82 protein-coding genes and 1 pseudogene (1 of these 83 cut by a window edge) are annotated in these 115,343 nt (G+C 71.0%); 32 read left to right on the forward strand and 51 right to left on the reverse strand.

Going from position 1 to position 115,343, the window contains the following annotated elements:
- Positions 1-73: 73 nt before the first annotated feature.
- The 4 genes from WME98_RS30420 to WME98_RS30435 all read right to left on the reverse strand — a co-directional run bounded on the left by WME98_RS30420 (position 74) and on the right by WME98_RS30435 (position 4,662).
- Positions 74-1,909 (reverse strand): CpsD/CapB family tyrosine-protein kinase, encoded by a 1,836-nt coding sequence (locus tag WME98_RS30420; RefSeq protein ID WP_437945220.1) that lies wholly within the window; start codon positions 1,907-1,909, stop codon positions 74-76.
- Entirely contained in the window at positions 1,902-3,458 is a 1,557-nt protein-coding gene (locus WME98_RS30425; RefSeq protein ID WP_437945221.1) for a GumC family protein, read from the reverse strand. Before WME98_RS30425 ends, WME98_RS30420 begins: the two co-directional genes overlap by 8 nt.
- Positions 3,459-3,805: 347 nt before the next feature.
- Positions 3,806-4,105, reverse strand: a complete 300-nt coding sequence (locus WME98_RS30430) for an STAS domain-containing protein (RefSeq protein ID WP_044985570.1) — start codon at positions 4,103-4,105, stop codon at positions 3,806-3,808.
- Positions 4,102-4,662 (reverse strand): ATP-binding protein, encoded by a 561-nt coding sequence (locus tag WME98_RS30435; RefSeq protein WP_020733226.1) that lies wholly within the window; start codon positions 4,660-4,662, stop codon positions 4,102-4,104. The genes WME98_RS30430 and WME98_RS30435 overlap by 4 nt, the downstream gene beginning before the upstream one ends.
- A 146-nt stretch (positions 4,663-4,808) precedes the next feature.
- Between WME98_RS30435 and WME98_RS30440 the strand changes: the two genes are divergently transcribed.
- On the forward strand, positions 4,809-5,486 hold the full coding sequence (locus WME98_RS30440; protein WP_020733227.1) for a sugar transferase: 678 nt from the start codon (positions 4,809-4,811) through the stop codon (positions 5,484-5,486).
- 75 nt (positions 5,487-5,561) lie between these two features.
- Here the strand turns inward: WME98_RS30440 and WME98_RS30445 are convergent, their stop codons facing one another.
- The 5 genes from WME98_RS30445 to WME98_RS30465 form a co-directional block, all read right to left on the reverse strand.
- Positions 5,562-6,938 (reverse strand): O-antigen ligase family protein, encoded by a 1,377-nt coding sequence (locus WME98_RS30445; protein WP_437945222.1) that lies wholly within the window; start codon positions 6,936-6,938, stop codon positions 5,562-5,564.
- A gap of 122 nt (positions 6,939-7,060) precedes the next feature.
- Positions 7,061-8,026, reverse strand: a complete 966-nt coding sequence (locus WME98_RS30450; protein WP_437336313.1) for a hypothetical protein — start codon at positions 8,024-8,026, stop codon at positions 7,061-7,063.
- Positions 8,027-8,099: 73 nt separating this feature from the next.
- A complete protein-coding gene (locus WME98_RS30455; RefSeq protein WP_437945223.1) occupies positions 8,100-10,625 on the reverse strand; it encodes a hypothetical protein in 2,526 nt (841 codons plus the stop codon).
- A complete protein-coding gene (locus WME98_RS30460) occupies positions 10,622-11,632 on the reverse strand; it encodes an NAD-dependent epimerase/dehydratase family protein (protein ID WP_437945224.1) in 1,011 nt (336 codons plus the stop codon). The genes WME98_RS30455 and WME98_RS30460 overlap by 4 nt, the downstream gene beginning before the upstream one ends.
- Positions 11,629-12,717, reverse strand: a complete 1,089-nt coding sequence (locus tag WME98_RS30465; protein ID WP_437945225.1) for a Gfo/Idh/MocA family protein — start codon at positions 12,715-12,717, stop codon at positions 11,629-11,631. The genes WME98_RS30460 and WME98_RS30465 overlap by 4 nt, the downstream gene beginning before the upstream one ends.
- Before the next feature lie 328 nt (positions 12,718-13,045).
- Here WME98_RS30465 and WME98_RS30470 point away from each other — a divergent pair, with 328 nt between their 5' ends.
- Together WME98_RS30470 and WME98_RS30475 are read left to right on the forward strand one after the other, a co-directional pair.
- Positions 13,046-14,281: a glycosyltransferase gene (locus WME98_RS30470; protein WP_437945226.1), complete on the forward strand. Its 1,236-nt coding sequence runs from the start codon at positions 13,046-13,048 to the stop codon at positions 14,279-14,281.
- Between the two features lie 371 nt (positions 14,282-14,652).
- On the forward strand, positions 14,653-15,030 hold the full coding sequence (locus WME98_RS30475; protein ID WP_020733235.1) for an STAS/SEC14 domain-containing protein: 378 nt from the start codon (positions 14,653-14,655) through the stop codon (positions 15,028-15,030).
- A 21-nt stretch (positions 15,031-15,051) separates the two neighbouring features.
- Here WME98_RS30475 and WME98_RS30480 read toward each other — a convergent pair whose 3' ends face one another.
- Positions 15,052-16,254 (reverse strand): P1 family peptidase, encoded by a 1,203-nt coding sequence (locus WME98_RS30480; protein ID WP_437945227.1) that lies wholly within the window; start codon positions 16,252-16,254, stop codon positions 15,052-15,054.
- Entirely contained in the window at positions 16,251-18,686 is a 2,436-nt protein-coding gene (locus WME98_RS30485; protein WP_437945228.1) for a D-alanine--D-alanine ligase family protein, read from the reverse strand. The genes WME98_RS30480 and WME98_RS30485 overlap by 4 nt, the downstream gene beginning before the upstream one ends.
- A 179-nt stretch (positions 18,687-18,865) precedes the next feature.
- Between WME98_RS30485 and WME98_RS30490 the strand changes: the two genes are divergently transcribed.
- On the forward strand, positions 18,866-21,334 hold the full coding sequence (locus WME98_RS30490; RefSeq protein ID WP_437945229.1) for an ATP-dependent helicase: 2,469 nt from the start codon (positions 18,866-18,868) through the stop codon (positions 21,332-21,334).
- A 30-nt stretch (positions 21,335-21,364) separates the two neighbouring features.
- On the opposite strand, the gene WME98_RS30495 is transcribed toward WME98_RS30490, so the two are convergent.
- Positions 21,365-22,402, reverse strand: coding sequence for an FG-GAP repeat domain-containing protein (locus tag WME98_RS30495; RefSeq protein WP_437945230.1), 1,038 nt, complete (start codon positions 22,400-22,402; stop codon positions 21,365-21,367).
- 770 nt (positions 22,403-23,172) lie between these two features.
- Between WME98_RS30495 and WME98_RS30500 the strand changes: the two genes are divergently transcribed.
- The 3 genes from WME98_RS30500 to WME98_RS30510 all read left to right on the forward strand — a co-directional run bounded on the left by WME98_RS30500 (position 23,173) and on the right by WME98_RS30510 (position 28,684).
- On the forward strand, positions 23,173-24,153 hold the full coding sequence (locus tag WME98_RS30500; protein WP_437945231.1) for a hypothetical protein: 981 nt from the start codon (positions 23,173-23,175) through the stop codon (positions 24,151-24,153).
- Between the two features lie 293 nt (positions 24,154-24,446).
- Positions 24,447-25,430, forward strand: a complete 984-nt coding sequence (locus WME98_RS30505) for a hypothetical protein (RefSeq protein WP_437945232.1) — start codon at positions 24,447-24,449, stop codon at positions 25,428-25,430.
- A 662-nt stretch (positions 25,431-26,092) separates the two neighbouring features.
- Positions 26,093-28,684: an RTX toxin gene (locus WME98_RS30510; RefSeq protein ID WP_437945233.1), complete on the forward strand. Its 2,592-nt coding sequence runs from the start codon at positions 26,093-26,095 to the stop codon at positions 28,682-28,684.
- A 307-nt stretch (positions 28,685-28,991) separates the two neighbouring features.
- Here the strand turns inward: WME98_RS30510 and WME98_RS30515 are convergent, their stop codons facing one another.
- Positions 28,992-30,578 carry an SNF2-related protein gene (locus tag WME98_RS30515; protein WP_437945234.1) on the reverse strand — a complete coding sequence of 529 codons (1,587 nt, stop codon included), beginning with the start codon at positions 30,576-30,578 and terminating at the stop codon, positions 28,992-28,994.
- 384 nt (positions 30,579-30,962) lie between these two features.
- Between WME98_RS30515 and WME98_RS30520 the strand changes: the two genes are divergently transcribed.
- The gene (locus tag WME98_RS30520; RefSeq protein ID WP_437945235.1) at positions 30,963-33,995 is read left to right on the forward strand and encodes a hypothetical protein; all 3,033 of its coding nucleotides are present in this window, start codon (positions 30,963-30,965) and stop codon (positions 33,993-33,995) included.
- Between the two features lie 153 nt (positions 33,996-34,148).
- On the opposite strand, the gene WME98_RS30525 is transcribed toward WME98_RS30520, so the two are convergent.
- Complete coding sequence (locus WME98_RS30525) at positions 34,149-35,225, reverse strand: GH12 family glycosyl hydrolase domain-containing protein (protein WP_437945236.1); 1,077 nt, start codon at positions 35,223-35,225, stop codon at positions 34,149-34,151.
- Positions 35,226-35,892: 667 nt separating this feature from the next.
- Between WME98_RS30525 and WME98_RS30530 the strand changes: the two genes are divergently transcribed.
- Positions 35,893-38,304 carry a cellulose binding domain-containing protein gene (locus WME98_RS30530; RefSeq protein ID WP_437945237.1) on the forward strand — a complete coding sequence of 804 codons (2,412 nt, stop codon included), beginning with the start codon at positions 35,893-35,895 and terminating at the stop codon, positions 38,302-38,304.
- Between the two features lie 198 nt (positions 38,305-38,502).
- Positions 38,503-39,663 carry an RCC1 domain-containing protein gene (locus WME98_RS30535; protein WP_437945238.1) on the forward strand — a complete coding sequence of 387 codons (1,161 nt, stop codon included), beginning with the start codon at positions 38,503-38,505 and terminating at the stop codon, positions 39,661-39,663.
- 96 nt (positions 39,664-39,759) lie between these two features.
- On the opposite strand, the gene WME98_RS30540 is transcribed toward WME98_RS30535, so the two are convergent.
- Complete coding sequence (locus WME98_RS30540; RefSeq protein WP_437945239.1) at positions 39,760-40,731, reverse strand: D-2-hydroxyacid dehydrogenase family protein; 972 nt, start codon at positions 40,729-40,731, stop codon at positions 39,760-39,762.
- Positions 40,732-40,782: 51 nt separating this feature from the next.
- On the opposite strand from WME98_RS30540, the gene WME98_RS30545 reads away from it, so the two are divergent.
- Complete coding sequence (locus tag WME98_RS30545; RefSeq protein WP_437945240.1) at positions 40,783-41,859, forward strand: ABC transporter substrate-binding protein; 1,077 nt, start codon at positions 40,783-40,785, stop codon at positions 41,857-41,859.
- 49 nt (positions 41,860-41,908) lie between these two features.
- Here WME98_RS30545 and nudC read toward each other — a convergent pair whose 3' ends face one another.
- The 3 genes from nudC to WME98_RS30560 all read right to left on the reverse strand — a co-directional run bounded on the left by nudC (position 41,909) and on the right by WME98_RS30560 (position 45,230).
- Positions 41,909-42,718: an NAD(+) diphosphatase gene (nudC, locus tag WME98_RS30550; protein ID WP_437945241.1), complete on the reverse strand. Its 810-nt coding sequence runs from the start codon at positions 42,716-42,718 to the stop codon at positions 41,909-41,911.
- Between the two features lie 114 nt (positions 42,719-42,832).
- Positions 42,833-43,879 carry an ABC transporter substrate-binding protein gene (locus WME98_RS30555; RefSeq protein WP_437945242.1) on the reverse strand — a complete coding sequence of 349 codons (1,047 nt, stop codon included), beginning with the start codon at positions 43,877-43,879 and terminating at the stop codon, positions 42,833-42,835.
- Between the two features lie 490 nt (positions 43,880-44,369).
- Positions 44,370-45,230, reverse strand: a complete 861-nt coding sequence (locus WME98_RS30560; RefSeq protein WP_437945243.1) for an MBL fold metallo-hydrolase — start codon at positions 45,228-45,230, stop codon at positions 44,370-44,372.
- Positions 45,231-45,424: 194 nt separating this feature from the next.
- Here WME98_RS30560 and WME98_RS30565 point away from each other — a divergent pair, with 194 nt between their 5' ends.
- Positions 45,425-46,648 (forward strand): MFS transporter, encoded by a 1,224-nt coding sequence (locus tag WME98_RS30565; protein WP_437945244.1) that lies wholly within the window; start codon positions 45,425-45,427, stop codon positions 46,646-46,648.
- A 48-nt stretch (positions 46,649-46,696) separates the two neighbouring features.
- Here WME98_RS30565 and WME98_RS30570 read toward each other — a convergent pair whose 3' ends face one another.
- Positions 46,697-47,632: an oxidoreductase gene (locus tag WME98_RS30570; protein WP_437945245.1), complete on the reverse strand. Its 936-nt coding sequence runs from the start codon at positions 47,630-47,632 to the stop codon at positions 46,697-46,699.
- A gap of 95 nt (positions 47,633-47,727) precedes the next feature.
- Here WME98_RS30570 and WME98_RS30575 point away from each other — a divergent pair, with 95 nt between their 5' ends.
- The 5 genes from WME98_RS30575 to WME98_RS30595 all read left to right on the forward strand — a co-directional run bounded on the left by WME98_RS30575 (position 47,728) and on the right by WME98_RS30595 (position 54,697).
- Positions 47,728-48,339: a TetR/AcrR family transcriptional regulator gene (locus WME98_RS30575; RefSeq protein ID WP_437945246.1), complete on the forward strand. Its 612-nt coding sequence runs from the start codon at positions 47,728-47,730 to the stop codon at positions 48,337-48,339.
- Between the two features lie 603 nt (positions 48,340-48,942).
- Positions 48,943-50,202, forward strand: a complete 1,260-nt coding sequence (locus WME98_RS30580) for a DNRLRE domain-containing protein (protein ID WP_437945247.1) — start codon at positions 48,943-48,945, stop codon at positions 50,200-50,202.
- A 177-nt stretch (positions 50,203-50,379) separates the two neighbouring features.
- Positions 50,380-51,273, forward strand: a complete 894-nt coding sequence (locus WME98_RS30585) for an N-acetylmuramoyl-L-alanine amidase family protein (protein ID WP_437945248.1) — start codon at positions 50,380-50,382, stop codon at positions 51,271-51,273.
- Positions 51,274-51,600: 327 nt separating this feature from the next.
- Entirely contained in the window at positions 51,601-52,236 is a 636-nt protein-coding gene (locus WME98_RS30590) for a peptidoglycan-binding domain-containing protein (RefSeq protein WP_437945249.1), read from the forward strand.
- 13 nt (positions 52,237-52,249) lie between these two features.
- Positions 52,250-54,697: a hypothetical protein gene (locus WME98_RS30595; protein ID WP_437945250.1), complete on the forward strand. Its 2,448-nt coding sequence runs from the start codon at positions 52,250-52,252 to the stop codon at positions 54,695-54,697.
- On the opposite strand, the gene WME98_RS30600 is transcribed toward WME98_RS30595, so the two are convergent.
- From WME98_RS30600 to WME98_RS30615, 4 genes are all read right to left on the reverse strand, one after another.
- A complete protein-coding gene (locus WME98_RS30600; RefSeq protein WP_437945251.1) occupies positions 54,698-55,486 on the reverse strand; it encodes a TIGR02996 domain-containing protein in 789 nt (262 codons plus the stop codon). It abuts the gene before it with no gap.
- Positions 55,487-55,503: 17 nt separating this feature from the next.
- Entirely contained in the window at positions 55,504-56,067 is a 564-nt protein-coding gene (locus tag WME98_RS30605) for a hypothetical protein (protein WP_437945252.1), read from the reverse strand.
- Between the two features lie 100 nt (positions 56,068-56,167).
- Entirely contained in the window at positions 56,168-57,424 is a 1,257-nt protein-coding gene (locus tag WME98_RS30610; protein WP_437945253.1) for a DUF2169 domain-containing protein, read from the reverse strand.
- A gap of 245 nt (positions 57,425-57,669) precedes the next feature.
- A complete protein-coding gene (locus WME98_RS30615; RefSeq protein WP_437945254.1) occupies positions 57,670-57,990 on the reverse strand; it encodes a hypothetical protein in 321 nt (106 codons plus the stop codon).
- A gap of 367 nt (positions 57,991-58,357) precedes the next feature.
- Here WME98_RS30615 and WME98_RS30620 point away from each other — a divergent pair, with 367 nt between their 5' ends.
- Together WME98_RS30620 and WME98_RS30625 are read left to right on the forward strand one after the other, a co-directional pair.
- Complete coding sequence (locus WME98_RS30620) at positions 58,358-59,308, forward strand: NADPH-dependent F420 reductase (protein WP_437945255.1); 951 nt, start codon at positions 58,358-58,360, stop codon at positions 59,306-59,308.
- Positions 59,309-60,040: 732 nt separating this feature from the next.
- Positions 60,041-62,983 (forward strand): SBBP repeat-containing protein, encoded by a 2,943-nt coding sequence (locus tag WME98_RS30625; protein ID WP_437945256.1) that lies wholly within the window; start codon positions 60,041-60,043, stop codon positions 62,981-62,983.
- A 72-nt stretch (positions 62,984-63,055) separates the two neighbouring features.
- On the opposite strand, the gene WME98_RS30630 is transcribed toward WME98_RS30625, so the two are convergent.
- Entirely contained in the window at positions 63,056-64,744 is a 1,689-nt protein-coding gene (locus WME98_RS30630) for a right-handed parallel beta-helix repeat-containing protein (RefSeq protein ID WP_437945257.1), read from the reverse strand.
- A gap of 914 nt (positions 64,745-65,658) precedes the next feature.
- On the opposite strand from WME98_RS30630, the gene WME98_RS30635 reads away from it, so the two are divergent.
- Positions 65,659-66,417: an alpha/beta hydrolase family protein gene (locus WME98_RS30635; protein WP_437945258.1), complete on the forward strand. Its 759-nt coding sequence runs from the start codon at positions 65,659-65,661 to the stop codon at positions 66,415-66,417.
- A gap of 222 nt (positions 66,418-66,639) precedes the next feature.
- Here the strand turns inward: WME98_RS30635 and WME98_RS30640 are convergent, their stop codons facing one another.
- Both WME98_RS30640 and WME98_RS30645 read right to left on the reverse strand, forming a co-directional pair.
- Positions 66,640-67,896 carry a TIGR02270 family protein gene (locus WME98_RS30640; RefSeq protein WP_437945259.1) on the reverse strand — a complete coding sequence of 419 codons (1,257 nt, stop codon included), beginning with the start codon at positions 67,894-67,896 and terminating at the stop codon, positions 66,640-66,642.
- A gap of 151 nt (positions 67,897-68,047) precedes the next feature.
- The gene (locus WME98_RS30645) at positions 68,048-70,210 is read right to left on the reverse strand and encodes a type VI secretion system Vgr family protein (protein ID WP_437945260.1); all 2,163 of its coding nucleotides are present in this window, start codon (positions 70,208-70,210) and stop codon (positions 68,048-68,050) included.
- Positions 70,211-70,349: 139 nt separating this feature from the next.
- Between WME98_RS30645 and WME98_RS30650 the strand changes: the two genes are divergently transcribed.
- The 4 genes from WME98_RS30650 to WME98_RS30665 are packed head-to-tail and all read left to right on the forward strand — an operon-like array spanning position 70,350 to position 74,555.
- The gene (locus tag WME98_RS30650) at positions 70,350-71,372 is read left to right on the forward strand and encodes a DUF2169 family type VI secretion system accessory protein (protein ID WP_437945261.1); all 1,023 of its coding nucleotides are present in this window, start codon (positions 70,350-70,352) and stop codon (positions 71,370-71,372) included.
- The gene (locus WME98_RS30655) at positions 71,369-72,469 is read left to right on the forward strand and encodes a 3-oxoacyl-ACP synthase (protein ID WP_437945262.1); all 1,101 of its coding nucleotides are present in this window, start codon (positions 71,369-71,371) and stop codon (positions 72,467-72,469) included. The genes WME98_RS30650 and WME98_RS30655 overlap by 4 nt, the downstream gene beginning before the upstream one ends.
- A complete protein-coding gene (locus tag WME98_RS30660) occupies positions 72,466-73,791 on the forward strand; it encodes a PAAR-like domain-containing protein (RefSeq protein WP_437945263.1) in 1,326 nt (441 codons plus the stop codon). Before WME98_RS30655 ends, WME98_RS30660 begins: the two co-directional genes overlap by 4 nt.
- A gap of 2 nt (positions 73,792-73,793) precedes the next feature.
- Positions 73,794-74,555 (forward strand): hypothetical protein, encoded by a 762-nt coding sequence (locus tag WME98_RS30665; RefSeq protein WP_437945264.1) that lies wholly within the window; start codon positions 73,794-73,796, stop codon positions 74,553-74,555.
- A 21-nt stretch (positions 74,556-74,576) separates the two neighbouring features.
- On the opposite strand, the gene lon is transcribed toward WME98_RS30665, so the two are convergent.
- Positions 74,577-76,988 (reverse strand): endopeptidase La, encoded by a 2,412-nt coding sequence (lon, locus tag WME98_RS30670; protein ID WP_437945265.1) that lies wholly within the window; start codon positions 76,986-76,988, stop codon positions 74,577-74,579.
- 118 nt (positions 76,989-77,106) lie between these two features.
- Between lon and WME98_RS30675 the strand changes: the two genes are divergently transcribed.
- Positions 77,107-78,087, forward strand: coding sequence for a lysophospholipase (locus WME98_RS30675; RefSeq protein ID WP_437945266.1), 981 nt, complete (start codon positions 77,107-77,109; stop codon positions 78,085-78,087).
- Between the two features lie 16 nt (positions 78,088-78,103).
- Positions 78,104-78,490 (forward strand): NFACT RNA binding domain-containing protein, encoded by a 387-nt coding sequence (locus WME98_RS30680; RefSeq protein ID WP_437945267.1) that lies wholly within the window; start codon positions 78,104-78,106, stop codon positions 78,488-78,490.
- Between the two features lie 91 nt (positions 78,491-78,581).
- Here the strand turns inward: WME98_RS30680 and WME98_RS30685 are convergent, their stop codons facing one another.
- Complete coding sequence (locus WME98_RS30685) at positions 78,582-79,049, reverse strand: hypothetical protein (protein ID WP_437945268.1); 468 nt, start codon at positions 79,047-79,049, stop codon at positions 78,582-78,584.
- 85 nt (positions 79,050-79,134) lie between these two features.
- A complete protein-coding gene (locus tag WME98_RS30690) occupies positions 79,135-79,920 on the reverse strand; it encodes an RNA polymerase sigma factor (RefSeq protein ID WP_437945269.1) in 786 nt (261 codons plus the stop codon).
- Between the two features lie 927 nt (positions 79,921-80,847).
- Here WME98_RS30690 and WME98_RS30695 point away from each other — a divergent pair.
- The gene (locus WME98_RS30695; RefSeq protein WP_437945270.1) at positions 80,848-83,214 is read left to right on the forward strand and encodes a LamG-like jellyroll fold domain-containing protein; all 2,367 of its coding nucleotides are present in this window, start codon (positions 80,848-80,850) and stop codon (positions 83,212-83,214) included.
- A 100-nt stretch (positions 83,215-83,314) separates the two neighbouring features.
- Here WME98_RS30695 and WME98_RS30700 read toward each other — a convergent pair whose 3' ends face one another.
- The 3 genes from WME98_RS30700 to WME98_RS30710 all read right to left on the reverse strand — a co-directional run bounded on the left by WME98_RS30700 (position 83,315) and on the right by WME98_RS30710 (position 86,178).
- On the reverse strand, positions 83,315-83,800 hold the full coding sequence (locus WME98_RS30700) for an SRPBCC family protein (protein ID WP_437945271.1): 486 nt from the start codon (positions 83,798-83,800) through the stop codon (positions 83,315-83,317).
- Positions 83,797-84,147 carry an ArsR/SmtB family transcription factor gene (locus WME98_RS30705; protein WP_437945272.1) on the reverse strand — a complete coding sequence of 117 codons (351 nt, stop codon included), beginning with the start codon at positions 84,145-84,147 and terminating at the stop codon, positions 83,797-83,799. Before WME98_RS30705 ends, WME98_RS30700 begins: the two co-directional genes overlap by 4 nt.
- Before the next feature lie 183 nt (positions 84,148-84,330).
- Positions 84,331-86,178 carry a sigma 54-interacting transcriptional regulator gene (locus WME98_RS30710; protein ID WP_437945273.1) on the reverse strand — a complete coding sequence of 616 codons (1,848 nt, stop codon included), beginning with the start codon at positions 86,176-86,178 and terminating at the stop codon, positions 84,331-84,333.
- A 111-nt stretch (positions 86,179-86,289) separates the two neighbouring features.
- Between WME98_RS30710 and WME98_RS30715 the strand changes: the two genes are divergently transcribed.
- Positions 86,290-90,243, forward strand: a complete 3,954-nt coding sequence (locus WME98_RS30715) for a protein kinase domain-containing protein (protein ID WP_437945274.1) — start codon at positions 86,290-86,292, stop codon at positions 90,241-90,243.
- On the opposite strand, the gene WME98_RS30720 is transcribed toward WME98_RS30715, so the two are convergent.
- The gene (locus tag WME98_RS30720) at positions 90,236-91,912 is read right to left on the reverse strand and encodes a protein kinase domain-containing protein (RefSeq protein WP_437945275.1); all 1,677 of its coding nucleotides are present in this window, start codon (positions 91,910-91,912) and stop codon (positions 90,236-90,238) included. The genes WME98_RS30715 and WME98_RS30720 overlap by 8 nt on opposite strands.
- Positions 91,913-92,125: 213 nt before the next feature.
- Between WME98_RS30720 and WME98_RS30725 the strand changes: the two genes are divergently transcribed.
- From WME98_RS30725 to WME98_RS30735, 3 genes are all read left to right on the forward strand, one after another.
- Entirely contained in the window at positions 92,126-93,919 is a 1,794-nt protein-coding gene (locus tag WME98_RS30725; protein WP_437945276.1) for an AMP-dependent synthetase/ligase, read from the forward strand.
- Between the two features lie 122 nt (positions 93,920-94,041).
- Complete coding sequence (locus tag WME98_RS30730) at positions 94,042-95,025, forward strand: MbnP family protein (RefSeq protein WP_437945277.1); 984 nt, start codon at positions 94,042-94,044, stop codon at positions 95,023-95,025.
- A 77-nt stretch (positions 95,026-95,102) separates the two neighbouring features.
- Entirely contained in the window at positions 95,103-96,068 is a 966-nt protein-coding gene (locus tag WME98_RS30735) for a cytochrome-c peroxidase (RefSeq protein ID WP_437945278.1), read from the forward strand.
- A 44-nt stretch (positions 96,069-96,112) separates the two neighbouring features.
- Here the strand turns inward: WME98_RS30735 and WME98_RS30740 are convergent, their stop codons facing one another.
- From WME98_RS30740 to thyX, 11 genes are all read right to left on the reverse strand, one after another.
- Entirely contained in the window at positions 96,113-96,835 is a 723-nt protein-coding gene (locus tag WME98_RS30740; RefSeq protein ID WP_061622110.1) for a glutathione peroxidase, read from the reverse strand.
- Between the two features lie 337 nt (positions 96,836-97,172).
- A complete protein-coding gene (locus tag WME98_RS30745) occupies positions 97,173-98,414 on the reverse strand; it encodes a methylated-DNA--[protein]-cysteine S-methyltransferase (RefSeq protein WP_437945279.1) in 1,242 nt (413 codons plus the stop codon).
- 42 nt (positions 98,415-98,456) lie between these two features.
- Positions 98,457-99,299 (reverse strand): helix-turn-helix domain-containing protein, encoded by an 843-nt coding sequence (locus WME98_RS30750; protein WP_437336377.1) that lies wholly within the window; start codon positions 99,297-99,299, stop codon positions 98,457-98,459.
- Positions 99,300-99,417: 118 nt separating this feature from the next.
- Entirely contained in the window at positions 99,418-100,116 is a 699-nt protein-coding gene (locus WME98_RS30755; RefSeq protein ID WP_437945280.1) for a class I SAM-dependent methyltransferase, read from the reverse strand.
- Between the two features lie 211 nt (positions 100,117-100,327).
- The gene (locus WME98_RS30760; protein WP_437945281.1) at positions 100,328-101,164 is read right to left on the reverse strand and encodes a nucleotide-binding enzyme; all 837 of its coding nucleotides are present in this window, start codon (positions 101,162-101,164) and stop codon (positions 100,328-100,330) included.
- Positions 101,161-101,595 carry a sigma factor-like helix-turn-helix DNA-binding protein gene (locus tag WME98_RS30765; RefSeq protein WP_437945282.1) on the reverse strand — a complete coding sequence of 145 codons (435 nt, stop codon included), beginning with the start codon at positions 101,593-101,595 and terminating at the stop codon, positions 101,161-101,163. Before WME98_RS30765 ends, WME98_RS30760 begins: the two co-directional genes overlap by 4 nt.
- Positions 101,570-102,064, reverse strand: coding sequence for an HD domain-containing protein (locus WME98_RS30770; RefSeq protein ID WP_437945283.1), 495 nt, complete (start codon positions 102,062-102,064; stop codon positions 101,570-101,572). The genes WME98_RS30765 and WME98_RS30770 overlap by 26 nt, the downstream gene beginning before the upstream one ends.
- A gap of 766 nt (positions 102,065-102,830) precedes the next feature.
- The gene (locus WME98_RS30775) at positions 102,831-103,877 is read right to left on the reverse strand and encodes a hypothetical protein (protein ID WP_437945284.1); all 1,047 of its coding nucleotides are present in this window, start codon (positions 103,875-103,877) and stop codon (positions 102,831-102,833) included.
- A gap of 3 nt (positions 103,878-103,880) precedes the next feature.
- The gene (locus WME98_RS30780; protein WP_437945285.1) at positions 103,881-106,388 is read right to left on the reverse strand and encodes an ORC-CDC6 family AAA ATPase; all 2,508 of its coding nucleotides are present in this window, start codon (positions 106,386-106,388) and stop codon (positions 103,881-103,883) included.
- Entirely contained in the window at positions 106,385-107,629 is a 1,245-nt protein-coding gene (locus tag WME98_RS30785; protein WP_437945286.1) for a DNA methyltransferase, read from the reverse strand. The genes WME98_RS30780 and WME98_RS30785 overlap by 4 nt, the downstream gene beginning before the upstream one ends.
- A gap of 2 nt (positions 107,630-107,631) precedes the next feature.
- Complete coding sequence (thyX, locus tag WME98_RS30790) at positions 107,632-108,567, reverse strand: FAD-dependent thymidylate synthase (protein ID WP_437945287.1); 936 nt, start codon at positions 108,565-108,567, stop codon at positions 107,632-107,634.
- 707 nt (positions 108,568-109,274) lie between these two features.
- Between thyX and WME98_RS30795 the strand changes: the two are divergent.
- Positions 109,275-109,457, forward strand: a pseudogene (locus WME98_RS30795) (transposase domain-containing protein); the annotation flags it as partial.
- A 273-nt stretch (positions 109,458-109,730) separates the two neighbouring features.
- Here the strand turns inward: WME98_RS30795 and WME98_RS30800 are convergent.
- The 7 genes from WME98_RS30800 to WME98_RS30830 form a co-directional block, all read right to left on the reverse strand.
- A complete protein-coding gene (locus WME98_RS30800; RefSeq protein WP_437945288.1) occupies positions 109,731-110,411 on the reverse strand; it encodes a primase 1D-like protein in 681 nt (226 codons plus the stop codon).
- Between the two features lie 3 nt (positions 110,412-110,414).
- Positions 110,415-111,473, reverse strand: a complete 1,059-nt coding sequence (locus tag WME98_RS30805; protein WP_437945289.1) for a hypothetical protein — start codon at positions 111,471-111,473, stop codon at positions 110,415-110,417.
- A complete protein-coding gene (locus WME98_RS30810) occupies positions 111,427-112,419 on the reverse strand; it encodes a hypothetical protein (RefSeq protein ID WP_437945290.1) in 993 nt (330 codons plus the stop codon). The genes WME98_RS30805 and WME98_RS30810 overlap by 47 nt, the downstream gene beginning before the upstream one ends.
- Before the next feature lie 438 nt (positions 112,420-112,857).
- Positions 112,858-113,487, reverse strand: a complete 630-nt coding sequence (locus WME98_RS30815) for a JAB domain-containing protein (protein ID WP_437945291.1) — start codon at positions 113,485-113,487, stop codon at positions 112,858-112,860.
- Positions 113,488-113,578: 91 nt separating this feature from the next.
- The gene (locus WME98_RS30820) at positions 113,579-114,169 is read right to left on the reverse strand and encodes an RNA polymerase sigma factor (RefSeq protein ID WP_437945292.1); all 591 of its coding nucleotides are present in this window, start codon (positions 114,167-114,169) and stop codon (positions 113,579-113,581) included.
- Between the two features lie 161 nt (positions 114,170-114,330).
- Complete coding sequence (locus WME98_RS30825) at positions 114,331-115,146, reverse strand: ExeA family protein (protein WP_437945293.1); 816 nt, start codon at positions 115,144-115,146, stop codon at positions 114,331-114,333.
- A protein-coding gene (locus WME98_RS30830; RefSeq protein WP_437945294.1) for a DDE-type integrase/transposase/recombinase crosses the window boundary here: on the reverse strand, positions 115,143-115,343 show its 3' end. 1,155 nt of this gene lie beyond the right edge of the window; only the last 201 of its 1,356 coding nucleotides appear in the window; its start codon lies off the right edge, out of view; its stop codon occupies positions 115,143-115,145. The genes WME98_RS30825 and WME98_RS30830 overlap by 4 nt, the downstream gene beginning before the upstream one ends.

Below are 115,343 nucleotides of genomic sequence, written 5' to 3' on the forward strand. Positions count from 1 at the left end.
CCCCGGCGTCCGCTTCGCGGCCGCCGCAGTTCCGCGCGTCAGCAATCCCTGGCGGGATTTCTGACACGCGGAACTAGGCGTCGAGCAGGACGACACCGAGGATGGGCGCCGGCCGGAGCTGCTCGATGGCCTGGCGGATCGCCTTGCGGGTCGACTTCTTGACCTGCGACGTCAGGATCACGCCGTCCACCGAGTCGCCGATCACGTTCATGTCCATGCTGCCGAGCACGGGGGGCGTGTCGATGATGATGTACGAGTAACCCGCGCGCTTGAGGCTCTCGATCGCGCTCGAGAACGCCACCGCGTCGAGGATCGGCGGCCGCTCCGTGCGCGGGTCGACGGCCAGGATGTGGACCGGCGTCTGGAGGGAGAGCCTCGGGTCCGGCGACCTGCCGCCCGCCGGCGCCGCGTTCCTGTCCGACGAGTCGAGGCCGTCGTCGCCGGGCGCCACGGCGGGCGCCGGCGCCGCCTGGTCGACCACGACCCAGGGGGCGAACCGATCGGCGGCGTGGCGCTGGAGCTGCTCGCTGAAGCAGCTCGGGGGATCGAACCGCAGCGCCTTCGCGATGCCGGGCTGGCGGATGTTCGCCTCGACGAGGAGGATCTTCCCGCGGACGGTCTCGCGCAGGGCGAGCGCCAGGTTGATGGCGCACGACGTCTTGCCCTCGCCCGGCCCGGCGCTCGTCACGGCGATCGTGGTCCCGACGGCCGACGGCAGCTTGCGCCGGAGCGTCCGGTAGGCGTCCGCCTGCGGCGAGTACGGCGCGTGGATCATCACGATGGTCGGAGCCACGGCGTCCGGCAGCGGCAGCGGGCGCACGGTGACCTCGCCGAAGCTGCCCAGGCCCTCCTCCGGGAGCAGCCCGGCGTTCTCCGGGCCGCTCGGCAGCGAGCGCATGTGCTCGATGTGCAGCGACGGCGGCTCCTCGAACGTCGGATCCAGCGACTGCAGCTTCGCGTCCACGGCCTGCTGCGCCGGGGTCGACACCACGCGGTTGAAGATGAGCGACGGCGGCGACGAGAACGTGGCGGTGCCCGAGCGCTCCAGCGGCCTCTCGGGCGGCGGCGGCTGCTGCGGCTGCGGCGGCGGTACCTCGCGCACCGTCACCTCGCGCGCGGCGCCCGGCACCACGCGGTCGAAGACGAGCGACGGGGGCGAGGGGAACGTCCCGCTGAACGAGCGCTCCAGGGGCGGCGCGCCCGCGGCGTGCGGCGCCGCTTCGCGGACGCCCACGTCGCGCGCCGGCGGCGCGATGACCCGCTCGATCGGCACCGGCATCGCCGGCGCGCCCGGGCCGCTCGGCGCGAGCCCGGGGCTGCTCAGCGTGGCGCTCAGGTCGACGACGCGCGTCACCACCGGGGCCGCGTAGGGCCGCTCGGGGCCGGGCGGCAGCGCGGGCGCGGGCGCGCCGTGCATCGCCGCGTGGCCGTGAGGCGCGCCGTGCTCCCCGTGCTCCCCGGACAGCCCCGCCAGGAACATCGCCGCCGCCTGGGGCGGCGACCGGAGCGGCGCCTGCATGCCGGGATGACCGCCGGCCGCCGCCGGCCCGGGGCCGAGGCGCAGCCCCATCCCGTGCTGCCCCGCGTGCGGCAGGTCATGGCGGATGGTCGGCGAGTCGAACGCGGCGCCCGAGTCGTCCTGGCTCGGGCGCTCCGCCGAGACCACGTCCTCGGCGTCGTTGGCGAGGCGCAGGACGCGGGCGATCATCTCCTCGCGCACGTCCGGATCCGGCGCGATCGAGCGCCAGTTGCCGACCACGTTGCGGAGCCGGCGCGCCTCGATGACGAGGGCGCGGACCCGCGCGGTCTGCTCCGCGCGACTCAGGAAGTCGCAGACCTGATCGAGCGCCCGCTCCAGAGACGCGACCGGCGGGGGCTTCCCCGGCTCAGCTCCGCCTGTTTCAGCCACGGCGTCCTCGGGGCCCGCGCGCGTTGGCCGGCACGACGACGAGCACCGGAGCGAGCGCCATTCGATCGATATCTTCCATGTCGTAAACCCGATCGTCGAGCACGATGCCACGCGCCGCCGCGGCGGCGATCCCGGCCGCGACGGACACGAAGAGTCCCGCGATGGCGAGGATCAGCCGCGACGGGCTCGAGGGCGCGCTCGGCCTGTACGCCGGGTCGAGCACCTCGATCTGCGCCGAGTAGCCGCCCTGCTCCGAGCTCGCGGCCATCTCCGCGCGGAACGACTTGCCCTCGAGGTCGGCGAGCCGCTGCTGCGCGCGCGCCTTCTCGCGGCTGAGCCGCGACCACTCGGTCTCGGTGTTGATGATCGCCTTGGCCGTCTCGCTCGCGTCGGCCGGGTTCCCCATCTTCGCGCTCCTGCGCGCGGCGATCTCCCGCTCGATCTTCGCGAGCTGGGCCTTGATCTTCGCCTTCTCGGCCTCGTCGGTCGCGGCGACCTCCACGATCGGCGCGGGCGGCATGATCAGCGCCTCCTCGGCGCGCCGCAGCGCCGCCTCGGCGTTGCTCACGCGGACGGCCGCGGCCCGGACGTCCGGGTGCTGCTCGGTGAACCGGGACTGCTTGTCGGCCAGGTCCCGCCGCGCGGTCGCGAGCTCCTGCTCGGCCTGATCCCTCTGGCGGACCAGCACGGGGGAGGGCGCCCCCCCGACGCTCGGCGCCGCCTGCTCCGGCTTGCCGGTGAGCCGGGCCCGCAGGCGGGGCGCCTGCCGCTCGAGGGCCTCCAGCGTCGGGTCCGTGGTGGTGGAGCGGCGCTCCTGCGCGCGGATGGCGGCGCCGGTCTGCGCGCCGCCCGGCGCGGCCTGCTCGGCGGCGAACTCGGGGTGCTCGGCCAGGAACGCCGCGAGCTCGGTCTCCGCCTTCTCGACGTCCTGCTCGGCGCGCTTCAGCTCGGCGTCGAGGAACTCGTTGGTCAGCTTCGCCTGCGACCTGCGCATGCGCGTCGTCTCCTCGACGAGGATGTCGGCGAGCCGCTGCGTCACCTCCTGCGCCTGCTCGCGCGTCTCCCCCTCGGCCGAGATCGCGAAGGTGTCGGTCGAGCGGGCCTTGAAGGTGATCTTCATGCGGAGCCGGTCGACCGCGTCGACCATGCCCCGCTTCTCGAGGACGTCGGGGAAGAGGTTGAACTCGGTCACGACCTTCTCGAGGTTGGAGCGCGCGAGCAGCGTCTCCTTCAGCCGCGCGGAGAGGGTGCGGAGCGGGTCGGGCCCGTCCGGCCCGAGGTACGTCGCCTTCACGCCCTCCCGGTAGAAGATCACCGTCTCGGAGCGGTACGCGGGCTTCCTCGACTGCACGACGAGCACCGTGAATCCGATCCCCGCGAGCGCCACGAGCACGGCCACGTACCAGTGCGCCAGGGTCCGGTTGATCATCGCGCTGATGCTGGGCGGCTGCGGACCCGCAGGTCGCGCCGTCGCATCGACGGGAAGCGCCCCGAGCGCCTCCTGGGGCGGGAGAGGCCCGGAGGTCTGCTGGTTCATCTTCTTGTCCATTGTTCGCGCTCCTCGAAGGTTGCCCTTGCTCCGCCCGACCCGGAGAACGCGCACCTACGTCCGGCGGACGGCTGCCTATCGTAGACGTGCGCCGCCCGAGCGCCAGCTTGTTGCACGCGGCCCGCGCTCGCCGCACGCGGCCCCGAGCCCATCACGCCCCCGGCGCACGCGTGAGGCGGCGTGGCCAGGATCACGGCGCGCGGCGCGCTCCCGTCCCCGCGCGCCCTCGTGCCCGCGCGTCCCCGTCCCCGCGCGTCCCCGTCCCCGCGCGCCCCCGCGCGCCCCCGCCCCGCGCGCGGCACCGGCCGCTGCCGCGGGGCCGGCGGCGAGCGCGCCGCCCCGGAGCGTCACGTGGGGAACACCCGATCGAGGCGCAGCAGGCGGAAGATGGCGCGCGGCTGATCCCGGAGGCCCACGATGCGCACCTGGCCGCCGTTGGCTCGTACCCGCTTGAACAGCGAGACGATGACGCCGACGCCGGAGCTGTCGATCAGCCGGAGGGACGAGAGCTCGAGCGTGATGTTCTGCCGGTTCTCGGCCACCAGCTCGTCCACCAACGTCCTGAACTCCGGTGCGGTCACCGCGTCGAGGGTCCCCTCGAACTGCACAACCGTCTCATTGCCGTTATCGGTCCGCGTATAGCTCATTGGATTTTGATTCCCCCAGCGGCGCGGGCTGCGCCCAAGCGGGAGACGCTCCGCATTCGGAAACTGCTCGTCCGATGCCCCGTCGCCTCGGCGAAATCGGCATCGGAATGCTCTTGTTCGCTACTGCCTTCACTGCCGTCGCCGGCGACGCACGAGCTGCCCTCCCGCCGCTTCACGAGGCGGAGGACATTCGGGCTGCCGGGACAGTAATCGACCTCATCCATGAACGACTTGATGATGAAGAGCCCCATGCCGGACTCGGGGAGGTCGTCGATGGGAGGGTTGTCGATGGCCGCGGGGTCGAAGCTGCATCCCGTGTCCATCAGGCGGATGATGATGCCGTCCGCGTCGGACTCGATCTCGATGTCCACGTCGCCGGGCGGGCCAGCCCGGTATCCATGAATCGCGATGTTGTTGAACGCCTCCCCGAACGCCGAGACTGTCTGGTCCTCGAAGTCTTCCTGGGTCAGGCCGGGCGATCCGCCTTCGACCCTCCCAGGCGCGGCCATCTTGCATGCGGCCGCCACCACGCGGAGGGCGAGGTGGCGATAGGTCAACGAACCTGGTACGCGGAGTCGGATCACGCCCAAACCTCCATCCGAGCTTGTACCCTACCACGTTCTCGACTATGGGAGCCACAAGGTAAACAGTGACACCTGGCGTTCGTGTAGCGAAACGTGCGATCGACATCGCGGGCTCGCTCGTGGGTCTCACGCTGACCCTCCCGCTCTACCCGATCATCGGCGCGGCCATCTACCTCGAGTCGCCCGGGCCGATCTTCTACATGCAGCGCCGCGCGGGCATGCTGATCGGCACGGAAGTGCGGGATGGCGTGAGCTACCCGCGGTTCGTCGAATTCCATATGCGCAAGTTCCGTTCCATGCGCGTGGATGCCGAGAAGATGACCGGGCCCGTGCTCGCGCAGCAGGACGACCCGCGCATCACGCGCGTCGGGCGCTTCCTGCGCAAGACGCGCCTCGACGAGATCCCGCAGTTCTGGAGCGTGCTCATGGGCGACATGAGCATCGTGGGGCCGCGCCCCGAGCGGCCGGAGCTGCTCGTCAACCTGGCGCTCGCCATCCCGTTCTTCGAGGAGCGGATGCGCGACATCAAGCCGGGCATCACGGGGCTCGCGCAGGTGTCGCTGGGCTACACCGGCCGCGCCCCGGCGGAGAGCGAGGTCGCCGCGTTCGAGGCGACGCTGACGAACCCGTTCGGCCTCGAGGAGGCGGAGGGGGCCGAGGCCGACGACATGCGGATGAAGCTGCTGTTCGACCTCGCGTACGCCGCGTCGCTCGAGAAGCTCTCGACGTTCCTGTCGATGGAGCTCTCGATCATCCTGAAGACGCCGCTCGTGATGGTCCTCGGCCTCGGGCGCTGAGCCGGCGCCGCGCCCGGCGCGGCCGCCCCAGCGCCGCGCGCCAGCGATCCCCGGCGGGATCGCCGGCGGGCGGCGCTACGCTCGCTTGCTGAGCACGAAGATCACCAGCACGATGGCGAGGTCGGCCAGGATGAGCCGGTAGACATCGCGCTTCTCGAGCCGGATCGAGAAGTTCGGATCGACGCTCCGGATGGCGGAGTACAGCGCCCCCGCGAGGCCGAAGTAGATCCAGAGCACGTAGTGGTAGGTGAACGAGAGGAAGAAGATCCCGACCATCATCCCGCAGAACCCGGCCATGACCGCCATGGCCCAGGCGCGGATCGTCGCGAACTGGGCGCCGTGCTCGTACCGCTTGAGCGCGACCAGCGAGATCTTCAGCGTGAGGTAGATCATCGCCGTCCACGCGAACATCCCGAGCGGACCGAGCTCCGAGAGCGCGAGGAGGTACGCGTTGTGCGCGGTGAGCCAGTGGTGCTCCGTGAACTGGCGGAAGCCCGCGCCCATCAGCGGGAACGCCCGGTAGATGAGCAGGCCCTCGGCCAGGATCTCCGTGCGCTCGTTCGCCGACTCGTCCGCCTCGCCGCCGCCGCGGCCGCCGAAGAGCATGAGCGGCGCCGCGAAGACCGCGCCGAAGATCGCGCCGCGGACGCCGTACTTCTTGACGAAGTAGACGCCCAGCACCGTCGCGAAGACGAGCTGGCCGCCGCGCGACTGCGTGAGGATGATCGCGGTCGCGATCACGAGGAGCGAGGCGAGGACCAGGAGCGCGCGCGTGAACGAGCGCTTCTGCTCGAACAGGGCGAAGCTGAACGGCAGGACGATGCCCGACGTGAGCGCGAGCTCGTTCGGATCCTGGAGCACGCCGCGCCAGCGCACTCGGCCGTTGATCGTCGACGTCTTGAAGAGGCCGACGCGCTCGCACAGGTACTCGGCCTCGGGATCGGCGCCGGGGCCCTCGCGGCAGTCCACGCGCATCTCGCAGGGCCGGCCGTCGGGGATGCCGGCCTCGCCGCGCGAGCCGCCGATGGTCTGCGTCATCGCGAGGCACTGGAACGACGAGAACCCCTGGTGCACCGCGACGCCCGCCACGAAGAGGCCCATGATGAGCACCGTGCCGGCGAGCTTCTGGAAGCCCTTGAAGCCCTCGGGGCTGTGCCCGATCAGGAAGAAGAGGACGAACGTCACGCTGATCGAGACGAAGCCCTCGGAGAACTCGGCGGGGTTCCGCAGGCCGAGCGTGAGCACGCACCAGAAGTAGACGACGATCGCCCAGCGCAGCTGCGGGGTCGCCTTCAGCCTGACCTTGCCCAGGGCGAGGTCGAGGCCCATGCCCATGAAGGCGAGGGCGAGCCAGAGGTACAGGAACGGCAGGCTCTCGAAGCGCTCGTCCCACTCCTGGGGCCTGCCGTAGATGAAGATGATGAGAAGGATGACCCCGGGGAGCGCGAGCATGACGAGGGTCCTCAGCGAAGACGCGGTTCGGGTGGAGGGGGACGTTCCGGAGGATCGCGGCCCGCGTCAAGCGGCTTGCGCCGGCGCCTCCCGGAGCGATCGCCGTCGCCGCGCGCGCGACGCTACGTGGTGAGGCCCATGCGGCGCACGGCCTGGTTCAGGAACGGCACGAACTCGTCCGCGGCCCTCTCGTTGCCCTCGCGCGAGGGGTGGTTGTCGGTGTTCCCCTCCGAGCCGTGCTGCGAGAAGTTGGACTCGCCCTTGTTCGTGAGCACGTCGTAGTAGTCGAAGACGACGACGTTCTTCTCGGGATAACCGCTGAGCCAGCCTTCGGGCGACTTGACCCAGTTGTTGAACGAGCGGGCGAGGTCGGCCTGGCGCTGCGCGACCTCGGCCTCCGACGGCTTGCCGAGGATCTTCTTCGCGGTCCACTTCCAGGCGGGCTCCTTCGAGCGCTTGAGGATGTTGGCCGGGGCGGTCATGTAGACGAACAGCGTGTCCTTGCGCTTCGCGAGCTCGGGCAGGAGCGACGAGAGCGTGGCCTTCGCGTTCCAGACGGTCAGCTCCGGGCCGGCCGGGTTGCCGGGGGCGGCGCCCTCGCCGACGAAGCGGTTGTTCGGATAACAGGACTTGAAGACGACGATCCGGTTGACCACGCCGTCCGGGTGCTTCTGGTCGTTGAGCGCGACCCGGAGCACGCTGTCCATCCTGTCGCGGAACTTGGGCGCCCAGTGGAAGAGGTCGGTGTCCTCGCCGATCGCGCTGCCGTAGGAGGCCTCGTGGACGCGGTAGCCCTGCTCGATGAGCCGCTTCTTGAGGCCGCCGCCGTTCGGGTGCGTCTCGTAGACGCACGACGCCTTCTCCTTCTCGGGGCCCGGGTCCGCGAGCAGCTGGCCGCCGACGGAGTGGTGGATGAACAGCAGATCCAGCGGGGCGCCGGGCGGGGCGCTCGAGAAGCCCGACAGGTCGAGCGAGCCGGCCTTCGCAATAGGGCCGGTGGCGGCGGGGGCCTTGCCCTCGATGGGGATGAACAGGGCGCCCAGCGCGACGAGGAATGCGCCGGCGGACACGAGGTGCTTCTTGCTCATGGCATCTCCGTGGAGGACGTGGGCAGGGAAGCTAAATTATCGCAGCGCGGCGCGCCGAGGACAAGCCGCCGGCTCAGAGCGCGAGGACACCGCCCTCGTCGGCTTTGACGGCGCTGGCGCCGGAGCCGGGGCGGATCGTGATCTCGTCCCCGCCGCTCGCCGGCTTCCTGATCACGTCGTACGAGGCGCCGGGGGTGAGCCCCGTGACGAGGTGCCTCGTGACGCCGGGCAGCGAGGTGAACTGCACCTGGGACACGGCGCCCAGCGCGACCGGGAACAGGATCAGGGTGCCCTTCACCGCCGCGCCCGCGTACGGCGTGCCCTGCTTCGTGCGCACGAGCGTCGCCGGCTGCGCCGCGGCGCCCGCGGCGGCCCCCTCGATCACGTGGAGGAAGCGCGCGTCCTTCGGCATTGGCGCCGGCGGCTCGGTCCTCAGGGTCGCGAGCATCGGCTCGAACTCGGCCGGCTTGGTGTCCCACGTGCCGGTCGGCTTGTACGGCTCGGCCACGAGGACGGCGCTCTCCGGCAGCAGCGCGGTCACGAAGAGCTTCTGCCCCTTGGGCGTCGTGACGGTCGCGAGCTTCCCCGCGATCTGCGCGGCGCTCGGCGTCTGCAGGAAGAACCGCTTGAACCGCCCCGCCTTGCCCGTCGCGGCGCGATCGTAGATGACGAGGTGGTCCGGCTTGAGCCACACGAGCGAGCGGCTGACGTGCGTGACGTCGTGGATGTCCTCGTAGTCGGAGTTGTAGAGCGCGGTCGCGTCGCCGAGGACGTAGACGTAGTCCTGCGCGAAGCTCTTCGCGAGCACCCGGGGATCGTGCGTGTGCACGAGCGGCCACTGGGACCCGCGCTGCCACAGGCCGCCGCGGTTCGGGTCGTCGTAGCGGCGGTTCCTGTCGTTCTCGACGGCGAGGGTGTTGTGCTGCTCGGAGTTGCCGAAGAAGGCGCCGTAGCCGACGCGCTCCTTCGTGAGCCACTCGCCGCCGCGGTAGAAGCCGAAGCTCAGGCCGTCGCCGTGCTGGTGGTCGATGTGCTCCCAGCCGAGCTGGAACTGGAACCACGCCGCCTCGGGGCCCCAGCTCGTCCTCGCGAACACCTGGCCCATGCCGGGGCCGTAGTGCGTGAGCGGGACGGAGGGGCGCGGATCGGTCGGGGTGACCGCCGGGTCGATCAGCAGGAAGTACAGGATCGAGTGGCGCTTGTGGACCTGGCCGAGCTGCGAGCGGGCGCGCCGCGCGAGGCCGGCGGCGCCGCCCGGGCCCGCGTGGACGGCCATCCAGCGCAGCGCGTTGAGGCGCTCGGCGTTGCCGCTGTTCTGGGCGTGGAGGCCGAGCGCCGCGAACGGATCGATGTGATCGGTGTACTCGTAGCGCTGGCCGTCGCCCGTCCACGCGGCCTCGTGGGTCGGCCCGATCCGCCCCGCCGGCGCGGCGGGGCTCAGGCTGTGGAGGTGGGCCGGGATGAACTCGTGCCAGAAGGGGTTGCCGTCGAGGTGCACCTGCGGGCCCCACTTCGCCGGGTCGGCCTCGCCGGCCGTCTGGATGGCGAGCAGCGTCTGGGTCACGTAGGCGAGCGTCGCGGGGCCGTACTGGAAGCCCTCCGGCGGCGTGCCGCCCCGCGCGTCGTTCCGGAGGACGCTGTCGGTCATGTAGAGCCACGCCCCGGTGACGTTGGCGAAGTAGTCCCTGAGCCGCGGGTAGGTGCCCTTGTGGTTCGGGGCCGGCGGATCGTCGGCCTCGTCGAACGCGAGCGACATCAGCGCGAGGTTGCGCATGTGCGACGTGAAGTAGTTGTTCACGGCGTACCTGCGCTTCCGCGGCTCCTTCAGCAGGGCCGGGTCGTTCAGCTTGCCCGCCGGCTCGGGGTGGTCGTGGCTCGTCGTCGACGAGGTCAGCTGGGCCTCCGCCCAGCGCAGGAAGACGGGCCGTATCGCCGCCCTGTCCTGGGGCGAGAGGTACCCGTAGATCCAGTCGACCGTGAGGCCGAACGACTCGCCGGCCCAGCGGGCGCGGTCGCCGGTCGAGAACTTGGGGTGGTTGAAGGGATCCTTCGGATCCCCCTTGTTCACGCGGTCGACGATGTAGAGGAGGATCTTCCGCGCGCGGGCGGCGTAGTCGTTGCGGGCCGCCTCGTCGCTCGAGACGAGCGACATGAAGGCGAAGAGCTCGGCGTGCGCCTCGCAGTAGACGCGGCTGAACTCGCAGTCGCCCTCGGAGGGGATGCTGCCCTTGTCCATCGCGGCCGCGGCCTCGGCGGCGACGGCGGCGAGCTCCTTGAACATCGGGTTCGCCGGCGTGGCGCGCGCCCGGAGCTTCGGCAGGTCGGCCGCGCGCACCCAGAGCCGCGGGTGCCCCGTGACCGGCGCGGCGGGCGGGGCCGGCGGCGCCTCGAAGCGCGGCGCCGCGACGCCCGGCGCTGCCGCCTGCACGGCCGCGGCGGCGGCTTGCGTCTGCGGGTCCGCGCCGCTGTGGACCGCGGGGGGCCCCGGGGTCATCCGCCGGTCGCAGCCGGCGGAGAGGCCCGCGAGGCCGAGCGCTAGCGTGACCGGCGCGAGCGGCGCGAGGGGCGCGCACGACGCAAGCGACCGCCGACGCGTCATGTCGCGCGTTCCCGGAGATAGGCGAACGTCCGCTGCAGGCCCTCCTCCGTGGAGACGAGCTGCTTCCAGCCGAGCGCCTTCAGCTTCGTGTTGTCGAACCGGTTCCCCTTCCACGAGGTCGCGGCCTTGTAGGGCGTGAAGATCGCCGGCAGCTGCCCCTTCGAGTAGGCGTGGTAGCGCTCGACGAGCTTCGATATCCCGGCGAGGGCGAAATACGGCACCTTGAGCGAGCGGATCGGCTTCACCTCGCGCTTGTAGCGGGCGAGGTAGACGTCGGCCGTGGGCAGGTCGTCGTCGTGGACGTTGTAGACCTGCCCCTTCGCGACCTCGCTCCGGCCGGCGACGGCGATCGCCTCGGCGCAGTTGTCGACGTACGTGAGCGGCAGGATGTTGCTGCCGCCGAGGTGCAGGAACACGCCGAACAGGCTCATCCCGACGCGGCTGGAGAAGGCGTTGCCGCCCGGGCCGTAGATGACGCCGGGGCGGAGCACCGTGAGCGGGAAGCCGTAGCGCGCCTGGTACTCCCAGAAGAGCTTCTCCTGCCGGAGCTTCGCCTGCGAGTAGAGATCCCGCTGCGCGGGCTTCGCCTCGAGGGGCGTGTTCTCGTCGACGATGTACCCCCGCGGGAGGTCGGCCACGCCGTAGACGCCGAAGGAGCTGATGAGGACGACGCGCGGCGACCTCCCGGTGTGGACCAGCGCCTCGAGCAGGTTCTTCGAGGCGACCACGGTGTTCAGGAACATGTCGGCGGGCGCGCCGCCCATGGCCGCGGCGACGTGGTAGACGACGTCGATGCCCTCGACCGCGCGCTCGGCGGCCTCCTTCGTGGCGAGGGAGCCCACGACGACCTCGAGGGGGACGCCGCGGCGCTGCTCGATCTCCTCGAGCCGCGCGCGGTTGCTCGCGGGGCGGACGAGGCAGCGGAGGTCGGTCTCGCCGTGGGCGAGCAGCCGGTCGACGAGGGCCGACCCAAGGAAGCCGTTCGAGCCGGTGACAAGGACTTTCATGTGCGCGCCTTCTCCTGCGGGACCTGCCGGAAGATCTCATCCATCATCCACGCGACCCGGATCATGTCCCGGTACGAGATGGGCAGCTCGGCGCCCCGCGTGATGCTGTCGTAGAAGAGCCCGAACAGGCGGTTCATCCCCGAGAAGAAGTGGAAGTCGCTGCGGGCGAACCGCGCCACGTTCTTGCCCCCTTCGCGCAGGTACGAGAGGGCCTGATCGAAGGCGGGGACGACGCGCCCGATGGCGCTCGGGAGCTTCGGCGACGCGTCGAGCGTGACCGTGCGGCTCGTGTAGTCGACGTGGAGCGTGTTCTTCGTGCCGTAGACGCGGAGGAAGTGCCCGGGCGGCCGCGCGTGCGACGAGAAGGTCCCGTAGGCGCTGACGCGCGCGCCCTGCACCGTGACGCGGAGCTCGTCGAGCATGTCGTCGCGGGCGTCGCCAAACCGCTTCTCCCGGAGCGCGTAGGCCGTGGCGGTCACCTTCGGCTGTTCGTCGTCCACGAACTCGACGATCTTGTTCAGCAGGTGATCGATGTTGTTGTGAAACAGCTTGCCCGGGAGGCGATGGACCCAGTGCGAGCCGTCGCCGAGGAGCGCCGCGCCGAAGGGGCCGGAGAGGTTGTAGCCGAAGCAGCTCTCCACGTGGACGGGGTCGCCGAGCACGCCGTCGCCGATGAGCCGCCGCATCTCGATGGCCGGCGGATCGAAGTTGTACTCCCAGCCGACGGTCATCTTCTTCCCGGCGGCGGTACAGAGATCGATGAGGCGCCGCACGTCCGAGAGGTTCAGCGCAATCGGCTTCTCCACGTAGACGTGGGCGCCGGCCTCGATGGCGCGCCGCGCGAGGAACAGGTGCGACTGCGGAGGGGTGGTGATGTGGACGACGTCGGGCTTCTCGACGTCGAGCATCCGGTCGAACGAGTCGTAGTGGCTCGGGATGCCGTAGCGCACCGCGATCTGCTCGGCCATCAGGAGCTCCAGGTCGCATACGGCGACGACCCGAGCCCGCTCCGGCATCTTCTGGATCTCTTCTATGTGGCCGTCGGCGATCTTGCCGCAGCCGACGATCGCGATTTTGAGGGTCATGGGGCGGCGGAGCGTACCGCAACGGGGCAGGCGAGAGCTAGGCTCTCGGGGTTGTCGCCTCGCGCGGGCCGGCGCGCGGCGATCGCAGCGAGGCCGCGGCGGGTCGTCCATCGCCACCTCGCGCGCGGGGTGGCGCCGGGCGAGGCGGCGACGTCGAGGTCGTGCGTCCGCATCGAGCGCGGCGCGCCGCGCTCGCCGAGGAGCACGGCGCGCCGCGCTCGCCGAGGCGCGCGGCGCGCCTCGGCGTGGACGAGCCTCGTGACGGTCGCGGCGGCGTCGGGTAGGCTGCGCGGCGCATCATCATAAAGAAGGGTGGTGGTTCGTGCGCGTGCTTCATGTTCTTCATACGTCGCTGCCGGTGATTGCGGGGTACACGATCCGCAGCGACTACATCGTCAAGCATCAGGCCGAGCACGGGATGCGTCCGGCGGTGGTGACGTCGGCGCAGCAGGGGTCCGGGGACACGCTGAAGGAGGAGATCGGCGGCATCTCCTACTGGCGGACGCGCGAGCCTTCGGGCAAGAAGCTGCCGCTCGTCCGGGAGCTCTCGCTCGTGCGGGCGCTCGAGGCGCGCGTCGAGGACGCGATTCGGGAGTTCCAGCCCGACGTCGTGCACGCGCACTCGCCGATGCTGGTCGGGCTGCCGGCGCTCGCGGCGGCGCGCCGCTTCGGGCTGCCGCTCGTCTACGAGGTGCGCGACCTCTGGGAGAACGCCTCCGTCGACCGGGGCAAGTTCGCCGAGGACTCGGTGCCCTACAAGATCGCGGCCGGCCTCGAGACGGTGGTCTACAAGTACGCCGACGCGACGGTGACGATCTGCGAGAGCCTGAAGAACGCCGTCGCGCCGCGGGTGCGCAGCACGGACGCGCTCTACGTGGTCGGCAACGGCGTCGACTCGGACAAGTTCGCGCCGCGGGAGGCCCCGCCCGGCGCCTGGGAGCGCTTCGGGCTCGCCGGGAAGAGGCTCATCGGGTATGTCGGCACGTTCCAGCCGTACGAGGGGCTCCAGACGCTCATCGCGGCGATCGGCGACATCGCGCGGGAGATCCCGGACGCGCACGTCGTGATCACGGGGGCCGGCGGCCAGGAGATGGAGCTCAAGGCGTTCGCCCGCGAGAGAGGCGTGGAGTCCAAGGTGACGTTCACGGGGCGGGTGCCGCACGACGAGGTGTTCAACATCTACGCGATGGCGAGCCTGCTCGTGTATCCGCGCATCCGGACCCGGACGACCGCGCTCACGACGCCGCTGAAGCCGCTCGAGGCGATGTCCATGGCCCGGCCGGTGATGGTCAGCGACGTGCCGGCGATGGGGGAGCTCGTGCGCTACGGCGAGACCGGGTTCGTCTTCAAGGCGGGCGACAGCGCCGACCTCACGCGGCGCTGCGTCGAGGCGCTCAAGGATCCGGAGCGCCTCGATCGGGTCGGCAAGAACGCGCGGGAGTGGATCCTCAAGGAGCGGCAGTGGCCCACGCTGCTCTCGCGGTACCCGGCCATCTACGAGCAGGCGGTCGCCGCGCGGCGTGGGCGGGGCAAGTCGCCCGCCGGCGAGGCGCGCGCGGCGTGAGCCGCCGCGCGCGGCGGGGCCCGGCGCCCGGGAGGCGCGGCGCCCGGCGCGCTCCCGCCGCGCGTGAGCCCCGCACGGCGCGCCGCGCGTGAGCCCCGCACGGCGCGCCGCGCGTGAGCCCCGCGCCGCGGGCCTTCCAGGCCCTCCGGCGCGGCGCGCGGCGTGCGGCGCGCGGCGCCTTTCCAGGAAAACCACGCCGTCCGCGCCGCGCCGGAGCGGCGCCGTCCGCGCTCCCGGCGTTCTCCCCACGGCCGACCGCCAGCATCGCCGCCGCGCGCGCGGCGCGATCCCGGGGCTCGCCCAGCGCGATCCGGAGTATGATTACGCGGCCCCATCCCGCCCCTTCGGGAACCGGCAGGAGGTCCCCCAACGTGTTCGAGATCAAAGTCGACCGGATCCACTCCATCGTGGATTTCGTCCTCGAGGGGCGCGTCCGCCTCGAAGAGATGGAGAACTTCGTCAGCGAGCTGAGGAAGGCGTGCGAGGGCCTCCAGGGGCGGGAGATCAAGATCAAGGCCGATGTGCGGGGCTTCCGGCCGATGTCCCCGGAAGTGGCGGAGAAGATCCGCGCGGTCCAGGAGTTCGGGCTGGAGCTCGGGGTGATGCGCGTGGCCGAGATCATCGAGAGCGACATCGTCGCGCTCCAGCTCAACCGCGTCGCGCGCGAGAGCGGCACGGACAAGGTCCTCCGGCGCTTCTGGGACGAGGACGCCGCGCACGAGTGGCTGCTCCACGGCGACCCTGAATAGCGCGGCGCAGGGAGCGCCGCGCTAGCGCAGGGGGGGAGGGTCGCAGGGGTGCGGCGGCCGGTAGCGCGCGAGCACCTCGGCCACGGCGTCGAGCGGCAACGCGGGCGCGTGGTGACCGCTGTGGCCGGTCATGTCCACGCCCGCGCACATGGCGTTGAGGATCGCCTCCTCCACCACGTCGACGGTGGCCTCGTAGAGGCCGTCGATCTCGGTGTCGAGGACCAGCTCGGCCATGTGCCGCCCGGGCGCGAGGGGGTGAACGCTGAGCGAGCGGCTCGACCGCGGGGCGCTCCATTGCTCGGTGGCGACGCGAGGCACCCGGTTCGCGGTGCTCCACGCGAGGACGATCTCCCCCGAGTTGTTGGCCGCGTACCCGCCCGTCCGGCCGATCGCGAGCGCGGCGCGACGCGCGAGGCGCGCGAGCTGGCGGTGGATGAGCGGGGCGTCCGTGGCCACGAGCACGATGATGGAGCCGGCAGGGCCCCGCCGCGGGACGTGCGTGAAGCGATCGCTGATGAGCCGGCCCACCGGGACGCCATCGACCCGGAGCAGCTCGCGATCGCCGAAGTTCGAGAGCACGAGCGCGCCCACCATCGAGTCGACCCCGCCGACCGGGACCGAGCGGCTGGAGGTGCCGATCCCGCCCGCGAAATGGAAGGTCTGCATGCCCGTGCCGGCGCCGACGCACCCCTCGGCCACCGGACCGCCGCGAACGTTGGAGAGCGCCTCGTCGACGTCGGCCTGCGTCACGTGCCGCCCCACCGCGTCGTTGAGGTAGCTGTCGTCGCACTCGGCGACGACCGGGATCACGACGTCGTACTCCTTGCCGATCTTCGGATGGCGCTGCGAGAGCCACGCGACGGTCGCGTCGAGGACGCGGCCGACGCAGAGCGTGCTGCAGAGCAGGATCGGCGTCTCGCAGAGGCCCCACTCGTTGATCTGCGCGAGGCCGGTCACCTCGCCGGCGCCGTTCAGCACGTAGCTGGCGGAGAAGACCCGATCCAGGAAGATGTCGCCGTCGGCGGGCATGACCGCGGTGACGCCCGTGCGCACCGGGCCGATGCCGGGGAGGAGCTCGCCGCCGCCCTCGACCTTGGTCACGTGGTGGACCCGGACGCCGGCGACGTCCGTGATCGCGTTCTCGGGACCGGTGGGAAAGCGGCCGATCGCGACGCCGAGATCGCGCAGCCGAGGGCGCCTGATCGAGATCGAGGGCGCGCTCACGGGCCGGCGACCTCGCGCTCCATGACCGAGGCCGCGGACGACGGTGGCGCGGGCTCCGCCGCGAGCGGCGCCGGCCCGGCGAGCGCAGGGCCGAACGCGGGCTGCGAGGCCGGCGCGGGCTGCGGCGCCGGCGCGGGCTGCGAGGCCGGCGCGGGCTGCGAGGCCGACGCGGGCTGCGAGGCCGACGCGGGCTGCGGGGCCGGCGCAGGCTGCGAGGCCGGCGCGGCCTGCGAGGCCGGCGCGACCTGCGGCGCCGCGGCGCCCGCGGCTTGCGGCGCCGCGGCGAGGGCGCCCGCGGCCTGCGGCGCCGCGGCGCCCGCGGACTGCGGCGTCGAGGCGCGGGCGTCCCGGTAGCGCTTGAGGCAGCCGGCCATGATCTCGCCGATGAGCATGCGGTAATCCATCCCCGCCACCTTCGCGATCACGCAGAGATCGCTGAAGTCGGGGGTCAGGCCGGGCAGCGGGTTGATCTCGATGACGTACACCCGGCCGTCCTTGGCCATGCGCAGGTCGACCCGGGCCACGTCGCGGCAGGCGAGGGCCGCGAACGTGTCGCGCACGACCTTCTCGATGCGGCGGAGCTCGGACGGCGTGAGCTGCGCGGGGCACTCGAAGCGCACCCGCGGCGTGTCCGACTGCTTCTCGTCGTAGCCGTAGACGGGGTACGAGGGCGGGTCGACGAAGACGACCTCCATCGGCGGCAGCACCTTCGGCCGCCGCTCCCCGAGCAGGCCTACGGTGAACTCGCGCCCCGTGATGTACTCCTCGATGAGCGCCGGCTGGTGGTAGCGATCGACCAGCTGCTTCGCCGCGGCGCGCGCGGCGGCCTCGTCCTTGACCACGGACGCGGAGGTGATCCCCTTCGAGGTCCCCTCGGCGTTGGGCTTCACGATCACCGGGTAGCGGAACGGCTTCAGCTTCTCGCGCCCGGTCGTGACCACCTGCCACTCGGCCGTCTCGATGCCGGCGGCCCGCAGGATCTGCTTCGTGAGCCCCTTGTCGAGGGCCAGCGAGAGCGTTGTCGCGTCCGAGCCGCTGTACGGGATGCCGAGCAGCTCGCAGAGCGCCGGGACCTGCGCCTCCCGGCCGCGGCCGCGGAGCCCCTCGGCGATGTTGAAGACGACGTCGACCCCGGAGGCGCCGAGCGCGCGCGGCAGATCCGGGGTCGCCTCGAGCGGGACCACGGTGTGGCCGTAGCTCTCGATGGCGCTCGCGATCGCCTGGATGGTGCGCGGCGAGTCGAACTCGGCCTCGGAGTCGTTCGCGGCGCTCCCGCCCCCCTTGCCGGGGCCCCCGTCGGTCGCGGCCGTGTCGCTCCGCTTCATGTTGTAGGTGAAGCCGACGCGGAGCGAGGTCCGCTTCGCCCGGCGCGGCGGGGTGCTCTCCAGGAGCGGCAGCAGCCCGCGCCGCTTGCAGGCGCTCCTCACGATGGCCCGGATCACGCCGTCGAAGTCGACGCCGCGCTGCGCCGCGGCCACGAAGACGCTGGCGCCCGGCTGGAGCGTGGGCAGCCCGTCGACCTCGAGGAAGTGCACGTCGTGCTCCAGGCCGCGCGCCGACGACGGCGTGACCCGGAACTCGCAGCGCGCGTGGTCCTTGAGGTCGAGGGCGCGCACGATGCGCGCGGTGAGCGATCGGATGCGCTCGATCGTCGCCGGGGGCAGCTGCGCGGGCCGGCGCGTGACGTGCTCGGGCTTCGCGTGCTTCAGGTTGAAGTCGTACACGTTGTGCCTGCCCGCCACCTGGGGATCGATCACGAACTCGATGGGCGTGAGGACCCCCTCGGGGACGCCCGCGGCGCTCGGCCGCGCGCCGCTCGCCTCCTTGAGGCCGTCGACGAAGGCGCACGCGACGTCGATGCCGGCGATGTAGTGCTCGACGAGCAGCCCCGCCTCGAAGCGCGCGAGCTGCCGCTCGACCACCTCGGCGAGGTGGTGCGCGTCCTCGCAGACGCTCCACTCCCGGTGGATCCCCTTCGAGGAGCCCTCGAAGTTCGGCTTCACGATGACCGGGAAGCTCACGTCGTCGAGGGCGCCGCTCTCCAGGGTGGTCCGGTTGACGAGGCGGGCGCGCGGGGTCGTGACGCCGTAGCTCGCGAGGACGCGCTTGGTGAGCGACTTGTCGAGCGCGACGTTCAGCGTGTACGCGTCGGAGCCGGTGTACGGGATGCCGAGCTCGTCGAAGAGCGACGGGTAGAACGCCTCGCGCGTCTTGCCCTTGTGGCCCTCGGCCGTGTTGAAGATGAGGTCCGGCTGGAGCGCCTCGAGCCGCGCCAGGACCCGGGAGGCCGGCCCGCTGACCTCGATCCGCTCCACCTCGTGCCCGGCCCGCTCGAGCGCGCCGGCGATGGCGGCGATCGTCTCCGGGCTGTCGAACTCCGCTTCCTCGGCGGACCCCGTGATCTTCAGGTTGTGCGTGAGCGCGATGCGCATGATCTCTCCTGGGCCGCTCGTCCGGGCCGCGTCGTTCCTGTGCCCTGTCGGCGGCGCACGCGCGGGGCAGATTACGGCGAGCGCGCCTTTTTTGCGGCGGAAAAAACGGGGCAGCGGCGCGGTGGTCCAGGGGCCTGGCCGGGCTCCCGCTCGCGCGATGGTCGTGCTAGCGACCCCGTGTGGATCGTATTGCCGCACCCGACGCCGACCCCTTTCCGCCGCCCGAGCCTGGCCTCCCCCACGAGGAGCTGAACGAGCCGCAGGCGCAGGCGGCCCGCCACGCGGCGGGGCCGCTGCTCATCTTCGCGGGCGCGGGGAGCGGCAAGACGCGCGTCATCGTGTACCGCATCGCGAACCTCATCGTGACGCACCGTGTCCCGCCCTACCGGATCCTCGCGGTGACGTTCACGAACAAGGCGGCGACCGAGATGAAGCGCCGGCTGGAGGGGCTCATCGGGCCCGACATCGTGAAGGACCTCTGGGTCGGCACGTTCCACGCCGTGTGCGCGCGCCTCCTGCGCCGGCACCACGAAGCGGCCGGGCTCGAGAAGAACTTCGTCATCTACGACGACGACGACCAGCGCGCCGTCATGAACCGCGTGCTGAAGGAGCTCAACCTCGACGAGCGGCGCTACCCGCCGCGCCAGGTGCTGTCGCGCATCCACGCCGAGAAGCAGGAGGGGCGGGGGCCCGGCGAGTTCGAGCGGAACGGCTATTTCGACGACGCGATCGCGCGGTGCTTCGAGGCGTACGAGCGGCACCTCAAGGCGGCGAACGCGGTGGACTTCGACGACCTCTTGCTCTCCGTGCTCCGCATCGCGGAGGACCCGACGAGCCTGGCCGGCGAGGATCTCCGGGCGCGCTTCCGCCACGTGCTCGTCGACGAGTTCCAGGACGTGAACCAGGTGCAGTACCGGCTCGTCCGGGCGTTCTGCAAGGCCCACGACAACCTCTGCGTGGTCGGCGACGACGACCAGAGCATCTACCGCTGGCGCGGCGCGGACGTGCGCATCGTCCGCGGCTTCCGGCGCGATTTCCCGCACGCGACGGTGGTGAAGCTCGAGCAGAACTACCGCTCGGTCGGGCACGTCGTGCGCGGCGCGCTCGGCGTGATCCGCCATGCGTCGGACCGCGAGCCGAAGGAGCTCTGGACGGCGAACGCGGACGGCCCGCAGATCGACGTGGTCGCGGCCGACAGCGAGCACGACGAGGCCGCGTGGGTGGTCGAGTGCGTCAAGGAGCTCATCGCGCAGGGGGTGTCGCCGAACGAGATCGCGGTGTTCTACCGGATCCACGCGCAGTCGCGCGTGCTCGAGGAGGTGCTGCGCGAGGCGCGCATCCCGTACCAGATCATCGGCGGCACGCGCTTCTTCGAGCGGGCGGAGGTGAAGAACCTGCTCTCGTACCTGCGCGTCGTGGCCAACCCCCGCAGCGACGTGGATCTCAACCGCATCATCAACGTGCCGGCGCGCAAGATCGGCCAGAGCACGGTGGACAAGCTCATCCAGGCGGCGGATCTGCTCGGCGTGTCGCTCTTCGAGGCGATCGATCCGATCATCGAGGGGCGGGTGCCGCCGTCGGCGATGCCGGGGGCCAAGCTCGAGCCGCTCGCCACGGCGGCGAAGCGCAGCCTGCTCGGCTTCCGCGATCTGATCCAGGGGCTCATGACCGAGGCGAGGGGCGCGTCGCCGAGCGCGCTCGCGGAGGAGGTGCTCGCGCGGTCGGGCTACGCGCGGATGCTCGAGCAGGACGACAGCGTCGAGTCCGAGGCGCGGCTCCAGAACCTGCGCGAGCTCGTGCAGTCGATCGTGGACTACGAGCAGGAGGCGATCGCCGCCGGCGAGGAAGCGACGCTCGAGGGCTACCTCGAGCGGGTGAGCCTGGTGTCGGACGTCGACGCGCTCGTGGACATGCCGAAGGTCGCGATGATGACGATCCACGCGGCGAAGGGGCTGGAGTTCCACGCGGTGTTCCTGACCGGCATGGAGGAGGACCTGTTCCCGTTCCGGAGCCAGGATCCGAACCGCAAGGGCGACATCGAGGAGGAGCGCCGGCTCGCGTACGTCGCGATCACGCGGGCGCGGGAGCGGCTCTGGATCACGCACGCGGCGCGGCGGGCGATCTTCGGCCAGACGCGTTACTGCCTGCCGAGCCGGTTCCTCGCGGATCTCCCGCCGGCGTCGGTGCGCCCGATGGCGACGCCGACGTCCATGATGGCGCAGCGGCGGGTCGACGTCGGGGGCGGCGGGTACGCGGCGTCCGGGGGGAGGTTCGGCGGCTCCGGGGAGCGCGCGTGGGAGGGCCGGGGCTCGTGGGAGGGCCGCAGGCCCGCGGCGCAGCCCGAGGAGCGGCTCGCGTGGTCGCGGTTCGCCCGGGACGGCGAGGCGGCGAGGGCGCCGGCGGCGCGCGGGGTGGACCGCGTCGAGCGGGCGCCGGGCGAGCGGTACGTCGAGCGGGAGGCGGTCGACGCGGGGGGCGAGGGCGGCGAGGGGGTGGCGCTGCGGCGCGGGATGCGGGTGTTCCACGAGCGGTTCGGGCCGGGCGTGGTGGAGAGCGTGGACCCGGGGGCGGATCCGATCGCGACGGTGAAGTTCTCGGGGTGGGGGAAGAAGCGGATCAAGGCGGCGTTTTTGCGCGCCGGATCGTGAGGGCGCGTCGCGACGACCGGCGGCGGCCGATCAGCCGCCGCCGTAAGGGCCCGGGATCACCGGTCCCGGCGCGAGGACGCGGCTCCCGTCCATCAGCCACACGGCCATCTCGCCCGTCCCGGCCCTCTGCCAGATCACATCCGCCATCCGATCCAGGTTGACGTCGCCGGCGGCGCGCGCTTCCCAGCCGTCGCCGATCGGCCCCGGGATCACGGGTCCCGCCGCGAGCAGCTGGGTCCCCTCCAGCATCCAGACGGCAATCAGCCCTCTCTCTCGGTTGCTCCAGAGTACGTCGAGCATGCCGTCGGCGTTGAAGTCGCCCACGCCGCCGGCGACCCAGCCGTCGCCGATCGGCCCGGGGATCGCCGGTCCTTCCACGAGCGGTTGACTTCCGTGCATCAGCCAGACCCGCAGCAGGTTCCGCTCGATATCGTTCCAGACCACATCCGCCATTCCATCGAAATCGACGTCGATCGGAAAGCCGAAGGCGAAGCCGCCGATCGGCCCCGGGATCGGGGGCGCCGCCGCGAGCGGCTGGGTAACGTTCATCGGCCAGACCGCCATCCGGTTGTGCTCGGCATCGATCCAGAGCACATCCGACATTCGATCGAAGTTGAAATCGCCGGGCAGGGCCATCCAGCCATCGCCGATCGGCCCCGGAATGGACGGTCCGGGCGCGCGCAGGCGGCTGCCGTCCATCAGCCAGACCGCCATCAGGTTCCGCTCGTCGTGGGACCAGAGCAGGTCCGCCATTTCGTCGGCGTCGAAATCGTTCGCCCAGACGATCCAGCCGTCGCCGCCGGGCCCCGGGATGAACGGTCCGGGCGCCAGGAGGTCGCTTCCGTTCATCAACCACACGGCGATCCGGTTTCGTTCGGCGTCGTACCAGACCACATCCGCCATCCTGTCGGCGTTGAAGTCGGCCGTCTGGGTGATCGTCCAACCGCGGCCGTCGCGCCGCTGCGTCGCGGCGCCGGGGGGTGGGGCCGAAGGCTCGATGGAGCGGCCCTCGTCGTCCAGGCCGGCGCCACGCGCGCAGCCGCCTGCCGCAGGGAGCGCCGCGGCCACACACAGCGTCATCACGACATTCATGGACGTTCTCACGCGCGCCTCTCCTGCCGCGCGTGCGGTGCATTGGCCGCCGGCGATGTCCGGCCGCCGCCTGGCCTCCGCCCGTGGGCGCGCGGCTCACGCGCCGGGAGAGGCGGCAAGTGCCGGTCCATTCCATCCGGAGCCCGCCTCCGCGCCGAACCCCGGCGTTGCGCGCACAGGGGATCGCCCTCGGAAGAGGAGAATCACCGGGGCGTCGAGGGCATCGGGGGAGATCGCCTCTGCTCACGGCGCCCGGGCGATCCGACAACTCGGGCCGTCGGGCTGTTCCGGGCGCAACCAGCGGCGCGAGCATGTCCACAGCCGAGGGGAAGTTCGTCGTTGGGTGGTGGCCTCAATGGCCCCGGAGCGATTCACATGAAGGCGGGAAGATCCTTGATCTTCTCTTCCCGCCTTCCATGTTCGAAGTAGGTCACCACCCGTGCTTGGCGCGGCCTGCGTGGGTCTTGCTGGCCAGGTCCCGCGGGGGTCGACCTCCACGCGACCAGATGCCGGGCCAGGCGTGAAGGGGGTCGAACCCCCCCCTCGATCAGGTGCAAGGCCACCTCTCGGGAGGGTCGACCGCCACTCCCACCCCTGCAGTACCGGTTCCGGTGGGGGTTGATCCCCGTCCGTGGGGCCGCGCTTTCACGGCTGCCATCCTTCTGGTACGTGAGCCTCCGCATCCCTGGCGGCCGGCTCCGCGGCGCCCGCGCGAGCCCGAGCCAGGGCCGAGGAGGCCCATCTCCATGCACAGGAACATCCGTCGTGCCGTCGCGTCGGCGCTCGGCGCCGCGCTCCTCTCCGCCTCGGCGGGCGCCATGGCCGCGCCGCCGTCCGGCGCCCGCGATCGGCTCGTGGCGCAGGCGCACACCGCGGTCGACGAGGGGCGGCTCGCCGACGCGCGCGAGCTGTGGATGGCCGTGTGGAAGCTCGAGCGCTCCCAGGTGGCGGCCTGCAACATCGGCGCGCTGTCGTTCCGGATCGGCGACATGCCGGCCGCCGTGCGCTGGCTGTCGCTCTGCAAGGAGATCATGCGCGCGCCGCGGACCCCCGACGAGCGCGCGCTCTACGAGTCGCGGCTCGTCGACCTCGCCCGCGCGCGCCAGCTCGCCGGCGAGCTCCGCATCCTCGCGCCCGCGGGCGCGACGGTCACCATCGACGGCGCGCCGGCCGAGATCGAGGGCGACGCGCCCATCCCCGTCGAGCCCGGGCGCCGCGTCGTGCGCGCGGCGCTGGACGGCAAGACGGCCTCAACCGAGGTCGACGTCCCGCGCGGCGAGACGCGGGAGGTGAGCCTCACCTTCCCCCCGTCGCCGGCCGAACCGCCGCCTGCCGAAGGCCCGCGCGCGACGCTGACGAGCCCCCCGCCGCCTCCGCCGGCGCGGCCGAGGCCCGACGGCACCCTCGTCACGGGCGGCATCGGCCTGTCGGCCACCCTCGCGGCGGCCGGCGGCGTGCTGCTCATTGGCGCCGAGAAGCGCGAGGAGGCGGTCCTCGCCGCCGCCCGCGCCGCGGGGCCGAACGGCTGCTTCCGCGTGCGCTGGCCGATGTGCCAGCAGGCCGCCGCCGCCCACGGCGAGATGCGCACCTTCCGGCAGCTCGGGGTGGCCGGACTCATCACCGGTGGCGCGGTCCTGGCGGTCACGCTCGGATACACGTTCTACCCGCGCGCTCAGGCCGATGTGCGGGTGTCCGCGGATGGCTTTACGGTCAGCGGCGTCTTCTAACCACGAAATCGACATCGATCCTGGCCTGACCCGCGCGTGATCGGACGGCGGCGTCCGCGCGCCGCTCACTGGCGAAAACTTGCGTGACGGCCGCGCGCCGAGCGCGGCATAGTGAGCCCATTCGAGGATCAGGCCAACGACTCTCCCGGCGGATTGGGGCCGCCGGGGCTGCCGGCTGCCCAGCCTTGTGCCGGAGGACTGGACACACGATGAGCTCTGTCAAGCTTTGTATCGGGGGAATTTTATTTGTCACGGGTATGGCGCTTTCTTTTGCGTGTGGTGACGAGCCTTACGTGGGGGGCGACTGCGCGACCACGGACGACTGCCTGTCCGAGGGGCAGAGCGCGCCGGGGACGGTGTGCATCAACGAGCGCTGCACGTGCGCCGAGCCGGGCAAGGTGGTGTGCTGCGCGCGCGGCGAGGAGGAGCCGGGCTGCTTTCTGATGTGCCGGCCCTGCGACGAGTGCGCGGAGGGGACGGCGGAGTGCTCGGGCGTGATCGACCCGTCGGCGCAATGCGAGACCGACGCGGAGTGCCCCGGTCCGCCGGACCCGCGGTGCGGCGCGGGGCGCTGCGTCGAGGGGAAATGCGAGCTCGACATCAAGCCGGGCCGGCTCGCCTCGCAGCTCCGCGGCGACTGCAAGCAGGACGAGTGCACGGAGGAGGGGCGCGTGGTCAGCGTGCCGGCGTACGACGTGTACAACGACGGCAACCAGTGCACGAACGATCTCTGCGACTATGATCGGCCGCTCAACGCGCTGCTCGACGGGGTGATCTGCCCGATCTCCGGCTCGGGGCGGTGCCATGAGGGGCGGTGCGTCGAGTGCCTCCACGACGATCCTACGCTGCACTGCGCTGCAGGGTTGGCGTGTGACGGGGTGTTCTGCGTCCCGCCCCACTGCGTCAACATGGTGTTCGACGCCGGGCGCGGAGAGACCGCTCAGGACTGTGGTGGGGATTGCGCGCCGTGCAGGGACGGGGATCCATGCGACGCCGGGACGGACTGTCAATCAGGGGTTTGCACGATGGCGCATTGCAAGGCGCCGACGTGCGACGACGGCGTGAAGAACGGCGACGAGACCGGCGTGGACTGCAGCGGTTCATGCCCCCGCCGCTGCCCGGACGGCGGCGGCTGCACGTCGGGAGATGACTGCGCGAGCGGCGTCTGCTGGGCCGGCGCGTGCGAGGAGCCGAGCTGCAAGGACGGCGTGGAGAACGGCGACGAGCTCGGCGTGGACTGCGGCGGAAAGGGGTGCGACGCGGCCTGTCCGGGGTGAGCGGTCGGCCACGTCCCCGCGCTGTACCAAAGTAGGGGTGCCTCGAGCACGATGTTGGGCGCGCCATCGACGAAGGACAGGCGAAGCGCGGACTCGCCCCGGTCGCGGTCGATGCTCTCGGGCCATGACCCGTCGACGTGCGACAGAAAGCGCGCTCCCGAATCAGCGCATCATCCAAGCGAGACATGATACCAGCAAGTCTCGCGTCAGGTTGCCGCCGGATGAATCCGACCTTACCGATGGCGGAATCGGCTGTCTGCGGCGCGCCCGCCCGGGCGCCGCTGCGCCGCGGTCGGCTCGTCGAGCCCGGGGTCCGCCAGCGTGACATGTCACGGTAGGACCAGGACATGTCACGGGACAGAGCGTGACACGTCCCCCGGGACGCGGCGCGGCGTCATCGAGACGGAGCGCCTCCCGGGCGGCGCGCTCCTGGCCGTGGCAGGCGCCGCGCGCGGAGGAGCGCCTGGAGGCGAGGGCGACGCGCCTGCGGCGGACTGGCACGCCGCTTGTATAACGGCAAGACGGGCGCGCGCCCGGCGCCGGTCCGAACCACGGCGCGACGCCGGGCAGCCGCGGACCCGGGCCCGCCGGGGCCGCTCTCTCTACGTCCGTCGCTTCGCGCCGGTCTGGCGCTCCGGACCGGCCTGGAGGTGCTTTCCCTCATGTCCCTCGAAGCAGATAACGATTCTTTCGCCGTACGCTCGCGCGACGGCGATCCCTTCACCCCGCCCCCGCGCGATGCATCCGCGCGGAGGCCCTCTGTCTGGCTGGCGCTCGCGGCGGTCGCGCTGTCCGTGCTCGGGTGCCATGGAGACGATCCCGGGCAGCTCGCCGCGGACGACTCCGAGCTCATCGCGGCCCCGCAGGCGCTCGTGTCGGACGACACGCCGCTCGACATCCGCGCCCGCAAGCCTCGCTTGAGCGTGGGCTATGCCCATGCTTGCGCGGTGAAGCCGGACGCCACGCTCGCCTGCTGGGGGGGCAATGCTCAGGGCCAGTCTACATGGTCTGACGAGAATGTCTATCAGGTGAGCGTAGACAGGTATCACACGTGCACGCTGTACGAGTATGGCACAGTATACTGCAAGGGGCGCAACAACGAAGGTCAGCTCGATGCGCCCAATGAGGAGTTCGTGCAGGTCGACGCAGGCCTCTTCCACACCTGCGGCCTGAAAGTGGACGGCACGGCGGTGTGCTGGGGAGATGACACGCTCGACAAAGCCTCGCCGCCCGTTGGTGTCACCTTCGTCCAGGTCGACGCGGGGCTCCACTTCTCGTGCGGGCTGAAGGCGGACGGCGATGTGGTGTGCTGGGGGCAAGGGTACACCGGGAATTCCTTGTCGCTCTCCTCGAAGTTCAGCCAGATCAGCGTCGGCGGTGGCCGCGGCTGCGGCGTCACGATGACCGGCACGATCGCTTGCTGGGGGTCGTCGTTGTTTTCGCCCCCTTCCGGCACGTTCACCCAGGTCGGCGTGGGAGATAACCACGTGTGCGGGCTGAAGACGAACGGAGAGATCGCGTGCTCGGGCAACAGCTCTGTGTACGATGTCTCAGTGTTGCCGCCCACTGGCACGTTCACCGAAATCAGCGTGCAGTACGGGAACAACTGCGCCACGCGGACTGACGGCGCGATGATCTGCTGGGGCGTGGATGCCGGGGTGAGGAACCCTCCCAGCGACACCTTCGGGCGGAACATCGTCTCGTCGGGCGGCTGGCACTCCTGCGTGCTGCGGCCGAACGGCGAGGTGCTCTGCTGGGGCAGCGACTCCTCTCTACAAGCGACGCCGCCCGCCGGGACGTTCACCCAGATCAGCGCGGGCGACAGTCACAACTGCGGCGTGAGGACCGACGGCACGGTGTCCTGCTGGGGCAGCGACCTCTTCGATAAGTCGACGCCACCCACCGGGACGTTCACGCAGGTCAGCGTGGGCAGCAACCATAGCTGCGGGGTGAAGACCGACGGCACGCTGTCCTGCTGGGGCATCGACTCCTCTCTAGAATTGGCGCCGCCCACCGGGACGTTCACGCAGGTCAGCGCGGGCGGCAGCCATTCGTGCGCGCTGAGGACGAGCGGCCTGGTGGTTTGCTGGGGCGCAAACAGCGAGGGCCAGTCCGCCCAGCAGGTCGGCTCGTTCATCCAGGTCAGCGCCGGGGGCAACCATAGCTGCGGCGTGAGGCCGAACGGTACAGTGGTTTGCTGGGGCGCGGACGACGTGGAGTCCTCGACGCCGACCGGCACGTTCAGGCAGGTCACCTCAGGGATGGGACATAGCTGCGCAATCACCGATTCCGGGAACGTACGTTGCTGGGGGAACAACACGCACAACCAGACCTCGGAGCCGGTCGGCAAGTTCGTTCAGATCAGCGCGGGCAGGGATCATACGTGCGGCGTAGATATCCACATGGGGCTGCACTGCTGGGGATGGGAAATGTCGGACCGGACCGTGCCGCCCACCGACGTGTTCACCCAGATCACCGCGGGCAGGGATCATACGTGCGGCTTGAAGGCCGACGGGAAGCTGAAATGCTGGGGCGCCAACTGGGACGGCCGGAGCGACGAGAGCCCGCACACGTTCACCCAGATCAGCGCCGGCCAGACCCACACGTGCGGTGTGAAGGTGGACGGCACGGTGGCCTGCCAGGGATCGCTTGAATCAGATACGATCACCGTGCCCAGCGGCCAATTCCTTCAGGTCAGCGCGGGCGGCTCCCACACCTGCGGGATCAGGACCGACCACACGGCGCACTGCTGGCAGGACCCCTACCACGACCATGGCCAGACGGTCGATACCCCCTCCGGCACGGTCACCCAGATCAGCGCGGGGTTGTTGAACGCCTGCGCGGTGATGGCGGACGGCACGATCAACTGCTGGGGAGAGAACTATTCCGGTCAGAGCGCCGACCAGACCACGGGCTCGTTTACCCAGGTCAGCACGCGCTACGCGCATAGCTGCGCGCTGAAGGCAGATGGCACGATCAAGTGCTGGGGGATCGATCTGTACGGCCGGGCCACGCCGCCGTCGGGCACGTTCACCCAGGTGGGCGTCGGCAACTACTTCTCCTGCGGGCTGAGGTCGAACAACACGGTGACCTGCTGGGGGCACATCTATGGTGCTACCGCGAGCGCTCCGTCCGGCAGCTTCACCCAGATCGCCGTCGGTGCCGACCACGCCTGCGCGCTGAGGACGAACGGCATGGTCCAGTGCTGGGGCGCCAACTCGTATTACCAGATCGTGCCCCCCCTCCCGGAGTGAGGACCGAGGGAGAGACAGGTACCCTTCGTACGTGACGACCTCTCCCATGACACCCCTCCGCTCCCTCCCGGGGCACGCGACACGCTCCACCGCTCCGGAGTCACGGAGCGGTCAGCTTGAACTCTGGGAACAATGCTTTCTTGCGTCCCGCTCGGAAGTGTCAGCTCGAGGGGACGTTCCGCGATCATGTCTGGCATGCCCCTCCAGCCAGCGCCTTCGTCAATGATGTCAAGCGCCCTAGCTCAACAGGAGCTCAGGCACTTCTTCTGTCCATTTCTGCGCGCCTGCTCGCAGATGCGGGCGCGCCTCAATCGGCTCCGGCGAGCAGCCGCTCGATCTCGTGCATCGTCTCGACGTCGTCGCCGACCATCGCCTTCATCGACTGGATCCTGCGGCACACGATCGCGGCGATCTTCTCTTCGACGGTGCCGTCGGCATAGGCCCAGTAGACCTGCGCGAAACGTCCATCGCGGTGACAGCGGCCCTCGATCTGCGCCATCTGGATCGCCGACCACCGCAGATCGTGGATCACCTCCGAGCGCGGGACCTCGTTGTGCTCTCCCTGGTGGAGCGAGATCCCTTCTTCCACGGTGAAGAGCGCGACGCGCGGCTCGCCGCGCTGGAAGCGGAGGCGCTCGGCCTCCTTCTCGCCGGCCGGCATCGCGCCGTGGATCAGCGCGCACGGGACGCGCTCGCGGGCCAGCGCGGCCTGCACGGCCTCGAGCGTCTCCAGGAAGGCGACGGAGACCGCGACCTGATGCCCGTTGTCGAGCAGCTCACGCACGAGCTCCACGGTGCCCGCCACGCGGATGAGCGAGCTCTTCTGCCGCAGGCGCAGCGTCGCGGCGAGGGCCGACCTCGGGTTCGCGCCCTTCGGCACGAGCTCCATCTCCCGGCGGAACGCGGTCCACGCGCGCGCGTAGAGCTCGCGCGCGGAGGCGTCGAGCTCGATGGGGGTGAGGATGCGGTTGATCTCGGGCCAGCCGGCCACGTCCTCCGGGCGACGCCGCATCCCCACCGCGGGACGGCCGTCGAACAGGAGCGCGCGCACCTTCTCGCAGTCCGCCGGATCGCCGCGCCAGTCCCACCTGCCGAACGCGCCGCGCGTGACCCCGAGCCCCTGGCCTTCGCACCACTGCTCGAAGTCCTTGAGATCCGCGGAGCGGCTCCCGGTCGCGCTCGCCAAGAGCGGCGCGAGATACGATAGCTCCAGCGGGTTCTGCCCCGCGGTGGCCGAGAGCCAAAGCACGAACCCTGCGCGTGCGTTGAGCTTCACCGCGAGCTTGGAGCGCGCCGCCGCCGGGTTCTTGCAGCGGTGGCTCTCGTCCCAGATCACCACGTCGAACTCCGCGGCGCTGCCGGCGCGCGCGAGGCCCTTCTTCGATCGGATCCTCCGCCGCGCCTCCGGGGTCACCTCGAAGAGCTTGCCGAGCCGATCATAATTGATGATGACGATCTCTTTGCCTGCGTCGCCCATCGCCTCGACCGTGCGGCGCCAGTGCGCGACGACGGCGAGCGGGCAAACGATCAGCACCGTCGCGACGTCCGGCATCCGGAGGACCGCGGCCCAGGCGGTGATCGTCTTGCCGAGGCCGACGTCGTCGGCGAGGAGGAACCCGGCGCGCCTCTCGGCCTTCGCGGCGGCGATGGCCCGCACGCCGTCCAGCTGGTGCGGGCGGAGGACGATCGCCCCCGCGGGGGCGGCCGGCGCGGGCGCTGGGTCGTCGTTGAGCTCGCGCTCGATGCGTCGCTCCCACGAGTATGGCGCGGCGCGGAACGGCGCGAGGGCCGGCGGGAGCGTCTCTGCGCGAGCGACGAACACGCCGTGCGCCGCGTCCCAGCGCGCGCCGCTCGCGGACGCGACCGCGCGCATCGCGAACGGGACGTCGAGCACATGGGCTCGCTCCGGCGCCGTACGCGGAGCAGCGACCGCTGGAGCGGCCGCGCCGGGGGCTCTACGAGGGGCCGAGGCCGTTCGCTTGGCGCGCATCGTCGTCATGACGGCCCTGATACCAGCGCGGCCGCGCGATTGCGCAGGAATCGGCCTTCATGGCGAGGGGTCGAGCCTCCCCAGCCAGCGCGCCGGGCCGGCCGGGCGCCACGGGCGGCCCCCGCGAACGCGCCTGGAGGAACCCGCTCGGGACGAGCGCGGGTACGGTGGGCGGCCGCCGCTGCGAGCCAGCGCCGAGGGGGAGCTTGCCAGCCCTCGAGCCCCCGGACGCGCGTCATTCTCGCTCGCGGGTTGAATGTGGCGTCTGCCGCGAGCATCGGAGGTGGCATGGCCAGAGCCTCCGAATCCATCGGTTCGAGATCCAGGCTTCACCGGCGCGCCTCCGCCGCCGTGCTCCTCGCGGCCCTCGGCCCCACGAACGAATGCGATCCGAGCGCGCCGGGCAGCAGCGGCGGCGGCGCCGCGGGCGGCGGCGGGTACAGCTCCGCAACTACAGGAGAAGGCGGCGGCCCCGCTGCCACGGGGAGCGGCGGCTCCGCGACCACAGGAGAAGGCGGCGGCCCCGCTGCCACGGGGAGCGGCGGCTCCGCAGGCCACGGCGGCGGCGACGAGAGCACCTCGACCGGGAGCGGCGGCTCCGCTACCACCGCGACATGCGTGCCGGGATCCATCGTCGCGTGCTACTCCGGCCCCGAGGGGACCATCGGTGTCGGGCGCTGTACGGCCGGGACGCAGACCTGTCGTCCTGACGGCTTCGGCTACGGGCCCTGCACGGGTGAGATCACCCCTGCTGCGGAGGTCTGCGCCACGCCGCAGGACGAGAGCTGCGACGGCGACCCCCATTGCCCGCGACCGGCCGCCTGGGCGCGCGGGTTCGGCATCGAGGCCACGTATATCAGATCGTCCATCGCCGTCGACGCCATGGGGAATTACTACATCCTCGGCTCCTTCGAAGGAACGGTCGACTTGGGCACCGGCCCTCTGACCAGCGCCGGCGACAGTGACGTCTTCCTTCTCAAGCTCGACCCCTCCGGCGCGCCGCTCTGGAGCAAGCGCTTCGGCACGCCCTTGCGCGAGACAGGAGATGCCCTGGCCATGGACGGAAACGGCAACGTCCTGATCGCCGGCAACTACACGGGCGGCGTGTCTGCCACTGGCAGGGACCCCGGCTTCGGCGGGTGCGCCCTGCCGGATCCGTCCCATCGTCCTGGGCAATTCATGGCCAAGCTCGACCCCGACGGCAACCACATCTGGAGCGACGGATTCAAATTCTACTCCCCGTATGATTTTGCGGTGACGCAGATGGCGATCGATGCTCTCGACAACGCGTACCTCGCCATCGAGCTGGAGGACGCGACCGCGGTGGTGAAGGTGGACGCGATGGGCAATGTCCTCTGGAGGCGTAGAACTCCGGGTGCCCCGAGTTTCCACAGGAACCTCGTGCTCGACAGCGCCGGCAACGTGGTGACAGTGGATCTCGCAGGTATCGGTGGCAACTATACTCTCCTCTATACGTACGTCTCGAAGTTCTCTCCGGATGGCGACTTGCTCTGGTCCCGGATGTTGTCCGGCGACGGCTACCGTGACAAGGTGGCGGTCGACTCGGCGGGCGAGATCCTCGTGTTGGCCGAGGGAGCTCTCATCAAGCTGGATCAGGACGGCGGAGAAGTGTTCACCCTGCCCGTCCACCGCAGTGGCAACGTGGCGGTCGACCCCGCGGACAACATCTTCCTCGGCGGGGGCGGGCTCACGATGCTCGACCCGAGCGGCACCGAGCTCTGGACGCTCGACTTCGCGGCCTCCGTAGGAGACATCGCCTTCTCTCCGAACGGCGCGGTCGCCGTCACCGGCGTTGTACGTGGCCCGGTGGACTTCGGGACCGGCCCGATCGCGTATACAGAAGGCATGGATATCTATGCTGCCACATTCAATCCGCCGGCGAGCGGCGACAGCGGAGAGGGAGAAGGCGGCGGCAGCGACGGCGGCGGTGGCGGCCCGTCCGAGACGTGCGTGCCGGGCTCGGTCATCGCGTGCTACACCGGCCCTGCCGGGACCAGGGGCGTCGGACCCTGCGCTGCGGGGACGCAGACCTGCCGGCCCAACGGCCTTGGCTTCGGCGACTGCGTGGGCGAGGTGACGCCTGCCGAGGACATCTGCTCCACGCCGGAGGACGAGAACTGCGACGGCGACCCCCATTGCCCCATGCTGTCGTGGGCGCGCGGGTTCGGCAGCACCGGCGCCGACGAGGGCCTGAACATCGCGAGCGATGACGCAGGCAACTACTATGTGGCCGGCACCTTCACAGGAACCGTCGACTTCGGCGCGGGCCCTCTGAGCGGCCCCTACTCGCTCGGAGGCCACTTCCTGCTCAAGCTCGATCCATCGGGCGCGCCGCTCTGGAGCGAGCTCCTGCCCAGCGGACATCCGCTCGTCATGGCCGTCGACGGCAACGGCGACCTCCTGCTCGCCGGCACATACTGGCCGGACGGCGCCAGGGTGTTGAACCAGTGCCTCCCCCCCTTTCCGGCCCATAATGCCGCAGCCTTCGTGGCCAAGGTCGACCGCGATGGCAACGTCATCTGGAGTCAAGCCCCCATCTACCCGTCGGACTCGATCGACATCTACAGCTTTCCCGAGCGGATCGCCGTCGATGCGCTCGGCAACACCTACCTGGTCTTCGTCAACATTTGGACGGACGGTGCCTACCTGCTGAAGCTGAGCCCTGGCGGCGATGTCCTCTGGAACCACAGGATCACGCCCCCTCCCGACGATTACGGCCACCCGTTCTACTACGCCGATCTCGCGATCGACAGCGCCGGCAACGCGCTGACCGTGACCGCGCCGGAGTCCGCCGCAGGGTATCTCACGGTCAGCAAGTTCGACCCGACCGGCGCCGTGCTCTGGAGCCGCCCGTTCGCGCCGGCTCCGTCGATTCCCCCTGGCGGCGCGGGGAAGGCGGCCTGGTCGGTGGCCGTCAATGCGGCTGACGAGGTCTTCGTGGCCGGCGTCACGGACGGGACCGTCGATCTCGGCGGCGGCGTGCTGCCCGCCGGCCCCGTGCTCCTCAAGCTGGACGCCGCGGGGGCCTACGTGTTCAGCGACTCGATCCCCTTCGGCGACACGCTCGCGCTGGACGCCGCCGGTAACATCGTCGTCGCCGGAAGCGGGCTCGCCAAGCTCGATCCGAGCGGCGCCGAGCTCTGGACCCTCGGCTTCGACGCCAGCGCGCGTGGCATCACGATCTCTCCGGCCGGCACCATCGCCCTCACGGGCGCTGCGAGCGCGGCGGTCGACTTCGGGACCGGCCCCATCCCCCACGCCGGCGGCTCCGATATCTTCGTCGCGACGTTCAATCCCTGAGGTCGTAAGCGCTGCATGAAGCGCCGTCTCTCCCCAGCCGTCGCGTCCATCGCATGATGACGCGCATGAGATCACCTTCGACGAGATGGAAGTCGACCTCAACCCGCGGCTCGAAGCGCGCGCTCAGTCCACGTCAGTCCACGTCAGTCCACCTCAGTTCACGTCGACGTAGAAATCGACGCTCTTCAGGTTCGTGATCGGCCCCTCCCAGATCTCGAACCCGACGGCGACCGCGTTCACCTGGTTGCCGGGCACGCTGAGCCCGCGCGTCTGCGCGTCGCGCACGAAGTCCATCACATCGAACTCGATCTCGTAGCTGTCGTTGCCCTCGGCGCGCACCCAGTTCGTGATCGGCAGGCCGTTCACCATGCCGTTCCAGATGTTCCACGTGCCGGGGACGTTCGCGACCGTCACGCCCTGGTGCGCCGGGTTCGGCTGCCCGGCGGGCTGAAAGCGCGTCGGATCGCGCAGCCACACCATGAGGTAGCCCTGGAGCTGCGTGCCGTTGCCCATCCAGATGTCGTACGCGGCGTTGTACTGGCCCTCGTTGCCGTTCTTGGCCCAGCGCCAGCCGGTGCGCAGGCTCGTGATAGAGGCGCTCGGCGTCGGCAACCCGCAATCGGGCACCTCCCTCACCGAGTAGCGGCCGCAAAAGACGGTCGGATACGAGGCGGGCTGCCCCATCGAGCCAGCAGAGCCGCTCATGCTCTCCACCGTGAACGACGTGCCCTCCCACGAGACGGTGTGGCTGTCGAACCCGGGGCCCCAGCCGTTGGTGATGAGCACGTACGGCCTTCCATCGCGGGAGACCAGGCCCGTCTCGTACCGCTCGCTCGACCTGCCCGAGCCCTCCATGGCGCCGGTGCCGAGCTCCGAGCCCGGGTTCGCGGTGCCGCCCGTGCCGGTGCTGTCGCCCGCGCCGCCGCCGCCGCTACCCGCCGCTCCGCCGCCGCCCGCCCCCGCCGTGGTGCCGACGCCGACGCCGCTGCCCGCGCCGCCGGTGCCGCCGCTGGCGCCGCCGGTGCCGACGCTCGTGCCACCGGTGCCGCCCGTGGTCGAGCCGCCGCCGCTGCCCGCGCCGCCGCTCGTCGAGCCGCTCGCGCTCGGCAGCCCGCCGGAGCCCGTCGCTCCGCCGTCGCCTCCGGGGTCAGAAGATCCAGAGCAACCCGCGACAAGGGTCGCCGCCAGCGTGAGCAGTGCGAAAGACTCGGCCACGGTACGCGCCCGCATGCCGCGGAACATACACCTGAATACCGGCGCACGGCGGCGCGCGGAGGCGCCGTTTCGCGAGAAAGCAGCGCGAGGCTTGAACATTTTCAGCAACAGCGACGGCGCCACCGCGCGGCTCCAAAAGTGTGGCGTGTTTCGAACCAGCAGCTTCGCGAACCTGACGTCGCTCCGTCGACGTTGACGCTCTGCGTCCTCGCATGGGAGCAGCGCCGCGCGCCACGGCGCGGCGCTCGCGCGAAGGCCGGACGGCAGCCGCTGAGCCTGCTGCTCGACCCGTCGAACCATCCACCAGAGTCGCCGGCGGCGCAGGGAGCTCTCGTGAGGAAGCCATGAGTCAACTTCATGGTTCTTTACGATACTTCACACGATGACTTCGAGAGGCGCGCGCGCAGGCCGTGATGGCGAATGCCGGGAATACGACGTAGCGCGCCCATTGACGAGACGAAAATTCGCGTCTAACAACACGGGTGACCGGTTCGGCGGGCTTATCGTTCCTGTGTCCTCGTGACGAGGGCATCGTCGTTTCTGTGTCCGCGCTCGCTGGACGCCTCCCTCGCGGAGCCGAGGGCCAGCCGCGTCGTCGCCCTGCCGAACCAGGGCGCGACGATGGGGCGCTTTGCCATCAACTTGGGTAAGATCTATGCACAACCTCCAGAGCAGATGGGACATGTGGGTAGCCGCTGCAGCGCTGGCGCTCGTGCCGGCATGCGGCGAAGGCTCGACGGAGCCGATCGGCGCATCCCAGGCCGCGCTGCAGGGCGCGAACGGGATCAGCGCCAACCTCGTGATCGACTCGCAGTGGGGTCAGGGGTACTGCACGACCATCACCGTGAGCAACCAGCACGCGAGCGCCACGACCGGGACATGGAGCGTCGGGCTCGACGTCGGCTCGGGCGCCATCTTCTCGAGCTGGAACGGCACGTTCAGCGGAACCACGGGTCAGATCACGGTCACCCCTCAGGGCAGCAACGCGGCGATCCCCGCGTCGGGCAACGTCCAGCTCGGCTTCTGCGCCAACATCCCGAGCCCGGGGATCCAGCCGGTCATCCTGTCGGTGAGCAGCGACCTGCCGCCGATGGGCAACGGCGTGGCGATCGCGGAGTACAAGTTCCCGGCCGCGGTCGACGCGATGGTCAGCCCTGATTACGCGACCGAGCTCTGGGCGTCCTTCTACCGCCCAGCGAGCCTCGAGGCCGGCCGGCAGTATCCGCTGCTCGTGTTCATGCACGGAAACCACCCCACCTGCGGCACGGGCCAGAACCCGCGGGTGGACAACAACAACCAGTATGCCGCGACCGGGACGTGCCCGGCGAACTACGTCGTCGTCCCCAACCACCGCGGCTACGACTACATCGCCACGGACCTCGCCGCGCGCGGCTACTTCGTGGTGTCCATCAACACGAACCGCGGCATCCACGCCGCCTCGAGCTCGCCGACCGACGAGCTGGTCATCGGGCCGCGCGGGCGCCTGCTGCTCCGCCACCTGGAGCGGCTGAGCCGCTGGGACAGCGGCGCCGAGCCGACCCCCACGGCGCTCGGCGTGGATCTGCACGATCGCATCGACTTCGACCAGGTCGGGCTGATGGGGCACTCGCGCGGCGGCGAGGCCGTGCGGTTCGCCTACAACGAATACCGCCGGAGCGGCAGCCCGTGGCCCGCGCTGATCGAGAGCCCGGTGAGCTTCCGCGGGATCTTCGAGATCGGCCCGACCGATCAGGGCCAGAACGGCCAGCGCCTGAACGCCGACCAGACGGCCTGGAACGTGATCCTGCCGGCCTGCGACTGGGACCTGAGCGACCTGCCCGGGTTGCGCCCGTTCGATCGCATGATGAGCATCCCCGAGCCGGAGCCCCTCTTCAAGTCCTTCTATCATGTGTGGGGCGCCAACCACAATTACTACAACAGCGAGTGGCAGCTCGCGGACGCGAACGGCGGCGGGATCACGGGCTGCATCGATCACGAGGCGCTCTTCGACCCGACGGAGTACGGGTCGCCGGCGCAGCGCGAGACGGGGCGCCTCGCGGCCGTCTCCTTCTTCACCGCCAACGTGGGCGTGGACCGCGACGAGGCCGCGAACGCCCTGTTCGACCCCGCCTTCCCGTTCCCGAACGTCCCCTTCCGCGTTCGCCGCGGCTATCACCCGGGCGGCGACTCCGCCGACAGCCTGTTGCTCGAGGACTTCATCGGCCCGACCGGCACGAGCTCCTACGGCCTGCCGAACACCACCGGCGGCACCATCACGGTGGAGCACATCTCCCTGAGCGGACACGATCCTTCGCACTCGGGCGCCTGGATCCACGACGTGGTCGAGGGCAGCTCGACGTTCTTCCAATCGAACTGGTCCCCCGTCGGCACGGGCTTCGATCTCACGGGGTACGAAACCCTCGATCTCCGCGCCGACCGCAGCTGGGGCTCCGACCCGGCCGAGGCGTCGTTCCTTGTGGAGCTCGTGAACGCCGACGATAGCCGATCGAGCGCCGTCGCCATCGGCGACTACCTGGAGCTCGGCCCGCCGCCGCGCGGCGGCAGCACCCTGCCGACCGCGCGCATCCCGCTGTCCTTGTTCACCGGCGCCACGCTCGATTCGGTGCGCGGGGCTCGGCTGACCTTCACCACCCCGCTCAACGGAAACAGCGTGTTCGTGGCGAACCTCCGCGCGACGCGCGCCACCACCGAAGCGCCGGCGGCTGCGGCGCGGCTCGCCCCCGCCCTGTCGAGCGCGGCGCCGCCCATGTCCATCGCCCGCGCCGCCGGCGCGACCGCCCTCGCGCCGCGGCGGATCACGGCCGGCAACGCCATCAAGAGCCTGAAGGTCAGCGGCCCCGACGCCGTCGAGCTCACGCTCACCAGCGCCGAGTTCTTCGACCTCCGCGCCACGGGCCTGGTGCTCACCGTCGGCGCCGAGCGGAGCATCCGAGCGCGCCATCCGAACGGCGATCTCCACACCGTCCAGTTCGTGCTCCCGCGCGCCGCCTTCGACCGGCTCGCCGCGCACGAGCCGGTGAGGGTCGACTACGGTCCTGGCTCCTCCGTGGTCTGGGACTTCGGTCGCCTCGACAAGACGGCGCTCGCTCCGTGAGCCGGCGTCGGCGCGCCCCCGGCCCGGAGGCCGAGCCGGGGCGCGCCGGGCTCCGCGCGCAGGTCGGCGCGCCGAGCGACTCATCACGATAGGCACGCCGGGGCCGGCATCGCTTTAAGGTCTCCTTAAGGAGCGCCCCCGCCGCCCGCTTCCATAGTTCCTCCGTTCGGCGGAGACGCCCGCCGAACGGAGGATCCCATGCCCCGCTCCATCGTCGCTCCTCTCTTCTCTACCGTCGCGCTCCCCGCCGCTCTGGCCGCCTGCGGTTCCGTCGAGATCGTCCCGTACGACACGTCTGGCGCCACCGGCGGCGGTCCTGCCGTGGTGAGCACCGGCGGCTCCGGTGCCGGCGGCGAGGGCGCGTCCCCGACCGGCTCGGGCGGCGCTCCTCCCGACCCGGTGTCTGCGCCCTCCTGCGTCGCCGCGGAGTGCGCCGTGCGCATCGCGGCGGGCGCGCCGAAATGCGCCGTCGCCGCCTCCGGAAAGGTCTTTTGCTGGTGGGGCGGCGTCACGCTGGAAGAGCGCCTGAGCGGCGGTCCGGTCGAGCGGCCGGGCCTCGACGATATCGTCGCTGCGTCCGGCCTGGCCGAGCAGATGTGCTTCCTCCACGCAACCAGGCGCGTCTCCTGCCAGGGCTTCAGCCACGAAGGGCAGCTCGGGCAGGCCGTTCCCGTCGGCGTGTCCAGCGCGGAGCCGCTCATGCTGCGGGACGTCAAGGACGTCGTTCAGCTGTCCTCGGGTCATCACCACGTCTGCGGCGTCCGCAGCTTGGGCAAGGTCGTCTGCTGGGGCGGCCCGTCCCCCGCGCCGGTGCTCGGCGTCGAGGGCGTCCGGCAGACGCAGGCCCCGGTCGCGGTCACCGGCCTCGACGACGCGGTGCAGGTCGCGGCGAACATCGACCACACCTGCGCGCTGCGGGCCACCGGAGAGGTGGCGTGCTGGGGATGGCTCACCACCGGTGAGGAGGCGGTGACGGCCGTGAAGGTCGAGGGTGTCGAGGGCGCCGTCGAGATCACGGCCGGGTGGACGCACGACTGCGCCCGCCTCGCGTCCGGCAGGGTGGTCTGCTGGGGCGGCGACACCCAGGGAGACGACGGCGCCCGCGGGCCGCTCCACGTGCTCGGGATCGACGATGCCATTCAGGTGAGCGCCGGGTACAACCGGACCTGCGCGGTGCGGCAGGGCGGCAGGCTCGTCTGCTGGGATGCCTCCTCGACGGCGACACCGCAGGAAGTCGATACCGGGGAGGTCGTTCACGTCTCCGTCGGCTACGACGAGACCTGCGCCGCCCTCGCGAGCGGGGAGATCGCCTGCTGGTCCTGGCGCGGCAGCGGCGATGTCCGCGTGTTCGGGCTGTAGCCTCGGCGTCGCTTTGGACCAGGCGTGCGCGGATATCGAGCCACCGCTCGAGATCGCCGTAATCGCCGTAATCGCCGTAGACGAGCGCTCGCAGGATCAGAGCACGCGCACCGGCTGGTTGGCGCGGAACGCGGCGATGTCCTCGATCGCATCGCGGTAGAAGATACGATACGTCTCCTCGGTGACGTACCCGAGGTGCGGGGTGAGCACGGTGTTCGGCAGCCGGCGCAAGGGGTGCTCCGCGGGCAGCGGCTCGGTGTCGAACACGTCGAGCGCCGCGCCGGCGAGCCGACCGCTCGCGAGCGCGTCGATCAGCGCGCGCTCGTCGACGATCGGCCCGCGCGAGGTGTTCACGAGCAGCGCGCCAGGCTTGAGCAGGTTGAGCTCGCGCGCCCCGAGCAGCCCGCGCGTCCGCTCGGACAGCACCAGGTGGATGCTGACCACGTCGGCGCCCGCCAAGAGCTCGTCGAGCGGGAGGAGCGTCGCGCCGTGCTCGGCGGCGCGCTCGCGCGTGAGGTTCTGGCTGTAGGCGGTCACGCGCATGCCGAACGCGAGCGCGACCCGGGCGACCTGCGCGCCGAGGCGGCCGAGGCCGAGCAGCCCGAGCGTCTTGCCGGACAGGCCGATTCCCAGGCTCGTCTGCCATTCGCCGGCGCGCACCGCGCGATCTTCGCGCGGGATGTTCCGCGCCAGCGCGAGCAGCAGGCCCCAGGTGAGCTCGGCCGTGGGGTAGGGCAGGCCCCCGGTGCCGGACACGACCACGCCGAGCTCGCGCGCGGCGGCCACGTCGATGGCGGCGTTGCGCGCGCCGGTGGTGACCAGCAAGCGCAGCCTGGGGAGCTCGGCGAGCACGGCGCGCGGGAACGGCGTCCGCTCGCGCATCGCCACGATGGCATCGAACGGCGAAAGCCGGCTCACGAGCGCTCGCGCGTCGGCCACGTGATCGTGAAAGAACTCGACCTCGACGCCCGCGCCCAGCGAGTCCCACGGAGCGAGCGAGCGCGCCACGCGCTGGTAGTCGTCGAGCACGGCAACACGGAACGAGGCAGGCGAGGTGCTGGAGGACATGCTTGCCGGGGATGCTTGCATTTTAGCGGATGGTTGTCCAATATTGCGGACGTGGCTCCTTCGCGTCCCGTCCGGCCTGGCCTGCTCCGCGCCGCGTCGCCTGTGATCTTCCTGCTCGTCCTGCTGGCGCTGTGCGGCGCGGCGGGCTGCTCGCGCGACGAGGCGTCGCGCGCCTCCGCCGCCGGACCGGAGGGTGAATTCGAGACGCTCGAGCTCCGGTATCAGGGCAACAACGGCACGGTGTCGCCGATCGAGCTCGCGGAGGATCTCGGCTACCTCGCGCCGATCCGCCTGAACTTCATCGGCAGCACGGTGAGCGGCCCGCAGAGCGTGCAGGCCGTGGTCACCGGGGACACCGACTTCGGCGGCGCCTTCAACGGCGCCATCATCAAGCTGATCGCGGCCAAGGCGCCCATCATCGCCGTCGCGGGCTACTACGGCGTCGACGAGCAGCGCCAGAGCGGCTTCTACGTGCTGAACGACAGCCCGCTGCGCGCCGCGCGCGACCTCCTGGACAAGTCGATCTCCATGAACACGCTCGGCGCTCACAGCGAGTTCATGGTCAAGGAGTTCCTGTCGCGAAACCAGATCACGCTGGAGGAGGCCCGGCGCATCACGCTGCTCGTCGTCCCCCCGGTGAACGGCGAGCAGCTGCTCCGCGAGAAGCAGGTCGACGTGGCGTCGCTCGGCGACATCTACCGGGATCGCGCGCTCGAGCGCGGTGGCGTCCGCGCGCTGTTCTCGGATTACGAGCTTTACGGCAAGTTCACCGCGGGCAGCTATGTGATGAAGACCAGCTTCATCAAGGAGAATCCCAAGACCGCGCGGCGCTTCGTCGAGGCGACGGCCAAGGCCATCGAGTGGGCCCGGAGCACCCCGCGCGAGACGGTGGTGGAGCGCTTCATCGCGCTGATGAAGAAGCGCGGTCGGAACGAGGAGGACGCGGCCATCCGGTTCTGGCGCAGCTACGGCGTCGCCGGCAAGGGCGGCTCGATCGCGGAGCGCGATTTCCAGATCTGGCTCGATTGGATGGTGAAGAGCGGCGAGCTCAAGCCGGGCGAGATCGCCCTGAGCCGCCTCTACACGAACGAGTTCAACCCCTACGCGAACGAGCAGGCCGTGAAATAGGGAGCGCCGGAAGAGGCGCTGTCCCGTCGGCGCGCCGCGCGCGCGTCGCTCAAGGCCGCGGCGTGGGGCGCTGGACGAAGGCGTCGATGAGGCGGCGCGCGATGCTGACCTTGGGCGGGAGGTCGGGCAGCTGGTCGCGCGAGAACCAGTCGGCCTCGACGATCTCGACGCCGTCCGGGGTGAGCGTGCCGCCGGCGTACGTGGCCGAGAAGCCGATCATCAGCGAGCGGCCGAACGGCCACGGCTGGCTGCCGAAATACCTCAGATCGCGGATCTGAACGCCGACCTCCTCGCCGACCTCGCGCGCGGCCGCCTGCTCGAGCGACTCGCCGATCTCCACGAAGCCTGCCACCGCGCTGAAGCGCCCGGGCGGAAAGCGCGCGCTGCGCGCCAGGAGCACGCGGTCCTCGCGCTCCACCAGCACGATCACCGCGGGCGCGATCCGCGGGTGCACGCTCAAGCCGCAGCTCGGGCAGCGCCGCGTCTGCTCCCCGGCGCTGGGCTCGCGCGCGTCCGACGCCGCCGGCCCCGGCTCGGTGGCTGTCCCGCAGCGCCCGCAGTGGCGGTGCGTCTCGGCGAACTCGACGCCAGCGAGCGCGCGCCCCAGGATGTTCAGCGTGGGCTCGGGCAGCTCGGAGAACAGGGAGCGGACCGACGCGAACGCGAGCTCGTCCGGGAGCGCGACGTCGGGCCGAGCGCGCGCCGCGTACCAGCCGCGATCCTCGAACCTGCCGAGGAACACGGGCGGATCGGCGAACGCCGGGAGGGCGCCGCGCCGGCCGAGGAACAGCCCGCCGGCGCGCTCCACCACGACGTCCAGCTCGCGCACGATCACCACGACATCGTCGTTGGTCGTCATCTCGGAGCGCCAGTGTACGCCGTTCGCCGAGCGCCGCCAGCGCCGCGCGCGGCGGCTGGCAGCGGCGATCCGTTCTGCCTCACCCGGCAGCTTCGCTCCGGGCTCGAGGCGCCGTCAGGGCGCCGGGCGGGGCTTCCAGAAACCTTCGAGCTTCTCCTCTTTCAGGACTTGATCGAGGAAGCTGCGATCGACCCACGGCTCGAAGTCGAACGTCGCGCGGATCAAGCCCAGGCGCTTGGCGTCCGCGATGCTCGTCTTGTAGCGGGCGACCACGTACGCGTCCACGAGCGGGCTGTCTTTCTCGCGCGCGGACTCGCCGGCCCAGTCTTCCTTGAACGACGCGAACGGCGTGCCGGAGCGCGCCCAGAGGCGGTACGCCTCGCTCAGGTCCTTGTCCTGATCCGCGAGCCACTTGGCTGCCAGGACGTACTGCCGCACCACGCGCTTTGTGACCTCGGGGTACTTCCGGATGAAATCGTCCGAGCCGATGATGGTGCTGTTGCAGGTGTAGCGGGGGTCGCCCTTGGTCGAGTAGCTGATGCGCACGAGGCCTTGATCGCGCTGGGCGAGCAGGTCATTGAGCCCGATGGCGGCGTCGACGTCCTTGGTGGCCAGGGCCGCCTTGGTCGTCGCGTTGTCCATGTTGATGGCGCGGACGTCGCGCTCGCTGAGCCCGTGGGCCTCGAGGATGCGCGCGGCCGAGAGCTGCAGGCAGGTGCCCTTGAACACCGCGAAGCGCTTGCCCTTGAGATCCTTGACGCTCTGGATCGGCGAGTCCGCGGGCACGGCGATGTACAGGTTGGTCTTCGGCCCGCTCGCGAGGATGCGGGTCTTCAGGCCGCCGGCGCGGCCGATGATCGACGGCAGATCGCCGAGCAGCGAGAAGTCGGTCAGCCCGTTGGCGTAGGTCTCGTTCACGGCCGGCCCGGCGCCGCGCAGGAAGTTCCAGCGCACCGGGAAGCCGTCGCTCTTGAACTCGCTCTCGAGCGCGCCCCGCAGGTTGAGCAGCGCCCAGGCCGAGCCCCCCACCACCGGGCGATTGCCGACGCCCACGCCGGGGTTGGAGACGCGGATCTCGCTGGGCTTTTCGGCGGCCCGGGCGCTCAGCGCGATGGCGAGCGGCGCGAGCACGAGGGCGAGCAATCTCAACAAGGACTTCATGCGACGTTCCCTTCCGGTTGGCGTCCCTCGCAAGCTATCGAGTGACGGCGCGTCCACTATAACGGACGCGGTCGCCCTGCGAAAGCGGGTATCGCCAGCGGCGAGGAGCCTGCCGGTCGCGCTGCGGCGGAGCTGCTGCTGGAGCAGCAATGGTGTTGGTGAGCTGCTGAAATTCGAGCAGCGGCGCAGCAAGAAGCCCGTCTCCCGTCTCCCGTCTCCCGTTTCCCGTCTCCCGTTTCCCGTCTCCCGTCTCCCGTCTCCCGTCTCCCGTCTCCCGTCTCCCGTCTCCCGTGCTCGTCCTTCGTGCGCGTGCGCGTGCGCGATTCCCCGGAGTCAGCGCGCACGCGCACGCGCACGGAAGAGCGAAGACGAAAGACGGAGATGAAAGACGGAGACGAAAGACGGAGACGAAAGACGGAGACGAAAGACGGAGACGGAAGACGGAGACGAGAGACGGAGGACGATGTGTCAGTTCCAGCTAAAAACCGCTCTAGATCCACAGCTCGCCGAGGAGCGGCAGCACGCCCATCTTCACGTCGCGCGCCGCCCGGCCGAGGCGCTCTGCCAGGCGCTCTCCCTGCATCGCGGGCAGCGCCACGGCGGGGCGCTCGAGGGGCAGAAAGAAGTTGTCCCAGTGCGAGAAGAGCACCGCGCGCGGCGACAGGGCGCGTGCGACGCGCTCGGGGAAGCCGCGCGAGGCGGTCCAGCCGGCGACGCAGAGCAGGAGCAGGTCGGGCTCCCTGCAATCGAGGCCCGCCTCGACGAGCTCCGCGCTGCCCAGGTGGACGATGCGCCGGCCCGCGACCCGGATCTCCACCGCGAAGACGGCGCCGCACCGGTAGCGCTCGGCCCGGAGCGGGACCTCGTCGCAATCGGAGATGTCGCCGGGGAAGGGGACCCGGCCGAGCAGCAGGCGCGAATGGGCGCTCGGGAGGAAGCGCAGCTCGAACGGGCCGACCTCGGCGACGACCGGCTGGCCGCCCGGCGCGCGCTCGACGTCGCGCACGCGCGCCGCGGGGACGCCGGACGCGCGGCAGAGCGCCACCGCGGAGCGCGAGCCGAAGACGGTCGCCCCGGTGCGGAGCGCGATCTCCGGGATGTCGAGCGCGTGATCGAAATGCGTGTGGCCGGCGATCACGGCGTCGGCGCGCGGCGCGTGGCGCGCGACGGCGGCCGCGTCGGGGGCGAGCCGGCCGAGCACGCAGCGGCGGAGCGAGGCGCGCGTGAGGTAGGGATCGATGAGCACCACCGCGCCCGCGTGCTCGATCGCGAACCCCGCCGTGCCCAGCCACCTGACTCGGACCGTGCCCGCCGGCGCGAGCGATCGCGGGGAGAACGTGTCGGCGATCATCGGCGCGGGCTCGCCCGGTCGGCAAACCTCGTGTGTCGGTGCGGCGTGCTCATCGAGGTCGGTGCGGCGTGCTCATCGAGGTCGGTGCGGCGTGCTCATCGAGGTCGCGCCGCGCCCGCGGCCGAATCGAGATCTGCGCCAGCATCCGTGTTTGGCGCGACCAAAGCTCGTCCGCTCGGTTACGATTGTCGGTCGTGGCAGACCGAACGTCCGCCGGCAAGATCGCCGCCCTCGCCGCGCTCTACTTCGCTCAGGGCATCCCGTTCGGCTTCCAGGCGACGGCGCTGCCCGTCTTCCTGCGCGCGAGCGGCGTCTCCCTCGCCGGCGTGGGCTTCGCGGGCGCGCTCGCGGTCCCCTGGGTCGCCAAGGCGCTCTGGGCGCCGCTCGTCGACCGCTTCGGGTGGGAGCGGCTCGGCCGGCGCCGCTCGTGGATCCTGCCGCTCGGGGTGCTGCTCTCGCTCACGTGCGCGGCCGCGGCGTTCGTCCCGCCGTCGCGCCACCTCGGCGCCCTGCTCGCGCTCGTCTTCCTCATGAACCTGCTCGCGGCCACCCAGGACATCGCGGTCGACGGGCTCGCGATCGACCTGCTCGGGCGCGGCGAGCTCGGCCTCGCGAACGCGGCGCAGGTGGTCGGCTACAAGGTCGGCATGCTCGCCGCCGGCGGGCTCCTCGTCTGGGCGAGCGCGTGGATCGGCTGGCGCGGCCAGTTCGGCGCGATGGCCGCGCTCGTCCTCGCCTCGGTGCTCGCCTCGCTCGCGCTGCGCGAGCCCCCCGCGAGCGAGGTCGAGGCGCGCGCGCGCCGCTCGCTGCGCGAGGTGCTCGCGACGGTCGCCGTCGCCCTGCGGGCGCCGGGCGCGCTCTGGGTCGTCGCGTTCCTCGGGACCTACAAGCTCGGCGAGGCGATGGTCGACATGATGTTCAAGCCCTTCCTTGTCGACGCCGGCTTCCCGCCGCACCAGATCGGCCTCTGGGTGGGCACGTACGGCCTGGTCGCCTCGATCGCCGGCTCGCTCGCGGGCGGCCTCCTCGCGCAGCGCGTGCCGCTGCTCGCCGCCGTCGGCGTGACCTCGGCGCTCCGGTCCGCCGCGATGGCCGGCGAGTGGGCCCTCGCCGCGGCCGGCCCGCCCACCGCCGGGGCCGTCATCGCGGTCACCGTGGCCGAGCACCTCTTCGGCGGCGCCCTCACGACCGCGGTGTTCGCCTTCATGATGTCGCGCGTCCGGCGCTCGGTCGGCGCGACGCACTACACGCTGCTGGCGAGCGTCGAGGTGCTCGGGAAATCGCCCGCGGTGTGGCTGTCGGGCGCCCTCGCCCAGCGGCTCGGCTATGCGGGGCTGTTCGCCCTGGGGACCGCGCTCTCGATCGCCTTCCTCGGGCTGCTCGTGCCGCTCCGGGAGCAGACCGCGGACGAGGGGTGAGCGGGCCTCGCCGCGCGCCATCCGTCGGGCGACGGGGCCTCGTCCTCGTCAGAGGCCGTACGTCACGCCGGTGAGCCGCTCGGACTCCTCCCAGAGGCGGCGCTGCGTGACCTCGTCGTGGGAGCGGGCGCTCGACTCGAGGCGCTCGGGGAAGCCGGAGATCCCGAAGCGGCCCGGGGGCCCGTAGTACTCGCCGCCCCGCGCGCCCGGATCGACGGCGCAGCGGAGCGACGCGAGGGCGGCCATCGGGACGCTCTGCCCGAGCTCGAACCGCTTGGCGATCTTGCCGAGGGCGCGCACCCAGCCGGGCGCGCTGCGGGCGATCGAGGTGTTCGAGCCGCCGGGGTGCGCGGCCAGCGCGAGCGTCTTCGCGCCGGCCGCGGCGAGCCGGCGCTGGAGCTCGTAGGTGAACAGCAGGTTCGCGAGCTTGGACCGCCCGTACGCGGGAAACCCCCGGAACGACCGCTCCCACTGCAGGTCGTCGAAGTCGATGGCGCCCTGCTGGTGCGCCATGCTGGCCACCGTCACGATGCGCGAGCCCGGCACGTCGCGCAGCCGGTCGAGCAGGAGGCCGGTGAGGGCGAAGTGGCCGAGGTGGTTCACGCCGAGCTGGAGCTCGAAGCCGTCGGCGGTGACCTCGCGCTTGAAGGACAGCACGCCGGCGTTGTTGATGAGCAGGTCGATGCGGTCGTACGCGGCCCGGAGCTCGCCGGCGGCCTCGCGGACCGACGCGAGCGCGCCGAGATCGAGGCGCACGGCGCGCACGGTCGCGCCCGGGGCGCGGGCCTCGATCTGCGCCACCGCGGCGCCGGCCCTCTCCAGGTCGCGGCACGCGAGCACGACCGTGGCCCCGCGCTCCGCCAGCGCCCGGGCCGTCTCGAGGCCGATGCCGGTGTTTCCGCCCGTGATGACCGCGACTCGGCCCGCCTGGCTGGGGATGTCAGCCTCGGTCCACCGCGCGCGAGAATCTCTTCCTTGGTCCATCGCCCTCTCCTCGGATAAAATCGGAACCATCGTTCCGGTTGTGACAATCGGAACGCGCGCCCCGTTTGTCAAGGGGAGCGAGGAGGCGTCTCGACATGCCGGCGAACAAGACCCCCCCGCCCGAGCGCGACGAGCTGCAGCGCGAGGCCGGGAGCAGGCCGCTGCGCGCGGACGCCCGGAGGAACCGGGCGCGGATCCTGGAGGCCGCGGTCGAGGTCTTCGCCTCGGAGGGCCTGGAGGTGCCGATCGACGTCGTCGCCCGGCGCGCGGGGGTGGGGGCGGGGACGGTCTACCGGCACTTCCCGACGAAGGAATCGCTGGCCCTGGCGATCGTCCGCGACCGCGTGGAGCGGTTGATCGAGGGGGCGCGGTCCCTCGCGGCGGCGGACGATCCGGGCGCGGCGTTCTTCGGCTTCTTCTCCAGCGCGGTCGAGGCGGGGCTCGCGAACAAGGCGCTGGGCGACGCGATCGCCGCGGCCGGCTTCGACCGCGAGGCCGTCGTGGAGAACGAGCTCCTCGGCGCGATCGGCAAGCTGCTCCGCCGCGCGCAGCGCGCGGGCGCGGTGCGCGGCGACGTGGACGCCGCGGACGTGAAGGCCCTCCTCCTGGGGTGCCTTTCGATGGAGCGCTGTCGGGGCGAGGGGGGCGCGCCCCGCCGGCTCGTGGCCGTCGTGTGCGACGGGCTTCGCGGCCGCCAGGGCCGCTGATCCCGCCGATCCCCGCCGCCCCCTGGTCCCGTGATGGGGAGAATGGGAACCGCAGAGGGCAGAGAGCGCAGAGAGGGCTCAGGAGGCAGAGAGGATAGATTGTAAAATTTTATCTCTCTTAAATTTGTTCTCTCTCCTCTTCCCTCTGTGCCCTCTGCGCCTCTGTGGTTCCATCTCTCGATTTGCACACCGGGTGCGAATGATGGTGATCCGTTCGCCCATTTCATGATATAACGAAGACAGCGCCTCGGCTGGCAGTTGCAAGAAATGCTCGTGATCGCGCTCGTCCGACTCCGTCCATCGATCGCCAGGCCGGTGGTCCTCCTCCAGGGGACGCGGGCCTCCTCGGTCGAGGAAGCTCGAGGTCGGCGCACGATGCGCGAGGCGAGCGCCTCGCAACGGCCGTCCCGTCGTGCCGTCGTGCCGTCGTGCCGCGCGCGCTGATGGACGAATAACGACCTTCGTCGGTCCGTGTTCGCGGCAAACCCAACAGTTTATCAGCATCGCTCATACTTTGTAAATACGTTTTTCAATCCATAGCGTGCGGCAGCTCGCCGCACGGCGCGGCGCCGCCATGCCGGCGCCGCAACGAGGAGCTCTCCCATGAGAACCACCTATCCGTCGATCTCTGCCTCTGTCTCTGTCTCTGTCTCTGTCCTCGCGCTCGCCTCGATGATCTCCGGCTGCATGGCGGCCGCCGAGCCGCATGAGGACAACGATGAAGCCGTCGGCGAGGGCGCGGCGGCGCTCGTCTCCTGCTCGGTGCTGCCCTCCGGCGACATCGTCAGGAACGGCAGCTTCGAAGAGCCGAACGTGACGCGCAACAACTCGGCCATTTACAGCTCGATCAACGGCTGGCAGGCCGCCTATGGACAGATCCAGATCCATGACCACGCGAGCGGCATGAGCCCCGCGCACGGCGAGCAGCACGTCGAGCTGGACGCCAGCAACTCGAGCGGCATCTACCAGGATCTCACGACCGTCCCGGGCGCGACGTACCAGCTCCGGTTCGCCTTCGCCGCGCGCCCCGGCACCAGCGCGAACCAGAACGTGCTCGGCATCGTCTGGGGCGGCCAGCAGGTCGCCACGCTCACGACCGCCAGCTCCGCGTGGGTCTACTATACCTATACCCTCGTGGCCTCCGGCGCGACGACGCGCCTCCAGTTCAACGATCTGGGCCTCTCGAACGGCCAGGGGACGCTCCTCGATCGGGTGACCGTGGTCGCCGCCGACACCGATCAAGACGGGGTCTTCGACTCGTGCGACAACTGCCCGGCGGTGCCCAACCCCTCCCAGGCCGACGCCGACAACGACGGCATCGGCAACGCCTGCGAGCCCCCGGTCCAGTCGCAGTGCGTCGTCGTGCAGCGCGGCACCAACGGGAGCGTGGCGGACGCGCATGTCCAGCCCGGCGTCTCGTGGCCGTACGGCGATTACCCGTACGTCGTCCTGAACACGCTCCCGGAGGGCCCGCAGGTGGGCCTGCTGGCCTTCGATCTGTCGTTCATCCCGGCGGGAGCCGACGTCGATTCCGCGACCCTCTCGCTCTCCCACGCGTGGAAGGCGAGCGCCAGCACCATCGAGCTGCACCGCGTGAACGGCCCCTGGCAGGAGTCGACCGTCCACGCAGGCAACTTCCCCGGGTACAACGCGGCCGTCGAGGCCACCCTCTCCACGGTCGCCGCGGACGCCGTCGCGACCGCCAACGTGGCGGCCCTCGTCCAGACCTGGGTGGATGGCGCCCAGCCGAACCACGGCATCGCGCTCCAGGACGTGAACGGCCGGACCGACATCCGGTCGAGCGAGCAAGCGAACGTCGCCGTCCGGCCGAAGCTCGAGGTCTGCTACACGTCGGCCCAGTAGCGCAGTCGCCGACTCGGGGTCTCCGGACGAGGCGCGGAGGGCCGCGCCGGGTCGCGATCCCGACGTCCCGGGCGATGCCGGGATGTCGCTCGTCGCGGCGAGCCCGGCCACCTCCTCCGGGCTGGTTTGCCGAGAACCTGACGCCGCGCCCCGCCTTTGGTAGCAAGCGGGGCCGCGGTGATCTCGCGCAGGAAGCTCGTCCTCGGTCTCGCAGGCGCCGCCGGCGCCGCCGCCCTCTCACGGGCGCTCGCCCCCGGACTCCCGCGCGACACCGCGGCGCGGCGCGCCCTCAAGCTCCCGATCGCGCCGAGCGGGTGGCCCTTCCCGGGAGCCCGCATCGTCGCGCCCGCCGCCGTGTTCCCGCCCGGCTTCGGGGTCCGCCGCATCTACCTCGACGCGGGCCACGGCGCCCCGGGCAACACCGGCAACGTCTCCTGCTTCTGCGTCGAGGAGCAGGAGTTCACGCTCTCCGCGGCGCGCGCGCTCGCCGAGCGGCTCAACGCCACCCGGCGCTTCGAGGCGCGCGTGGGCAGGACCGGCGACCGGCCGCTGCCCTACGCGGAGCGCGTCGAGGACGCCGCCCGGTGGGGCGCCGACGCGTTCGTCAGCCTGCACTCGGACGTGCGCGGCAGGATCGACACGTGGTCGCCCGCAGAAGGCCGCGCGTGCCCGCTCAGCCTCGCCGCGCCGGGGTTCGCCGTGCTCTGGTCCGACGAGGGGGACCCGGCCCTCGGCGCCCGCCGGCTCGCCCTCGCGCGCGCCTTCGCGCGGCGCATGGAGGAAGCCGGCCTGCTGCCCTACGGCGGCGCCGCGTACAGCGGCCGGTACGCGCCGGACGCTGCCCAGCCGGGCGTCTTCGTGGACCGGCGGCCCCAGGACCAGCGGATCTTCGTCCTGCGCCGCCCCTCCATGCCCTCCATCCTCATCGAGACCCACCACGCGCTCGACGCCCGCGAGGCCACCCGCTGGACCGAGCCCGCCACGCTCGACGCCTTCGCCGCCGCCGCCGCCGCCGCGCTGGCCGACGCGCTCGGCGGCGAGGGCGCGCTGGCGTCGCACCCGCCGACCTGAAGCGCGCCGGCGCGGCGCGAACGGGGGCAATGCGCGTGGCGAGCGCGCCGCCGGCGCCGGCCATCGAGCGGGCGGCAGCGGTCAAAATTGAACATGAAGGCGGGAAGGTGGGAAGAAGAAGAAAACATCAATGATCTTCCCGCCTTCCCGCCTTCATGTGGACTCTCCCTGGGCAAAGTCGACCGCTGCCGAGCGGGCCGGGCGCTTGACTTCCCGGGGGCCCTTTGGTCTTTTGATGGGAATGGGCCGTGGGCGAGGCGCGGGCGTGGCGGGCGGCGCTGAGCCCGGGCGCCGCCCGGCGACGCTCCCTGCTGCATGGGGGCGGGGATGAAGGCGCATCGCGTCCGCGCGGGCGACTGCTTCACCAGCATCGCTTACGAGAACGGGTTCTTCTGGCAGACGCTCTGGGATCACCCGGAGAACCGGGCGCTCCGCGAGCTCCGGAGGGACCCGTTCACGCTGGTCCCCGGCGCCGATAAGGTGGTCGTGCCGGATCCGCGGCCCAAGGAGGAGAGCTGCCAGACCGCGAAGGTGCACACCTTCCGGCGGCGCGGGGTCCCGGCCAAGCTCAGGATCCGGCTCCTCGATCACGAGGGCAGGCCCCGCGCGAACGAGGAGTACTTCCTCGAGGTCGACGGCGAGCTCCGCCCGAACGACAAGAAGGCCGACGGCGACGGGCGCATCGAGGAGTTCATCCCCAATAACGCCAGGCAGGCGCGGCTCTTCCTGTCCGGCGGAGAGGAGGTCGTCACGATCGCGCTCGGCTACCTCCAGCCCTCGGACGAGATCCGCGGCATCCAGTCTCGCCTCGCCAACCTGGGCTTTTATCACGGTGAGGTCGACGGGCATCGGAGCCCCGCCTTCGCCGACGCGCTGGCCCGCTTCCGGGCCGCGCACGACCTCGACGAGTCGCTGCCGGAGGACGACACCTTCCAGGAGATCGAGCGCAGGCACGAGGAGTGAGGAGGGGCGCGCCGTGCACATCTACTGGACCGAGATCACGATCACCGACGCCGATGCGGGCACCTCCGTCGCCGGCAACGAGGCCAGGAACAAGGTCAGCACCGAGCTGTCGAGGCCGCGCGACCACAAGGGCCTGCTGATCGTCGGAGGGGACGGCGAGACGAAGCCCGCGAGCGTCATCTATCACGGCAAGACCGTGAGCAGCGAGCTGCTGCTCATCGTCCTCCGGTCGATCGCCGCGGGGCTCGGCAAGAACTGGCGGTTCGTCTACAAGGAGAGCCGCAGCGTCAAGCGCGTCACCGAGATCTACGACCGTTACAAGGCGGAGGCCCACGCCGAGCGGGAGGGGCAGAACGCGCTGCGCAGGCCGATCCCGCCTTATGTGATCATCGGCGACGGCACGGCCGCGACGGTCGACCACACGACGCTGCGGCAGAGCGCGTGGGGCAAGGCCCGGGTCGCCCCGGCGGAGATCCTGCACATCGGGTTCGAGGACCCCTGGAGCCATTACAACCAGCACAAGATGGGGCAGTTCCCCCAGCTGCTCGGCCTGCCGGGCCTCGCGCAGCGGCCCGCGCTCGGCGGGCCGAACGAGGACGGGAAAGAGGACGTCACCGGGCCGCGCGACTCGACGAGGTTCGCCGCGGACACGCGGGCCGAGCGGGCGCGGCTCGCGGAGCACGTGCGCGCGAACAAGCGGCTGTTGATCGCGACCGCCTACGGGCCGGCGGTGCGCCCGCTGGAGCTGCTGCGCCTCGCCATGAGCGTCCTCGCCATCGTGCCGCGCGGGACGACGGCCCTCCACGACAGCGCCCGCGGCGCCATCCTCCGGGAGGGCATCGACGAGGACGAGCTCAATGACATGCTCCTCTTGGCGCACCCGGACCATTTCCCGCGCTACCGGCTGCTCCTCGCCGACACGACGGCGGGCCTCCACTGGCTCTACGCCGACAAGATCGATATCTGCACCGGCGCCGGCAAGCCGCGCGCCGTGGACGAGACGATGGTCACGTCGGAGCTCTACGAGGCGGTGCGCACCCGGCTCTGGGAGCCGGTCGAGCGCTGGGACGACGCGAAGAAGCGGCGGGCCATCCTCTCCGGGACCGAGGGGCTCTATCGAGAGACCGACTGGAGCGTCGGTGAGCGCTACTGCGTGATGGGCGGGGGCGGGGTCGGCGTCAACATGGTGGAGCGCGCCGAGGAGACGGACAAATGGGTCGACTGGCTCGCGACGAAGACGCTGCACGAGTCGTTCCCCATCGGCCGCAACGACATCCTGCTCAAGCACCCGGCCGCCAGCGCGAGCGAGCGGCGCGGTCAGCCGATGCGGATGGATGATTTCGCCTATGGGCGCAACGATCAGCTCGCGGTCATCCTGCCCGCGGAGCCAAAGTGGCGCTTCGGCCAGGGGTGCGATCTCGACCGGGTCGAGGAGGCCGCGCCGCGGCTCCGGGTCACCTTCAAGCAGAGCCCCGACGCGAAGTACGACAAGGTGCCGAGCGCGCCCCAGATGAGCAAGCAGCCCATCCCCGCGCTGATCCGCGATCACGACGAGCAGGTGTCCGACCTCGAGGGCGGCGCCTTCAAGTTCTACGACAGCTATGCGCGCCCGCAGGCGATCCAGGATCCCAGGAGCTACGATCGCGTGATCCGCTGCGCGGGGCAGGACATCCGCGAGGTGGGGCAAGCCGAGAAGATCGCGGCCATGCTGGAGCTCGTCCCCCTCGTGTCCCCCGCCGACGGCCGGATGGTCGGGCTCCAGACCAAGGACGAGTCCGTGCGCGTGCTCGGCGCCGCCGCCACCGGCAACGCCGCGCTGGTGAGCGCCGAGGACGCCGCGGTCAAGAAGATGCGCGCGTACCACGAGACGCTCCCGGCGCAGGGGCGGATCATCTTCGTGGGGTTCGTCTTCTCCGCCCTCAACGTGGCGGAGGCCAATCACTACTTCGATCCTGGCAACGGCAAGGCCCCGAACACGAACGTGAACACCATGTCCCTGGAGGAGCTCGAGGCCCTCCTCGGGGACGTCGATCTCGCGCGGAGGATCATCGAGGTCCGGAAGAAGACGCAGAGCGGGTACGTGACGATCGACGAGCTGAAGGGGGCGCTCGTCCGCCACGTGCGCCAGGTGGAGCAGATGCCCAAGGGCTGGGAGGAGAAGTACGACGGCTGGAAGAGCTTCGACAAGACGCTGAACAAACAGCCCCACAACATCGCGAAGCTGGTGGGCGGCGACGAGGTCCTGGCCGAAAAGATCGCGCAAGCGCGAGAAGCGGTGAGGCGAACCGACCGCGCGCTCTTCGACGAGATCTGGAAGAACCGCGAGGCGCTCAAGGCGAAGATCAAGGGCGAGCTCGCGAAGATGGCCGAGTTCGGGCGGAAGGGCTGGAAGCCGTCCTGGGACGTGCCGATCGCGAAGCTCACCACCCAGTACCGGCCGGCGGACGCGCTCGTGTACTGATCAGCCGGGCATGCGCAGCCGGTCCGGCACCACCTCGAGCAGCGTGCGCGCCTCGGTGTGGAGCCAGCGCAGCGCGCCGAACTTCGCCTCCAGCGCGCGGCCCTCGGGCGGGAGCCAGCGGTCGACGATGACGCCCTGATCGTGGCCCTGGTGCTCCGAGGGGTCGAAGGGGTTGTTGACGAAGCCCACGTAGCCGAGCGCGGGGAGGCGCCGCGACGCAGCGAGCGCCTCCGCGCCGCGGCGCGTGACGCGGTTGTTGCCGATCCAGAGCCAGCGCAGCTCGGCGAGGTGCGGCGACGCCGCGAGGCGCTCCACGTCGTCGTCGGTGAGGCCCACCCGGTCGAGCCGGAGCGAGCGGACGCCGGCCAGGCGCGGCGACGCGAAGAGCTCCTCGGCCGCGTCGCCGAGCGCGTCGATCGTCAGGTGGCGGATCGGCGCGAGCGCGAGGAGCGCGCCAGCGCGCTGCAGGAAGGCGCGGGCGTCGAGGGTGACGAGCTCGACGAAGCCGCGGTCGAAGACGGGATCGCGCGCCTCCGGCGGCAACGCGGCGATCCACGCGGCGCGGTGGGCCTCCTCGAGGTCGCGGGCCTGGCACGAGAGGCGGAAGTGGCGATCCGGCTCGGCGGCCTCGTCGGTCGCGAGCAGCGCGATCTGCGCGCGGATGAAGCTGCCCCGCGCCTCGACGGCCGGGTCGTCCTGGTCGTCGCACCAGGCGGCGTACGCGAGCCGCGGCGCGTCGGCGTCCGGCGCGGCGAGGACATCGCGGAGGAGGTCGGCTTCGGTGGCCACCGCACGAGCCTACGCGGTCAACCGACGCGCTCCCAGGCCTCCTGGTCGAGCGCCGGGAAGGTGACGAGGCACGTGCCCGGGTCGATGCCGTCGAGCCGGGCGCGGCCCTCGTGGTCGAGCGAGCCTTCCCGGATCGAGCCGTCGGGCAGCTCCACGCGGTAGCGCTCGTGCGGGATGGGCTTGTCGTCCTCGCCGATGAGGCGGATCTCGACCCAGGTGAGCTCGGTCCTCGGCGCGCGCGGGGCGGCATCGGCGGGCGCCTGGTCCTCGGCGCTGGCCTCGTCGCCGCCGTAGGACGGCAGCCAGGGGAGGGGAGCCTCGCGGAGCCGCACGCGGCCGCTCAGCAGCAGCCGGCCGAGCGCGCCGAGCACGTCCGCGTCGGCCAGGCGGCGGACGGCGCTCGCGGGCGCGGCGTCGTCGAGCAGCCGCCGGAGCGCCGGGCGGTTCTGCGGCTCCGCGAAGAGCTGGCGCAGCCACGCGGCCTCCCTCGCGCGATCGCCGAGCCGGTCGGCGCCGCCCTCGCGGCCGTCGGCGAGCTCGATCGCGAAGCGCCGCGGACCCAGCGATAGCAGCCGCTTCAAAGCTCCATGCTCCTTCCCGGGCTCGCGCGAGCGTATCAGCCCGCCCTCGCGCAAGGAAGGCCCCGAGGCGAGGGGCGATCCGCGGCCGGGCGCGCGATCGTCAGGGGAAGGCGCCCGCTTCGGTCATGGCGGAGAGGAACGCGTCGCCGAGGCCCGCGGGATCGTCGGAGAGCTCCGCGTCCAGCAGCGGCGGGGCCGCGGCGATGGGCCCCGAGGGGGCAGCGGGCGCGGGCGACGTGAGCGGCGCGGGCGGGGGCGAGAGGAGCGGCGCAGGCGCGGGCGACGGGAGCGGCGCGGGCGCGGCGGGAGGGAGCTCGGGCCGCGCCTCGAACGGCGTCGCCGGCCTGCGCACGTACGCGCTCAGCGGCTCCACGGTGCCTTCGAGCGGATGATCCTCGACGTCCGTCACCACCGGCGCCGCCTGGGCCGGCAGCGGCAGCGTGGCGCGCGAGGGCGCGGCCGGAAGCGGCGCCGTTCGCCCCGCCTCCCGCGCCTCCTGCGCGAAGGGGTCGACCCACGGCAGCGCCTCGCCCGGCAGCTCCACCCCGGCCACGACCCGGAGCGCCTCGAGATCCTCCTCGCCCACGGCCGCGTACCCTCGCCACACGACCGAGCAGCACCGCCGATCCGCGTCGATCTGCAGGGTGTCGGCCCGCAGGGACAGCGCCGCTCCCTCGCGCGGCGCCCGCTCCTCGCGCCGGTAGAGCCGCGCGACGCCCCGCGCGCCCGCGAGCTGCGTCCGCAGCCGCGGGCGCTGCGCGACGATGCCCCCCAGCACCACCCACTCGTCGCCGAGCAGCCGCTCCATCCGCTGCTCGGCCGGCGCCGCCTGGAAGTACCCCCAGTCGAGCCCGTCGGGCACCTCCAGCGCCACGCCCTCGAGCCGCCTCGGATCCGCCGCCCCGAGCAGCGCCTCGCGCCGCGGCCAGCGGCGCGACAGCGGCCCCATCCCGTCCACCCGCACGCGCCGCTGACCCTCGCCTCCCGGCGCGCTGCCGTCGAGCGTCACGCAACGGTCGAGCCGCAGGGCGCCCTCCTGCACCACGGCCAGCCGGACCTGGATCTCCCCCGCGACCGTCGGAGCCACGCCTGCGTGTCCGGTCAGCAGCACGTCCACCTCGCGCAGGTACGGCGCCAGATCCCCCGCCGAGCGCAGCCCCACGCCGGAGGGATCCGGCACCTCGTCGGGCACGATCGGGTCCGGCTCACCGAGCGTCATCGTGCCCTCGGCCACGAGCCCGAACGTCGCCTTGACGACCGCGGTCACGTACCGCTGCCCCCGCAGCCGCCAGACCAGCGTCGCGGCCGAGGCGCGGCCGAGCGACGTTATCGCGACAGGCCATCGAGGGGAGCGCACGGTCCATGGCAGTACCACGGCGCGTCGTCCCGAGGCGAGGGCGATGCGCAGCTCCGCGGCTGAGGGACGTCTTGGGCATGCCCGGAAGGCATGGTGGGGTGGGGATTGCCGGGGCAGCGCCGGCAGGTATCCACGGCGCGTCGAGCTCACCTGGAGCGCGAGCGCGCCGGAGCTACCAGGGCGCTACCCCGGCGTCGCGAGATCGGCGCGGGCACGGCCGCGGCCGCTGGGGTCGGGAGGCGCTGTCAGCAACTCCCGCAGACGACGCTCCCGTCACAGTTCGCCAGATCGCCGCTGCAGTACCCGCGGCCCCACGAGCTGTGATGCCAGGAGCCGTCTCGCTTCCTGCAATACGCGTGGGCCACCAGCACGGAGCCATCCGAGTACTCCGCGATCGTCACGTCGACGCACGACGCAAGGAACGAGTAGGACGTCAGCGCTTCCGACGACGTCCCAAGGAGCTCTTGCTCGCCCTCGAGCTCCGCCGGATCGTCGATGTCGACGAAGGTCCTCGCGATCTCGGAGGACTCGCCGTCGTCCGACTCGGCCGCGCAAGCAGGCAGCATGAGGGCCGCGCCAGCAATCAAAGCTCCGCCAACACCAAACCGCATGAAGTTCATTGCTTTCCTCGCCTTTCACGGTTCCGGGCGACCCGGAGGTCGCCACACCTGCACCACGGAATGCCGGGATGTCGCCCCGACGCGCAGACGCGCCGCGCGCCGCGAACGACGTCCATCCACCGAGGGCCACAGGAGTCCGGAGCTGGAGCGGCTCGGCCGCCTCGCCCCGCCCTCCCAGCGCCCTCGAACGGATGACCAGCTATCCACATTCGTCATTCGAGGCTCACGCGAGCGCTCGAGCGACAGGGCACGCGTGAGCTACGCAAACGACCGCGACGCTCCGCCGAACCCGGGGACGAGCTTGAAGGACTCCGTGGCGGAGCGCATCCGGCGATGCGCCTTGTTCATGCATCTTCACGTATGCTTTACACACTTCAATGTCGCCACACATCGTTGGCACGAGGTAGGAGACAACCGCCATCGGATGCCGCTCGCCGCCCCTGGCTTCGATCGTGCAAGGTCCGGGCGCCTGCGAATCGAGCCCTCTCTGGCGGCGTCGGACGAACGGCTACGTATTTCAGACAAAAGGTCATGGTCGCGCGCCGCGCCGACTCCAAGAATGGAGGCCCGGCCCCCGCACGAGAGCGAGAGGCGGGTCCGGAGCGATCGCTCGCTCGAAGGGAGCGTGGATGTGAAAATCGGCGTGATCGGCACAGGGAACATGGGACGTACGTTCGGCCTGCTCTGGGCGTCCAGCGGGCACGACGTTCTCTTCGGCTCGAGGGACCGCGCCAAGGCCGAGGCGGTCGCCGCAGGACACGAGCGGGCGCGCGCGGGTGACTTCGACGACGCGGCTGCGTTCGGCGACGTGATCCTCTACACGGTGCGCGGCGCCTTTCCGTCGACGCTCCTGCGCGCCCCGCAGGCGCTGGCCGGAAAGGTCGTGATCGACTGCAACAACCGCGACTTCGACGCCCGCGTCGATCGCCCGACGCCGGAGGCCTCGCTGGCCGAGCGGCTCGCCGCGGACGTGCCGCAGGCGAAGATCGTCACGGCGTTCCAGACGATCCCCCACGTGGTCGCCGAGCTCGGGCGCGACAAGCTCGCCCCGCAGCGCATCTCCGTCTTCTTATGCTCGGACGACGCGGCGGCAAAGGCCATCGTGAAGGGGCTCGCCGATGAGCTGGGCTTTGTGGGCATCGACAGCGGCGAGCTCAAACGCGCCCGGCTCCTCGAGGCCGTGGGGGATTTCATTCGGCTCCACATCGGCGCCAGGGGCCATGGTCTCTTCACGTCGCTCACCATCCAGCCCGTGCATAGGTGAGCGATCTCGCCGGCGAGGTGGGTCATTCCGCTCCCGTCCTCGCTCGACGCCAACGACAGGTAGTTCCCCAAGTGGCGGGACCGCTGTCACGCTCGACGCTTTCACCCCGTAACCATCGCGCGCGGGCGCGCTCAGCAGAGCCTGCGGGCGCTGGCGAGCCGCAAAGCTCCGGCAGCGGGTCGACGCGAGCGGCGGGCCCGGCGCTCTCCCCAAATCCCGGATGAAGCGACGGATCGCGGCGGTTCGCCCCCGCGGAACAGGACCGACAGGAGAACGGTCGATGGCGAGCGGTCGCCGGAGAGGGGGCCCGCGATGGAGCCCGCGTCCCTGGATGAAGCGCCGCGTCCCTGGGTGACGAGCGCGCTGCCGCGTGTGCCCCCTGCGCGGAGGCGGAACGATCCCGTCCTTGGAGCGGCGCTCACCTGCGCGCGCTACGGGCCCGGCCGAGGAGCTGGCCTGCGGCCAGGCGGTGCAGATCTGAAGCTTGAAAGGTCTGGCACTCTCGTTGCTTGTGGCCCCCGCGAGAATCGAAGCGCGATGAGGGGCTGTCCGGGAGCTCTGAGCTTTCGGTGACGAGGAGCGCGCGCTCGTCGAGGACCGGCGGCGTCGAGGCCGGGCTCGCGGCCCCCTGGCGGCTGGATGGTTCGGAGGGACCCGACAAAGAGAATGAAACATCGGTTTCTCCCAGCCTCAGGCCATTTCGAGTCGACATCATTCCTGCGAGGTTCGAGCATGAAACGATTTCATGGTGAGACGCTCTCCGTGTGCATCCTGGCAGCAGGCGTCGCCGCTTGCAGCGGCTCGACCGGCGATCCTCTGCCGGTGGGCTCGGCGAGGGGCCCCCAGCCCGACCAGGCTGCGCCGATCTCCTCCGAGGACGACGGCGCCGGAGCGGAGGGGGAGGATCCCGCGCCCGGCGGAGCGCTGAACGACGATACGAGCGCGACCGAGGAGGAGCTGAGGCCCAAGGAGGACGACTCCCCCCTGTCCACCCTCCCGTTCGACCCGATGGGGGGAGATCGCGCGAAAGGCCGCCCGCTCCCCTTGCAGAACGTGACCTGCCCGAGCTTCGAGGGATTGACGTGGCATGACGAGACGCCCACGGCCGGCGCGGACCTCGGGAACGCGGTCGCCGCGTCCTGCGATGCCGTCTACCAGGTCGGGTCCACCACCGGGGCCATCTCGGGCGAGGTGAACAGCGGCGGGAGCGACGCCTTCGTCCGCAAGGTCGGTCAGGACGGGAACCTCGTGTGGGGCGCGCAGATCGGCACGTCGGCGAGCGACCAGGCGACGGGCGTCGCCGTCTCCTCGGCCCAGTGCCCCGCGAGCGGCAACGCGTCGCTCTACGTGGTCGGCCACACCAGCGGCGCGATCGAGGCCGGCCAGCACAAGGGATCTTCGGACGCCTTCCTCGTCAAGCTGAACGCAAACGGGACCGAGGCCTGGCGGCGCCAGCTCGGTACGGCTGCGGTGGATCAAGCGTGGTCCGTGGCCCACGCGCCTGACGGCAGCGTCTACGTGGTGGGCTCCACGGGCGGGAATCTCGCCGGGGTGAGCCCGCCGCCGACGAGCGGCACCACGTCGCTGTTCGTGGCGAAGTACTCGCCGAGCGGCGATCTGGTCTGGACCAGGCAGCTCGGCGTGAACAACAAGACGACCATCGCGCGCAGCGTCTCCGTCGGCGCCGATGGGCAGATCTACGTCGCCGGTTACACCACCGCCGCGCTGGCGGGCCAACCGTACGCGGGCGGCAGCGCTGACGCGTTTGTCGCCCGCTACAGCGACAGCGGTGCTCTGGGCGGGGTGGCCCTCCTCGGCACGAACCTCCAGGACCAGGCGTTCAGCCTGACCACCGCGGTGGAGGCGGGGCAGACCGTCGTCTACGTCTCCGGCACGACGAACGGGAACTTCCCTTCGTATACGTCTTCGACGACGTATGACGCCTTCCTCGCCAAGCTGGACGCGAGCCTCACCACGCAGTGGATCCGGCAGACGACGGCGAGCGAGAACGTCTCCGCGACGTCGGTGGCCGTCGTCGGTGGCTCCGTCGTGTTGACCGGCCAGACCGCCCGCGACCTCGACTCCGACGCGCCCCTCGGGAGCGCGGACATGTACCTGCGCGAGTACAGCGCGGCGGGGGCACACCTACGCACCGAGTACATCGGCACGAACGCGATGGAGGCGGGACAAGGCGTCGCCGTCGATCCGAGGGGCAACGTCTTCCTGACGGGCAGGACGGACGCGCCGTTCTGCGGTCACTCCTTCGGCGGCGGTGGCAGCGACGCCCTCCTCGTCAAGGTCATGAAGGGGTGCCGCGTGGACACCCCGGAGCCGTCCTGCAAGCCCGCCACGTGCAACGGAGACCCCCATTACGTCAGCTTCGATCGTGTCGCCTTCGACTTCCAGGGGGAGGGCGACTTCGTGCTGGCGACCAGCATGGCCACGCCCGATCTGGAGATCCAGATCCGGCAGTGCCCCGTGTCGCCGGGCGTCTCGACCGGCCGGGCCGTGGGCGCGCGCATCGCGGGCGACCTCGTGGAGTATCATGCGAACGGCGCGCTCTACGTGAACGGGCAGCCGACGACGGTGCCGTCGAGCGGCGCGCTCGCGCTCGCCGGCGGCGGGAGCGTCTACGCGTCCGCGAGCGGCAGGACCGTGCTGGCCTGGCCGACGGGAGAGCGGCTGGCGATGCGTCCAAGGAGCTATTCCCTCGGCCTGTACCTGGACACGCTCTTCCTCGTCCCGCCGGCCAGCGTGGGCAAGATGGTCGGCCTCTTCGGGAACGCCGATGACGACCCCACCAACGAGTTCATGATGGCCCGGGACGGCAGCGCGCTGAGCAGCGCGCTGACGTTCTTCGAGATGTACCAGGACACGAACAGCTACACGGACGTCTGGCGGGTGGGCGCCGCCCCGGGCGACGTCGCGCTCATCCAGCAGGGCACCCCGTGCGGCGGTCCGGCCGGTCCCGGGCAGCCGGTGTGGCTCAACGACCTGACCCCCGCGCAGAGGGCCGCGGGCGAGCTGGCCTGCGCCGGCATCACCGACGAGGTGATCAAGCGGACGTGCATCCTCGACGTGGGCCTCACCGGCGACGCGAGCTTCGCGCACTCGGCCGAGGAGGCCGCGACGGATCTCGCGAGCCACGGGCAGGGCGGGCCGGTCATCGACAGCCCCCGCAGCGTCTACTTCAACAACTTCACCGGATCCATCGGCCCGGAGTGGGAGTCGATCGTCACCAGCGTCACTCCGCTCGGAGACCGCACCTTCCTGGGGCAGTTCGGCAACGAGACGGCGCACCTGACGCTGGACGAGCTCGCCCCCCACACCGAGCTGACCGTGAGCTTCGACCTCTACCTCATCAACGCCTGGGACGGCGATGGGCCCTTGGGTCCCAGCGTCTGGACCGCCTCCGCGGACGGCGTCGAGCTGCTCAGCGAGACCTTCTCCAACACCCTGAGCTCCCAGAGCTATCCGCTGGACGGGAGCCTGGCCGGGTCGGGCGCGCGCGAGGTGAACACCCTCGCTTATCCGTACGGCGACTCTGTATACCGCATGAAGCTGGTCTTCCCGCACTCCGCGCCCGACCTCGCGCTCGACCTGTCCGCGACCGGGCTGACCGGCCTGTTCGACGAGGGCTGGGGCGTGACCAACATCGAGGTCCAGGGGCGCTGACGCCGTCGACCCCTGCCGAAGAGCTTCAGGGAACGACGTGCCAGTAGCCGAGCTGTCGAGGGGCCTGCCGGATCAGGACCTCGACTGCCGGCAGCCCTCGCGTCGCGCCGTCCTCCGATCGCGGAAGCGCGCTGCGAACGCCGAGGCGAGCGCGAGGAACGCGAACCCGCCCGACCCGGCGGTGGCGTCCTCGGAAGCGACGGCGCACGCGCAACCCGCCGCGGAGCTCTCGTCTTCCGAGGTCCCTGCGCCTCCGGCGCGGCCTGCCGATTCGCCGCCGGCGCCGCCGGTCTCCGGGGAGCCGCCGACACCCGGCGCGCCACCCTGACCAGCGCCACCCGCCGCGCCCGTTCCACCGCTGGTGCCGACCGTGCCACCGGACCCGTCGCCACCGCTTCCCTGGGCCGCCGTGCCGCCGCCAGCGGCGCCCGAGCCGCCGGCGGCGCCGCCGCCCGTCCCTCCGGTCGGCTCGGCGCCGAACTCGTAAGCGCCGAGGTCCGGCGCCGATCCGACGAACGGGAGCCCCACGTCCGTGCCTTCGTCGATCAAGGCGCTCTCGGCCGTGAGCTTCATGAACGCGCACGCGGAGGGGATGCGGCCGTCGGCCTCGCGGGGGCCGGTGCAACCGGCGTCGGACGTGCTCTCGAAGGCCGCGCTCGCCTCCGTGATGTTCAGGTCCCACGAGTTGAACGCGGTGTCGACGCCCCCCATGTTCGAGTTCTTGTTCGGGAAGCCGATGTTGTTCCGCATCTTGTGCGCGAGCGCTCCGGTCAAGATGATCGTCTGGCTGCTGTCGTCGGGCGGGCTCGCCAGCATGTTGTATTGGGTTCCATTCTTGTATGCCGTGTTGTTGAGCCAGGTATTGCCGCCCGACGAATGGTTCGCGTAGAAGCCCGCGGCCTTGTTCTTCCAGGCCACGTTGTTCTGCACGATGTGCCGGATGCCCGTCTTGCTGCTGCCGACCTTGAACCCGTTGCCGTTGCCCTCGCTGCCCCGACCGTTCGACATGGCGAAGCTGCCCTCGGTGATGACCGGCACCTCCTGCGAGATGTAGTCGTAGCCGTCGTCCGAGTTGTTCCAGGCGCGGCACCCCCGGATGATCGTGCTGGGGCCCGTCGTTTGGTAATGGACGCCGAAGCCGTCCCCGTTCTGGCCGTCGCCCTGGCTGCCGTTCTGGTCGTAGTTGTCGTGCGAATCGCAGTTGAGGACCAGGTTGCCGCCGTTGCCTTTGTCGATGAACAGGCCGGACCCGAAGCCATGATGGAGGTCGAGCAGCTCGAAGATGTTGTCGCTGGAGCCCTTGGTGCGGAGCAGCGAGTACGAGTGATCGCCGCTCCTGCCCACCTTGGCGTTGCCGATCTCGAGCCCTCGAAGGTGCATCCAGCTCCCGGTCACCAGGACCACCGGCACGTCGACGGCCGGGTTGCTGGTGACATACCTCGACGCGTCGAGCACCGGCTTCTCACCCGGGTAGGCCCAGATCTTGGTGCGGCTCGTCTCCGAGGTGCCGCTCCTCGAGAGGACGAGCTGGGTCGTGATGGTGTAGGTGCCGCCGCGCACCCAGATGGTGTCGCCGGCGGCGGCGGCGCTGTTCGCCTTGGTGAGGGTGGCGAACGGCTCGTCCTTGGTCCCGCGGTTGGAGTCGCTGCCGTCCGGGGCCACATAGTGCTCCGCGGCGCGCGCGTATCCGGCCGCCAGCAGCACGAAGAGGCCCGCGGTCGTCGAGGTCGCCGCCAAAGACTGCTTTCGATTCATGATCATCGGTGTAGCCTCGCGAGAGAGTGGAGTCGCCGACGAGAAGCGTCCGATTTCATTGCCAGTTGTTCGCGTCTCGTTCGAGCGGCTATGTCAGGTTCGTGAACGGCCCGGTGCAGTATCGCGGATCGCCGAGCGTGGTTCCGGGGGCGCGGCGACGGAGATCGGGAGCGCATCGTCCCTCTCTCCCCGTGCACTGGAGCGCTCTCGATCAATCACGGGTCGCTCGACTTTGTGATCGAGGACACGAAGAGTTTCCCTCAGATGGTAAGTTTACGTCGAGAGAGGGCGCCACGGCTCCTTCCCACCCGGTCGTGGGCTCCTGAGGGGCTCGCCTGTGCGGGCGGCTCGGCGAGCGCCGCTTGCGCGCGCCGGGCGCGGTGGGCTGGCGAGCGGGGCGACCACGGCTGCCCGAGGCGACGGATCGGTCTCGGCGAGCTCCCCAGGTCCGGGGCTTGACGATTGGAATTGACATCGGAAATGTGAACGCTCACAATGTCCGCAAAAGTCATCCTTTTGCTTGCTCGATCTGACATGGAGTCGCTATGAATACCAAATCGACTTGGGCTTTCACCTGGGCCGCGCTGGGCATGATTCTCGGCGCTTGCAGCGGCTCGAGTGACGACGGCAACGCTGGGGGAAGCGGCGGAGCCGCGGCGGGCACAGGAGGGGGCGCGAGCAGCTCGAGCGGCGAGCAGGCGAGCTCCACCGGAGGGCCTCAGCCTGCGGGCTCGGGCGGCTCACAGAGCACGGCCGGAGGGGCTGAGCCCTCCGGCTCGGGCGCCGCAGGTGGAGGCGCGCCCGCCGGCGGCGGCGGCGACATGACGGGCGGGGACGGAGGCTCGGGCGGCGTCTTCACCGGCACGTGCACCGAGTCACGACCGGCCGATCGAAGGGTGTCGGGGAGCGGCCCTCATCAGGTGGTCGTCGAGACGAACCCGGACCCCGGCATCAACGAGGGCACCATCTTCCGTCCGGCGGATCTCGGTGGGGGCGCCAAGTATCCGATCTTCGTCTGGGGGCAGGGCGGATGTTCGCGAGACGGGCTCTCGACTGAAGCGGCCATGGCCGAAATTGCCTCGCATGGTTACTTCGTGGTGGCGGACGGGACACCGGGAGGCAAGGAGCCCAACCGCGATCTCGGGGGCGGAGGCGACGTGCTGCTCGCCTACGTCGACTGGGTCATCGCCGAGAACGAGAAGCCTTGCAGCGCCTACTACAAGAGCATCGAGACCACGAAGGTCGCCGCGAACGGCTTCTCCTGCGGTGGCTTGATGGCGGCGGGGACCGCCGCAGATCCCAGGATGACGACCTGGGGACACACGAGCAGCGGCACTTTCTCGCCAGATCCGGCCTTCTACAACTCGATTCACACGCCCGTGTTGATCGTCACCGGCACCGCGGATAGCCTGGGCGCGCACGAGAACGGCGCGAGAGACTTCCAGAACATCTCCGCCTTGGGCGATATCCCGGTCATGATGTTCGCCAAGGTCGGCGCGGACCATGGCGGCGATCTGTGGGCTCGGAACGGCGGCGAGTTCACCCAGGTCAACCTGGCGTGGCTCAACTGGTGGCTCAAGGGCGACGAGACGGCCACCGGCAAGGGCGCGCTCGTCGGCGCGAGCTGCCGCTTCTGCAGCGACAGAAGCTGGAATATCTCGTCTGCCAATCTGCCCTAGCGTCGCTCGGTCTCGAACCGCCTTGCTCCGAGGAGCAGATCAGGGCGGTCTGAACGACAAATAGGGACCGCAGGCGGTGGCGTGAGGGGTAGCGCTCAAATTTGCCTGGGGAGAATTCACATGAAGGCGGGAAGGCAGGAAGATCATTGATCTTTTCTTCCCGCCTTCCCGCCTTCATGTTCAATTTTGAGCACTGCCCGTGAAGGCGCCCGTCGGATCGAGCTAACCGCGTCGCTCGAGCGCCTCTTGCTGCGCGAAGCCCGGCCCCCGCACCTCGAACACCGCCCGCCCTCGCTCCCGCAAGCTCAGCTCCACCGCCGCGGCCCCGCGCGCGATCTGGTGGCCCTCCCGCAGCGCGTGCTCCAGCCCCTCGCGCGTCATCGCCCGGCCGAGCAGGTACCGCGTCCCCGGCCGGTACTCCGCCGCGCGACGGCGCCACCAGGCCGAGACGCCCGCGACGTCGGGAAAGGGAAGATCCCCGTCCGGATCCATCGCCACGTCATGATCGCTCGGGTCGTCCGTCGGCCCCGCGCGGAGCCCGCTCGGCGCCCGTTGCGCGAGCTGCTCCGCCGCCAGATCGAGCCCCGTGATCAGCGAGATCGCCTGACCCGAGAGGCGCGCGAGGGCCGGATCCCCCGCGACCTCCAGGAGCCACGGCACGGCCGCCGGGTCGCCCAGCGCCCACGCCGCCGAAACCGGCACCCGCGGGTCGCGCGCCGACCGCTCCAGCTTGCGCAGCCAGGTGGACGCGACCGCCGGGGCCATCCGCCGCATCGCCATGCTCGCGGACTCGGCCGCGAACGGCCCGCCTCCGTTCGCGAGCTCCCAGAGCACCAGCGCGGACGCGCCCTCGCCGAGCAGCGCCGCCGACCACGCCGCCCAGAAGCGGCACGCCTCGGCGTCGGAGCGGAGCGACGCGCGCACGTCGGGGAGCAGGTCGACCCGCCCGAGCTGCCCGGCGGCCCGCAGCGCCCGCGCGCGCAGCCGCGGGTCGCGCGCGAGCAGCGCGTAGCCGAGCGGCGCGCCGGGGTCCTCGCCGTGCGCCGCGCACGCCGCGATCCCGAGCCATTGCAGCGCCGGCGGGCACCGGCCCGAGAGGAGCCCGGGCAGGAGGCGCCGCACGCGCTCGAGCGGCGTCCACCCGAGCGCCGACGCGATGCCCCGCGACACGTCCGGCGCCCCGCCGCCCACGTCGAGGACCCGCGCGAGCCCCCGCAGGTCCCAGCGATGCACCGCCACGATCGCCGCGCCGAACACCTCGCCCCCCTCGGCCTGCTGGAGCAGCGCGCGGCACGCCTCCCAGCCGGCGTCCCCCGCCAGCCTGAGCCCGTCGAGGTGCGCCTCCAGCCGATCGTCGAGCTCGGCCAGGTCCTCGAGGCCGTAGGCCGCGCTCCGGGCGGCGCGATCCCGGAGGAGCCACAGGAACGCCGCCTGGTCGGCGTGCTCCTCGCACAGCGAGGCTTGCAGGGTCGCGCTCATCCCCTCTCGCCCGCGCGCTCCGTCGCTCTGCGCCGAGCCGCCCCGGATCCGGTGCCGGATCCGGTGCACGCCGCCGCTCCGCCCCCGCTCGCTCGCCTCGCCATGCGCCCTCCTCCGCTCGATCCATCCGTGGCCTCGATCGGACTCGCCGTCAGTTCATCCCGATCTTGCCGCCCTTGACGCTCACGTTGCCCGAGGCTTGCACGCTCACGTCGCCGCCGGACTTCACCGCGAGCTTCTGCCCTTCCACTTGGATCGGGCCGTCGGCCTTCACGACGAGCTGCTTTCCCTGCAGCACGACTTCGCCGCTCTGCTTGATCAGGATCTGCGCGTCGCCGACCTGGATGGTGAGCGCTTTGCCCACGATGACGGCCTTGTTCTCGCCGATCTCGTCCCGCGCGCTCTTGCTGACCGTGACGGTCATGTCCTTGCCGACCGTGATGGCGTAGGCCTCGTCCACGCTCACCGACTTGCTCTTGCCGACGGTCTCGTCGCTCGCCTCGCCGACGGATTCGGTCTTGCTCTTGCCGATCGAGATCGTCGCCGACGCGCCGATCGAGACGCTCTGGCCGCCGCCCACGTCGATCGACTGGTCCTTGCCGACCGACTCGGCGTGGCTGCCCGACACCGCGACCGTCCGGTCGCCGCCGACGTCGAGGCGCTCGTCCTGCCCGATGCTCTCCGTGTGCGTCTTCGTGACCTCGATGGCCTTGTGGCCGCCGACGACCTCGCGCTGATCGTTGTCCACGCGCTTGGTCCGGTCGCGGGCGACGTGGAGCGCCTCGTCGCGGCCGACGTCCTGGGTCCTGTCGTTGCGAACGACGGTGTTCCAGTCCTTCTGGGCGTGGAGGAAGACCTCCTCGGAGCCCTTCCGGTCCTCGAAGCGGAGCTCGTTGTAGCCCTCGCCGCCGGACGAGCTGTTCGATTTGAGGGCGCTCTTCGTCTTCTCGGCGGGCAGCGCGTACGGCGGCACGTTGGCGCCGTGGTAGACGCTGCCGACCACGAGCGGGCGATCCGGGTCGCCCTCGATGAAATCGACCACGACCTCGTGGCCGATGCGCGGCAGGACGACCGCGCCCCACGCGCTGCCGGCCCACACCTGGCTGACCCGGATCCAGCACGAGCTGCGCTCGTCCCGCTTGCCCTGCCGGTCCCAGTGGAACTGCACCTTGATGCGCCCGTGCTCGTCCGTGTAGATCTCCTCGCCCGCGGGGCCGGTCACGATCGCGGTCTGGACGCCCTTGATCGAGGGCTTCTGCGTGACGAGCGGCGGGCGGAACGGGACGCCGGCGGGGATGGCCTGGAACCGCGTTTCACAGGGCGGCTTGCCCTCGTTCACCACGGATTCCATGGCGGGCTCGTGGCCGCTGTGCTCGACGCGGACGAGGAGATAAGCCTGGTTCACGTCGTCGCGCGGGTGCTCGGCGAGCGAGAACGTGCGGCCGGCGAGCATGCGCGGGCAAGCGGCCTCGCCCTCGGCGATGCGGCGCCTCGCCGCGAGCTCCTCCAGGCGGACGCGCGCGCGCTCGCGCCCCGCGCCCGGCGCGTCGTAATCGCCGGGGTGGTCGTAGATCTCGAGATCGTCGTCGCGCTCGCCCTGCTCGGAGCTCTCCAGCGAGAGCGCCGGCTTCTTGAAATTGTAATCGCGCAGCGTGACCTTGCCGGGCTGGACCTGCTCGGCGTAGCGGAAGCGGGAGACGTGCTCGCCGCTGATGAGCGCGCCGAGCGGCGGGCGGAACACGAGCGCCGCCTCGCCGTCGATCGGGGGGTGGGCCGAGGGGTCGTCGCAGAGCACGAGCTTGTGCGCGTCCGCGTCGTGATCGAACCAGTAGGCGATGCCCTCTTCCTCCATCAGCCGGCAGGCAAATGCCCAGTCGGTCTCGCGGTACTGCACGCAATACTCGCGGGGCGCGTAGCGCCCCCGGAGCGCGAAGCGGCAGTCGCCCGGGGCGACGCCGGCGGCCTCGAAGACCTTCTTCAGGATGTCGGGGACCGCGAGCTCCTGGAAGATGCGGCTGTCGCGCCGGTGGAGCAGGCGAAAGACGTCGGGCACCAGCACGGCCCTGTAGGTGGTGAGCTTCTTCCCCTCTTCGCCGAGCTCGAAATGGGCGATGATCCCGTGGACGCGGCGGACGTCCTCGCCGACCCGGAAGCCGAGCGACGCGCGCTTCCCGACCGCGGCGCCGAGGGCGAGATCGCCGGCGAGGCTCACGAGCGTGATATCGAACCGGAAGAGCTCGGAGATCGCCTCCTGCCCCTCGAAATGGACGACCCGGAGATCTCCGCCGACCCCTTCGATCTGGAATGTGTGCACGGATCCCGCTCCTCCCGAGAGGCGAGCGCACGGGAGCGCGCGCGCGAGCTCGCCCCGATACTACATGCTCCGCGCCGGGCGGTGTCGAGCGGCTTGTCGCGGGCCAGCGAGTCTGAAACCATCCTCGCCCACCGGCCGGATGCCCGCCCTCGACAACCTCACCCCGCTCGCGGCGGCCGATTTCCCCTCGCTCACGCGCGACGGCGTGGAATGCCTCGTCGTCGTCGCCGCCGGCAGCTTCGCCCTGCCGGCGCCGGGGCGGCCCGCCGCGGGGCCGCTGCGCCTCTGCGACGAGCAGCCCGCGCCGCGCGCGGCCGACGCGTACTGGGGCGAGCCCGGGGCGTCGAGCCTTCGCTATGAATCGGAGGCCGCGTACACGCGCCCGATGACGGACGTGCTGCTCCACGGCCACGCGTGGACCGCCGGCGGGCGGCGGGCGACCACGGCCTCGGTCGCGGTCCGGGTGGGCCGGGTCGAGAAGCGGGCGCTGGTCTTCGGCGCGCGCGTCTGGCAGCGGGGCAGGGCGGGGCTCTCCCCCTCGAGCCCGGAGCCCTTCCGGTCGATGCCGCTCCGCTACGAGCAGAGCTTCGGCGGGGCGGCGGCCGGCGCGTACGACGCGCGCAACCCGGTGGGCATGGGCCTCTATGCGAGCGAGCGCGAGGCGCAGGGCCGCCCCTTGCCGTTCATCGAGGACCCCGACGCGCTCATCGAGGGCTGGTCGGACCGGCCTCCGCCGTGCGGCTTCGGCCCGGTGGCCCGGAGCTGGCAGCCGCGCCTCGGGCTCGCGGGCACGTACGACGCGGCGTGGGTCGAGCGGCGCGCCCCGCTCTGGCCCGCCGATTTCGACGAGCGCTTCTTCCAGGCGGCGCCGCGGCGCCTCGCCGCCTCGCCGCACCTGCGCGGCGGCGAGCCCGTGCTCCTCGACGGCGTCTCGCCGGACGGCCCGATCGCGTTCTCGCTGCCCGTGTGCCGGGTGGTCGCGAAGTGCGCCCTCGGGCGGCGCGTGGAGCGGCGGCTCATGACGCTCGACGCGGTGTACCTGGAGCCGGACGAGCGGCGCGTCTCGCTCGTTTACCGCGCCACGTTCGCGGCCCACGGCGAGCTCGCCGGGCACGAGGTCACCACCGTCCGCCTGCTGGAGCCGTGGGAGAACGCGCCGTGAGCGGCGAGCGCGTCGTGGGCCTCGGGCTGTGCACGCCGATCGGGACGACCGAGGAGATGACGCTCGCGTCGATGCGGGCGGGGCTCGCCCGCTTCGCCGAGGCCGCGGCGCCGGGCGCGGGCGAGCCGGTGCGCGCGTCGCGGCTCGCGACGCTCGATCCGTCGTCCACCCGCACGGAGCGGATGATCGCGCTCGGCCGCGCCGCGCTGGACGGCGTGCGGGAGCGGCTCAAGGCCTCTCCGATGGGGCGGGTGCCGCTTTACCTGGGGCTGCCGGAGCCGTCGCTGGGCGCGCCGGTGGCGCGCGAGTCGCTCCTCGGCGCGCTCCTCGCCGCGCCGCCGGGCCAGGCGGGGGGCGCGCTCGCGCTGGTCGGGGCGTTCGAGGGCGGGCGCGCGGCCTTCTTCGAGGCGCTCTCCGCGGCGATCGGGGACCTGCGCGCGGGCCGGGTCGGCTCCATGGCGGTGGTGGGCGCGGTCGACTCGCTCTGCGACGCGGACTCGCTCGCGGCGCTCTCGGCGGCGCGGCTGCACCTCTCCCCGCAGAACCGCGACGGGCGCATCCCGGGGGAGGCGGCGGGCTTCGTCGTCGTGGCGCGGCCCGGGGCCGCGGCGGGGATGGGCCTCGAGGCGCTGGGCGTCGTGCTGGGCGTCGCGCTCGGGGCCGAGCCCGCGCCGTTCGCGTCGCGGGTGCCGAGCGCGGCCGACGGGCTCACGGGCGTGTTCCGCGCGCTCCGGGGGGACGAGGCGGCGGGGGCGCGGCGCGTGGACGAGGTGATGAGCTGCCAGCCGGGCGAGTCGTTCTGGGCGACGGAGCTCTCGCGCGCGTACCTGCGCAACGCCGCGTGGATGCCGGAGCCGCTCGCGCTGCGCGCGGCGGGCGAGTGGCTGGGCGACGCGGGCGCGGGCGCCGCGCCGGTGATGCTGGCCGCGGCGCTCCACCGGCGGCGGCGGCGGGCGCAGGCGGCGCGCGTGGCGGGGCGGGCGCCGCGCGCGCTCGTGTACGGCAGCGCGGACGGCGCGCGGGGCCGCGGGGGGCGCGTGGGGGCCTGCGTGGTGGAAGCGGCCGTCGGGGGCGCCGGCGGAGGAGAGGGGCGATGAGCAACGTCTTCGCGAACGGCCGGCTGGTCCTGCATCAGGGCGACGGCCTCACGCACGTCGCGGCGCCGCCGGACGTCTGCAAGGTGCCCACGCCGGCCGGCCCGGTGCCCACGCCGTTCGTGAACACGGCGCAGGACGCGATGCTGGCCAAGGGCAGCAAGCAGACGAGCATCGCGGGCAACCCCGTGGCCCTCGCGAGCTCGGAGCTCAGCACGAGCACGGGCGACGAGCCGGGGGCGGCGGGGGGCGTCATCTCGTCGAAGATCAAGGGCAAGCTGACCTGGGGCGGGTCGAGCATGGATGTGAAGGTGGAGGGCAAGGGCGTGGCCCGGTTCCTCGACCCGACCCTGCAGAACGGCAACACGTTCAACACGGCGTTCATCTCGAACGGGCAGACGGGGCTGGCCTATGGCGACGACGCGCCGTGCGGGGTGTGCGAGCAGCCGGTCGGCAACCACCGTGTTCACGAGACGGGCGAGGTGGTGGCGACCCTGCTCGACCTCTTCAAGGAGCTCCGGGACAGGTTCCGCGCGCAGGAGGCGCTCCTGCGCAGGTATCTCGACCTCCTGGAGCAACGGCGGGAGAAGCGGGCCGTGATCGAGCGCAAGATCGATGAGGAGAGCGCGATCTTGGCGCAGCTGGAGGCGGCCGCGGAATCTGCCAAGGCGGCTCTCGACAATGCGCCCAAGGAGAACAAGGCCGAGCTCGGCAAGAAATACAACGACGCCAAAAGGAAGGCCATGGCGAAGGAGGGCGAGATCAAGGCCCTCAGGCGAGAGATGGATGTCGTGACCCAGGCCTTCACGCAGGAGCTCCGCGCGATCAACGACGAGCTCGGGGCGATGCGCCCTGTCCTCGGCGCGAGCGAGGGGACCGCCACGTACACCAAGCCCTATATGGTCGGGGCGTGCATCTGCAAGTGCAACCAGGACCCCAAGATGCTCGCGGCCGCCTCCGGCGAGGTCACGCCCGGCTTCCGCGACGCCGTGGACGCCACCGGGACGTTCACGCTCGTCGACGGCTTCACGCAGAGTGAACGGCAGAAGAGCGCCCTCGAGACGATGAACCGGAATGTCTGGGACTGCGCCGCTCCCAAGCTCCTCCAGGCAGGAGGCGCGGGCGGACACAAGGTCAAGACCATGTCGGAGAAGTGGTACTCGCCCCTCGGCAAGGCCGTCAAGGTCACGTACACGAAGACGAAAGACGGAGAGAGCTCGAGGGGACTGGAGAAGTTCCAGCACGGAGAGTCGGTGCCTTCGTGCGAGACCTGCCAGGAGCTCGTCCCGGAGATGCTCTGTGACAACCACGCGGAGTGTCCCTGATCATGGAAGAGCTCCTCTCGCTGCTCGACCGCTACGCGCCGGGGTACCGCGGCCGGATCCAGGGCGTCTACGGCTGGCGGCTCGACGAGCTCGAGGAGCGCTTCGGCCGCCCTTGCCCGGGCTTCTACCGCTCGTTCGCCCTGGCGATGGGCGCCGAGGGCGGGCCGTTGCTCGACGGCCTCCACGAATACCATCCGACCAAGATCGCAGAGCTCTATGAGCTTGCCCCGTGGATGCCGCCGCGCCGCTTCCTCTACATCCTCGGCGACGCTTCCCCGGACGGGCAGCACTACTTCCTCGATCTCGACGCCCCGTCCGAGGCCGAGGACTGCCAGGTGGTCCGCTTTCCGTTCGGCGAGCAGACGTGGAAGACGCGACTCACCCGGCGGTTCGCGAGCCTCCGGGAGATGCTGTTCGTGCTGGCGATGAGGAATGTCCATCTGCCGACCTTCCCTCACCGCGCCGAGCACCTCTCCGCGGACGGGCCGGCGGGCGCGCCTCCGAGCGCCGAGGACGCGGCCGTGGTCTTCGAGCGGCTGGGGTTCACGCGGCTCCCGTACCCGCGGCGCTGCCTGCTGTTCGAGCGGCAGGACGCGGCCATCCTGCTCTACCGGCGCCCGGACGAGCCGGGCTTCTCCATCCGCGTGGGGATGCGCGACGCCGCGAAGCTGCGGAGCTTCCAGGCGATCATCGAGGATTCGGCCGGGTTGATCGAGTGGCGCGGGGCCGCGTCCGTCAATACCGGCAGCGCCGAGGGCCGCTGAGGCCGTCCCGGAGCGCGCGCCTCAGGACGCCCGCGCGTGCGGCATCTCCTCCGGCGCCTCCAGGCGGATCGGCCGGAGCCGCAGGCAGACCGCGATCGCCTCGTCGAGCGTGCTCACCAGGGTGAACTCCAGCGAGCGACGCACCTCCGCCGGCAGATCGTCGAGATCCGCCTCGTTGTCCGCCGGGATCAGGATCTCGAAGATCCCCGCCCGGTGGGCCCCCAGCACCTTCTCCTTGAGGCCCCCGATCGGCAGGACCGTGCCGCGCAGCGTGATCTCCCCGGTCATCGCGATGTCGCTCCGCACCGGCCTGCCCGACAGGGCGCTCACCAGCGCCACCGCGATCGTCACGCCCGCGCTCGGGCCGTCCTTGGGCACCGCCCCCGCCGGAACGTGGATGTGCACGTCGCGCCGCAGCAGCCGATCGAGCGGCACGCCGAGCTCCGCCGCGTGCGCGCGCGCGTAGCTCAGCGCCGCGCGGCCGCTCTCCTTCATGACCTCGCCGAGCTGCCCCGTCAGGACGAAATCGCCCTTGCCGGGCATCACGCTCGCCTCGACGTGCATGATGTCGCCACCCAGCTGCGTGTAATACATGCCGGTCGCGACGCCCGGCAGATCGTGCTGCAGCCTCCGCTCCAGGCGCATCTTCGCGCGACCGAGCAATTCCTTCACGTCCTCTCCCGCGCTCACCACGGCCCGCTCGATCTCGCCGCCCGCGATCCGGCGCGCGGCCTTTCTCGCCAGGGCGCCGAGCGTCCGTTCGAGCTGACGTACGCCCGCCTCGCGCGTGTAGCCGCTGATGATCTCGCCGAGCGCCGCGCCCGTCACGCGCAGCTGATCCTCGCTCAGCCCGCACTCCCGCCGCTGCCGGGGGAGCAGGTACCTCCGGGCGATCTCGTGCTTCTCCTGCTCCGTGTATCCGGCGAACAGCGCGGTCTCCATCCGGTCGAACAGCGGCGCGGGGATCGTCTCCCGGAAGTTCGCCGTGCAGATGAACAGCACCTCGGACAGGTCGAACGGCAGGCCGAGGTAGTGATCGACGAAGCCCTCGTTCTGCGCCGGATCGAGCACCTCCAGCAGCGCCGCGCCCGGATCGCCCTGGAACGACGCGCCGAGCTTGTCGACCTCGTCGAGGACGATCACGGGGTTCTTCGAGCCCACCCGCTTGATCCCCTGGAGGATGCGGCCCGGCATCGCGCCCACGTAGGTGCGACGATGTCCCCGGATGTCCGCCTCGTCGCGCGCCCCGCCCAGCGAGACGCGGACGTACTTGCGCCCGAGCGCCCGCGCGATCGACTCCGCGATGGACGTCTTGCCGGTCCCGGGCGGACCGAGGAAGAGCAGGATCGGGCCGCGGGAGACCGCGCGGCTCCGCTCGCCCTCGCCCCGCGCCTGCTCGACGCGCAGCTTGCGGACCGCCAGGAACTCGAGCACCCGGTCCTTCACGTCGCCGAGGCCGTGGTGATCCTCGTCGAGGATCGCCCGGGCCCGATCGAGATCGACGTGGTCGTCGGTGCGCTGGCTCCAGGGCAGATCGGCCACCCACTCGAGCCAGGTCATCAGCACCTGCGCCTCGGGCGATGTCTCCCGTCCCATGCGCTTGAGCCGCGAGAGGTCGCGCCGGGCCTCCTGCAGGGCGTCGGCCGGCAGGCCCGCCCGCTGCAGCTTGTGCTCCAGACGTGCCGCGGCGTTCTCGTCGTCCTCCTCGCCGAGCTCCTTCTGGATCGCGCGCAGCTGCTCGCGCAGATAGAGCTCCCGCTGCCGCTCGCCGAGCTCCTCCTCGACGGTCGTCCGGATCTTCTCCTGAGTCTCCACGATCCCGATCTGCCGGTAGAGGTGGAGCGCGAGGCTGCGCATCCGCTCTTCCGTCGAGAGGATCTCGAGCAGCGCCTGCTTCTCGGGGGTCGGGAGGTCCAGGTAGAAGGCGATGTGGTTCACGAGCTCGGCGGGCCCGTACATGCTGCCGACGAACTGCTTGAGCACGTCCTCGGGCGCGCCGCGGTGACGGCCGTACTCGACGGCGCGCTCGCGCACCTCGCGGGCGAGCGCCTCCAGGGCGCTGTCCTCCTCTGGACGGAGGGGTAGATCGGCAAGCTCGATGACCGGGGCGCGGATCACGCCATCGACCTCGGTGTAGCGGGGCGCGGCCGCTCGCCGCTCGCAGTACAGCACGAGCTGGAGGCCTGAGCCGAACCGCTGCACCTGGGTGATGCGGGCGATCACGCCGATCGAGAAGAGGCCGCCCGTGGTGGGCTCCTCGGCGGCGTCCCGCTGGGCGACCGCGAAGATGCGCTTGTCTTCTCCCTCCATCCGGAGGGCGGCCTCCACCGCGCGGAGCGTCTTCAGCCGTCCGACCGTGATGGGCGTCGCTATCCCAGGGAAGAGCACGGTGTCGCGCAACGACAGCACGGGCAACGATCGGCGCTCGGGCATGGCCGCGTCGTCGTGCGAACCTCATGCCACGGAGGACCGTACCGAAAAGTCCTTTCGGCGCGGAAGCATCGAGAATCGTGGTCAGTCGCGCGCGGAGCGGTGGTAGGGTCCTCTCCCGATGCCCGCGGACACCTTCACGTTTCAGGCGGACGACGGTCGAGAGCTCTTCGTGTACCGCTGGCTCCCGGACGACGGGGCGCGCGGCATCTTCCACATCGCCCACGGCATGTCCGAGCACGCGGGCCGCTACGCGCGCCTCGCGCACGCGCTCTCTGCCGCCGGGTGGGCCGTCTACGCGAACGACCACCGCGGCCACGGCAGGACGGCGCGCGAGCGCGGCGAGCTCGGCTTCTTCGCGAGCCAGGGCGGCTTCCAGCGGGTCGTGCGCGATCTCGCGGCGCTCATCGCCCGCGAGCAGGAGGAGCACCCGGGCCTGCCGGTCGTGCTCTTCGGCCACAGCATGGGCTCCTCGCTCGTGCAGGAGTACCTGATCGAGCGCGGCGGCTCGATCCAGGGCGCGGTGCTCTCGGGCTCCTCGGGCAAGCCGAGCCCGCTCGTCGACGTGGGCCGGCTCGTGGCGCGCGCGGAGCGGCGGCGCCTGGGCGAGCGGGGCAAGAGCCAGCTGCTCCAGTCGATGAGCTTCGACAGCTTCAACAAGCTGTTCGCGCCGGCGCGCACGCCCTTCGACTGGCTCTCTCGCGATCGCGCCGAGGTCGACGGGTACATCGCCGATCCCCGCTGCGGCTTCCCCGCGACGGTCTCGCTGTGGATCGACCTGCTCGACGCGATGGTGGACATCGCGCGGCCCGAGCGGCAGGCGCGGATCCCGAAGGATCTGCCGGTCTACGTCTTCTCCGGCTCGCGCGACCCGGTCGGCGGCCCGCTCCGGGGCGTGACGCAGATGATCGAGGCGTACCGCGCCGCCGGCCTCCGCCGGGTGACCCAGCGGATCTACCCCGGCGGGCGCCACGAGATGCTGAACGAGATCAACCGCGAGGAGGTCGTGCGGGACCTGCTCGCGTGGCTCGACGCCGAGGTGAAGACCGAGGCGGCGCCCGCGCGGCCCGCGCGGGCGAGCGCCGGCGCCGCGGCCGGCTGACGGCGGGGGGCTGGGGATGGGCAGCAAGGGGCGGCCGTACCGCACGCTCTCGTTCGACGGCTTCGAGGTGCTCGTCGGCCGCGGCGACGACGACAACGACGCGCTCACCTTCGAGGTCGCCGAGCCGCACGATCTCTGGCTGCACGTGGCCGGCGGCACGCCGGGCAGCCACGTGATCGTGCGCAACCCGGGGCGCGGGGAGGTCCCGCGCGAGGTGGTCGAGCGCGCCGCCGCGGCGGCCGCGTGGTACTCGAAGGCGCGGGGCGCGGCCAAGGTGGAGGTCCACGTCTGCCGCGTCGCCGACGTGAGCAAGCCGCGCGGCGCCCCGGCCGGGCTCGTGCAGCTCGCGCGGTGGAAGAGCGTGCGCGTGCGGCCGGAGATCCCGGGGCGCGAGCCGGGGTGAGCGGGGCGGCGGCGGACCGGCCGCCGCGCGGCGCGGGGCCGGGGCGGCGCGCCGGCCGCCGCCGGCCAGCGCGCCTGCCCCGGACCGCCGATCACAGCTCGCCCGCGAGCACGCACGTGCCGGCCTGGCAGGAGGCGGTGAGGCCGAGACAGGGCCAGACCGCGCACGCCACCTCGCCTTCCACGCACTTGGGCTCGACCTCGCCTGACGGGACGGCGCTGCAGGTGCAGTCCCCGCAATAGCTGGCGAGGAGGCTGCAATCGTCGTCGGTCCGGCACTCCGGCGGCGGGGCGGCCACGCACGCGGGGCTCCCGTTCTGCGCTTCGCAGACGAAGCCGTCCTTGCAGCGGACGCCGGCGCAGGCGTCGCGGCCCTTCACGGGTCCCACGACCGCGGTGGCCTGCGCGGAGAGGGCCGCCGCCTCGCCGAGCTCGAGGTCGTCCGCGGGCGGGGCGCCGCACGCGGGGAGGAGCGCCGCGAGCGCCATCATCGCGGCGAGCGCCGAAAACGAGACGAGATCTCCGTGGGCCGAGCGCAACACTGCCTTCTGAAGAGACATGAGTTCTTCTTCCTTCCTGCGATGAGAGGCGCTCTGCCGCTCCCGCCCCGCGGGGGGCCGGCGCCTCCTCGTTGTCGATGAGGGTTTAGGAGCGATGCTCTACGCGGCTGACATCCGACGCCGACTTCTTCCTGGTCCGCTGCCCCGGCGCGACCCGGCCTGCGGTTCGTGGCGCGCCGTGGGATCGCGCGGAGTCGAGCGATGTCCCGCTGTCGTCGGCCGTTATCGACCTGCGCCGTCCTCCGGGCGCGCTCGGCGCGCGCCGGCCGCCCCCGGCGGCGAGCTCCGCGAGCCGCCGCTTGAGGCGGCTGCTCCAGGCCTGCACCGCGGCGGTGCTCATCCCCGTCCGCGCGCACACCGCGGCGATCGGCTCCTCCTCGATGAGGAGCGCCTCGAAGAGCTCCCGCCCGAGGGGGCTGAGCTCCGCGCGGAGCAGGCCGAGGGGGCGCTCCAGCGCGTCGCGGGCGAGCACCCGTGCCTCCGGATCGTCGTCGGACCGCGCGCCCTCCTCCGGCGCGTCGTCGAGCGGCAGCGCCGCGGCCTCCGGGTGCCGCCGCCAGCGGCGGAGGGCCGCGGCCACGCGCTGGTCGGCGATGAGGCCCACCCAGTTGGCGAGGCTCAGCCCGCGGGCCGGATCCCAGGCGCGGAGCGCCCGGCTGCCGTCGCGGAACAGCTCGACGAACACGTCTTGCACGAGGTCGTCCAGGCGGTCGTCCGCCCCGCCCGCGGAGCGGGCGAAGCGCCGGTGGAGCGCCCGGCCGACGCGCGCGTGGATCACCGGCGTGAGCGCGGCGATCACGGCTCGGAGTGACTGGATCTCTCCGCCGAGCGCGGAGGTGAGAACGGATGTCGTCAGAGGGGTGTCAGGCAAGCAGATCTCCTTGGGGCTGCCGGCGGGGAGCGTCCTCTCCTCTCTCGTCCAGCCGCTCGGAGGCGGTCCTCGCCCGCGCCCGCGCGCGTACGCGCGCAAGGAAGGAAGGCGACATGAGGCGAGAGGCCGAGGAGGCGAACGTGACCCGCGCGACGCCCTGATGCGTCATCGGTGGCTCGAGCGTCCCGCGAGGAGCTCGGGCCCTGTCGTCGTTCGTCGTTCGTCTTTCGTCTTAGCAGCCCGTGTGCCTGAGCCGTCGCCGCGGGCGCGGCGCGCTCTCCCGGGCAGGACGCGCCTTCCGGGCGGGCTCGTGCAACTCTTGCACGACCGGGCCATGTAACTCTTGCCTGATCCCGGTAACTCCTGCATCCGGCGGCTCCCCCGGCCGCGCGCGGCCTCCTGCGCGGGGCGAGCCTCTCGGCGCGCCGCTTGCCGCGCGGGCCGGGCCGCCCGGCCGCCGCCGCGTGGCGCCCACCTCCGCCGCCAGCGCGGCGTCGGCGGACAGATGCCTTCGCGGCGCGACGCCCCGCCCGCGCCCGCCGCGGGCGCTGCCCGGACGATGAATTGATTGCATGAGCCACATGATGGCGATGAGTTGCGAGGGGACCGCTTCGCGGTTAGACATTGGCTCGCCGGACTGGGGATATGTAAAGATGCGTTAACGATGTCAGGTTCTTGCTTCAGCAGCGCTGGAGCATTGAATTGAGCAGCTCCGCTCGCTAAGGAATCGGCCGGTCGTCGGTCGCCTGGAGCGCGAGCTGCCAGGTGGAAGCGCTCGATGCCAGCGCGGTCGTGGTGACTCTTGGAGACCACGGCTCGCGCGAGCGCCAAACCCGAACAGCCCGGTCGAGTCAGACGGACACCCGCTGCAGCGCTCCGCGCTCGGTCGGAGCCCGTGCGGTCAACTTTCACCCAACGAGAACGTCAATGCGGAACCTCTCCTTCGGCTTCGCCCATCCTCTTGCGACCAAAACCAGCGCGGCCGCGGTCCTCGCCCTCATCGCCCTGGGCGCCGCCGCATGCGGAAGCCATGATGTCGGCGAAGGCTCATCCGGTGATGCAGATCTCGCGCTCGATCAGGCCGACGAGCCGATCGGCGCGGCGATCGCGCCGCTCTCGGCGCCCCGGTCGGCGGTCGGCTTCTGGCGGTTCGACGATTGCGACAGCTCGACGACAGAGCTGTCCGACGCCTCGGGCAATGGCGCGACGGCCACCCGCTCGGCCGGAGCGGCCTGCGCGCAGGGCAAGAGCGGCCTCGGGATCTCCTTCGACGACAGCAACGACACCGTCACGATCGCCGACGATCCCCGCTTCACGTTCGGGCAGAACCTCGCGGTCGCGGCGTGGGTCAACCCCACCTCGGTGTCGGGGTCGACGGTGCGGACGATCGCGCAGGAGCGGAACAACAGCGGATCGAGCTTCTCGCTCGTCGTCCAGAGCAACGAGGCGAGGTTCGCCGTCACCCTGGCCAACGGGCGGACGGTCACCGCCCGCGCCCCGATCCGGGCCAACGTGTGGACGCACGTCGCGGGCATCTACGACGGCAACCTCGTGCGGCTCTTCCTCGACGGCGCGCAGGCCGGCCAGGCCAGCGCCACGGGCGCGATCCGCGATATCAACGCGCCCATCCAGATCGGCAACAACCCGCAGCGGCAGCGCTTCGCGGGCCTCATCGACGAGGTCTGGGTCTCCGCCAACCCGCTGACCGACGACGACATCGCCCAGCTCACCTGCATCCGGCACCCCGGCACGGTCGTCGCCACGCCGGAGAGCAGCGGCCCCCCGGGCACGCCTGTGACGTACCAGATCGCGGTCACCAACAACGATGAGGCGGAGTGCAGCCCCCGGAAGTACGGCCTCAACCTCTTCGGCCGGCCGGGGATCCTCTCCACCGTGAGCCCCGGGAGCATCCCCGACGTCGGGCCCGGGAGCACGGCGACGTTCTCGGTCACCGTGACCGGCACCGAGGCCGTGGACCCGGGCGTCTACCAGCTTACGTACGACGTGATCAACCCCGACTCGCCCGATTCCTTCTTCGTCGCGTCAGGGAACCTCACCTACGAGATGATCGCGCCGGCGGGCTGCTTCGTCCGGACGAACCGCGAGATCTTCGTGAAGCACCTCAGCGTTGTCGAAGATCCCATCCGCACCGCGTTCAACGGGCCGGCCGGCGATCCCCGGACGGGCGCGTGGACGTTCGCGCGGCTCATGGAGGACATGGCCCCCACGCCCGCCGACGCGCCGGCCATGGTCGAGCAGATGTTCGATACCTGGCTGACCGATCAGGCCGTGAACGGCTTCACGGTGCCGGCGCGCCCGGCCATTCAACAGGTCGTGTTCGACGAGTGGCCGAGGAGCCCTGACGGGTCGCTCGACCTCCGGCAGGCCCCGCTGATGCTGCTCGGCATCGTCAACAGGATCGACGTGCGGAACCTCGCCGAGGGGCACGCGGGCGAGGGGCGGTTCGTGTTCGGCGTCTTCAGCCAGGGCTTCGCGCAGCAGTTCACCCTCATCCTGGAGTACAAGCTCCCCGCGTCGACCGAGGCCGACGTGCTCGACTGGGCGAACGACTGGCACGCGCTCGGCAGCCTGCCCTTCCCGTCCGAGGAGTACAACGCCGCCCTCCAGGCGATCACCACGCGCTTCGCGGGCCGGAACGCCGCGCCCGGCAGGCCGAACGGGAGCGCGCTCGGGCAGCTCCGCACGAACGAGATCGCGCTCTCGGACCCGTGGGAGCTGCGCGAGTTCGTCCTCTCGTCCGAGACGGGCTTCCTGCGCCCGGCGACGGTCAAGCTGACGCCGGACATCGGCTTCGACGGCTCGGCCACGCTCGCGGCCTACGTGAACCAGAACGAGGCCGCGATCCTCTTGGAGCAGCACACGGTGCCCGACACGTTCCAGGGGAGCCCGTTCCTCGCCGGCTCGTCGTTGAACAACCTCACGGCGTGGATGGCCCCGGGCATCCTCAACAACGAGGCGCGGCACAAGTTCTCGCTCAACACCTGCAACGGGTGCCACGGGGCGGCCGAGACCGGGACGCCGTTCCTGCATGTGAACGTGAGGGCGCCCGGGAACGAGGGGACGCTGTCCGGCTTCATGACCGGCATCGAGGTCCCCGATCCCGTGACCGGCGCGCCGCGCATGCTGAACGACCTCGCGCGCCGCAACCAGGATCTGAAGGCGCTGGTCTGCGCGCCCGTCCCGGGCTTCGCAGCCGCCGCGACCGCGGAGCGGCCCGGCGCGGCCGCGAGCCGCTCGGCGTTCATCCGCCGCGGCATCGGGCGCGTTCACTGATCCGCGACAGCCCGGGCGGGCGCGGCGACTCGGCCGCGCCCGCCGGGGCAACGGCCGCGGGAGAGCCGCCGGAGCCGGGGAGCGCCCCGCGAGGGGACCCTCACTTCGTGTAGCGCTTGTCGAGCTTTCCGAGCTGGCTCGTGAAGCCGGCCCTCTGCATCTCCGTGAAGTGCGCGTCGTGCATCGCGTGGAGCGTCACGGCCATGTGAGCGCCGTGCGCCAGCGGGGTGAAGAGGACGTCGATGCGGCTCTCGTACGCCTCGACGCCCGGGAGAAAGTCGATGACGCTCGCGATGGTGAGGGCCTTCTGCGGCGAGAAGGCGCTGAAGCGGGCGCGCACCTCGGTGGACGTCGGCTGCCCGCCGCGCTTCATGGCCTCGATCACCTTCGGGTCGTCGGCGATCATCGTGTAATGGAGGAGCCCGTTCTCCTTCGGCTCGAGCGCGTGGACCTCGACCCGGAACCCCTCCGGACCCCACCAGGACTCGAATCCATCCTTGGTCGCCCAGAGCTCCCAGAGCTCGGAGACCGACGCCGGATAGGTGCGTTCGATGAGGATGGTGGCTTTTTCGGCTGTCGCGTTCATTCACTTCGTCCTTTCTTGGTCCCGCTGTTTCGCGCCGTTCGTCTCGCTTCGAGCGCCTGGCCAAACCGATCCAGGCGCTTCTCCCAGAGCGACCGGTAGCGCCCCACCCAGTCGTCGAGCTCTCGGAAAGGCTCCGGGCGCAGCGAATAGAGCCGCCGGGTGCCCTCCGCCCGCACCTCCACGAACCCGGCCTCCCCGAGGATGCGCAGGTGGCGCGAGACGCCGGACTGCTGAATCGAGACGAGCTCGACGAGTTCACCGACCGCGCGCTCGCCGTCGAGCAGCGCCTCCAGGATCAGACGCCGCGTCGGGTCGGCCAGCACTTCGAACAATTCCGAGCTGGGCATGGGCTAAACATACGCACTGGTATATATACATGCAAGTAAATATTTGATCGCGCGGCGGGCGCATCGTCCCCTCGGCGAGGGCCCTCTGCTCTCGAGCCGAGCGCTGCCCGCCGGCGGAGCGCCGGAAGGGGCCCGCGGCCCCGAGACGCGCCAACTCCGCCCGGAGCCGCGCCGGGCGGCGCGTCACCGCCTGCGCTTCGCCAGCCCGTAGCGGTTCATCTTCAGCACGAAGGTCCGGAGCGGCATGTGGAGCGCCTCCGCCGCCTTCGTCTGCACCCCGCCCGCCGCGGCGAGCGCCTCGGCGATGCGCGTGCGCTCGAGCTCCCGCACCTCCTCGGCGAGCGGCCGGAAGCTCCGGCCGGGCCCCCTCGAGGCGGGGGCCGCGGCGCCCGCCGGCGCCACGGAGGGCGGCGCGCTCTCGGCGCGCGGCGGGGCCGGCGCGAGCGGCGCGGGCAGGTGCCCCCGCTCGACGATGCGCGCGCTGACCGTCGCCGCGATGTACTCGATCACGTTCTTCAGCTCGCGCACGTTGCCCGGCCACGCATGGGTCGCGAAGAGCTCCGTCGCCTCGGTCGACAGGACCATCTCCTCACGCCCCGCACGCGCGCACGCGTCGGCCAAAAACGCCCGCGAGAGCGCGAGGATCTCCCGGGGGCGCTCCCGGAGCGGGGGCAAGATCACGGTGGCCGCGCCGAGGCGGTAATAGAGATCCTGCCGGAATCGGCCCGCCTTCACCTCGCCCTGAAGATCCTTGTGCGTCGCGGCGACGAGGCGGATGTCGACCTCGCGCTCGCGCACGTCGCCCAGCCGGAGGATCTTCTTGGCCTCGATCGCGCGCAGGATCTTCGCCTGCGCGCTCGCCGAGAGATCGCCGATCTCGTCGAGGAAGACCGTCCCGCCGCTGCCGTGCTCCAGCAGGCCGGGCTTCGGGCCCGCCGCCCCGGAGAACGCGCCGCGCTCGTAGCCGAACAGCTCGCTCTCGACCAGGCTCTCGGGCATCGCGGCGCAGTTGAGCGTGACGAGCGGCCGCTTCGCCCTCGGCGACCACTCGTGCAGCGCGCGCGCCGCGCTCTCCTTGCCGACGCCCGTCTCGCCGGTCACGAGCACCGGGAGGTCCGTCGCCGCGAGGCGCCGGATCAGGTCGAACACGCGCACCGTGGCCGCGTCGGCGAGCACCGTGCGCTGCCCGCCGATCTCCAGCGTGGTCACCGCCTCCGCGGCGGCCGCCGCCTGCCCGGGCAGGGCGACCTCCGCCGCGGCGCGCGCCGACGCGACCAGGGTGTCCGCGTCGCACCCGTCCGCGGGCGCCGTCGCCACGCCGGCCCTCGGCGCCGCGTGCGCCGGCGGGGCGGCGCACGCGGCGCGCGCCGCGTCGAGCAGCCGCTGCACGACGTGGCCCGCCGCCGCGGCGTCCGCCTCCGGCAGGAGCACGAGCAGCCGGTCGTCGGCCTCGAAGCCCGCGAAATCGGTCACCGCGAGCTCGCGCTCCAGCGCGCCGGCGACGGCCTCGCGGGCGGCGGCCGCCCCGAGCTGGACGGCGATCACCGCCGCCGGCCGGTCGTGGCGCAGCGCCCGGTCGATCTCCGCCTCGATCCGGCGCCGCAGCTCGGCGAGCTCGAGGATCTGCCGGGTCCTCGCGGGGCGGGGGCACCGCATCACCACCACCGTGTCGCCGATCGACACGACGTCGCCCGAGCCGAGCGGCCTCGCGCCGTCGACGGGGACGCCGTTCAGCAGGGTGCCGTTCCGGCTGCCGAGATCGACGAGCTGCGCGCGCCCGTCGAGCAGCACGATCTTCGCGTGCTCGCGCGACGCCGAGGTGTTGCGGAGGCGCACGTCGGCCCGGGGCCCGCGGCCGAGGAGCACCACCCCGCTGCGCGGGAGGCGGAGCACCGACGAGGAGCTCCCCTGCACGACGAGCAGGTACGAGCCGCCCTCGCCGGCCCCGCGGGGCGCGTCATCTGTTCGGGTCGGACCCCAGGACGCCGTGGCCTCGCTCATCCCCTCGCGGCCGACTCTCTCATTCGGCACCAGCGCGCGCAAGGCTAGCGGCGGGCGCCGGCGACCGCTTGCACAGGCAGGAACCGCGACACGCCGCATGGTAGGCTCGCCGCCCGCAGGCCGGGATTGCAGAGCGATTGAATGCAGGGGCCGCTCTCCAGCACAGCGCGATTCACGATCGGCCGCCGCCTCGGCGAGGGCGCGTTCGGCGTCGTCTACGAGGCGCACGACCGCGAGCGAGGCGCGCGCGTCGCAATGAAGTCGCTCCACCGCCTCGACCCGGTGGCGCTCTATCGGTTCAAGCGCGAATTCCGGGCGCTGTCCGAGGTCGTCCACCCGAACCTTGTCGCGCTTCACGAGCTGTTTTCCGAGGACGATCGGTGGTTTTTCACGATGGACCTCATCGAGGGCGCCGATTTCCTCTCCGCCGTGCGCGGCCCCTCCGCGCAGCGCGCCCCGGCGCAGAGCGCCTCGATGCGCGCCCCCGCCGGCGGCGATCCGGACGAGACGGCGCCGGTCGTCTCGTCGACGTGGCCCGAGCCGGTCGCCTCCGGCGCCGCGCGCGGCCTGGACGACGCCGCGCGCGGCTTGGACGACGCCGCGCGCGGCCTGGGCGACGCCGCGCGCGGCCTGGGCGACGCCGCGCGCGCGCCGGCCGCCGCCCCGCCGCCGCGCTGGGGGCCGCTCCGGAGCGCGCTCTTGCAGCTCGCCCAGGGCCTCGCCGCGCTCCACGCGGCCGGCAAGCTCCACCGCGACCTGAAGCCGTCGAACGTGCTCGTGACGCCCGAGGGCCGGGTCGTCATCCTCGACTTCGGCCTCGTCACGGAGCTCTCGGCGGGCTCGATCGACCAGAGCGGCAGCCACATCGCGGGGACGCCGGCCTACATGGCGCCGGAGCAGGCGAGGCGCGGGACGCTGTCGCCCGCCTGCGACTGGTACGCGGTGGGCGTCATGCTCTACGAGGCGCTCACGGGCCGGCGGCCGTTCGAGGGCGGGGCGCTCGAGGTCATCGTGCAGAAGCAGCGGGACCGGCCGCCCCCGCCGAGCGCGCTGGCGGACGGGATCCCGGGGGACCTCGACGCGCTCTGCGCCGAGCTCCTGCGGCCCGAGCCCGGCGAGCGGCCCCCGGCGCACGAGGTGCTCCGGCGGCTCTCGCCGCCGGACGGCGAGGCGGAGGGCCGCGCCCGCGGCGAGGCCGGCGCGCCCGAGCGGCCCCGGGCCCGGAGCAGCGCGCCGGCCCCGGGCGCGCCGTTCGTCGGGCGAGCGGGGCACCTCGAGGCGCTGCGCGGCGCCTTCGCGCGCGCGAGGGGCGGCAGGGCGACCACCGTGCACATCCACGGCACCTCGGGCGCGGGCAAGACCGCCCTCGTCCGCCGCTTCCTCGACGAGCTCTCGGCCGCGGGCGAGGCGGTCGTCCTCGAAGGCCGCTGCTACGAGCGGGAGTCCGTCCCGTACAAGGCCGTCGACAGCCTCATCGACGCGCTCAGCCGCCACCTCGCGCGCCTCCCCCGCCTGGACGCCGCCGAGCTCATGCCGCGCGACGTGCACGCGGTCGTGCGGCTCTTCCCCGTGCTCGGGCGGGTCGACGCGATCGCCCGGGCGCCGCGGCGCGAGGTCGAGCCCCCGGACGCCCGGGAGCTCCGCCGGCGCGGGTTCGCCGCCCTCCGCGAGATCCTCGCGCGGATCGCGGACCGGCGGCCGCTCGTCCTGTTCATCGACGACCTGCAGTGGGGCGACACCGACAGCGCCGCGCTCCTCACCGACCTCCTGCGCGAGCCCGACGCGCCCGCGCTCCTCCTGCTCCTCTGCTACCGGAGCGAGGACGCCGCGCGGAGCGAGCTCGTGGCGCGGCTGCTCCCGCCCGACGCGGCCGGCGCGGACGCGGGCGACGTCCGCGCCCTCGCCGTCGGCGCGCTCTCGCCCGAGGAGGGGCGCGCCCTCGCCCTGGCCCTCCTCGGCGGCGGCGACCGGGCCGCCGCGCAGGCCGACGCGATCGCGGAGGAGGCCGAGGGGAACCCGTTCTTCGTGCTCGAGCTCTCGCGCGAGGTCGAGGGGCGCGCCGCGCCCGAGTCGTCGCGCGGCGCCGGCGTCCGGCTCGGGTCGGTGCTCGCGGGCCGCCTCCTGCGCCTGCCCGCGGCGGCGCGGCGCCTGCTCGAGGTGGTCGCCGTGTCGGGCAAGCCGCTCGGCCGCCGCGACGCCCGGGAGGCCGCGGGGCTCACCCCCGACGAGGAGCAGGCCGCGCTCGCGGCGCTCCGGGCCGGGAGCGCGATCCGCACGCGGGGCCAGCGCGACGAGCAGGAGCTCGAGACGTTCCACGACCGCATCCGCGAGGCGGCGCTCGCGCAGCTCGGCGCGGCGGAGCTCGCGGAGGTCCACCTCGCGCTCGCCGCCGTCCTGGAGGCGTCGGGGCGGGCCGAGGCGGACGTGCTCGCGATGCACTTCCGGCGCGGCGGGCGCGCCGACGAGGCGGCGCGCTACGCGGTGAAGGCGGGCGATCGCGCGGCCGAGGCGCTCGCGTTCGATCGCGCCGCGGAGCACTACGCCGCCGCGCTCGAGGCGGCGCCGGCGGGCGCGGGCGGCGGGGACGGCGCGGCCGGCGCGGACGACGCGCGCGCGCTCCGGATCAAGCTCGCCCACGCCCTGCGCAACGCCGGCCGCGGCGCCGAGGCGGCCCGGGCGTACGCCGCCGCGGCCGAGGGCGCGGCGCCGCGGGAGAGCCTCGATCTGCGGCGCTGCGCCGCCGAGCAGCTGCTCGTGAGCGGCCACATCGAGGAGGGCAAGCGCGCGCTCGCGGGCGTGCTCGCCTCGGTGGGCATGCGGCTCGCCGAGCGCCGGTGGGCGGTGCTGCTCTCGCTCCTGTTCTGGCGGATCCTCCTGCGCCTGCGCGGGTTCCGCTTCCGGGAGCGCGACGCGCGCGCGCTGCCGGCCGAGACCCTGACGCGCCTCGACATCTGCTGGTCGGCCTCGGTCGGGCTCGCGATGGCCGACGTCCTCCAGGGCGCCGCGCTCCAGGCGCGGCACCTCTTCCTCGCGCTCCGCGCGGGCGAGCCCTACCGCCTCGCCCGCGCCATCGCCACCGAGATCGGGCACCTCGGCACCGATCACGTCGTGGGGCGCCGCCTCGCCCACCGGCGCTACGCCACGGCCGCGGCGCTCGCGGAGAAGGTCGGCGATCCGTACCTCGTCGCGGTCAACAAGTGCATGCTCGGGGTCGTCGAGTGCCTCTCCGGGCGCTGGGCCGAGGGCCTCGCGCTCTGCCGCGAGGCCGAGGATCTCCTGCGGGCGCGGTGCGCCGGCGTCGCGTGGGAGCTCGGCACGAGCAGCCGGTTCATGATGGTGGCCCACTACCACCGCGGGGAGCTCGACGCGCTGGCCCGGCTGGCGGCCCCGCGCATCGCCGACGCGGACGCGCGCGGCGACCTCTACGCCGCGAGCTTCTTCCGGGTGGGGCTCACGTACATCGTGCCGCTCGCCGCGGACCGGCCGGACGCCGCGCGCGACGAGGTGCTGGCCGCCATGGCGCGGTGGCCGCGCCGCTCGTTCGACCACCTCGACTGCCTGGAGACCGTGGCGCTCGGGCGCATCGATCTCTACGCCGGGGCGCCGCTCGCGGCGCGGCGGCGGATCCGGGAGCGCTGGCGCAAGATCGCCTGGTCGTTCCTGCCGAGGTTCCAGTACTACCGCGTATTGATTCATCATTTGCGCGCCTCCGCGGCGCTCGAGGCCGCCGCGCGCGCGGCCCCCGGCGACGCCCGGCTCGCGCGGCGCCTGCTCGGCGAGGCGGAGCGGGACGCGCGGCGGCTCTCGCGCGAGGGCGCGCCGTGGGTCGCGCCGATGGCGACGTCGCTGCGCGCCGCGATCGCGGCGCAGCGGGGTGAGGCCGCCCGGGCGCTCTCGCTCCTCGAGGCGGCGGCGGCGGCGTTCGACGGGAGCGAGATGGCCCTGTTCGCCGCCTGCGCGCGCCGCCGCCGCGGCCAGCTCCTCGGCGGGGAGGAGGGCCGCGCCCTGATCGAGGCCGCGGACGCGTGGATGGCGGGCCAGGGCATCCGGAACCCGGCCCGCATCGCGGCGATCTTCGCGCCGGGGTTCAGCTGAGGTCGATCTCGACGGTGTGCACCGCGGCCATCGCCGGCGAGGCGCGGAGCGCCGCGAGCAGCGGGCCGCGCTCCTGCCGATCGTCGCCCTCGGCCCGGTGGGCGACGATGAGCAGGAGCGCGGCCGGGTCGGGCGGGGCCATGATCTCCGCGAGCAGCGCGGCGCTGTCCGCGTCGCCCCAGTGGGCGTCGGCGATGAAGACGATCACCGGGCGGCGATCGGAGAGCCGCCCGAGCAGGTCGCGGAGCGCGGCCGACGCGCGCGCCCGGAGGCGCGGCTCGCCCTCGTCGTCGGCGGGGCTCCGCGGCGAGGCGCGCACGGCCGGGACGCGCGCGAGCACGGGGAAGACGCGGGCGAGCGCGGCGGCGCCGCGGGGCATGAGCGCGGCGGCCTGCTCGGGCGGGGCCCGCACCAGGTGGCGGCTGAGCGCGTCGATCGCGCCGTCGAGCGCCTTGAACGGCACCTGCTCGCGCTCGTGGCACCGGCCCTCGAGGACGAGCGCGTCCTCGGCCCATCCGTCGAGGAAGGCGCGCACGCGCGCGCCCGGCTCCGCGCCGGCGGCGCCGTGGACGAGGACCAGGCACGGCTGCCCCCCGCGCGCCCGCGCGAGCGCGCCGGCGAGGGCGTCGAGCTCCGGTCCGGGCGGCGGGCGCGCCGCGCGCGCGCCGCGGCCGCCCTGCGCCGGGGCCGGGGCCGCCGGGCTGCCCGCACCGCCGAGGCGCCGGATCACCTCGGGGCCGGAGGGGCGCCGCTCCGGCGCCGTGCACAGGAGATCGTCGGCGAGGCTGGCGAGGTCGTCCGGCGCCCACGGCGCGACGTCCTGGAGCCGGCGGGGCGCGGCGCGTTGCTTCTCGGCGAGGATCTCGAGGGGCGTCCCCGCGAAGGGCGGCTCTCCTGCGAGCGCCTCGAAGAGCATCACGCCGAGGGCGTACCAGTCGGCGCTCGGCGCGACGGCGCGCGCGCTCACCTGCTCCGGCGCCATGTACCGCGGCGTCCCCACGAGCTGCTCGGCGTCGGTCGCGCTCTGCCCGCTGTGCGACAGGCGCGAGGCGATGCCGAAATCGAGCACGACGGCGCGCCCCTCGGGCGTGACGAGCACGTTCGAGGGCTTGAGGTCGCGGTGGACGAGCCGCGCCTCGTGCACGGCCAGCAGCGCCCGAGCGACCTGGACGAGGGACGACCGCACCCGCGCGACGTCGGCGCGCGCCTCCGGGCGATGGTCCGCGCCGACATCGATCGACGTGGGCGATGCGGGCCAGCGCACGACGGCTTCTTCCTGCGTGGCGTCGAGATCGATTCCCTCGTCCGGGGGCGCCGTGCTCGGGAGATGGGTCTCCGGGGCCGGGGCCGTGGTTGGCGCGGCGCCGCCTGCGGCGCCCTGCCCGCGCACGTAGGTGAGCCAGTCCACACCGTGGATGAGCTCCATGGTGAAGAGCCACTCGTCTCCGCTGCCGATGAGATCGTGGAGCCGGACCAGGTTGTCGTGCGCGATGTCGGCCAGCGCCCGGAATTCCCGCTTGAAGCGGTACAGCGCCGGCGCGCTCACGCGCGCGAGGGTCTTCAGGGCGACGCGCTCGCCGCGCGCGCGATCGAGCGCCTCGTACACGATCCCGAAGCCGCCTGCCCCGAGCCGCCGGACGATCTGAAAGCGCTCGGGGACATGCGGCATGGCGGCTACGCGAGGTGAGGTCCCTGTGGAGCGACCGTATCAGGTCGTGGCGCTCGGCGGCCAGCGTCGAGCGCGGCCTCCGGAACCTCGGAAGCCTCCGGTGGTGGACCGGCGCGCCAGCGCGCTTTCGAGGCTGATTGACAATGCCCTGGCGGCTCCCGCATCCTGGGCTCCGATCACCCACCCGAGGCCCCGAGGCCGCAGGAAGATGCCATGAGCACCGTTCTCCACCGTCTGGATCAGTGGGCCAACGAATCCCCGTACGCGCCGGCCCAGCGTTACAAATCCGGGGGCGAATGGACGACGCTGACGGCGCGAGACGTTCGCGACCGGGTCCACCACCTGGCGCTGTTCCTCGAGTCGAGGGGGTTCGACGCGAGCCAGATCGGCGCGATTCTCTCGTACAACTGCCCGCAATGGGTGCACGTCGATCTCGCGGCGCTGCTCGTCGGGGGCAAGTCGGCGGGGCTCTATCCGAACTCCACGGCGAAGGACATCCACTACATCCTGACGCATACCGAGGCGACGCTGCTCGCGGTGCAAAACCGGGAATACTTCCAGAAGATCTCCGGGGAGAAGGGCGAATCCGCCGCCCCTGACAGCGTGCGATGGATCCTCGTCTTCGACGGCGACACGTCGATCTCTCCGAAGGCGATCTCGTACGAATCGGCGCTGGCCGAGGGCCGCGCGCTCGCGCAGCGGCCGGGCGCGAAGACGTACGCCGATTACCTGGCGAAGATCGACCCCAGGGCCGGCGCGTTCTTGATCTACACCTCGGGCACGACGGGCAACCCCAAGGGGGCGATGATCTCGCACGACAACCTGGCCTACACGTCCGACATGGTGGTGAAGTACTGGGGCTTGCCGTTCGCGCGCGGCACGATGTTCTCGTTCCTCCCGCTCTGTCATATCGCCGAGAAGCTGCAGAACGTGGGGGTCGGCATCACCCAGCGCTATGCCGTCAATTTCTGCTCGAAGTTCGAGAACGTCTCGGTCGAGCTCCCCGAGGTGCAGCCCACGCTGCTGCTCTGCGTGCCGCGCCTCTGGGAGAAGATGATGGAAGGCGTGATGGCGAAGGTGCGCGGCGGCAAGGGGGCGAAGAAGAAGCTCGCCGAGTGGGCGCTCTCGGTCGGCGCGCGCGTGGCCGAGGCGAAGTATGCGAAGCGGGCGCCGAGCCCGCTCGACGCGTTGCAGCTCAAGCTCGCGGACAAGCTCGTGCTCGGCAAGGTGCGCGCCGCCCTCGGCCTGGGCAAGGCCGAGATGCTGGCCTCGGGGGCGGCGGCGCTCGCGCCGCACATCTCGACGTGGTTTCGCGCGCTCGGCCTGGAGATCCTCGAGGATTTCGGCCAGACCGAGTCGACGGGCGTCATCTGCATGACCGAGCCTGGCGTCGAGAGCGCGGGGACCGTGGGCAAGCCCGTGCCCGGCGTGGAGTTCAAGCTGGCCGACGACGGCGAGATCCTGACGCGCGGCCGGCACGTGTTCGTCGGCTATTACAAGGACGAGGCGGCGACCGCGGCCGCGCTCGAGGACGGCTGGCTGCACACGGGCGATCTCGGCGAGTGGAACGAGCGCGGGCAGCTCAAGATCCGCGGTCGCAAGAAGGAGATCCTCAAGACCTCCGGCGGCAAGATGATCGCGCCGCTGCCGATCGAGGAGAAGCTCAAGGCGGCGGAGATCATCAGTCAGGTGTGCATGGTGGGCGACGGCCGCAAGTACCTCTCGGCGCTGATCACCCTGACCGAGGCGAAGCTCGCCGAGCTGAAGGGCCGTGGCGCCCTGAACGGCGACGCCGCGATCACGACCCCCGAGGTGGTCGGCCAGGTGAAGGCGCACATCGACGCCCTGAACGCGGGGCTCGCGAGCTTCGAGCAGATCAAGCGGTTCACGGTCCTCGGCCGCGAGTTCTCGGTGCAGGACGGCGAGATGACGCCGACGCTCAAGATGAAGCGCAACGTGATCGAGCAGCGCTTCCGCGGCGTGATCGACCAGATGTACGCCGAGTAAGCCCAGCAAGCCGAGCAAGGAGACGCGGCGCCAGGGAGAGGACGCCTCGCGTCCTCTTGCCAATGCCCGGGATGCGTCACCCGTTCCCGTGGGGTGCGTCCTCGCGTACAATCGCGCCCGCCATGAAATCTCCTAGCTTGTTCGGCTTCATCGGGTTGCTCTTGGGCGTGGCAGCCGCTTGCGGCGCGCCCTCGCCTCAGCAGACGGCCTCCGGGACCGGGGGGGCGGGCGGCAGCGAGCCCGACGGGACCGGCGGAGGGAGCGACACGGGGGGAGCGGCCGGCGACGGCGGCTCGGGTGGCGCGGGCGGCGCGGGCGGAGAGGCCGAGGCCACGTGGCCGGCCGGCTGCGCACAGCAGCCGGCGCCCATCCGGACCGAGGGCGCCATCGTCGAGCTCGCGTTCGAGCTCGTCCTCGGCGGCGAGCCGTTCGTGTTCGGCGAGCCGAACGCCGCGCCGGACGGCAGCACCGTCACGCCGCTCAACGCCCGCTTCTACGTCTCGCACGCGGCGCTGATCCAGGCGGGCGGCGATCTCGTGCCCGTCGATATCGTCGGCCCGGACGGCGCCCCCGCCCCTCACGGGGTTTACTTCTACAACGCCGAGGACCCGGGCTCGGCCACGCTCCGGCTGCGCGCTCCGGCTGGCAGCTATGAAGGCGTCAGCTTCGTCTGGGGCTTGCACCAGGCCTGCAATGTCTCCCAGCCCGCGCAAAACGTCGCGCCTTTGTCGGACGCCTCCCAGATGACGTGGCCGCACACCGGCTACCTCTGGCTGCGCTACGAGGGCAGGGTGGATCCGCCGGCCGGAGGTGAGCCCGTCGAGCCGGACGACGGGACGGTCCCGCCGGCGGTCCACATGGGCGGCAACCTGGTCATGGATCTCGTCCCCAGGGTCGAGGTGCGAGGCGCCGTGGCCGTGCCCGAGAGCGGCTCGACGGGCAAGGTCGTCCGGGTCGCCATGGACGAGGTCTTCGCGGGCGCCACGGCGGACGTCGACCTGACCGGGTACATGGGGCCGCCCGGGCCCGTGGGCGACGAGCTCCTTGCGGGCGAGCGCCTGCGGCGCAGCCTCCCCGACCTGACGGTGTTCGCCTTCGGTCCGTGACGCCGAGCTTGCGCCGCGGAGGCGCCGTCGGCCTGGCTGCGCTGCTCCTCGCGAGCGGATGCGGCGACGACGGGCCTGTGGGCACCGGACCTGTGCCGCCGCTCGTCACGGACGCCATCCCCGCCGGGTTTCCGGCGCGCGCCGCGGCGGCGAGGGCGCCGGCCGAAAACGCGCTCACCGAGGCGAGGGCCCAGCTCGGCAAGCGGCTCTTCTTCGACGAGCGCCTCTCTCGCACCGGCGAGGTGGCGTGCGCGAGCTGCCACCGCCAGGAGCACGCCTTCGCCGAGCCGGACCCCGTCTCCCGAGGGGTCGACGGCCACCTGGGACAGCGCAACGCGCCCGCGCTTGTGAACCTGGCGTGGGGCGAGAGCTTCCTGTGGGACGGCCGCGCGGCCACCCTGGAAGAGCAGGCGGGGATGCCCATCGAGCACCCCGACGAGATGGATTTATCGCTCGCCGAGGCCGTCGCTCGCGTCGTCGGCGATGACGCCTACGTCGAGGCGTTCGCGGATGCCTATGGCGGGCCGCCCGGCGAGGAGCCCTTGCGCCAGGCCATCGCCAGCTTCGTCCGTTCGATCGTCAGCGCCGACAGCCCTTACGACCGGCACCTGCGCGGGGACGACACGAGCTTCGGAGACGCCGAGCGCCGCGGCGAGGCGCTGTTCCTGAGCGAGCGATCTGGCTGCTTCCATTGCCACCCGGCCGGAAGGCTCACCAACGAGGGCTTCTTCAACAACGGCACCTACCTCGACGGCGGCGACGTCGGGCGGCAAAGGATCACCGGGCGGACGGGAGACCTCGGGAAATTCAAGGTGCCCGGCCTGCGGAACATCGCGGCGAGCGCCCCCTACATGCACGATGGATCGCTGGCGACGCTGGAGGACGTCGTCGACCATTACGATCGCGGCGGTCTGGGCCATGTCTCCACCGATCCGCAGATCGAGGAGCTGGGGCTCTCGCCGGACGAGAAGGCCGATCTGGCGGCGTTCCTGCGGTCGCTGACCGATCCCGCCTTCCTCGACGATCCGCGGTACCGCCCCTGAGCGAGAGGGAGAGACCTGGCCACGAGGAGCCAGGCCCCCGTCAATCAGGCCTTCGCGAAGTACGCCTCGAGCTCGTCGGCCCCGCCGATGTACTTCCCGTCGATGAAGACCTGCGGCGTCGACGACTTCCCGCTCACCGCCCGCAGCCGGCGCGGCGAGGCCGCCACCTCCTCGTACGCCAGGCCCCGCTCCTCCAGGAGCCGCTTCGCCTTCGCGCAGTAGCCACACCCCGGCTTCGTGAACATCAGCACGTCGTTCGGCGCCTTCGACGACGGATCCAGGTGCTTCAGCATCGTGTCCGCGTCCGACACCTCGAAGGGATCGCCGTCCTTCTCGGGCTCGATGAACATCTTCTTGATGACGCCATCCTCGACGAGCATCGAGTAGCGCCACGAGCGCTTGCCGAACCCGAGGTTCGCCTTGTCGACGAGCATCCCCATCTTCTCGGTGAACTCCCCGTTCCCGTCGGGCAGGAACAGGACCTTGTCCGCCTCCTGCGCCTTGCACCACTCGTCCATCACGAACGCGTCGTTCACCGAGATGCACGCGATCGTGTCGACCCCGCGCCGCTTGAACTCTGCCGCGAGCTCGTTGTAGCGCGGCACATGGCTGCTCGAGCAGGTGGGCGTGAAGGCGCCCGGCAGCGCGAACACCACCACCTTCTTGCCCGCGAACACGTCCTTCGTGGTCACGTCCTTCCACTGACCGTCGACACGCGTGCGAAACGTGACATCCGGAACGCGCTGCCCTTCGAGGTTCTTCAGCATGACTGTCGTGCTCCTCCAGTGCTCTTCTGGCGCCGTCGGGACGGCGACCCTTGTCCAACGTCGTGCGGCGCTCCACGCGGCGCTCTCGCTCTGTGGCCGGCGAGAACTTAACCCCGCGCATCGACGCCGGCCAGCCGTCGCGCGTGCTCCGGAGGTCGTGCGCGCGGCAGCGCGCCATGCGGCACAGCCCGCTGTGGCGTTTCTGCAGCCGCCGGCGTCAGAGCGTGCCTGACAGGCGACCCCTGCGCAGGCCGCGCATCAAGGCCAGGGCCGGTCGACAGCCGCGCCGCCTTGGGCGCGGCGCGGGGACAGCCCCGGCCGCCGCGGGAGCGCGAGGTCAGTCTTCCCGCGCCAGCTCCGCCGCGCGCCACAGGTACCAGCTCGCCACCGTGCGGTACGGCTTCCAGCGCGCCCCGCGCCGCTCGAGGTCCTTGCGCCCCGGCAGGTCGCGCTGCTTGAACGCGAACGCGAAACCTTTGCGGATGCCGTAGTCGTCCACGGGCAGCACGTCGGGGCGGCCGAGCCGGAACATGAGGAGCATCTCCGCCGTCCACCGGCCGATGCCGCGCACCTGCGTGAGGCGCTCGATGATCGCCTCGTCGTCCATGCCGTGGACCTCGGCGAGCGTGGGGAGCTCGCCGTCCTTCGTCCTCCGCGCGAGGTCGCGCAGCGCGAGCAGCTTCGCGCGCGAGAGGCCGGCCGCGCGGAGCTCCTCGTCCGAGGCGCGCAGGAGCTGCTCGGGCGTGAAGCCCTCGTGCGCCGGGGGGAAGAGCGCGCGCACGCGCGCGAAGATGGTCGCCGCGGCCTTGCCGGTGAGCTGCTGGTAGACGATCGACTCGGCGAGCGCGAGGAAGAGGCTCGACGTCCGGTCGATCCGCATGCCGAACGGCCCGACCCGATCGATGAGCCGCCGGAGGGCCGCGTCGGACGCGCGCAGGCGCTCGACGGCGACGGCCGGATCGAAGCCGTACGCGCCGCCGCCGCCGGGCTGAGGCGCGCTGGCCGCCGCGCCGTCGGCCTGAGGGGCGCTGGCCGCCGCGCCGTCGGCCTGAGGCGCGCCGGCCGGCCGGGCGCGCTCGATCTCGAGGAGGCGGAGCTTGGTCGTGACGCCGCCGTCGGCGGAGAAGCCGCCGACCTTGCCGCCGGCCGCGAGCACGCGGTGGCACGGCACGAGGATCGCGAACGGGTTGCGCCCGAGCGCCTGCCCCACGGCGCGCGCCGCGCCGATCGACCCGAGCCGCGCCGCGATGTCGCCGTAGGTCAGCGTGGCGCCCGGCGGGATGGCGCGCGCGACCTCGTAGACGCGGCGGTGGAACGGCGGCACGCGCTCCATGTCGAGCGGGACGCCGGACAGATCGCTCGCCTCGCCGCGGAGCAGCGCGGCGATGCCGTCGATGGCGCGCTGCACGTCGGGCGGGGGCGGCGCCTCGAGCGCGCCCGGCAGGCGCTCCAGCAGGCGCGCGCGCGTGCCCTCCTCGCGCCCCTCCGGGAGCTGCAAGAGGGCGACGCCGCGCGCGCCCCACGCGATGCCGCACCGGCCGATCGCCGTATCGAAGAGGAGGAAACCGTGTGCCGTCATGAGGGGGCGGCGCGGGCCGAGCGCCCGCGTCCGGCGGCCATCCTAGGAGCGCCCGGCGAGCCGGTCTTGGAAGATCTTGCGATCCCCGCGCGCCGCCCGGCGGAAGCCGCGGGGGGAGACGCCGGCGGCGCGGTGGAAGGTGCGGACGAAGTTGGAGAGGTCGCCGAACCCGACGTCGAGCGCGATGTCGGTGATCGACCGGGCGCTGTCGGCCAGGAGGCGCGCCGCGCGGCGCAGGCGGGCGCGGACCAGGTACTGGTGCGGGGTCACGCCGACCACCCGCGCGAACAGCCGCAGGAAGTGGAACGGGCTGAGCCCGACCTCGCGCGCGGCGCCCTCGAGATCGACCGGCTCGTGCGCGTGCTCGTCGAGCCAGATCGCCGCCTCCACGGCGCGGCGGCGGTCGCGCGCGAGGGCCTCGGGCGGCCGCTGCTCCCGCCCGGAGGCGACCTCGACGAAGCGGGCGGCGAAGAGCATTCCCGCCTCGTCGACGCCGATGTCGCTCCTGCCGTCGGCGGCCGCCTGGGCGAGCTCGCCGAGCACCATCAGCTCGGGCAGGGGCGGCACGCCGCCGGTCCGGAAGGCCTCGGTGGGGGCGCCGAGCGCGTCGAGCAGCGGCGGCGCGAGGTGGATGGACAGGCACTCGTCGCCGCGGACGTGCTCGTGCGTGCACATGTACTCGTCGCCGGGGTGGCCGATGAGGAGCGACCCGGCGACGAGCTCGAACGACGCCCCCCGGACGCGGTAACCGAAGCTGCCCTTGCGCACGTAGGAGAGCGAGAAGCCGCGGTGTTGCTCGATGAACGGCGCGTCGGCGGGGCCGGCGCTGCACCGGTAGTCGAGCACCGAGATGGCCTCGCGCGCCAGCACCGTCGTGACGAGCATGCCCCGCCGACTGTACCCGCGGCGGAGAGGCGGAGCAACGCGCGCCCCGCGCCGCCTCGCGCGGCCGCGGCGGCGCTCGTCTCGCTCGTCTCGCTCGTCTCGCGCGCCCGTGCGCCGCTCAGGCCTGCGGGGCGTCGGCGCGCTTGTGGCCCCTGACCGTCGCGATCGGCATGATCGCGGTGCCGATCCGGTCGATCTCGGCCACGTCGCAGAACCCGGCGCCGGTGAGCACCGCGGGGAGCCGGTCTGCCAGGTTGTCGTCGAAGCGGCGCGCGAGGGCGTCGTCGTGGCGGTGCGCGATGCGGCCGAACCAGCGGAGCGCCCGCACGGCCGCCCGGCCCGGCGCGTTGCGCGGCGACCCGAAGTCGGCGAGGAGCAGCGCGCCGCCCGGGCGGAGCACGCGGAGGATCTCCTCCGCCGTCCTCCGTTTGTCGTCGGCGGCGAGGTGGTGGAACATGAGGCTCGACACCACGCGATCGAAGGTCCCGTCCGGATACGGCAGCGCCCACGCCATGGCCCGCTCGAAGCGCACGCCCGCGCCGGCGCGCGCGGCCTTGGCGCGGGCGAGGGCGAGGACCTCGGCGTCGCCGTCGACCGCGTGCACCTCCACCCCGGGGCAGCGCTGCTGCGCGAGCACCGCGAGCGTGCCGGTGCCACAGCCCACGTCGAGCACCCGCTGGCCGGGGGCCAGCTCCAGATTCGCGACGAGCTGGCTCCGGAAGGCGTCTTCACGGAAGAGCAGCCGGATCGCCGGGTCGTAGAAGCGCGTCAGGGCGGCGGGGCCGAGGGCGTGGACATATCGAACGTTCGTCTGCATGGCGTCTCCTCCTTGGGGTCTCGCCGGGGGACGACGCACCGGCCGCGAGCTCATTACACCTGCCGGGCCGCGCGTGCGCCCGCGCCGGCCCACGAAGCCCGGCCGGGTAGTGGTCAACTTTGCCCAGAGAGAGTCCACATGAAGGCGGGAAGGCGGGAAGATCCTTAAGGTTTTCTTCCCGCCTTCCCGCCTTCATGTTCAAATTTGACCACTACTCGAAGCCGGGCAGCGGATCGTACGCCTGCTCGGGGTCGTCCTCCTCGCCGGGCTCGGCCCAGACCGGCGCGTCGTCGGTTCCGGTGCCGCCGCCCGTGTCGCCGAGCAACCCATCGAACGGCCCCGGGAGCGGCTCGTCCTCGTCCGCCTCGAGCAGCGCGTCCATCCCCTCCACCTCGCCGGTCGCGAGGTAGCGCTCCCACGCCGTTGGGTGGTCCCGGGCGCAGAGCGCCGAGAGCGCGGCGATGCCCAGGCGCACGATCGGCTTCCCGTCGGTGCTGCTGCGGGGCCGCGCCCTCAGCTCGCGCGGGGCGTACACCGTGAGCTCGAGGGGCGCCACGTCCGCCACGTGATAGTGCACGTACTCCCGGAGCTCTCCGCCCTTCTGGATCGTCACGCGCTCGCGCTCGAAGGTCCAGCCGAGCGCCCGCGCGTGCCGCTCCAGCGCCTCTTCGTCGGCGGGGAAGACGTGCAGATCGATGTCGCTGCCGCGGCGGATATGGCCGGTGGAGACCGAGCCGATCAGCCGGGGCGAGAACGGCGCGAGCGCGCGCATGGCCTCCAGCGCCACGATGCGCAGCGCGAACAGCCGGCGCGTGCGCTGGCTCCCCTCGGCGCGCTCGGCGAAGAGGAGCAGCGCCTCGCGGATCTCCCCGTTCGAGGGCAGGTCCGCGGGCCGGTACCGCGCCCGCCGCCCCTCGACCTGGCCGAGGATCCGCTTCGCGGCCATGCGCTTGGCGGTGAAGTACTGGTCCACGCCTTCCTCGTACATGAGGCGCGCGGCCTCGGCGGCGATGCGGGCCCGCAGCCCGCCGGATCGCTCGGCGCTCATCGGCTCACCCGCGCCGCGCGCGCTGCTGGCGCTGCCGCCGCGCCGCGCCCTGCCGCCGCGCCGCGCCCTGCCGGCGCCGCGGCGAGCGCCGGCCCGAGGGCCTGCCGCAGCCGGAGCATCGCGCCGCCGACCAGCCGGCCGCCCCGCGGCGCCCCGAACAGGCGCTTCTGCACGACCTGCTGCGCCACCCCGAGGCGGCGCGCGATCTCGCCCTGCGACAGCCCGTCGAAGAAATAGGCTTCGACGACCTCGCGCTGCTTCTCCGTCAGCGCGGTCTCGACCGCATCCCGCACCGCGGCGCAGAGCCGGTCTCGCCCCGGCGACCCGGCCTCGTCACCCCAGAGCCGGCGATCGTCGCCCCAGCGATCCACGTCGCCGCAGAGGACCTCCCGGCGCGCCTTGCGCTCACGCGAGCTCCTTTCGCAGATCATGGGCGGGGGCGGGCTCGCCGCCGATCGAGAGCAGGGAGAGGTCCGCGCCGTCGAGCAGGAGCTCCACGGCGGCCTCGGGGCTCAGCACGGTCGCGGCCGGCGAGCGGCCGCCGAGGTCCCACCGCCGGAGCCGCGCGAGGTCGGCCAGGGCCCTCGTGCGCCGGAGGCGCCGCTTCGTCGGGCCGGGCGCGCGCAAGAGGTGCAGGTGGTGCCGCACGAGCCAGACCACCCGCGGGCAGACGAGCTCCGCGAGCGCGTCGGCCCCGTCCTCGGCGTGATCGGCGGCGGCGAACGCCTTGCCGACGTCGTGGAGCAGGGCCGCGGCCCAGAGCGAGCGATCCGCGGTCTCGCGGCGGGCCAGGTCGAAGACCTGCAGGGAGTGGAAGAGCGCGTCGCCCTCGGGGTGCCAGCGCGGATCCTGCGGCACGCGGTCGAGGGCGAGGAGGAGATCGAGGAGGTCCTTGTGCATCGGGGGAGGGCGGTTGGGCCGCCCGCAGGGCGCGGGCGAGCGATGCCCTTCACCCTGGGGCGCGGCCACACCCACCGGGAGGCCGCGCTGGCCGGGGCAGGGGAAGAATAGTAGCGCGTCGCCCAAGGACGAATTTGCGGTAGCGAACGGGTGCGAACCGGTGGATTCCCCGGCGTTTCGCGGGGACCTGACGACGGATTGCTCCCGTTTGGAGGGCATGGGCCCAACCCGGGACCAGCCGGCGAACCCGGGGCTTGGCGCGTTCGCTACGCCCAACGCGTCGCCTCGGGCCAACGTGCTCGCGTCGCTCGCCGGCACCCTGACCCGTGCCGTCGCGCTCGGGGATGACATAGCAGCCCGCGTCGTTCACGAGGCGCTCGGCCGGCTGCTCGCGCTGCCGCCAGCATCGCAACGGCGAGCGAACTCGCGCCGGTAGTGGAGCCTGCCGTTCGCTTCCGGCAGTCGGTCGATCCTGGACGCTCCTCGATTGCAGCCAGCTCGGCTAGACCTCGTCTGTAGCGCCGCCGCCATCAGCGGACGTGAGCGAAGCGCCATCAGTCAGCCTGATGGGCAATAAGCGCCCCTCCGCCGTCGCCCACGCTCGTGTGCAGGCACCGCGCGCAGCGCGGGGCCATGCCGCCGAAGGGGCCTGCGCTGCCGGGCGAAGCGCTTTTCGGTGCGCGAGACCGCGCCGGGCATAGCGCCCTCGACGTCGCCGATCCCACGTCGTACGAGCTCGCGTCCGCAACGCGCCCGCCGGCGGTTTTCACCAAACCAGCTCCGCGGGGGCGACGAACCGTTCGAGCGGCAGCCGATACAGCTGCCCCACTCCGCGGGTGTAGTCAACCGGGGTCGCAAACAAACGGGGCGTGGGATATGCGACCTGCAGATCTCGTAGGAAGCCGCAAGCCAGCCCGACGGCCAGAGACTGCATCTTGCTCCCCGTCGGCGATACAACCAATTTTTCGCGCTGCCCGTGCTCGGCGTACACGCGGAGCAGCAACTCAAGGGTTTCGCGGTAGTCTAGCGTGCTCACGTGGAACTCCTCTCGCGACGGCAGAGAGTCGATGCGATTCAGTTCACGGATCGCGTCGCGCCGCCAAGCATTCTCCGGGGCGGGTGGCGTTCCGTGAACGATCGTGAAGTAGGACGCCTGCATTTCGGAGCAGATGGCCGCGAGCTGCGTCGCGTTCCAAGAGGGAAACGCGATGACGCGCATCGGCTGGCCTTGCATCGCGACGCTGGAGAGTTCGGGAACGATCGTAAGCCCGAATACACCTGCAGAGACGAACATTGTGACGCCGACGAGGTCGGCGGGCTCCGCTAGCCTCGCCTCGACTTGTTCGCGCGTCGGTGGGTAATCGCATGCGGTGCAGTACAGGACGTGCGTGAGCCCGGAACGCGCGGCCCGCACGATCGCCGCCACGAGCTGGACGATCAAGAGCCGTGACATACCTGACAGATCGATATGCAGGCAGTCTGTGGGCGGCACGCGCGCAAGGATGCGCTCTGCGGCCCCGGACGGACGCTCGCGGTCGAATCGCAGCAATTCGAGCGTCGCCTGCGCCGCAGCGCACAGGCTAGCGACCTCGGCTCCCTGGTTCTCAGGGATCGTCGGCAGGTACTCGATGCACAGTACCCGAAAGCCGCGGCATCCTGTGTGGACGGCTCGGCGCAGCGCCTCGAGCGCGCGCTCCTCGAAGCCAGCGCACATCAGCAGCGTGTCACCCACGCCGAGATGGGGCGCGACTGCGATCTGAAGCTCCGGTTGAGCCAACTGTCGGAGCCACTCATCGGCGCGTCGGACTCGCATCAGCTACGCCTTGGGTGGCCGGGCGAGGTCGATAAGCGAGAGCTGCGCCCGCGCTCCGGCAGCGCTGGCGTCATCTGTCTCCAGCTCCTTCGGCGTCGTACTCTTGAGCCGCTTTTTAGCCTCGAACGCTTTAGGGTCGAGTAGGAGATCCTTGAAATCATCGACACTGAGTTCAAGGGAATCGCGGCGGCTGAACGTGAGGTTGAAGAACGGAATCAGGAACCGCCTCAAGTAGAGGCGCGGCACCACGTTGCCGCGACGACTCCTTCCGCGGACATCCTCAATGAACACCGAGTACCGCAGGAGATCGTCGTAGACCTCCTTGGCCTTGCCGGTGAGGTGCGGATCCTCATAGGGCTCGATGCGCGACGCCTGGTGCGGCGGGCTCGACGTTTCGTTCTTCGAGTCCTTAAACCGGAGGTGGGAAGATGCCACATTGCCGAACGCCTCGACGACTTCGACCAGCGCCTGTCCAGTCGGCAGCGCGCGAAGGTTCCGCAGGAAATTGCCGGCCTCGGCACGAATCACTTTGTTCTGGACCTCCGCCACGACCGCCGGCGATGTCCCGCCGCGGAACGCATACGGACCGCCCGCCGAGGTAACCATTTTTCCTACGAGTTCGATAAGAAAGTGGACATCACCGCTACACAGTTCCCCCAGCGCACGGCGGCCCCAGATCTTCGGATATCTACCTTCTCGAATCGCCCTCGCCGTCTCATTGTGAGACACCGCATTCGGTTCGTCGCCCACGAGAGCCTCGAGCGACGAGATGGGATAGTCCTTAGTGTACCGGAAACGCCGACTGAAGACGTCATCCACGAACCGAAGCTTGTCGTCGCTCTCGGCGTTGATAAAGTCGATACCGAGATTCGCGAGTCGAAATTCACGCCCCTCTACGTAGGATTTTGAATCAGCGTCGCTGCTTTCATACGACGCCGGGCTCTCGGTCGCGAGCTTGAAGAAGCAGGCGGCACTACGCTGCATAAGGAGGCGGTTCAAATTGCGCTGTAGATCCGCGCTGATCTTCGGCTTGGAGTAGTCGTCAAAGAAGAAGAAGATCGGCCGTCCCTCGAGCGACAGTATGTGTTGGGAGAGCGTCGAACACACCGCCGGTAAGACACCGGGACCGAAGTACTGTCCAAACGTATGGGACGGATCGTCCACGAACCGCTGTTTCTTGGCCGCTCGCTCGCGCTCTTGGCCGAGTGCGCGCTGGAGCGCGGCGAACGTGTCCGCGCTCGGCTGCTGCGGCTTCTTGAGTCCGAGGACCGTCCAGAGTTCGCGCGCCACGTTAGCCTCGTCGCGCTGCCAGGCCTGGGGGAAGTATCGCGAGAGCCAGAGGCCGAGTGACTCCAGCAACTCGACCACCAGTGTCGCGGTTACGAAGTGCAGCGGGACATCGAGCGCGCCAGCTCGCGCAGGCAGCGTGTACTGAGGGAAATTAAAGTAAAGGTCGTCGCATCGATAGTAGATGCCGATGTATGAAACGGAGCTCGGCGCATCGTCTTCCGTGTAGAACCGGTGCTTCAGACTCAGGCTTCGAAAGACAGTCGTCTTGCCGCAGCCGCGAGGTCCCGTGAGCACGAGATTGTTGGTGTCCTCGATGGCACGGAGGCCAAGCATCTTGTCGGAATACAGCTCTTTGAGGAGAGCGTGGGATTCGCCAATCTGCTCGCAACTCAGATAGTCGAAGGGCGTACTGAGCGCGCGTCGAGCGACTCCAGCGGTGCGGACGGCGAATGTCCGTTGCGCGGCGCGCAGTGACTCGAAGAGGAGCCGCGGATTGCGGGCTCGCTCGTCGTGTGCCGCGTCTCGCTCGAAGAGTCCTTTAGCTAGAAAATCGTCGTTCAGGATGTCGAACATGTATCGGTCCTCAGGCGAGCACGTCTGATAGTCGACGCGAGCGAGCAGGTCGCGCAGCATGAGGCCGAGTTGGTCGAAATCGTCTAGAAGGGTCGCGCCGGAGGTCATCGGGGCGACCCCGAAGTCGGTCACACGGAACCCATAGGGCGGTGCCACGAACGATGCTGAGCGATCCTCGATGAGCACGTTGCCAGCGTGGAAGTCGCCATGCTGGAGATCGAGTTCCTGCAACTCGCGCAGGAAGTCCAGCATGTCTTTGAAGAAGTCAAGCACAAAGAGAAGGGTGACCGACCCTTTCTTCTGGTATTCGCGCAGCGTTTGGCCACGAACCAGATCGGACAGCAGGAAGACGCAGTCCCCCTCCGCGCACGGCCACGTACCCCAACCGTAGAACTTGACGACTCGGTTTGACGGCACCCGATTGGCCTTGTGGATTTCCTGTTGCCACGTAGGCGGATCGAGATCGGCACCGATCAGGTTCGTGACGGGGACCACCTTGCAGGCGATCTCCCGAGCGAGCGTGGCAGAGCGCGCGACGAAGACGTGCGCGTTGCAGCCAGATCCTAGTCTATCGGCGACGACGTACTCGGCGTGGCCCGGTACTGGCTGCCCGAGAAACTGCGCTGGTGAGGGAAGGTTTTTTCTCATGACTCGCTCTCGCGAAGAGCCTGACGCGTGGGCATGCCGGGCCGTGCGACCTGATCGGACACCGAGTTGCGGAACACAAGAACCGTCTCACGCTTGGTGCCACGGAGGTCGCGCCGCGAGCGACGGATGTCCGGGATGACGTCGTGGATGACTCGTTCAAGCCGGAACATCGCGAGTGCGTCGACTCTGCTGAAGAGGCTCGTGATGATCGATGAGCTGTCGATTACCCGCTCGCCACGACTGGCCTCTCCCACGACCAAGACTATGACGCCGCGATTCGACACGTGAGGCGCGATACGCGCGAAAGTCGTCCGCATTAGCGCACGGAATTGCACTTCTCGATCACGCTTCGGAATGTCGCGCTGCCGCGGAAGCTTCCGCTCCAGGAACCAGAGGCGGAGACGGTTATCGCGAACATAGTCGAGTTCGTTCATGTACGGCGGGCTGGTGATGACAGCGTCCACGGTACCGGACAGGCGCAAACGACGGCTATCTCCCTGAAAGACGGCGGAGGGCATCTGGCACGCGGGTGGGCGCCGGTACGTTCGCCGGACCTTGGCTTCCATCCGGCTGAGGACATCGCGCTCCTCATAGAGCTCGGGAAATTTGTCTGAAGCGAAGAGCTTGTCTCGAAGGTAGGGAACGAGGTGACTGCTGGGGAACGACAGAAATCCAGGGCGTTGATGGTGCAGGATGCCCAACAGGCACGCGATGAGAAACCACTCGGAACGAGCCACCAACTCGTCGCGGAGCGCAAGAGCATGGCGCAGTGTCTCCGGGTGGAAGAACGCGCGAACCCATCGCGGGACGGTGCGCAGATCCTGGCCACAGAGCCGCCGCTCCGCGGCCATCCAGTGGGCGCGGAGGCGCTCGAGCGCCTCCGCTTCAGACTTCGGGGCGTAGAGCTTCGCGCGCGTCAGCAGGACCCCATAGGGGTTGATGTCATTGGCGATGACTTGCCGCCCGAGCAGCGACGCCTCTAGCGGGATCACGCCCGAACCACAGAATGGATCGAGGACACGGTGCCCGGGGCTCGTGAACTCGCTGATGAGGTAATTCGCGATCGTGGTTTTGATCCGCCCAATGTAGGGTGCGAGTTGGTGAAGCGTGCAATCCGTGGCCGTGGTACACGCGGGCGACCAGGGGACTTGCTCGGGCTGCGCGGGGCCGCTTGCTCGGATGCTCGCCGGGGACGCTGCAGCGCCCGCCCCCGCGGCGTGCCCGTCAATCCTCGCGACCATGACTACGCACCCCTCACGTGCGTCCAGGCGGCGAGCAGCCCCAGGCGGTCGAGCTTCTGCTCGAGTTCGTTGAGCTCGCGACTCCGACGGGCACCGCTAGGATGATCGCTGAGAAATCCCTCTGCAATTGCGACCTCGTGGGCACGCGCCGGCGAAACCGTGAGCGCCTCCACAATCGCAATCTCGCTCCGCGTGAGCGTCAGCGCGGAGAGGCGATAATCAATGAACGCTTCCCACGCGAGTGGGCACCAGCGCTTGACGATTTGGTCGCCGATCACCTCCGCGTACGCGCGGATCTCCACCTGTGCGTGTGCGTCCATGCGCAGGGCCAGGAAGTGAAGGAGGTTATGTAAGTCGATCTTCCAATATGCCTCCGTGTAGGTTGAGAGTGGAAGGTCCTTGCGCGCCTGTTCGCGCGCGACGCCGGCTTCGAGGCGCTCCTCGTAGGTCCGACGCGCGCGCTGCTGCAGGTCGTGTTCCGCCGCGCTTAACGTAGCCCCAACCGCCTCGGCGAGGACCTCGGCACTCCCCTGCCGATTGGTGCCCGACTGCCGCCGCCAGCCGTCGGGGGCGGTCCGCTGTGCGGCATCGATTGCGATGGAGTAGCGCGTCGAGTACTCGTTAATGTTGGCGGTGCGATGGCGGACCCATTGGCGCCAGCAATCCATGGGCACCCGGACGTGGAGCTTGATCTCACACATCTCGAAGGGGGTCGTGTGACGATGCCGCAGAAGGTAACGGATCAGCCCGCGATCCTCGTGTATCTTTTTCGTGCCTTGACCGTAGGAAACTCGCGCTGCCTGTACGATGGCCTCATCTCCACCCATGTAATCGACAACCCGGACGAATCCTTCGTCCAGAACGGCGAGGCGCTGCCCGAGAATGCTGTCAATGGCGGGAACGCTCACCCGGTTGATAGGGCTATCCGCGTCGATCATCGAGGAGTCCTGCCAATCCAGCGAGGCCACTTATGTCCGAGCATCCCGACCGACGCTCTCTGCCGCGCGCGGCGCCGAAGCAACAGCCTCAGCGGAATTTGGGTGTATTGTTGGGGCGTACGTCGCGAGCTCACGCCGCGATGGTACTACAACCGGTCGGCGCGTTCGCGTGGGTTTCACTGCCCGCCCGTTCGGCGTGAGCTGCGCGCGGTGTCGTCGCTGCATCGACGAGCGTCTGCCCATGCCAGCGCAGGCGGAGGCTCCGGGACGAAGCGGGGCGCGCGTTCACGCCTCGCCCTTACAGTCGGAGCCGGTGGATGCACAAATTTTTCTGCCTGTCAAGCTGCTTGCGGGTGGGCGGGGAGGTTTCCCTCCCCGGCCTGCTACGGGTCCGGACATGCGGAACTCCCACATCCGGCTCGCCGGGGGGACGGTGTCGCTGCGCGGCCTACCGACGACGCGCGATGCGCGACCGCGGGGGCGTAGCCCTACGGCCGTGACAACTGGTTCCAGGGCGACGCGAAGGGCCGACCCGGTGTGACGTGGACCGGAGCGTAGCGACGACCGCGGTCGGATCCGGACGCATACGTCAGATCTTCTTCTCAGTCACCTCGGAAGCCACCGTCTTCTCCTTTCGGATCGATCTGCTGCCGGTGAGGGTGGTGGACAACGCGGTCACAGATCGCGTCCGCGATACTAGCCCCGCACTCGCTGTCGGGTACACGATATTTGGCTGGCCGGATGCACGGAGTCAACCCGCTCGCCTGGGCGATGGACGTGATCAGCAAGCTGCGGGCTAGCCCCGCGAAAGGTTGGACGAGCTGCTGCCCGAAGCCTGGGAGAGAACGTCGCTCGCGGCTCGGGCCGCCGGCGACGCCGACGCTTCCTGAACGATGCCGCTCTCGATCTTCGTGCCGGGGGTGAGCACCTCGCTAACTCTCTCGTGCCTGCCCGCGTTCGCCCGGCGCTGGGCCGATGCCGCCCCGCGCCCCAGCATCGTCAACCCCGGTGAGCGAAGCAGCAGCTGACGCGGAACGTCTCCTTCCGTCTGGAGGCGAGAAGAAGCGCGCGCTCGCGAGCCGGTGGCGGCCGGCGCGATCGGCCACACATACGCAGCGGTACGTGATCGAGCAGACTGATCGAACATGGCCGTTGGGCAGAGCTCAGAGGCAGCCCACAACAACTGGAGTCCTAGGCTTCAACGGGGTACTCGTGAGTCGAAGAATACCCGTTCCCTCGAGTAGGCGATGCGCAATGTAACGAACATCAACAAGCGGCGCCACAAGCAGACTCCGCGCCATGAATTCCCACCATTGATCTCGATTCATCAAATCAAAACCATAAAAATGATAAGACCGCCCCGAATCCAGGAGAGCGCCGCGACGGAAGCCCATGCGGTATAGAGCCTCGCGAAGAATTGTGAGACCTGCCTCGCTCGGAGGAACTCGGAAGTCCATCATGGGAATATGCATGGTACGCGCCTTATTGCGCAACTGGGAGACTGAGCACAACCCGAGCGCTGCGCCCTCGGGGAGGCGACGAACCATGGCGTTCAGCTGAGCCACGGACAAATCCCGCGTTTTAACGTGAACAAGCTCGCGCTTGGGTCGTGCATCGTGGCGCAGGAGTTCGTCAAGCAGTACAATAGGAGGTCGCAACTCCAGGAACTCCGCGACAGAGCGACTCTCCAGCGGAACCTTCGATTCGATACGAGCCCGGTTCTCGACACCTGCGTAAGGAGTGAATATCACGAAAGAGAGCTGCCGGATCAGCGGCTGTAGCGACGGAAGCCGCAGCACGAGTTCCAGTGCACTCAGCCCAACAAGATTCCCGTCCGCTTCCATAGCTCAAGAAGGGCCTTTCACTGGAAGCCTGGAAAAACCAAGCCATGTTCCGACGCCCAGCATGACACCACCCAGAACCTTAGCACCAAACGACCAGCCTACGGGATTCTGCGCAAAACCGATCTTCGAGAGGTGCTCCGGCGCGAGCGATGCGATCGCTGTGCCGAACACAATAAGAAATATTATCCCCCAAAGCAGCCCACCGCTAACGCTTACGCGGATCAACCACACCAACTCCGGAGACATGACAGACGATGCATCATCTCCATCGGCGACCCGAACCGACAGCATGCCAATGTCTTTCTGAAAGATTCTCTTGACGGATACCCAGTAGTCGACCTCAACACCCGACGAGCGCTGCTTCACAAACGGACCGCTCATCGATCCCAGTGCAGGACTTAGGCTCAAAGTCGGGACGACCTGCTTGGCATGCGCACCATACACAACATGAAGCGCCAACCGATACTCTTTGCCAGCGCTAACATTACACTCGTCATGCCCGCCCTTATGCTTTCTTCCAGGGGAGACAAATTCTGCGCTGCACTCGCCAACTCGCAACACATAAAACACTGACTGGCTCAAACCCTCCAGCTTACGTATGTGCTGAACAACCGGCTGCCACCGGTCGCACGAGTCTAACGCATAGGTATCATCGTCTTCGCGCACGAAGCATCTGCCGCCGGGCTGATCTGGACTTCTTGTCACGTACGCCTGAAAGCGATCCATCATATGGTTCAGCGCACTACTATGCTTTCCATAATCGAAGAATCCACGCAGCTCTACGTCGAGAGAAAGCGTGCCATGGTCGCGACTTTGATTCCGGATGACACCGAACCGCACCGGATGATAATAGAGGCCGTCGTCCTTCTTCTCCTCCGCAAACACTATCAAGACGGTCGCCTCGACCAATCTCGTCCCATCGCCCTCATTCACGCCCTTCGAGAGCCAATCACTGCGATAGGCGAATTGGATTCGGTCCCCCATAGGCAAGGTACACGCGTTGAGGAGGTCGCGCTTATAGAAGGGCCGGTTTTCTTTGAGTTTCGTAAATAGCAGCAGCATCGCCTTCTCGCACTAGAATAGGAGACGTGTCGCGTACACAAGCAGCGTGTGCTCTGCGTCGCTCGGCTAGGTGCAGAAAATAGGCAAATACATCAAGCGGCTGAAGCGGCTGAACGGATGTGGATACCTGACCAGCACCATGTCGACGAAGTGCGTCGGGATCATTTGTGCCGAAACGCCGAATGACCTCTCTGTCGGTCACGTAGTTGCCATCAATGTAGTACACACATCGCTTAATCTCACGCATCAATAGGTGCCAATTCGACGCCCGATACACACTGCCTCGGAACGCTAGATTCGGGTTGAGATAGCTCAGCAGCACACGTACATCGGAATGATTCTGACGCAACCAGGTAAATATGCGACCCATCGTGTGTGATATCGTATTGCGAGGTGCCCCTTCGGCGGCAACAAGGCGAGACACAACGAGTGCCGATCCGGGATGACGGGCATCAGGAACGATCGACAGCAGATGTGGGACGTCGAGAGGCGACAGGGTCGCCAGTGCAAGCAAATCTTCGGGACGACCTCCCGGCCGCGCATACAAGCCGAGGTGAACTCCGTTCCGGGCAGTTGCGAGATAATGCCAGCTCCGGTGAACGAGCCCGGCTATATCGTTCGGCACAGACTCGAGCACCGCCTTATGAAGACATGCGTCGGGACGGCGCGGTCCAAGCACGGACTCGGGAATCCCCTTACGAAGCTGGCTCAGCTCCGCCGCCCGCCGGTGGACCTCTTCCTCGAGCACTGTGGCGTCGTTCAGTTGCTCGTCGCTAAAGCGTGGAAGGTGCAGAAGAACGCGACGCAGTAGCAGGCGCCAGTTGCTGGCGGTGCCGAGGGCGCTGATCAGCCTGGCGCAGGGCAGGGGCCCCATGGGGGCCAGGAACGGCAGCGGCGCAAGTAGTTCTTGTACGCTCTTCTCGAAAGTGACGGCGGTGACGCGCATGACACCGCGATCGTAGATCGCCCGCCCCGGGAAGTCCAAGTCGATCCCGCTACGGGGCGTCGGACCACCCGGGCGACCTGGGCGGGGCTGGTAGGCCGCGTAGCTGCGGCGTCCGGAGCCTCGTCGCCCTTCGTTTGCGGCTCCTTCTGCTCTCCCTGCACGCTTGCGGCAGCTCGGTCGATGCGAGCCTGGCCCTTTGCACGCTTCATTTCGCTGCATTTGCGGCTCGATCCAGACATCGGTTCATATCCGACCACCGCGGTGGATCGACGTCCGCCTTTCCAACGTGGTAACGGCCTATAAGATGCGGCGTGCTTCTGCGGTCCACATGTATAGATTGCGGGCCACTACGGCCCGTTTCTGCATCTTATTGCGCAGAACGCGACCTCGTGAGGGCGATCGGCCCCTCCACGACCGAGCAAGTTGTGGCGGACCGGTTCAGCGGCGGAACGCGGAGGAGAAGCGCCCGGCTGGCGTGACGATGACGTGATCGGCGAGGGGTACGCCAAGCAGGTGCGCGGCGTGCTCCACGGCGTTGGTCAGGAACACGTCCTCGTCGGTAGGCTTGGGGTCGCCGCTCGGATGGTTGTGGCAGAGCACGAACGAGGTGGCGGCCATCTCAAGCGCGGCGCGCAGCACATCGGTCTGCTGGACCACGGTGCCGATGAGGCCGCCGCGCGAGAGCATGCGGACGCCGCGCACGCCGTGGTGGACGTCGAGCGCCGCCATCCAGAGTTCCTCATGCACGAGGTGGGCGAGCATGGGTTCGAAGAAGCGGGCGATGTCTCGCGACGAGCGCAAGCGCCTCGGGCGGCGCGTGCGCGCGGCGTGCACGCGCCGCCCGAGCTCGAGGGCGGCGAGCAGCCGCAGCGCGTGTTCGGGCGCGAGCTCGGTCCGCTGCGCGACCGCGTAGGGCGTCAGGCGCACGAGTCCCAGGAGGCCGTGCATGCCGAGCACGCGCGACGCCGCACCGGGCAGGCCGAGCACTAGGTCGACGAGCGTGGCCTCCGGGGCGGTGGGCACGTCGACGAGCGGGGCGACAGGGGGGCTCTCGGTCGCACCGCTCATGACGCCCCCTTGGCGGGGGCGAGCCGCGGCGGGTCGAGGGCTGGGACGAGATCCGCGAGCGCCTGCAGGCAGGCGCTCTGCACGGCGCGGCTCATCGCGACCACCTCCGGCAGCGAGCGAGGGAGCGGGCGAACAGGCGCCGCGCCAGACGGAGCCGCGTGGCCACCGTCGGCCTTGGGATTGCGAGGGATTCGGCGATCTCGAGCATCGTCAGGCCGGTGGCGGTGAGCGCCAGGACCTCGCGAAGCTCAGGGCGGAGGTGGTTGAAGGCACGAAGCAAACCCCGCGCGACAAGGCGCTCCTCCGGAGACGGGACGGCGAACGTGGAGAGACGCTGAAGATCGAGCGGGGGTGCTTCGTGCCGGCGGTGGGCCTTGTCTCGGTAGTGTGAGGCCTGTCGCGAGGCGACACCGGCGAGCCAGGTGCGGAGGGCGTCGCTGGGAGCAAGAGCCGGGGGCGGGCGGAAGCGGCCGGCGCGCATGCTGCGCCATGCGCCGAGGACGGTGTCCTGCGTGACATCGTCGAGATCGGCGGGGAGAACGCCGCGGGCGCGGAGGGTGCTGCGGATGAGCGGACGCTGTTCGAGGAGCGCGGTGGCTTCGAGGTAGACGGCGGGGTGAGATGGCTGGTGTTGACGCTCAGGCTGGCTGATGGCTCGCCGAGCAGGCCCCTTGATGGCCATCGCGGGCGTGCTCCGTTGCGGTCAAGGAGGGCGATGGCCATCGCTCCGGCGTGCGCCGCGGGCTGCCTCGCGATGGCCATCACCGCGTGTCCGCCGACGTTGGCGCCGAAGAGGCGCTCCTGCGCCGGCGCCGAGGGCGTTCCCGCCGCCTCGGTCCAGCGTCAGCTGCCGTCCGTCCCCAGGTCGCCGACGATGTGGGACATCACCTCGCGCTCGACGAGCTTCTTCTTGCGCCGCGCCGCCTCGCGCAGCGCGGCGGTGGCCATGCGGTCGATCTCGCGCAGGCTCGATCCGGCCGCCTCGTGCAGCAGGAGGAGGGCGTCGGCGGTGAAGACCTCGCGGTCGGCGCCGGCGCGGCTCATCCGTAGCCGCACGTACTGGCCGGTATCGTCGGGGACCATTGGACCAATCGACAGACGCCGCTCGATCCGCGAGTACAGCGAGCGATTCTTGCGCAGCTCGAGCCGATCTTGGAGGTCAGGGAGCCCTACCAGGATCAGCGACAGCAGTGCACGACTGTCCCATTCGTAGTTGAGCAGGATGTGGAGATGATCAAGCGTGTCCTGGTGGAGCAGATGCGCTTCGTCCAGCAGAAAGACCGGGTGAATACGCTCGCGGCCGAGTGTCTCGACATGCGCGCTGACGGCGTAGAAGACGGCCGCCGCGGTTGCAGCGGGGTTGAGGCCGAGCGCATGGCAGAGCTGACGATAGAAGTCGCGACGGCCCAGTGTGGCATTGTGGCAGTAGGTCAACCGGAAGCCTGCCTGCGGCAACCGATGACGCACGGCCCGCAGCACACACGTCTTGCCGGCGCCGGGCTCGCCGACCAGCAGCACCTGGGCGTGCTCGTGCACGGCCTCGCACACCTCCTCGACGAGCTGCTCCTTGGAGGGCGGCAGCCACAGCTCGCCGTCCTGGATCTCCTTGGAGAAGGGCGCAGCCGAGAGGGTGAAGAAGCGGACGTATGATTCGCTCACGCTGCACCTCCGGCCTCGCCGGTGTCCTCGCCTCCGCCCGCCCGGCGGCCGAGCGTCCGCGCGGGGTTGAAGTCCACCGGGCGCGTCGGCTTATCCGCCGCTGGGCCGCCGCACGGAGGCCGCTTGCGCCGCGCGTTGCGCTGCGGGTCGACCGGATGCAGCATGAGGCGCTTGCCCTCGTGCTCGACCCACGGCGG

The organism is Sorangium sp. So ce296, from assembly GCF_051529605.1.
Lineage (GTDB): Bacteria > Myxococcota_A > Polyangia > Polyangiales > Polyangiaceae > Sorangium > Sorangium cellulosum_D.

Coding starts and splice junctions, on each gene's coding strand:
- WME98_RS30425 (WP_437945221.1), bottom strand. CDS start 3,458: ATGGACAAGAAGATGAACCAGCAGACCTCCGGGCCTCTCCCGCCCCAG.
- WME98_RS30430 (WP_044985570.1), bottom strand. CDS start 4,105: ATGAGCTATACGCGGACCGATAACGGCAATGAGACGGTTGTGCAGTTC.
- WME98_RS30445 (WP_437945222.1), bottom strand. CDS start 6,938: ATGCTCGCGCTCCCCGGGGTCATCCTTCTCATCATCTTCATCTACGGC.
- WME98_RS30450 (WP_437336313.1), bottom strand. CDS start 8,026: ATGAGCAAGAAGCACCTCGTGTCCGCCGGCGCATTCCTCGTCGCGCTG.
- WME98_RS30455 (WP_437945223.1), bottom strand. CDS start 10,625: ATGACGCGTCGGCGGTCGCTTGCGTCGTGCGCGCCCCTCGCGCCGCTC.
- WME98_RS30460 (WP_437945224.1), bottom strand. CDS start 11,632: ATGAAAGTCCTTGTCACCGGCTCGAACGGCTTCCTTGGGTCGGCCCTC.
- WME98_RS30465 (WP_437945225.1), bottom strand. CDS start 12,717: ATGACCCTCAAAATCGCGATCGTCGGCTGCGGCAAGATCGCCGACGGC.
- WME98_RS30485 (WP_437945228.1), bottom strand. CDS start 18,686: ATGCGCATCGCGCTCACGCACAACCTGAAGATCACGGGGTCCGCCGAG.
- WME98_RS30500 (WP_437945231.1), top strand. CDS start 23,173: ATGCACAGGAACATCCGTCGTGCCGTCGCGTCGGCGCTCGGCGCCGCG.
- WME98_RS30510 (WP_437945233.1), top strand. CDS start 26,093: ATGTCCCTCGAAGCAGATAACGATTCTTTCGCCGTACGCTCGCGCGAC.
- WME98_RS30520 (WP_437945235.1), top strand. CDS start 30,963: ATGGCCAGAGCCTCCGAATCCATCGGTTCGAGATCCAGGCTTCACCGG.
- WME98_RS30525 (WP_437945236.1), bottom strand. CDS start 35,225: ATGCGGGCGCGTACCGTGGCCGAGTCTTTCGCACTGCTCACGCTGGCG.
- WME98_RS30530 (WP_437945237.1), top strand. CDS start 35,893: ATGTGGGTAGCCGCTGCAGCGCTGGCGCTCGTGCCGGCATGCGGCGAA.
- WME98_RS30535 (WP_437945238.1), top strand. CDS start 38,503: ATGCCCCGCTCCATCGTCGCTCCTCTCTTCTCTACCGTCGCGCTCCCC.
- WME98_RS30540 (WP_437945239.1), bottom strand. CDS start 40,731: ATGTCCTCCAGCACCTCGCCTGCCTCGTTCCGTGTTGCCGTGCTCGAC.
- nudC (WP_437945241.1), bottom strand. CDS start 42,718: ATGACGACCAACGACGATGTCGTGGTGATCGTGCGCGAGCTGGACGTC.
- WME98_RS30555 (WP_437945242.1), bottom strand. CDS start 43,879: ATGAAGTCCTTGTTGAGATTGCTCGCCCTCGTGCTCGCGCCGCTCGCC.
- WME98_RS30560 (WP_437945243.1), bottom strand. CDS start 45,230: ATGATCGCCGACACGTTCTCCCCGCGATCGCTCGCGCCGGCGGGCACG.
- WME98_RS30570 (WP_437945245.1), bottom strand. CDS start 47,632: ATGGACCAAGGAAGAGATTCTCGCGCGCGGTGGACCGAGGCTGACATC.
- WME98_RS30575 (WP_437945246.1), top strand. CDS start 47,728: ATGCCGGCGAACAAGACCCCCCCGCCCGAGCGCGACGAGCTGCAGCGC.
- WME98_RS30580 (WP_437945247.1), top strand. CDS start 48,943: ATGAGAACCACCTATCCGTCGATCTCTGCCTCTGTCTCTGTCTCTGTC.
- WME98_RS30590 (WP_437945249.1), top strand. CDS start 51,601: ATGAAGGCGCATCGCGTCCGCGCGGGCGACTGCTTCACCAGCATCGCT.
- WME98_RS30615 (WP_437945254.1), bottom strand. CDS start 57,990: ATGCTGCCTGCTTGCGCGGCCGAGTCGGACGACGGCGAGTCCTCCGAG.
- WME98_RS30625 (WP_437945256.1), top strand. CDS start 60,041: ATGAAACGATTTCATGGTGAGACGCTCTCCGTGTGCATCCTGGCAGCA.
- WME98_RS30630 (WP_437945257.1), bottom strand. CDS start 64,744: ATGATCATGAATCGAAAGCAGTCTTTGGCGGCGACCTCGACGACCGCG.
- WME98_RS30640 (WP_437945259.1), bottom strand. CDS start 67,896: ATGAGCGCGACCCTGCAAGCCTCGCTGTGCGAGGAGCACGCCGACCAG.
- WME98_RS30650 (WP_437945261.1), top strand. CDS start 70,350: ATGCCCGCCCTCGACAACCTCACCCCGCTCGCGGCGGCCGATTTCCCC.
- WME98_RS30660 (WP_437945263.1), top strand. CDS start 72,466: ATGAGCAACGTCTTCGCGAACGGCCGGCTGGTCCTGCATCAGGGCGAC.
- WME98_RS30665 (WP_437945264.1), top strand. CDS start 73,794: ATGGAAGAGCTCCTCTCGCTGCTCGACCGCTACGCGCCGGGGTACCGC.
- lon (WP_437945265.1), bottom strand. CDS start 76,988: ATGCCCGAGCGCCGATCGTTGCCCGTGCTGTCGTTGCGCGACACCGTG.
- WME98_RS30675 (WP_437945266.1), top strand. CDS start 77,107: ATGCCCGCGGACACCTTCACGTTTCAGGCGGACGACGGTCGAGAGCTC.
- WME98_RS30680 (WP_437945267.1), top strand. CDS start 78,104: ATGGGCAGCAAGGGGCGGCCGTACCGCACGCTCTCGTTCGACGGCTTC.
- WME98_RS30685 (WP_437945268.1), bottom strand. CDS start 79,049: ATGTCTCTTCAGAAGGCAGTGTTGCGCTCGGCCCACGGAGATCTCGTC.
- WME98_RS30695 (WP_437945270.1), top strand. CDS start 80,848: ATGCGGAACCTCTCCTTCGGCTTCGCCCATCCTCTTGCGACCAAAACC.
- WME98_RS30700 (WP_437945271.1), bottom strand. CDS start 83,800: ATGAACGCGACAGCCGAAAAAGCCACCATCCTCATCGAACGCACCTAT.
- WME98_RS30705 (WP_437945272.1), bottom strand. CDS start 84,147: ATGCCCAGCTCGGAATTGTTCGAAGTGCTGGCCGACCCGACGCGGCGT.
- WME98_RS30715 (WP_437945274.1), top strand. CDS start 86,290: ATGCAGGGGCCGCTCTCCAGCACAGCGCGATTCACGATCGGCCGCCGC.
- WME98_RS30720 (WP_437945275.1), bottom strand. CDS start 91,912: ATGCCGCATGTCCCCGAGCGCTTTCAGATCGTCCGGCGGCTCGGGGCA.
- WME98_RS30725 (WP_437945276.1), top strand. CDS start 92,126: ATGAGCACCGTTCTCCACCGTCTGGATCAGTGGGCCAACGAATCCCCG.
- WME98_RS30730 (WP_437945277.1), top strand. CDS start 94,042: ATGAAATCTCCTAGCTTGTTCGGCTTCATCGGGTTGCTCTTGGGCGTG.
- WME98_RS30740 (WP_061622110.1), bottom strand. CDS start 96,835: ATGCTGAAGAACCTCGAAGGGCAGCGCGTTCCGGATGTCACGTTTCGC.
- WME98_RS30745 (WP_437945279.1), bottom strand. CDS start 98,414: ATGACGGCACACGGTTTCCTCCTCTTCGATACGGCGATCGGCCGGTGC.
- WME98_RS30750 (WP_437336377.1), bottom strand. CDS start 99,299: ATGCTCGTCACGACGGTGCTGGCGCGCGAGGCCATCTCGGTGCTCGAC.
- WME98_RS30755 (WP_437945280.1), bottom strand. CDS start 100,116: ATGCAGACGAACGTTCGATATGTCCACGCCCTCGGCCCCGCCGCCCTG.
- WME98_RS30760 (WP_437945281.1), bottom strand. CDS start 101,164: ATGAGCGCCGAGCGATCCGGCGGGCTGCGGGCCCGCATCGCCGCCGAG.
- WME98_RS30765 (WP_437945282.1), bottom strand. CDS start 101,595: ATGATCTGCGAAAGGAGCTCGCGTGAGCGCAAGGCGCGCCGGGAGGTC.
- WME98_RS30770 (WP_437945283.1), bottom strand. CDS start 102,064: ATGCACAAGGACCTCCTCGATCTCCTCCTCGCCCTCGACCGCGTGCCG.
- WME98_RS30775 (WP_437945284.1), bottom strand. CDS start 103,877: ATGCGAGTCCGACGCGCCGATGAGTGGCTCCGACAGTTGGCTCAACCG.
- WME98_RS30780 (WP_437945285.1), bottom strand. CDS start 106,388: ATGAGAAAAAACCTTCCCTCACCAGCGCAGTTTCTCGGGCAGCCAGTA.
- WME98_RS30785 (WP_437945286.1), bottom strand. CDS start 107,629: ATGGTCGCGAGGATTGACGGGCACGCCGCGGGGGCGGGCGCTGCAGCG.
- thyX (WP_437945287.1), bottom strand. CDS start 108,567: ATGATCGACGCGGATAGCCCTATCAACCGGGTGAGCGTTCCCGCCATT.
- WME98_RS30800 (WP_437945288.1), bottom strand. CDS start 110,411: ATGGAAGCGGACGGGAATCTTGTTGGGCTGAGTGCACTGGAACTCGTG.
- WME98_RS30805 (WP_437945289.1), bottom strand. CDS start 111,473: ATGCTGCTGCTATTTACGAAACTCAAAGAAAACCGGCCCTTCTATAAG.
- WME98_RS30810 (WP_437945290.1), bottom strand. CDS start 112,419: ATGCGCGTCACCGCCGTCACTTTCGAGAAGAGCGTACAAGAACTACTT.
- WME98_RS30815 (WP_437945291.1), bottom strand. CDS start 113,487: ATGAGCGGTGCGACCGAGAGCCCCCCTGTCGCCCCGCTCGTCGACGTG.
- WME98_RS30820 (WP_437945292.1), bottom strand. CDS start 114,169: ATGGCCATCAAGGGGCCTGCTCGGCGAGCCATCAGCCAGCCTGAGCGT.